Here is a 113,949-nt window from a genome sequence, read left to right as displayed (position 1 = left end):
AAGTCTATGGGGCGCCGCGGTTACTGGGGTTCTCTCGTGGTCCGGTGCGTGACACAGCTTAGGATGCTCGCCCTTCACAAAGTACCCTTGAAGCCGTGAAGGTACTCGTCATTGGCCCAGGCGGCCGCGAACACGCCATTGTCCGCTCTCTGCTTGAAGACCCGAACGTTTCGGAGGTCCACGCGGCCCCGGGCAACGCGGGCATCAGCAAACTCGTTCCCACGCACGCGATTGACGGGAACAACCCGGAAGCCGTGTCCGCCCTCGCCACCAAGCTGGGCGTGGACCTGGTGGTCGTTGGCCCCGAGGCGCCCCTGGCTGCCGGTGTTTCCGACGCCGTCCGTGAGGCCGGCATTCCGGTGTTCGGTCCCAGCAAGGAAGCGGCCCAGCTGGAGGCCTCCAAGGCTTTCGCCAAGCAGATCATGGCCGAAGCCAACGTCCCCACGGCCATGGCCCGCGTTGCCACCAACGCAGAGGAAGCCGCTGACGCCCTGGACACTTTCGGTGCCCCGCATGTGGTCAAGGACGACGGTCTGGCTGCCGGCAAGGGTGTGGTTGTCACCAACGACCGCGACGAAGCACTGGCACACGCCCAGGCCTGCTTCGACGCCGGTGGAACCGTGGTCATCGAGGAATTCCTTGACGGCCCCGAAGTTTCCCTGTTCGTGCTGTGCGACGGCCGCACCACCGTTCCGTTGTCCCCGGCGCAGGACTTCAAGCGCATCTTCGACAACGACGAGGGTCCCAACACCGGTGGCATGGGTGCGTACACCCCGCTTGAGTGGGCTCCCGAGGGCCTGGTCCAGGAAGTCATCGACCGCGTGGCGCAGCCCACCGTGGACGAGATGGCCCGCCGCGGCACGCCCTTCATCGGCGTGTTGTACTGCGGTCTGGCCCTGACCTCCCGTGGCACCCGCGTCATCGAATTCAACGTCCGCTTCGGCGACCCCGAAACCCAGGCAGTCCTGGCCCGCCTCAAGACCCCGCTCGGTGCGCTGCTGCTGGCAGCTGCCAAGGGCGAACTGGACACCGCCGAAGAGCTGCGCTGGTCCAAGGACACGGCAGTCGCCGTCGTCGTTGCTGCCGAAAACTATCCGGACGCGCCCCGCACAGGCGACCGGATCCGTGGCCTGAAAAAGGTTGACGAACTGGACGGCGTCCACGTGGTCCACGCCGGCACCAAACTGGATGATGAGGGCAAGGTGGTTTCCGCCGGCGGCCGTGTCCTGGCCGTTGTTGCGCTCGGTTCCGATCTGGTGGAAGCCCGCGAAAAAGCGTACGACGGCGTGGAGCTGGTTCAGCTTGAAGGCTCGCAGTTCCGCACGGACATCGCAGGCAAAGCCGCCCGCGGCGAAATCCGGGTTCCCTACGCGGGCACCGGAACCATCCCGAAAGTGAAGGCCTGACCCATGACTGATTCCCTTCCCACGGGCGGCCTGGAAACCGAAACCCTGCAGCTTCCCGGTTGGACGCACGTCTACTCCGGCAAGGTTCGTGACCTCTATGTCCCGGCCGATGAGTCCATCACCGAAAAAGTAGGCCAGGAATGCGTGCTGGTGGTCGCCAGTGACCGCATCAGCGCTTACGACCACGTCCTGAGCAGCGAAATTCCGGACAAGGGCCGGGTCCTGACCCAGCTGAGCCTGTGGTGGTTCGACCAGCTGGAGGTTGAGCACCACGTCCTCGCTTCGACCGTTGAGGGTGGCGTCCCGGCCGAGGTTGAGGGCCGTGCCATGATCTGCAAGAAGCTGGACATGTTCCCGGTGGAGTGCATCGCCCGCGGCTACCTCACCGGCTCCGGCCTGGCTGAGTACAAGAAATCCGGGACAGTCTGTGAGATCCCGCTGCCGGACGGCCTGGTTGACGGTTCGCGTTTGGAGAAGGCACTTTTCACCCCCTCTGCTAAGGCTGAGGTTGGCGAGCACGACGAGAACATCACCTACGACGACGTCGTGGCCATGGTGGGTGACGACATCGCCGCCCGCCTGAGCGAACTCACGTTGAAGATCTACACCCGTGCCGAGGAGATCGCACGCGAACGCGGCATTATCCTTGCCGATACCAAGGTGGAGTTCGGGATCGACGCAGCCACTGGCATCATCACGCTGGGCGACGAGGTCCTCACCCCGGATTCTTCGCGTTTCTGGGATGCAGCAACGTACGCGCCGGGCCAGTCCCAGCCGTCGTACGACAAGCAATACGTCCGCGACTGGTTGACCTCGGCGGAATCGGGCTGGGACAAGTCCTCGGACACCCCGCCGCCGGCTCTTCCCGCCGATGTTGTTGAGCGCACCCGCGCCCGCTACGTCGAAGCCTACGAAAAGCTCACGGGCCGCACCTTCGCGTAAGCCCGTCCAACTGAGTCGCAGTAAGGCTCGTTTTGACCCCTCAAAGCGCGCTTTACTGCGACCTGTTTGGGTTAATCAGGCCTGCGAGGGCTCCGGGTGCGTTGCGGCGGCGCGTCGCTCGGCCAGCCGGATCTCCAGGACCGCGTCCATGGCTTGCTGAACCCGGTCAGAGGCTCCCGCCGCACTGAAGTCGTGTTGGGCTTCTTCCAGGTAATGCAGTGCCTCGGTGGTTTCGCCGGCCGCTTTCAAGGACTTGCCAAGCAGCAGCGAGACCTCGCCTGCAGTATGCCGGGCCAAAACCTTGCGGTCGGCATAGATTTCGCGGAGTTTCTCTACGGCCGCAAGGATGTCGCCGGTCAGATAGAGCCAGCGGGCGCGGATGAACGCGACCTCCAGCTGATCCGTCTTGTTGCCGCCCACGATCGACAGGGCCAATTCCGCACGCTCAATGGCGGACAGTGTTTCCGGCTCCACAATCCCGGAGGACAACCGCACAGCAGCGGAAGCCTTATTGAACCGGGCCCACAGCTCGATGTCGTTGGCGGGGGAGAGGAGCTTGGCCGCACGTTCGTGGTGCTTGATGCCTTCCACGTAGTCGTGGCGCATGAACGCTACGTTGCCCACGACCCACGCGACCTCGCCGGCCAGCTGCGACATGGAGTGCTCGTCCATGTGATCGATCATGGCCAGGCAGTACGTCCATGCCTCGTCCAGCTTGCCGCTCTCTGCGAGGGCACCGATCAGCGCGCGGTGCGCGCCGATAATCAGCGTTGAGCCCTTGGGCAGCTGCTCACACAGCTTGACTGCTTGCTTTGCGTGCTCGACGGCGGTGGCCAGCTGACCTTGTCCGTGGCACACAGCGGCAAGCATCTGCCAGGCCCGTACTCCGAGACCTGCAGATTCGGTGGCCATGGGATGTTCCAGGAGGTGCTCAACAATCTGCTGGCATTCCTTCAGCTGGCCTTGCTTCATCACGCACTCGGCCTGCATGTAGGTCATGTTCCACCAAGCACTGTTGTTCTTGGCTTCAAGGGCGATCTGCGCTGCGGTTGCGGCGTGGCTGGCTGCGAGTTGGTAATCGCGAAGGTCCCAGGCTTGCCTGGCGTAGAGGCCGGCGAGGACGTACTCGGCGTCGCTGACGGAAACAGGTTGGCTCCACGCTTCCAAGGCCTTGGGGGCGAGCTCCAACCGCCGTGCCAGCTCTTCGATGACCTCGGCGGTGGGTTCCCTCCGTCCCGTCTCCAGCAGCGAAATGTAGCTGGGCGAATACAGGTTTTTGCCGAGCTCGGCCTGCGTTAACCCACGTTCGAGCCGTTCGGCACGTAGCTTCTCGCCGAATCCGTTTCCCACGGGTCCCCTCCTACAGGTGTCTTTTGACCAAAACCTTGACAGTCTCTGTGGAAAACATTTTACAATGTATGTCAACAGGGACCACGCAATTTCCGTAACGAATCCGACTCGCATTGGGGAAATACCATGTTCAAGAAAATCATCGCTTCAGCGGCTTTGGCAGGCGCGCTGTCGCTGGCAGTCGCGGCTCCCGCAGTCGTCTCCGCCGCTTCGGCAGGAGACTCCAGCACGGTCAGCGCAATCGGCAACTGGCCTGATCCCATGCGCGTGGCGGCGCCAACCAAGTCAGCGGACACCACGTACACGCCGATGTCCATTGGCAACTGGCCGGATCCTATGTAAATCCAGTGTAGAGAAGAAACCCCCGGGGCGTGACGAGCCAGGCCCCGGGGGTTTCCTTTTGCCCTCATTTGAGCAAACAAAAATGGCGCCGATTTCTCGGCGCCATTTTCGTGTTTGGTCGGGATGACAGGATTTGAACCTGCGACCTCTTCGTCCCGAACGAAGCGCGCTACCAAGCTGCGCTACATCCCGATCCGCTGCGAAAGCAACTGTTCAAGGATAGCTGAATAGCCCCGTGATGCGAAATCGAGGGCTGGGTGTCCATCGTCACGGCCGCAACGCAACGCAAGCTACACCAGGGAGTCCCGCCATGCCCCATGCAACTGGGCGAACCGCCCGCCTCCGCTGATCAGTTCTGCGGGGGTTCCGTCCTCCACAATGCGGCCGTCGTGCACCACCAGTACCCTGTCAGCGGTCTCCACCGTGGACAACCGGTGGGCGATGATGATGGCAGTCCGCGCCGACTGCCCACCCACTACGCCTTCGAGCAAGTTAGCGAGCCCCTGCTGGACCATGCGTTCCGAGGGGATGTCCAGCGAAGACGTTGCCTCATCCAGTATCAGCACGGCGGGAGCAGCCAGGAAGGCACGGGCAAAGCCGATGAGTTGGCGTTGCCCTGAGGACACGCGTCCGCCACGCTTGTTGACGTCGGTGTCGTAGCCGTCCGGGAGGCTCATGATGAATTCGTGGGCCCCCACCGCTGCGGCCGCGGCTTCGATCTCAGCACGGGATGCTTCGGGCCGGCCCAAAGCGATGTTGTCGGCCACCGATCCACTGAACAGGAACGCCTCCTGGGTGACCATCACGACGGCGCGGCGGAGATCGGTGGTGGCGAGGTCCCGCAGGTCGACACCATCCAGAGTGATCGCTCCCGAGGTGACGTCGTAGAAGCGCGCCACGAGCTTGGCCAAGGTGGACTTTCCGGCGCCGGTCTGGCCCACCAGGGCCACGGTCTGTCCGGCGGGGATGTGCAGGTCCAGGCGCGGGACAACAAGGCTGCCGTCGTTGTAGCCGAACTCCACCGCGTTGAAGGAGATCTCGCCGCGCGGGTTCTTCAACGGCACCGGGTTCTTCGGCGGCCGGACGGTTGGAACTTCTTCCAGCAGGCCGGACACCTTTTCCAACGCCGCCTGGGCACTCTGGAACGAGTTGTAGAACATGGCCATCTGGTCCACCGGCTGGAAGAAGCGCTTGGTGGACAGGATCAAGGCCAGCAGGACGCCGACTGCAAGGTCACCGCTCAGCACCCTGAAGCCCCCGAAGAGCAGGACGACGGCGACACAGACGTTGCCGATCAACACCAGGCCGGGCTGGAAAATGCCATTGAGGTTGATGGACCGGACGGTGTTCTTGCGGTAATCCTCAGCCAACTGCCCGTACTGGGCGGCATTCTCGCGCTCTTTGCGGAAGGCCTTTACGGCGCGGATGCCGGTCATGGTTTCCACGAAATGCACAATCAACCGTGCTGAAACCACGCGTGACTCCCGGAAAGCTATCTGTGAATGCTTCTGGTACCAGCGCGCAAGGAAGAACATGGGAACACCGGCTGCGAGCATGATCAGGCCACTGCGCCAGTCCAGGGCAAACACGGTGACGGCCGTGAAGACCATGAACAGCATGCCGGAGGCGAGGGAGCTGACACCGGAGTCCAACAGTTCCCGCAGCGCCTCCAAGTCGGAGGTCTGCCGGGCGATGATGCGGCCTGAGGTGTACTTCTCGTGGAATTCCAAGCTCAACCGCTGGGTGTGCCGGAACACTCGAAGCCGAAGATCGAGGAGCATCGCCTGGCTCAGCCTGGCAGTGGACGTGACATACAGTGCCGTCATCCCAGCTGTCGCAATGGCCGCTGCCAAATACAGCGAACCGGCCAGAACCAGTGGGCCGTTGTCGCCGGACTGCAATGCCGGCAGCGCATGGTCAATCCCGAAAGCGATCAGCGCAGGCCCGGCCACGCGGGTGAGTTGCGAGACCACCACCATCACGATCGTCATCCAGAAACGCAACCGTACCGGGCGGATCAGCGAGGCAAGCAAGGCGAGGGACCGGCGTCGTACGGCTTTGCTGTCCGCTTTGGTGAGGTGCGTGTTGTCCTCGTTGGCGGTTCCAAATGTTGTGGCGCTCACCGGCGGGCCTCCTCAGCTTCTTCGAGCTCGTCCAGTTCGCTGTCCAGATCCTTTGGGCCGGCGTCAAGGCTGGCGATGACGTAGCGGTAATGGTCGTTTTCGGCCAACAGTTCCGTGTGGGTTCCGACGGCGGTAATGGTTCCGTTTTCGAGCAAGGCGACCCGGTCAGCCAGGGCCACGGTGGAAGGCCGGTGCGCCACGATGAGCGTTGTGGTGTCGCGGAGGACCTCGCGCAAACGGGCTTCCACGCGTTCCTCGGTATTCACGTCGAGCGCGGAAAGGGGGTCATCCAGGACCAACACTTTGGGTTTTGCGGCGATGGCCCGGGCCAAGGCGATGCGCTGGCGCTGGCCGCCTGACAGGCTGAGCCCTTCCTCGCCGATCAGCGTGTCCACACCGTCCGGCAATGAGTACGCGAACTGTGCCTGGGCAACGTCCAGGGCTTCATCCAGCGCGGCATTACTGGGATCCGGAGCGCCAAGAAGCACGTTGTCCCGTACGGAGCTCGAAAACAACGTGGTGTCCTCGAAAGCCACGGCCACTATCCTGCGGAGCTCGTCAATGTCGTAGTCCCGTACATCCACGCCGTCGATGGTCACGGCGCCCTCGGTCACGTCGTACAGGCGGGGGACCAGCTGGAGCAGCGCACTCTTTCCGCTGCCGGTGATCCCCACCAGGGCCATGGTCTCACCCGGGCGGATATCAAGGGTGACATCGTGCAGGAGGTTGCCGCCGTCGTCGAACCCGAAACCCGCTTGCTCAAACCGCAGGGCGCCCTTGACGGCTTCCGGCACCACGGCTTTGTCCGGAGAGGTGATGGTGTTTTCGGTATCCATGACCTCAAAATGGCGATCCAGCGCAGTCTTGGCGGTCAATGCCATGGCCAGCAGCATCCCGGAGAATTCCACCGGCGTTGCCACCACGGCTGCGGTTGCGAAGAACGCCACCAGCGAGCCAATGCTCAGCTGCCCGCTGGCCGCCAGCATGACCCCGACCACCAGCCCGACGCCCAGCGCAAGCTCCGGCAGCAACGTAACCACCAGCGTGAAGCCCGCTTGTTGCTTGGCCTTTGCGATCTCGGTCTGGCGCAGTTCCTCGGCTTGGCCGTTGAAGTTCTCCAGCGCTTCCCGGCTGCGGCCGAACGCTTTAAGCACTCGGATGCCGTGCACGGATTCTTCAACGGTGGTGGCGAGGTCGCCTGCCTGGTCCTGGCTGAGGCGCGCCACCAGGCTGAAGCGGCGGCGGAAGCGGAAGGAATTGATCATGATCGGCACAGCAGCGGCGAGGAAGATCAGTGCGAGCTGCCAGCTCATTGAGAACATGACGCCGACGCCGATAATCACCGTCAATGTCGTGACCACCAGCATGATCGCACCAAACGCCATCCAGCGGCGAAGGAAACTGAGATCCGTCATGGCCCGCGAAAGGAGCTGGCCCGAACCCCAGCGATCGTGGAATGCGACGGTGAGCTCCTGGAGGTGCCCGTACAGCGTTACGCGCATCCTGGTCTCAACGGTGGTGGCCGGGTTGATGACGAACTGGCGGCGCAGCGCCACCAGCCCGGCTTCGGCAATACCCAAGCCAAGGATCACGACGGCGGCAATCCAGACCGCGTCCGCGGAACCGCCGGGTTGCAGGGAGTTGTTGACGAGTACCCGCAGCACTTGCGGGATGGTCAAGGCGACAATGCTCGCGAGCAGGGCGCAGATGAGGCCCATAAGTAGTCGGGGGATGATTGGCCGCACATGGGGATACAGGCGGCCGACGGAGGTGAAAAATGACGTTTGCTTGGACATGCCCGCTTCTCGACAGCTGGATCTTCAGATGGTGCGGAGGTAGTTTCCCGTAGCAACTACCCTATGCCATGCCGTGATTCGTTTCACAGAAGCGCGGGGGTCTGGTGAAATGTTTGACCCAGTTATTGAGGATCGTGATGCGGATTCATGACTTTAAGGACAGCGAGGCTATGCCGCCCCGGGCTCAGCTGGATACCGGATACACACCTCGTCGCGGTCTTGTTAAAAGCAAGGAGCCGCAGTCGACCGCCTTGGTTTCAGTGACTACGGTTCCTTAAGAGCTCCGTTGGAAAAGGGAGTAACTATTCAGCTTCCTAGCAAAGACGCATCCAATCTACGCCTTCGAGATTCAATGTTGCCTCATCGCGAACATCCCAGTGGACGTCTATGCACGACCCGCCAGGGGAGTACGTTTGGAGGCTATATCCGGATCCAGTTCCGAGGAATGCGAGTCCAACAGTAGGAACGGGGCCGTAGCCTACATTGTTGATGAAGGCATGGTAGCGGTTGCCAGGTACGTTGCCGTAGAGGTTTAGCCAGTTAGTTTGACACGTGGGTGAATACAGGACATCCACTCTGCCTTGAACTTGATTGTAGGTAGTATTCACAACGTTTCTGGATGCGATGATGTACGACCCCGCAGCGCAACCGGTGCTTATAGGATCGGTGTTGTCATGCGCGGGGCTCGCATTGGCGGCCGGCACTGAAAACAAACTAAGGCCCAAGACGGCTGCGAACGAGGCAGCGACGGCCGCGACTTTTTTAAACAACTGGATCCCCCAATGAATGATCGAACTGTTCGAGGCTACGAAGCACAAACCCAAAATGTCACGTTTTGTGCATTGTTAGCATAATGCTGACACCGTAACACATGATGCGAGTTGATCCCCTAACGCTCTTGACTACGCCGTGAGGGTCAGCAGGACAGCTTCCGGGCGGCACGCGATGCGGACCGGTGAGAAGCGTGAGGTGCCGATGCCGCCCGAGACGTTCACCGGCGTCGTGAATCCGTTGCTTTCCCAGTCGTGAAGGCCCTTGGCCCGCCAGGTTGGCAGATCGCAATTGGAGACCAAAGCGCCGTAGCCGGGGATGCAGATCTGTCCGCCGTGGGTGTGGCCGGCGATGATGAGGTCTGCCTGGGCCTGGGTGAAGTGGTCGAGCACGCGCTGATACGGGGCATGGACGACGGCGACCTTCAGGTGCGGGCGGGCGTCCTGGTTGACGGTGCCGCGCGGCCAGCCCGCGTAGCGTTCGCGCTTCAGATGGGGATCATCGACACCGGAAAAATCGAAACGCAGGCCATTCAGCACAACAGACTGTGCACGGTTGGTGAGGTCGATCCAGCCACTCATGCCAAACGCGGACCGGAGCTTGGGCCAATCCAGTTTTTTTGGCTCATTCTTCGGCTTGGAAGGACCGCGGAAGTAGCCGGCAGGGTTCTTGATCCTCGGCGCGTAGTAGTCATTGGATCCCGGAACGAAGACGCCCGGGAACTCCAACAAGGGCCTCAGTGCCTGGACCAGGGGATCGATCGCCTTGGTGTGGCTCAGGTTGTCGCCCGTGTTCACCACAAGGTCCGGCTTGAGTTCGGCGAGGGACTTCAGCCATTCGGCCTTTTTCTCCTGGCCGGGGACAAAGTGGATGTCGCTTACATGCAGGACCCTGACCGGGCCGAAGCCCTCGGGGAGGATGGGAAGGACCTCGCGGCGAACCTCGAATTGGTCCTTCTCCCACCAGCCGTAAGCCGCGGCAGCCGCGCCTGCAGTTGCGCCGATTGCTGTGGTGACGGCGAAACCGCGCCCGACACTGCGGACGCGGTTTGCCAGTGAATCTCCGAACGACACCTGGTCAGTCCTTGCCCGGACCGTTGTTGTTGCCGTTGCCGTTGCCGTTGCCGTTGTTTCCGTTGTTAGGCGTGGTCGGGGTAGGCGCAGCATTCCGCTGAGGCGCTGCACCACCCAAAAGGTTGCTCGGCGGTTGCTGGAACGGGTTGGTCCCGTAGGCCGGAGCCACGGACAACATGTAGTTGGTGAACTGCGGACCAGCAATCATGTAACCGTCGATGGATGGGTAGAACTTACCGTTCACCGTAATGTTGCGGCCAGGACGGAGCTGGTTATCCAGCGGATCGCCGAACCAGGAAGCGGTTGCAAGGCCGGTGGTGTAGCCGACAACCCACGTGGAACCATTCGAGTCGTTGGTACCGGTCTTGGCAGCAACGGGGAAATTGCTCGAGTTGAGGGCTGGCCGGATGAGCGAGCCAGAACCTTCATCCAGGACCTTGCCCATTGCGTAAGCCACGCCGCGGGCAACCTCGGGCTTGACGGCGTCCTTGCAGTTCGATGACTGGGCAGGCAGGTCAGCACCCGATTGATCCTTCACCGACGTGATGGCGATCGGCTCGCAGTACTTGCCGTCAGCGGCGAAGGTCGCGAACGCAGCAGCCATGGTCAAGGGAGCTGTTTGAGTTGCGCCGATCAGGTTAGACAACCGCGTCATCTGAACCTGCGGGTTAGGATCGGTGATTTTGCCAGTGTCATCCCGCGCGGGAAGGCCGCCGTGGATTCCGGTGGCATCAACAATTCCCTGAATGCCGCAGAGGTCAACTTGCGCTGCGGAAGCGAACGTTGCGGTATTGATCGAGTTTTTGAGGCCCCAGAGCACAGTCATCGTGCGGTAGTAGTCGGGTTCCGAGTTTTGCAAGTCGAAGCTGCCCGGCACTGTAGCGTCGTAGAAACCATCGGTGGGCGTTGGACAGGTGTTTCTCCACGGGAAGTTCTGTGGATACTTCCTAACCGCCGCATTGACGTTCTGGTTCATCGACTTGCCCTCGTTCAGCCATTCAGCGAACGTGAAGGGCTTCATTGTGGAACCAGGCTGGAAGCCGCCGATGCCGTTGAGGTCGTTGCCGTTGGCGTCCAAAACATCAACGTTGAAGTTCTGGGTCTGATCAAACTTGCCCTCCTGGGGCAGCCACACGGTGTTCTGGGCCATGCTGACAATCTGGCCGGTGCCCGGCTGGACGGAGGTGATGGAAGCGCCCCACTTGTCCGGGTTCGCACCTGCCGTACCATCAACCTGCTGCTGGGCCACTGCCTGTGCCGTGGGATCCAGTGTGGTCTTGATGGTGAGGCCACCGCGCTGGACGCGCTTGATGCGCTCTTCCTGGGTGTCGCCGTAGGCCGGGTTGTTGAAGAGAAGGTGCAGCACGTAGTCGCAGAAGTACGGGGCCATGGTGGCGTAAGCGCAACCCTGGCGGGCCGGCGTGACCTTGGTGGTCACCGGGGTGGCGACAGCTGCGTCGTATTCGGCCTTGGTGATCTTGTTCTGGTTGACCATCGCGGCAAGAACCAGGTCACGGCGGACCTTGGCGTTGTCCGGGTTGGTGATCGGGTCGAAAGCGGACGGGCTGTTGACCAAGCCCGCCAGCAGTGCAGCCTGGGGGAGGGTAAGGTCCTTGGCCGAGGTGCTGAAGAAGAACTTTGCCGCAGCCTCGATGCCGTACGCGTCGCGGTTGAAGAACACGATGTTGAGGTAGCCCTCAAGGATCTGTTCCTTGGAGAACTTCTTCTCCAGTGCGATGGCGAGCTTCATTTCGCGAAGCTTGTCGCCCACGCCCTTGTTAACACCGTTGAGCTTGACGTCGGAGTCATTGCCCGATGCCACCAGTGACTCGTTGATGACGTTGTTCACATACTGCTGCGTGATGGTGGACGCACCCTGCTTGTTGCCGCGCGCGGTGCTGACGATGGCTCGCAGGATGCCGGTGGTGTCGATGCCGCCGTGCTCGTAGAAGCGGCTGTCCTCGATAGCGATGACAGCGTCTTTGATATACGGGCTCATCTGGTCCAGCGGAACCTTGGTCCGGTTCTCTGCGTAGATCGAAGCGATCGGCGAACCGTCTTTCGCCAGGATCGTCGTGTTCTGGCTGGGCGGATCCACCTGGAGTTCCGCCGGCAGAGTGTCAAAGAACTGGATTGAACCGCTTGCGGCACTGCCTGAGACGGCCGCGGCGGGGACCAAAAGGCCCGCTACCAGGACGCCACAAATCGCACTCACGCCAAGGAAACCTAGAATCTTTCCGAGGGTGGTGGCAGTGTCGAATAGTGGGTTCTTGCGAGTCACCATGTTTTCCACTTTACCGGCAAGGGCTAGGCTTTCTGTCATGACCAAATGGGAGTACGCCACGATTCCGCTCATTATCCACGCCACGAAGCAGATCCTGGACCAGTGGGGCGAGGACGGCTGGGAGCTTGTTCAGGTCGTCGGTGGACCCGATGGCAAAGGCCTTGTTGCATACCTGAAGAGGGAGAAGCAGTAACTATGACCACCCCCGCAGAAACCACGTCTGCCGCGGAATCCGGCACCCCCACGTCTGCTGTTGAGCAGAGGCTCGCCGAACTCGGTTTGACCCTCCCCGAGGTCGCCGCCCCCGTGGCCGACTACGTACCCGCCGTCGTCTCCGGCAACTACGTTTACACGTCCGGACAGCTGCCCTTTATTAACGGCAAACTCGAAGCTACCGGCAAGGTCTCGCTCGGCGAGTTGGGCACCTCTGACGAGCCCACCGTCAGTCCCGAGGACGCAAAGCGCTACGCCGCAGTATGCGCGATCAACGCCCTCGCCGCCGTCAAGAGCGTCATCGGCGACCTCGACCGCATCACCCGCATCGTCAAGGTTGTCGGATTTGTATCCTCCGACCCCACGTTCACCGGCCAGCCCGGTGTGATCAACGGCGCGTCCGAGCTCCTCGGCCAGGTCCTTGGCGAGGCCGGCAAGCACGCACGCTCCGCCGTCGGCGTTTCCGTACTGCCGCTCGACTCTCCTGTTGAGGTCGAGATCATTGCTGAATTCAGCTAAGGAACCGGTTCACCCAATTGCCGCAGCTTGCACGCCGCCTGTTCGTTTTGCCCCCCGAGCTCGAAGGGGCAGCACGAAACTGGCTTGACCTCGGCGAGCGGACCCCCAGGGCCGCCCGCTACGCCTCATCTGTTGTCCTTTTGCGGGACTCGCCTACGGGTCTGGAGACCTGGCTTGGTTACAGGCCGGGCTCTTCGCCCTTGGGGCTAGTCGCTTTCCCCGGCGGTTCACTGGAACCGTCCGACGACGACCCCGTCGGCTGGGTGGGTCCCTCACCGCAGCATTGGGCTGAGCAGATGGGAACGGACGACGTCGGACTCGCCCGCCGCCACGTGGTGGGCGCCATCCGGGAACTCTTCGAAGAGACCGGCGTGCTGCTCGCGGGGCCGGACGCATCGTCCACGGTTGAGTCGAACTCCACGGTGGACTGGATGCGGGCCAGGGAAGCAGTAGCGGCGCAAGAGAAGTCCTTCACCGAGATGCTGTCCAAGCGTGGCCTCTCGCTGCGGACCGATCTGTTGAAGCCACTGGTCAACTGGCTCAGCCCGGATTTCGCGCACACCCGCTTCAACACGCGGTACTTCGCCGCGACAGTGCCAGTGAATCAGCAGCCTTCGATCCTGGGCAGCAAGGGAGTCTGGGGACGTTGGGTTTGCGCGGCAGAGGCTATCTCCCTGCGGGAGACTCCTGCGCTCGGCGACGAAGTCGGGCAGCCGAACACCGTTGGCCTCACACTGGGTCAGCTCCTGGTTCCCGGCTCTGAGATCATGCTCGAGAAAATGGCCGCCGCCAACGGCTGCATCGCGTACCTGAGCTACAAGCGCAAAGCCCACGTGTACCAGGCAAAGCTGGTGGACGAAGGCGGCATCCTGATGCTCGAGGTCGAAGCCGCCCGCACCATAGCCGGCGAACCCCAGCGCGAACGCTGACCAACGCTCACTCACGTTCCGCCTGCTTGAGCCGAACGCTCACTCACGTTCCGCCTGCTTGAGCCGAACGCTCACTCACGTTCCGCCTGCTTGAGCCGAACGCTCACTCACCAAGGCAACAAAAAGCCGCCCCGGTCATCAACCGGGGCGGCTTTTTTGAATGCTCTAGCGGGAGCGCTGGCGGAGGCGCTGCATGTCGAGGATAACCACTGCGCGGGCCTCGAGGCGGAGCCAGCCGCGCTGGACGAACTCGGCCAGTGCCTTGTTCACGGTCTCGCGGGAAGCGCCAACCAGCTGGGCGAGTTCTTCCTGCGTGAGTTCGTGGGCAACCAGGACACCGTCGGTGGCCGGGCGGCCGAAGCGGTCAGCCAGGTCCAGGAGCGCCTTGGCGACGCGGCCCGGAACGTCAGAGAAGACGAGGTCCGAGAGGGAGTCGTTGGTGCGGCGAAGGCGGCGGGCCAGGGCCTGAAGCAGCTGGGCGGAAACCTCCGGGCGTGTGCGCAGGAGCGCGTTGAGGCTCTCGTTCTTGAGTCCAGCCAGACGGGTCTCGGAGACGGCTGTAGCCGTGGCGGTGCGCGGGCTGGGGTCGAACAAAGCCATTTCGCCGAAAAGCTCACCCGGGCCGAGGATGGCGAGCAGGGACTCGCGGCCGTCGGGGGAGGTGCGGCCGAGCTTCACCTTGCCGGAAACGATGAAGTAGAGCTGGTCACCCTGGTCACCTTCGCGGAATACGGAAGCCCCGCGTGAAAGGTCCACCTCGGTGAGTTCGTCCGTCAGCAGGCGGAATGCGTCGTCGTCAAGGGTGGCGAAGAGGGGTGCGCGGCGCAATACCTCGATGTCCATGAAATCTCCTGAGTATAAGTTTCGGTCGTGGCGCTTCAGCCATTGTTTCAGAATTTTTGGGCTTCTGTGACGTACTTGGCATGCGAAACGCTGAAACGGCGCGGCTTTGGGGCGTTCGGCACCCATCTCTGGCCAGTAATCAGTCCAAATGCGTCATCCGGCGTGATGTGACTAACGGTTGGCTGTCAGGGTCCGCAACTAGCCTTGTCGCTACCCGGCTATGAGGAGCATTGGTGTTTGGCTTGACGATATTGGATTTGGCATTGATCCTGATGCTGCTCTCGTACCTGATCTACGGCCTGCGCAACGGCTTCATGGTCACGTTGGGCGGAATTGCCGGTTTCGTGTTGGGTGCCATCGCTGCCTTCGTGGCGGTCCCGCTCGTCAGCGGCTGGGTGAGCGACAGCGGCTGGAGGCTTACCGCCACGGTGGGTGCCGCCGTCGTACTTATCGCTGTCGGCCATGGGCTGGGAACCATGATCGGGCGCCGAATCCGCCACGCCGTGCGGATCAAGCCCCTGCATGCTGTTGATCGGCTGATCGGCGGCCTGGTGAGCGTAGTGGTTGCGGCGCTGGTGATGTCCATGCTTGCGTTCAGCATCAGTTCGCTGGGCGTGCCGTTCGTGTCGCAGCAAATCGCGGAGTCGCGAGTCATTCGTTCCATCGACAACCTGACGCCGACGCCGGTCAAGAGCACCATGGCGCAACTCAGGTCGACGGTGATCGGCGATGGGATTCCCAAGCTCATCGAGGGTATTGGGCCTGCCACCCCGCTGACCATCCCGAACGAATCAACCGATACTCCGGCGCTGAACCAAGCCGCCCAATCTGTCCTGAAGATCGCCGGTACGGCCTACGAATGCGGTCAAAACCAGACCGGTTCCGGATTCGTGGTCTCGCCCGGGCGCGTCGTCACCAACGCGCACGTGGTGGCGGGCGTGTCGCAGCCCGTGGTGGAGATTCCCGACGGCGGTGCGCTGCCGGGTCGCGTGGTCTACTTCGACTCCCAGCGGGACATCGCAGTCCTGGCCGTTGACGGCCTTAGGTCCGCACCGTTGCCGCTCAGCGCCGACCTGCCCGACGGCTCTTCGGCGGCTTTCGCAGGGTACCCGCATGGCGGTCCGTTCCAGTCGAAACCAGCGACTGTGCAGGGTATTTCCACCATTCTGGTTCCGGATATTTACGGCAATAACCCGTTACCGGAGCTTGTGTACAAGCTCGCCGGCGACGTCCAGCCGGGGAACTCGGGCGGGCCACTGCTGACGACGCAGGGGCAAGTGGCGGGGCTGATCTTCGCCAAGACAACCACAAATGACGTACTTGGTTTTGCCCTCACCATGGAAGACCTGGAGCCCGTTGCAGCCCAGGCTCCCGGGCTAAACAACGCGGTTTCGGCTGGTCAGTGCACGCGTAAGTAGGCCATTCCCTCTCTCGCATCCCCTCCGCTTTTGGCCGACGCTCTCTCACATAGTGGCGGTTTTTGCGGAACGCTCTCTCACTTGGTGGGCGGAGTTCCCTGAGACTTCTGCACGCCTATAGATTGGGAGCCATGACTGAAGCCACTCCCGCCACCGAAGCCGGTCGCGGCACCATCCTTGTGATCAACGGCCCCAACCTGAACCTCCTGGGTACCCGGGAGCCCGAAAAGTACGGCACGTCCACGTTGGCCGACGTCGAGCAACTCGCCATGACGGCCGCGGCCGCCCATGGCCTCACCGTGGATTGCGTGCAGTCAAATCACGAGGGCGACCTTCTTGACGCCATCCACGCAGCGCGAGGCAGCGCAGTGGGCATCGTGATCAACGCCGGAGCGTACACGCACACTTCCGTGGCACTTCGTGACGCCCTGGCGGCCGTGCAGCTCCCCGCCGTCGAAGTCCACATCACTAACGTCCACCAGCGCGAGGAGTTCCGGCACCACTCGTACCTGTCGGGCGTTTGCCAGGCGATCATCGTGGGTGCCGGCGTGCTCGGCTACAAGCTCGCTATCGATTACCTGGCGGATGTCGTCTGATCCGCGGGACGTGAGCGAGGGTTGGCGGGAAGCGGTAGGGACGTGAGCGAGGGTTGGTGGGAAGCGGTAGGGATGTGAGCGAGGGTCAGATGGCCGTGAAGCGCAGGAGGACTGCATGTTCCGGGTTCAGAACCGGCATCGGCAGCCCCACTTCGCCCAGGAACCGCCCGGTAGCCTCAGCTCCTGAAGCCAACCACGGTGCCGGCTTGGCCTCGATGAACGTGTGCCCGTAATCGGCATCGACGGGGGTCGGGAAGAGAAGCTCTACCCGGTAGGAACGCAGAGGATCCAAGCCCGGGAACGCCACCCGCCCAATGCGCTCGGCGAAGCTCGTCGCCGTCTTGACCACAGCGAAAAGCGCCGCGGGCGCACCCGCTGGAGTCCCGGCGTCGAGCGCTGAAGCCACGACGCCATGCACCAGCAGTGACTCGTCGGGCACGTCGGCGCGGACCATTCGTCCACTGTGGATGAGCCCGCGGTGTTCCTTGTACAGGGCAATGAAACGCTTGAGTTCCCTGCGATCGGCTCCTGTGACCGAGCGGACGTCCCACTCCATCCCGAAGTGGCCAAACAAGGCCGTGATGGCTCGGAACGAAAGGTCGTGGGTGCGTCCGGTCGTATGGGACGTGGCCGGCCCGATATGCCCTCCCACCAGTTCGGGCGGAACCACGAGGCCGGTCCAGCGCTGGATGGTTTGCCGTTCAAGGGCGTCGTTGCAATCCGAAGCCCAGATCCTGTCGGTCCGCTCCAGGATACCGAGGTCGACGCGGGCGCCACCGGAGGAGCAACTCTCGATTTCGACGGTGGGGTGCGCCGCCCGGAGGGCATCGAACAACCGGTACGCGGCCAAGGTTTGCTCATGGACCGAGGCACGGCCGCCATGACCATGTTCCAGGAGATCCCGGTTCTGGTCCCACTTGAGGTAACTGATGCTGTTTTCCCGTAGTAGGGCGTCGAGCCGGTCGAAGACATACTGCCAGGCCTCGGGATTGACGAGGTCGATGACGTGCTGCTGGCGCCACTCGAGCGGAAGCCGCCCGCCGTCCTTGTACGAAGCGACGGAAGGCCCCACGATCCACTCGGGGTGCTCACGGGCGGTGTCCGAATCCAGGTTCACCATTTCCGGCTCCACCCAGAGCCCGAATTCCATACCGTGGGACGTCACGGCGTCGACCAAAGGGGTCAACCCTGCTGGCCACAGGGTCTCATCTACGTACCAGTCACCCAGCCCGGCGTTGTCGGACCGACGCCCCCGGAACCAGCCGTCGTCGAGGACGAACCGCTCAACACCGAGCTCGGCAGCAGAACCGGCCAGCTCGATCAACGTGTCCAGGCTGTGGTCGAAGTACACCGCTTCCCAGGTGTTGAGGACAACTGGGCGCGGTGTTTCCACATGGTGCGGACGGGAGCGGAACCAACGGTAGAACGCCTCGCTGATGCCGTCCAGTCCACGGTCCGAGTAAGCCGCGAACAGCGCAGGCGTCGTGTAACTTTCGCCGGGCTGCAAGACGACTTCGGCGGATCCAAGCAGCTCGGATCCACCCACCATGGTCCGGCCATCGGCAAGGCTGTCAGCAAACTGCTCGTGGTTGCCGCTCCATGCCAGGTGAGTGGCCCACACTTTGCCGTGGCGGTTGCCAAAGCCCGCGGTCCCGGCGGCAAGAAGCAGCGACGAATCGTGGCCCGTGCGGCCGTGCCGTCCGGTGCGGACCCAGGTTCCTTGCTGGATTGCCCGTCGTTGCGGGTGCCGTTCACGGCACCAGCGGCCGCTCAGGTCAAGAAGTTCGACGGCGACCGGCGCCACCGGGAGCATGGTTGCCAACTCGTCCACCTGGAAAGGCGACGAGCCATCGTTGGTGGCAGTGTGCCGCATTTCGAGAAGACCGCCCGGGTGCAAGGTGAGGTTGCTGGTCACGGAGATACCGGCGTCGGGATCTGACTGAAGCACGACGGCGCTGGTGCCGTCCGTCGTCGCACGCACCACGCGGAGGCGAACGGAGAAGTCAAAGCCGGGTACGCCGTCAGTGATGCGGTGGCCGCGGAGCCCTGGCCTGCCCTGCCACGATGACGATGCCTGGGGGAGGAGCCCGGCGGGGACATTGGCGTCGACGGACGACGGCGGGATGGGTTCGTTGAGGATGGCAAGGTCCGGTAGGGAATCGCCCAGATCTGCTCCCCAGTGGGTGATCTCAGCCTCTCCACGGTGGGTGCTGATCACCAGGCTGGTACCTGCGGAACGGAGATGGAGCGGTTGCATGTTGTGAGTCACTTTCAGCTGGGTGGGCCTTGGCCCTGGACGAACGTGTTGCGGGGCCCGCTCTGCGCGCCTGAGGGACGTCAAAGTGCGCAGAACGGGCCCCACAACGGGAGGGTTGTTACTTTGCGAACAGTGCGTTGACTTGCTCGTTGGCGGCCGTCAGCGAGCTGGCCGGGGCCTTGCCGGCGAGTACCGCGTCCACGGCAGGCTTCATGATGCCGGAAACCTTGGAGGCGTTGTCCGTGATCGGGACCATGAACGTGGTCTTGTCCTTGACATGCTGGGTGAAAGCGCTGACGTCCACGTTCTTGGCCTTGAAGGCGACTGCGGCCTTCTCGGAAGAAGTGGTGATGGCCGGGAACACGACAGCCTTGGAAGCTACGACGTCCTGACAGGCGGCGGAGCCGAGGTATTCGACCCACTTGATGGCAGCGTCCTTCTTCTTGGTTCCGGCCCACACGGAGTCGGCCAGCCCGTTGAACATGGAAGCGCGCTTGCCGTCGGGCCCCTGCGGGGTGGGGGCGATGCCGAGGTCGATGCCCTTGTAACTCGTGTACTGGCCGATCATCCAGGAACCGTTGCTGTTGATGGCGGCCTTGCCTGCGCCGAAGTTGTCGGCGGCGTTGGCGCCAACGGTGGTTTCAAGCTTTGGCATATAACCCTTCGCGGAGAGCGAGGCCCACCAGTCGATGGTGTCTTGGAGCTTCTTGTCGTCGTAGTTGAAGTGGGTACCCCAAGGGTTCTTGTCTGTAGTGGTCCAGCCAGTGGTGGCGGACAGGTAGCTCCACTGGGTCTGGCCGGCGTTCTCGGCATCGGAACCCGGGAGGCCCAATCCGTAGACGGCAACGTTGTCCTTGTCGAAGCCGGCTTCGTCGCCCCGCTTGCCGTTCTTGTCGACCGAGAGGTGCGCGATGACCTTCTCGTACGTGCCGCCGTCTTGGGCGTTCCAGGTCAGGGATCCCATCTGTTCCGGGGTGATGCCGGCGTCGGTGGCCATCTTCTGGTTGTAGAACAGTGCGACTGTGTCCCAGTCTTTGGGCAGGCCGTAGCGTTTGCCGTCCTGGCCCACCCAGAGGTCAGCGAGGCCTTCGTTGTACTGGGAAAGTTCCACGTTGTCCTTCGAGACGGCGTCATCGAGGGCCACCAGCTGCTTGGTCTTGAGGAAGTCCGGGTACTTGGACAGGTGGTCCGTGAAGACGTCCGGTGCAGTGCCGGAGGCCATGCCATTGGTGAGCTTGGACCAGTAGTCGTCCCAGCCGGTCTGGGTGATCTTGACGGTGATGTCCGGGTTGGTTTTAGTGAAGTCGGTTGCGCATTGCTGGTAGGCGGGGAGCTGGTTGGCGTCCCAGAGCCAGTAGTTGATCTCGCCCTTGGCAGAGTCCCCTCCGGAACTGCCTCCGGAGTTTCCGCCGGAGCAGGAGGACAGTGCGAGGACGGCGGCTGCTGCGACGGCGAAGGCGCCGATTGCCTTCTTGTTCATCATGGTTGGTCCTTTCAGGACAGGATGGGTGCGTGCCGGCACATGCCGGTCTCCGCGTATGCAGGTGGAGAGGGCTATTTGGTGCCGTTGAACCCGATGGAGTTGACGATTCGTTTGCCGAAGATGGCGAAGAGGATCAGCACCGGTGTGGCGGACACGAGGGTGGCGGCCATGAGCCCGGACCAGTCCGGAGCGCCCTGCGGCGACTGGGATTTGAAGACTCCCAGCCCCACGGTGAGCACCCGGGATTCCTCGGAAGTTCCCACCAGCAGTGGCCAGAAGTATTCGTTCCACTGACCCATGAAGGTCAGCAACGCCAGGGTCGCGATCGGGGCAGCGGCGTTGGGCATGATGATCTGGAAGAAGATCCGCCAGTGCTCGGCGCCGTCGAGCATGGCAGCTTCTTCCACTTCCCTGGACATGTTCAGGAAGAACTGGCGCATGAAGAAGATCGCGAACGGCGTCATGAAAAGGTAGGGCAGCACGAGCCCGAGCATGGAATTGAGCAGGCCCAGGTTCTTCACGAGCAGGAAATTGGGCAGGGCGGTGAAGATCGGCGGGACGAGCATAGTGGCAAGGAACAGGGAGAAGACCGCGTCACGCCCCTTCCACCGAAGCCGGGAAAATGCGTAGGCGGCCATGGAGCTGAAGAACACCGCGGAGGCTGTCGTGATACCGGCGAAGAGCAGCGAGTTCCACAGGTACTGCCAGAAATTGATCGAGGCGCCGGAGCCGCCTTCTGCGATTGCTTCGGCGGCAGTCTGGAGGCCGAAGACCCGCTTGAATGCGCCCAGGTTGAAGTCGGCGGGGAGGAGGTTGGCGGAGTTTGCGGCGAGGGAGCCGTTGGAAGACAGGGCCGTACGCAGCACCCAGTAGAAGGGCAGGATGCTGACGGCGATCGCAAGAGTGAGGAGGGCCAAGGCGATGGCGCGGCGCCAGTTGAAGGGACGGCTGAACGGGCGACGGCGGCCGGTGTTCGTGGGTGAGGTGAAAGTGGTCATGGCGTGTCCTTAGTCCAGGTCCGACTGGTTGCCGCGGAGGAATTTCATCTGGATAAAGGCGACGATGGCGAGGATAAGGAAGAGGATGACTGCCAGGGCGGATCCGTACCCGAAGTCCTGTTCGTTGAAGGCTCGCTGGTAGATGTAGAACTGCAGCACGCGGGTGGCGTTGACGGGACCGCCGGCCGTAGTGACCGCAACAGAGTCGAACACCTGGAAGGAGCCAATCACTGTTACTACCAGGACCAGTACCAGAACCGGTCGCAGCAGCGGGAGGGTGATCCGCCAGAAAGTGGTCAGGGCCTTGGAACCGTCGATGCTGGCGGCTTCGTAGACGCTGTTCGGTATGGCCTGGAGGCCTGCGAAGATCAGGAGGGCCGTGTAACCCATATGCCGCCAGGTGTTGATGAGTGCCTGTGTGGGGATGGCCCATTGCTCGCTGCCGAAGAAGGCTACCCGGGGCAGACCGGTCCATTCGATGATTTGGTTGATGATGCCGATCTGGTAGTCGAGCATCCAGAACCACAGCAGAGCCGCGATGACGTTTGCCATCAGGTACGGCATCAGGAGCGCGCCGCGGATGATGGTCGACTTTGCGACGCGGTGCATCAGGATTGCCAGGCCCAGGGCCAACGCCGTCTGAAGGACGATGTTGATCACTACGTATTCAGCCGTGACGCTCAGGGCGTTCCAGAACAGCGGATCCTTGGCTATGCGTTCGTAGTTCCGGGTGCCGATCCATTCCGGGTCGCCGAGGATGCTGTACTCGGTGAAGCTGAGGTAGATGCCCCTGATGGTGGGGACCAGGTAGAAGAGGATCAATCCGATCATCGCCGGAGCGATGAAGAAGAGCGCGACCTTAAGGTCTCCGAAGCCGCGGACGCCGTCGGATGGCTTCTCCCGCTTCCGCGGTGCCTTGGCGGAGAGCCCCGGATCCGGCTGCTTGGTGAGCGTGGTCATCGTCGACCCTTTCGTGGGAGTGATGCTGGTAACAACTGGAGGCGAATCTACACGAGTAGATTTTGCTTTGGCAAGGTGTGGAGCAATATTTTGATGAAAAATGTTCAGAAATGTTGTTTTTGTTGACTCGTGTAGATCGCGATGTGAGACTCATCCATACGTGTCATGAGACAGAACAGGCGGCTGCATCCGTAGCCACAGGAAAGGTAAACAATGACGTTTTCGATAGGTGTTGTGGGAGCCGGACAGTTCGGGAGCCAGTTCGCCCACCTCTTCAAGCTCCACCCCGGTGTCAGCGAGGTCTACGCGGTGGACGAGTTGCCTGAACGCGCCGCAGCAGCGCAGGAGCGATGGGGGCTGGACGGCACCATGGCTTCCTTCGAGGCTTTGTTGGAGTCCGACGTCGATGCTGTCGCCATCTTCACGCAGCGATGGACGCATGGCCCCCTGGTTGAGCGGGCACTTCGGGCCGGAAAACACGTCTACTCAGCGGTTCCCATGGCCGTCTCCGAGGAAGAGATCGAGCGCATCATCGAGGCTGTCAGCGAGACAAAACGGGTGTACGCCATGGGCGAGACCAGCTACTACAACCCCGCCACGGTCTTCGCCCGGCAGCAGCACCAGGCCGGCAAGTTCGGCCGGATCTTCTACACCGAAGGCGACTATGTCCACGACATGGACCTTGGCTTTTATGAGGCCTACCAGTTCAGCGGCGGGGAACGGTGGAAGGAAACTGCCAGCTACCCGCCCATGCTCTACCCCACGCACGCCATCGGCGGGGTCCTCGGAGCAGTGCCTGGCCACGCGGTCAGCGTGAGCTGTATCGGGGTTAAAGACCAGCGGGGCGACGGCGTTTTCGACAAAGAGGTGAGCATGTTTGCCAACGACTTCTCCAACGCCTCGGCTCTCTTCGAAATGAACGACGGCGGTGCGATGCGGACCAACGAGATGCGCCGAGTGGGCTACCCCTCGCACATAAGGGAGTCGCGCTTCCGCTTCTTCGGCACAGAAGCCAGCTTTGAGCAACTGGCAACCACCACCGTGTGGCAGGACAAGTCCTCGGTGGAAGACGTATCCGACCTGGTGGAAACCAGGCCCACCATGTCCGCCGACGATCCCTCGCTGGCGGACGTGGCTCCGGAGCTGCGGGACGCCTTCATCTCAGGGCTGGCCCCGGTTCACGATCAGTCCCGCCTTCCGGAGGAGTTCCTCGGGGCGCCCAATGGACACGAGGGGAGCCACCAATTCCTGGTGGACGACTTTGTCACGGCCGTGAACAACCGCAGCCTTCCGCCGGTCAACGCCTGGGTGGCTGCCCGCTTCACGCTTCCGGGAATCGTGGCCCACGAGTCCGCACTTCAGGGCGGGGAGCGTCTTCCCATCCGGGACTTCGGTGATGCTCCCGTGGAGTAGCTAGCATTTACCCCATGACAACAACAGCTGTGCAAACCCCGCGCGGACCGGTCACACGCAAAGACGTGGCCCGGTACGCCGGGGTGAGTACCGCCGTCGTGAGTTATGTGGTGAACGGTGGACCCAAGAACGTGGCCCCGGCCACGGAAGCCAAAGTCCGCGAAGCCATCCGCGTCCTCGGCTACCGGCCAAACGCCGCGGCTCGCGCGCTGAAGCTGGGTTCCAGCGAAACCATTGGCGTGGTGGTGCCGGACAACACCAACCCGTTCTTCACCCAGCTTGCCCACGCGGTGGAGGACGCCGCGGCGGAACTTGGCTTCGGCATGGTGCTGACGAACTCGGACGGAAGCCTGGCCCGAGAACGCAAGAACATCCGGACCCTCGCCGCCCGGCAGGTGGATGGGGTGTTCCTGGCCAGCTGTGTGTTCGATCCCGATGTCACCGAACTGGAAGCCTCGGAAATCCCGGCTGTCCTCCTGAACAACGCAGGATCCCCGCCCGGCTTCAACAGCGTCGGAGTGGACCTGGAGGCCGGGGCACGGGCTGCGGTGGGCCACCTGATCGGCCATGGACACCTCAACATCGGCCTGGCGATCGGTACCAACACCGGCAATCAATTGGATGGCCGCGAGGTCGGCTGGCTCGCCGCCCTGCGTGCGGCCGGGTTGCCGGATGGCCCAGTGCTCCACGGCCCCTTCAGCCGTCCTGGAGGCTACGAAGTGGGCAAACGGTTCCTGTCCATGGCGAACCCTCCCACCGCCATCTTTGCCAGCAACGACATGCAGGCCATCGGCATTCTTCGCGCCTTCCACGAAGCCGGTGTCCAGGTTCCCGAAGAATTGGCACTGGTCTCGTTCGATGGTTCCTTGGACGCCGAATACAGTTGGCCCGCCCTCACCACGGTGGCTCAACCGGTCAAGGCTATGGCCGAAGCTGCCGTTCGTGCCCTTGTGGGCAAGAGCCGTGGGGAGGAACTCCAACACCAGATCCTGCCTACCGAGCTCATCATCCGGCAATCGTGCGGCTGCAAATAGCCCACCTCGGCGCGGCAAACACGCAGGCTAGGAGTCCATGCTCGCGTAGCGCTCAGGCCGGGCGAGCACCTGGCTGATCTGGGCAGTGCCTGCAGCGACCGCGAGCCGGACCAGCAAGAATCCCGCCGCGAACACCCCGCCGATGGTCACGAACACCACGGGCTGGGTCAGCAACACGGCACCCGTGAGCGGGAGGACCAGGACAGCCGCCGCTGCCGCCGAAATACCGGCGACCAGGAAGAGCGGCGACATCACGGCCTTAACCCGGGCCGCCACCATCAACTTCCGCGGCATTCCCACCCGGTCCAGGGCCACCAGCATCGGCGCCCGGTCGAGCACTGCCGCGGCCTGGTTCACGCCCGCGGAGCACGCCACCATGAGGAACGAGCCCAACAGGGTGATCATCACGCCGGTGTTGATGTCCCGGACCAACAAGGCGGTTTCGTCGCCGGCACTGCCGCCCATGGTGTCCGCCACGGCCATGCCAACCCCAACGAACACACCCACAAAACTGGTCATCGCGACGCCCCCAACTTGCCGCCACGATTCCTTGGGACTTTCCAGCACGGTCCTGGCAGCCAAAAGGTGTTCAGGACGTTTGGCGCGCTTGAGCTGCGACGATGCCCGCAACCGCAGGAGCCACGGGCCCATGAGGTTCAACGCCAGCAACGCCAGGCCGAAGCAGCCGCCCATGACCGCGATAATCACGATGAACGCGCCGAAGCTGCTCAGCATCCCCATCGCCACCACGCCGATGACCACAACAACAGCTGCGATGAGCCCGCGAACCCAATGGGCGCCGTCGGCCGTTTGCCTTGTCCTGACGCCCAAAGGCGTGACCACAACCTTCCGAAGCCCAAGCGCAGCACTCGCTGCTGCCAGAACGCAGACGGCAAGAACGCAGCCGAGGATGGAGGGCACGGAGAGCCAGGCGTGGCTTCCTATGGCCTGCCCGCGGAACTGAATCAGCCCAAGGAACGGGGCGGTGCAGGCGTACAGACCTGCGCCGGCCAGCGCGCCCACAGCCGCCAGCACCGTGGACTCCATGACGGTCATCCATACGACGGTGGCGCTGTTCGCGCCCAAGAGACGCAAGGAGGCCAGACGGTCATCACGACGCCGGGCGGCCAGTCGGGCGGCCGAGGCGCCAAGGGTCAGCAACGGGATGATCAGCAGCACCATCGCGACGACGGCCAGCGCTTGGTAAGTGCCGGCGATGTCGTCAGTCCAGGACCAGAAAACCTGCGAGCCGCCTGCCACAGTGAGCAGCAGTGCGGTGACGGTGCCGAAGGCAAGAATGGGCAACCCGGCGTCCCGAAGGCCCGTTTCCCGCAAGCTGCTGCCTTTGCTCCGGGCGAGATAGGGGGCGAGGCGAAGCGCCATGGTGAGGCTAGACATTGAAGGCACCTTTGAAGTTGGTTGCTGCGGACGCGGCTGGGGTGGAGGGTCCACCGGTGTCGGCCACGATCCGGCCGTCCCGCAGTTCCACGACGCGCCGGCAACGGGCAGCAACGTTGGGATCGTGGGTAACCACCAGCAGGGTCCGGCCATTTGCTGCAACAGAACCCAGCAGTATGTCCAGCACTTCGCTGGATGTGGCTGAATCCAAGGCTCCAGTGGGTTCATCGGCAAAGACCACCCGCGCGCCGGTCACTTGGGCCCGGGCGATGGCGACGCGCTGGACCTGGCCGCCGGAGAGTTCGCCAAGGCGTCGCTGTTCCATCCCGCCGAGGCCCAGTGCAGCCAGCCATTCCGCGGCCCGGGATTCGGAGGTGGCCCTGTCAGTGCCGTTCAGCATCAGCGCGAGGGCCACGTTTTCGATGGCCGTCAGCTCAGGAAGGAGCATGCCTTGTTGGAAAACGAAGCCGAATTCTTCCCTCCGGAGCCGCGACAACGCTGCGTCACCCAAGGTGTCCAGGCGCAGCGGCGACGAGGGAGTGTTCAAGGTGACCGAACCGGCGTCGGGCCTCAAAATCCCGGCGAGGCAGTGCAACAGAGTGGTCTTGCCCGACCCCGAGGGTCCAATGATCGCAATGGATTCGCCGGTGTTCGCAGTGAAGTCGACGTGGTCCAGGGCGAGGCTGCCGGGATAGTGCTTGGTGAGCTGCTGGGCGTGGAGGATGGCGTTCATATATCCAGCATCCCGAAACGGGACATCTCCCCGCGTCAGTCCACCGGTTGAACTCCGCGGCCAGCCATCCACCCGCGGTATGAGAGTCGGCCTAGCTGGGTTGGGTCTCCGCGATCCGAAGCTTCGCCACGTTCTCATCCAGCACCCGCCGGGCGTCTTCACCCAGCAATGAGTCTGTGATGAGTTCGTCGGCCTCCTCCAACTGGGCGATCGAAGCGATGCCCACGACGCCCCATTTGCTGTGATCGGCCAGGATCACCGTGCTCCGGGCGGAGGCCATGAACGCACGGTTGGTCTCGGCTTCGAGGAGGTTGGGGGTAGTGAAGCCCGCGTGGGCATCCATGCCGTGGACACCAAGGAACAGGACGTCCAGGTGGAGTTGCTTCAAGGAGGCGGTAGCAATGGGTCCCACCAACGCGTCCGATGGCGTCCGCTCGCCGCCAATCAGGATGACGGTGGAACCAAACCGGGCAGGACCGGAGGAAGCGCCGTGATGAAAAAGGTCGGCAATTCGGACAGAGTTGGTCACGACTGTGATGCGGGGACCGTTGACGAGTTCCTTCGCCAGTGCCCAGGTGGTGGTGCCGGCACCGAGACCGATCGCCATGCCTTCCTGCACCAGGGAAGCTGCTTCTACGGCGATCGCGTGCTTCTCGGCGGTCAGCTGCGTGGACTTGAGCTCGAATCCGGGTTCGTGGGTGCTGGCATCACCTGGCAGTTTGGCGCCACCGTGGATTCGCTCCACCCGGCCGGATTCCTCGAGGGCTTCGATGTCGCGCCGCACGGTCATGGGGGAGACGCCAAGGAGTTGGGCGAGGTCAGAGACCCTTACGACGCGTTCGCGCTGGACGGCGTCGATGATGGCGGAGTGGCGTGCTGCCTGAAGCATCAGGGCCTTTCTGGGAACCTCGTCAAAAGTGGGGCTGGGTCTGGCTCCAGTCTAGGACGCGGGACTCGCCGAGGCCGGTAAGGCACCGCGCCCAGCTGGAACGCACGACGGCGCCACTCACCCCGTGGGGCGAGCGGCGCCGTCGTTGATCAGGACCGGATAACGCTACTTGCGGAGCGACTCCGCGATCTGGGTCATGATGCCGGGGTCTGCCAAGGTGGTGGCATCGCCGGTGTCGCGGCCTTCTGCGATGTCCTTGAGCAAGCGGCGGACGATCTTGCCGGAACGCGTCTTGGGAAGTTCCGGCACGATCAGGAGCTGCTTGGGCTTGGCGATCGGACCGATTTCCTTGCCCACATGGTTGCGAAGTTCCAGCACGGTTTCGTCGCCGTTGTTCACGGCGTCACCGCGGAGGATGACGAACGCGACGACGGCCTGTCCCGTGGTCTCATCAGCGGCACCAACCACGGCGGCTTCGGCGACGGACGGGTGGCTGACAAGGGCGGACTCGATCTCGGTGGTGGAGAGCCGGTGGCCGGAGACGTTCATGACGTCGTCAACGCGGCCAAGGAGCCAGACGTCGCCGTCCTCGTCCTTCTTGGCACCATCGCCGGCGAAGTACATGGCCTCGAACCGGGACCAGTAGGTGTCCTTGAAACGCTCGGGGTCGCCCCAGATTCCGCGAAGCATGGAGGGCCACGGTTCGCGGACCACCAGGTAGCCGCCTTCTCCGTTGGCCACCGAGGCGCCGTTCTCATCCACGACGTCCACGGCGATACCGGGCAGCGGGACCTGCGCCGAGCCGGGCTTGGTGGCTGTGACGCCGGGCAGCGGTGCGATCATCTGGGCGCCGGTTTCGGTCTGCCACCAGGTGTCCACGATCGGTGCCGGGTTCTCCTTCTTCTCACCGTTCTTGCCGGCGTTCCCGCCGATCACGTCGCGGTACCACATCCAGGCCTCGGGGTTGATGGATTCGCCCACGGAGCCCAGGACACGGATGGAGGAGAGATCGTACTTGTCCGGGATCTCGCGACCCCACTTCATGAATGTGCGGATCGCCGTGGGTGCCGTGTAGAGGATGGAGACCTTGTACTTCTCCACAATCTCCCACCAGCGGCCCTGGTGCGGGGAGTCCGGGGTGCCTTCGTACATGACCTGGGTGGCGCCGTTGATGAGCGGCGCGTAGGTGACGTACGAGTGCCCGGTGACCCATCCGACGTCGGCGGTGCACCAGTACACATCGGTTTCCGGGTGCAGATCGAACACGGCCTTGTGCGTGTACGCGCCCTGCGTGAGGTAGCCGCCAGTGGTGTGCAGGATGCCCTTGGGCTTGCCGGTGGTGCCGGAGGTGTAAAGGATGAACAGCGGGTGTTCGGAGTCGTGACCGACGGCGGTGTGTTCGGTATCTGCCTTGTCAACCGTCTCGGACCACCAGAGGTCGCGGCCTTCCACCCAGTTGACGTCCTCGCCGTTGCGCTTGACCACGATGACATTCTGAACGGTGTGGCCCTCTTTGGAGAGGGCTTCGTCCACGGCGGGCTTGAGCGGGGAGGGCTTGCCACGGCGGTAGGTGCCATCGGCAGTGACAACGAGCTTGGCTTCGGCGTCCTCGATCCTGGAACGCAGGGCATCTGCGGAGAACCCGCCGAACACCACGGAGTGCACAGCACCGATCCGGGCGCAGGCAAGCAGCGTGATGACGGCCTCGGGAATCATGGGCAGGTACACGGCCACGCGGTCACCCTTCGCCACGCCGAGGGCCTCGAAAGCGTTGGCGGCCTTCTTGACCGCTTCTGTCAGCTCCGCGTACGTGTAGGTGCGGGTGTCGCCGGGTTCGCCTTCGAAGTAGATGGCAACGCGGTCGCCCAGTCCGTTCTCCACGTGCCGGTCCAGCGCGTTATAGGCGGCGTTAACCTCGCCACCGACGAACCATTTGGCAAACGGCGGGTTGGACCAGGCGAGGGCTTCAGTGAAGTCCTTGTCCCAGGTCAGCAGCTCGCGGGCCTGCTTGGCCCAGAACGCGGGGCGATCCGCCTCAGCCTCTGCATAGGCGTCAGCACTTGCGACGGCGTTGGCCGCGAACTCTGCCGACGGCGCGAACTTGCGGTTCTCGTGAAGGAGGTTTTCAAGGGCCTCGACGTGTGTGGATCCGGTGGTGTCCTGGGACATGGTGAACCTCATTATTCATCGATCTTTGCTTCGCGGATCCTTTCCATGGGTCCGTGCGCGAGCCGTTCCCCGGCGTCGCGCAGGTCCCGCGGAAGGTCCGCAGAGTGCTGTCCGCCAACAACACTATCTCTTTGGAAGGTCCTACGTGTGCGTGGTCACAAACGCGGCCGTGAGCGGCGCACATTTAGCGCCGAATGGCGGCTGGAGCCGTGAGGAACCGTTTACATGACGACGACGGCGGCGGGCCCTGGCTCACGCTGTTGGGGCGGGAGTTTGCCGGCGAACTCTGTAAGGGACCTTGGAGTTTGCTGTGGGCGAAGCCGTATGACCGTTTTCCGCTGGAACCCTGTCAGTGGGGTGGCATAGGCTGAAGAAGCCTTGGAACCCATCTTCTGGCGTGTCCGGTTTCCTGCAGAATCCTGCGGAGATAACCGGGCCGGACTGTCCAAGGCGCCGCCGTACGAAGGAGAAACAGATGAACCAGCTGAGCCCAGGCCCGCACGACTCACAACCGACGGGACCGGACACCACGGCTGGCACGGCCACCCCTGCAAGTGGCACCGCTGACGGGAAGCCGTCGAAGTTCGACGCTGTCGCCGGTCCTTTTACCATCCGGGACCTCACCGTGTTCGGCTCCACCCTCCTGATGTTCGTGGCATCCCTCCTGCCGATGTTCGGAGAGCGCTACAACCTCTGGAACCTTGGGAACCTGTTCTTCCTGCTGCTCGGCATCATCCTGCCCTTGGTCGTGACGGCACTGTTCGTAGCCCGCAGGTTGCAGCCAAAAACCGTTGTGCGCATCGGCTCCCTGTCCATTGACCAGTTTGCATCGGTCACGGCTTCCTTCGCTTTCCCGCTGTTTTTCCTGACGATCGCCGACTCCTTCAACGGTGGTGTGCTGCTGGGGTTGGTTGGTTCGGTGGGCCTGCTGGCTGCGACAGTTCTTGGCCCTCATCTTCCGTGGCTCTCCGCTGATTTCAAGGGGCGTGTCGAGACGCCGGCGCACGTTATTGCCCGTGAAGCGGTTGTGCCTAGCCGTAAGCCTGCCGCTCCCAAGGCGCCGAAAGCGCCCAAGCCGGCCGCAACTCCGTCCACTCCGGGCTTTGAAGGATCGGCTGCCGGATACCAGGCTCCGGGTCCCGTAGTTTCATCGGGAATAGCCGGCGCTGCCGCTGGTTCCAGTGCTGCCGTCGGTTCGGCCGCTGCCGCGGGTTCCAGCCCGTTGGCGCCGGCCGCTTCCGCAAATACAGAGCCGTCAGCTGCCACCGCGGCCTCCGCCGTCGTTCATTCAGCCGACGCCGGCTCCGGTTCGGCGCCTGCTGCCTCCGGTGCTGGTGCATCGCCCGCAACACCTGTGGCTCAACCGGCCACCTCAAACGGAGCAGTTGCGTCCAGCGAAGATGGCAAGGCCCCGGCGTCTGCTCCGGAGCCGGCAACTACCCAGCACGCCGCTCAGCCCGCGGCGCAGCCGGGGCCCGCGGAGGCAGGACCGGCCCAGCCGGCCAACGCCCAGCCGACCGCGCAGCAGCCGACCAACGCCCAGCAGCCGTGGGCTGCCACGATGGCTACTCCCATCGTTTCCGGTGACACCCGGCGCGTCAGCGACTCCATCGGCGCCACCGTGGACCCGGCAAGCCGTCCGGAGGAATCCGATTCCCCCGCGTATGAGGCCTTCTGGTTCGCTGTCGCCCAGCCACGCACGGCGTACGACGAACACTCCGGCGCTCCTTCCTTCACCATCGAACCCGGCGGATGGGTCCTCGCGTTGGAGGACCGCGGTCACGAGTTCCTGGTTCAGGACACTGACGGCAAGGTTGGGGTCCTCAGGGAGCTCAGCAACATCGAACGCGGCTAGGCGGGGACGCCGTGGCCACCGCCGAAGCTGGTTCGCTCCTCGCACTCAAACGCCGGGCACGCAAGATCAACAGGGTTCTCGCCGAGAAGTACCCTTACGCGCATGCGGAGCTGGACTTCCGGAACCCGTTCGAACTGGTCGTGGCCACAGTCCTTTCCGCCCAGACAACCGACGTCCTGGTCAACCAGGTCACCAAGATCCTGTTTGCCCGCTACCCGGACGCACGGACCATGGCTGAAGCGGACCCTTTTGAACTTGAAGCAATCCTTCAGCCCACGGGTTTCTTCAGGGCAAAAGCCCGCAATGTCCTGGCGCTCAGCACCCGTTTGGTGGACGAGTACGACGGCGAGGTCCCGGGTCGGTTGGACGACCTGGTAACGCTGCCGGGAGTCGGGCGAAAGACCGCCAACGTTGTCCTGGGCAATGCCTTCGGCGTTCCCGGGATCACCGTCGACACGCACTTTGGACGCTTGGCACGACGGTTCGGCTGGACTGCGTCGGATGATCCGGTGAAGATCGAATTTGATGTAGCCGAGCTGTTTGAGCGTCGGGACTGGACCATGCTCTCGCACCGCGTGGTGTTCCACGGACGCAGGATCTGCCATGCCAAGAAGCCGGCGTGCGGTGCCTGCCCTGTCGCCAGCCTCTGCCCGAGCTACGGCGACGGTGAAACGGATCCCGTCAAAGCGGCCAAGCTGCTGAAGTATGAGCTCGCCCCCGGAAATGAAGCATTGCTGGAACGGTTGCTGGCTGAGACCCATCGGGCCGCGGAAATCCGCATGGAATCTCAAAGGAGGCCCGGGTGACCGCGCTTGAGGAGTTGTCAGCACTCGTTGCCCGCTACGAGTCCGGCGAGCAACAGACCTCACGCCTGTGGGCCCAGCTGCCCGTCCTTGAGGAGACAAACCGTGCTGCCGCTGTCCTGATGTTGTTCGGCGTGCTGGACAACGTGCCCGCAGAATCCGGGCGTCCCATCGCCCCGGCCGACCTTGACGTCCTCCTGTTGGAGCGGGCGCACACCCTTGACGACCATCCAGGGCAGGTGGCCTTTCCCGGCGGCAGTGTGGACCCGGAAGACGAATCGGTGGTTGCCGCGGCCCTGCGGGAAGCCGTGGAAGAAACCGGTTTGGATGCCAGCGGTGTCCGTGTGCTCGGTGTGATGCCTGAGCTCGGACTTATCCGCAGCAACTTCCGGGTCACTCCGGTGCTGGCCTGGTGGGATGCCCCGTCACCTGTTCGCGTGGTGGACTATGGCGAATCTGCCCAGGTTTTCCGGGTACCCGTCCGGGACCTGCTGGACCCGGTCAACCGTGTCAGCGCCACCATCTCGCGGTTCGGCCGCACGTATACCAGCCCTGGCTTCACCGTTAATGGCGTGTTGGTGTGGGGCTTCACCGGAATGGTCCTGAGCGGCCTTTTCGATGAACTGGGCTGGACCGTTCCGTGGGACCAGAACAAGCTCCACGACATCGATCTCTAACAAGGCCCCGAAGGTGCCGTGCAGGGCCCTGAGCTCTTCCGGTTACTTGGCCTTGTCGTAGGAATCGACGACGGCGACACTCACCGGGAACTCCACCGGCACCTGCCCGAACATGAGCAGCTTCGCCGCTGCCGCAGCCTCTTCGATGGCCCTGATGCAGTCGTCCACAGCGTCGTCAGGCGCGTGAACCATGACTTCGTCGTGCAGGAAGAAGACGAGTTCACCGGAGGGCAATCCGTCGGCCCGGAAAGCCCGCAGCCGCCGTCGTAATTCAGCGAGCCAGCACGCCGCCCATTCGGCCGCGGAGCCCTGGACCACGAAGTTGCGGGTGAAGCGGCCGCGTGAGCGTGCCAGGCTGTCCGCCCGGCGCTGCTCCTCGGCGGTGGTGGATTGCCGGCTCCGTAACCAACCGACTGACGGGGGTGGGCTGCTTCGCCCGAGCCTCGTCGTCACGGTCCGGCCCGCTTCGCCCTCGCGGGCCGCCTGTTCCACGAACCCCACCGCGCGGGGATAGGTGCGCGTGAGCTGGGGCATGAGCCTGCCCGATTCGCCGGTGGTAGCGCCATAGATCGCGCCCAGGAGCGCAATCTTCGCCTTGGCTCGGTCACCACCAAACCCTTGCGCCGCGATACCTGCGTAGAGGTCCTTGTCCCGTGCCGCTTCGGCCATTTTGTTGTCCTGCGCCAGTGCCACCAGGACGCGGGGTTCCAGCTGGGAGGCGTCAGCGACGATGAGCTTATGACCGGGATCGGCGTGGACTGCTGCCCGGATGTTGCGCGGTATCTGCAGGGCACCACCACCGCGGGAAGCCCAGCGCCCTGAAACTACTCCGCCCACGACGTACTCCGGGTGGAACCGGCCGCCACTCACCCAGGCGTCCAGCCAGGCCCAGCCGTTGGCCGTGTGCAGGCGCGACAGCTTCTTGTAGGCCAGCAACGGCTGGATGGCAGGGTGCTTCGACTCCTGAAGCTCCCACTGCCGCGTACTTTTTACTTCGATACCGTTCCGGTGCAGGGCCCGCATGAGGTCCTGCGGGGAGTCGGGGTTCAAACCAGGGGAGTTCAGGATGCTGCGGAGCTCGGCGCACAGGGCCTCAAGTGCTGGCGGCCGGTGTCCTGGTTGGGGCCGTGGCCCGAGGACATCCGCCAGGATCTGTTGATGGAGCTCCTCCCGCCATGGGACACCGGCGTGTTGCATCTCGACGGCGATGATGGCGCAGGCTGACTCAGCGGCGAGCAGCAGTTGGAGGCGCTGCCGCTGCTGCTGGTCCGTGGACACCTGGGCGACGGCATGCTGTTGGGCCGTGAACTCTTCCTTGAGCTCAGCCAGGCCGGCTTTCGGAGCTGAGGTGACGATGTCATCGAAGAGGGCGCCTTGGTCGGCGGGCGGCGGCGGGGGCTGCAGGACGCGGGGAGGTGTCGCATCGTCGTCCTGAGTGAGCTTCACGGCGTTCTTTGCGTAGTCCGTGTGGGCTGTGAACTCCGAATGGGCCAGGATCGCCCCACACAAGGCCAGATCGTGGCACCGTTCCAGCTCGACTCCGTGAACCAGGAGTTCCGGGTACCAGTCCTGGGCGCGGTGCCACACCCAGCGGGGCCGCTGGGTTTCCATCTCACGCACGACGCCGGGCAGCTCGCCACGTGTGACAAGGCGTGGGTCCGCCGTAGCTTTTCCCGTGGGGGAGATTCTCTGTATGGCTGCGCCTTCCTGGTGGGCGGCGAGCAGCAAATACATGGTTTCCATTCTGCCTTGTGCGGCGGTGTGCCGTGGCCTTTCTCCACAGGGCTTGGTCCGACCCGTCCTCCACACCGCTGGCGGCGCTCCTTTATGCACATACGGATGATGGGCCCTTCAAGCTGGAGTCTCCGGCAGCCATGGTGGGGTTCATGAGCAAGCACGATCGAAGGCAAAAACGAACCGGGAGTCCGGATGTCGAGGTAGGTGCCAACTGGCTGCCTCAGGATGCCGTTGAAGTCCTCCTCGTATCCAGTGATAGCTACCTTCAAGAGGAGGCCAAACGAATCGTTGCGGCCGCAGGGGGAAGCCTGCGGACCGCGGCGGATGTCGGGGAAGCCCTCCAAGGGTGGGACAGCGCCGCCGTCGTCCTGGTGGGCAGTGACGTGCGGGAGTTACCACCGCGGCGAAGAGCGCCGACGGTGCTGCTGGGCAGGGCCTCGGACGGGGACGGACTGTGGAGGTTGGCAGCTGCCTTGGGAGCCGAACGTGTGGCGGTACTGCCTGAAGCAGCTGGCTGGTTGGCCGAACACCTCAGCCTGTCCGGGTCCCCTGACCCGGGCGGGAACGTGGTGGGTGTCATCGGCGGCAGCGGCGGGGCAGGCGCCACTACCACCGCGGTCTGGCTTGCCCAGGCAGCTGCCAGCCACGGCATCAGCACCATGCTCATCGACGGAGATCCTTGGGGCGGTGGGCTGGAACTGGCGGTGACGGCAGATGACATTCCCGGCCTTCGATGGCCGGACTTCGCAGAAACCAGGGGAAGCATCGACCCCACCCAGTTCCGGGAGTCCTTGCCGATCGCCGGAGGGTTCGCCTATTTGTCGTGGCCAGGAACACGGGACGCAGTCCCGACTCCCGACGCCGGCGCGGTGGCTGCCGTCATGGATGCCGCGCGCCGGAGTTTCGAGCTCATCGTGGTGGACATCGGGCGAAACGGTGACGGAACGTCGACGCTCGCTTGGGACTGCGACAGATTGCTGCTCCAAGCCCTGTCCCACCTGAAGTCCGCGGTCGCTGCTGCACGGATCCTGCAAGAACTCCCGCCAGTGGATTCGGGCCTGCTCATCCGCGGAAACAGTTCCACATCAGTCGACGCCTCGCTGATTGCGGATTCTTTGAGTTTGCCGCTGGTGGGCCGGGTTCCGGAGCTTCGGGGAGTAGCGTCAGGGACTGAGCTGGGACGCCTGCTGGAACTGGGCCGTCGTAAACCTGTGGTTCGTTTTGCCGAGGCTGTCCTTGAACTGGATGGAAAAGGCCAATGAATCGCGTACCCGATTCCGCACGCAGGAGGCATGGCCGGAGGCTGGACTCGGTCCTTCTCGAAACCGTTCGGGAATCAGTGCTCGCCGGTAGTGGGCCCGTGACTCCGTCCACCGTTGCGGCAGCAGTCCAGGCAAGCGGCAGGCTGCTGGGGGCGGCTGGTGCGTTGGAAGCGGCCGAGTCGATCAATGCGGAGCTGAACGGACTTGGCCCCCTCCAGCAACTGGTCCGGGACCCCGCCGTCACGGATATCTTCGTCAACGGCCCGGAGTCAGTATGGGTGGACCGCGGCCAGGGCCTTGAACGTTCAGCCATTCGCTTCGACGACGAGCAACAGGTCCGGTCGCTCGCCTCCCGGTTGATCTCGGCCGGCGGACGCAGGCTGGACGACGGTTCCCCGTGCGTGGACGTCAGGCTGAACGGCGGCTACCGGATTCACGCCGTGCTCCCGCCCATATCGACAGCCGGCACCCTACTGTCCGTTCGCATCCGACGCGAGGATGTCTTCGCGCTGGAGGAACTGCAGGAGCGGGACATGTTTCCCGAGCACGTGGAGGTAGTCCTTCGCGCCATCATGGCCCGCAAGCTGAGCTTCCTGGTCAGTGGTGCCACAGGCTCGGGAAAGACAACGTTGCTCTCTACTTTGCTCGGGCTCAGCAGTCCGACGGAGCGCCTGGTGTTGATAGAAGACGCGGCGGAGCTCAACCCGGTCCACCCTCACGTGGTGACGCTGGAGTCGCGGCACGGGAACCTGGAGGGTGGAGGCGCGTTGGACCTCGGAGAGCTGGTCCGGCAGGCCCTGCGCATGCGTCCTGACCGATTGATTGTTGGAGAGTGCCGTGGAGCTGAGGTCCGTGAACTACTGACTGCGCTCAACACCGGGCACACAGGCGGTGGGGGAACCATCCACGCCAACACCGCAGAGGCCGTTCCGGCACGTCTGGTCGCCTTGGGCGCGCTCGCTGGGCTGAACGCGGAGGCCGTCCGGTTGCAGGTTTCGAGCGCCTTGGATGTGGTGATCCACGTGGAGCGGACGCAGTGGGGACGCAAGGTGGCATCCATTGGTGTCCTGGCTGACACCCCTGAGGGCCAAAAGGTAGTGGCTGCGCTCCGACGTAGTCCGTCCGGAATGGAACCTGGACCAGCGTGGCCGGGACTCGCCGTCCGGCTCGGGCTGGACCCTGCCGACCCGAAGAGGGTGGCAACGCATCACACCCTCCAGGTTCCGGGCCCTTCGACGGTAATGGGCCGGAACGGATGATCGCCGTATTCGTCATCGTCACAGCCTCAGCGGCGTGGGTGCATGTCCGGGGCAGCCGTGCTGACAACCGGCGGGTCCTGCGCAGCTTGGGAAAGCCGGCGGTGCTCCGCAGGGGTTTCCAAGACTTCACGGTGGGTTTCCTACGCAGGAAGAAACGCCCGGCACCCCTGTCCCTTGTGGTTTTGGTCCAGCAACTTGCCGCCTTGCTGCGTGGTGGCCGGGGGCCTTCCCGGTTGTGGGAAGAACTCTGGCTGGTCCACGCTGCGCAGCAGGACGAAAACCGCGTCGCACCAACCGAAACAGCCTTGCTTTCTGACAGTTCACAAAGGGTGCTGGCCGCCGCACGTGCAGCGGCCGCCGTCGGAAATTCACCGGCCCTCGCCATCCGCAGCTCAGCAGCCAAGTCATACACGGCCCGGGGAAGCAAAGAGCGGCGCGTGTGGATGGAGCTCGCCGCGTGCCTGGAAGTAGCCGAAACCAGCGGCTGCCCGCTGGCGGACCTCCTCACCCGTTTCGCAGCCCAACTCATAGCCGAAGAGGATGCGGAGGCTGCCCGGCAAACTGCGCTCGCAGGTCCCAAAGCGACAGTGAAGCTGTTGTCGTGGCTCCCGGTTTTCGGACTGCTGCTCGGGATGGCCCTGGGGGTGGACCCGTTGGGGATCCTGCTGGACAACATTCTTGGTGTTGCAACCTTCGGAGCGGGGCTACTGCTGACCGTTGCGGGCCGCGTCTGGTCGTCACGGCTGGTTGCCTCAGCTGCAGGCGGATACTGATGTCCGGAGTCATGCTGATGGTTGCCGTTCTGGCTTTGGCCTCATTCATCTGTTGGGCCAGACCCGGGCATCGTAAGGGCCCGCTGGGAACACCGCATGGAATTCCTTGGGCTTTGGCGGGCACTCCCGGCCCGGAGGCCTCCGACGGGCCGGAGCATCCTCGCTCGCCAACCGACGGTCTCCGCGACACAGCGATGATGCTGGAGCTGGTGGCTTCCATGCTCGACGCTGGTGCGGGCATCGGGCGTGCGTTGGAGCTCATCTCTCGCGCGGCTTCCCCGTCGATCCAGCAGTCGCTGAGACCAGTCGTTGCGGCACTGGCAATTGGAGCCGACTGGGAGACCGCCTGGCGGACTCCCACGCAACCCGCACCCGAAGTGGTGCGGTTGAAAAATGCGCTGGCTTTCGCAGCCATCACGGGTGCTCCGTCGGCGTCGATCCTTTATGCCCAAGCGGCCCGGGAACGGCGCGAAGCCTTCCGTGCCGCAGAGAAGCGGGCGGCAGCGTTGGGCGTGAAACTAGTCATTCCATTGGGCCTTTGTTCGTTGCCCGCCTTCATCTGCCTTGGCATCGTGCCCGTGCTGATCGCCATGGTGCCCTCTGGCTGAGCGGGTCACCCCCTACAGCTCCCTGAGCGCCCGCCGCGCCATCGTGACGGGCGCTCAGTTGTGACGCCGTCTGTAGTGCCACTGTCCGCGGTGCCACTGTCCCTCCACAATCCGTGCGAAGTCGGGGTTTTCCACTTGCGGGAATCGTTCCCTACCAGCCCCGATCCAGCCACGGAAGAGTCAGGTCTGTCGGCAGAACCGTCGGCATCTTTGAAAGGAAGCAACCATGAAAACACTTCTTCGTGCTCCGTCCGGACGCCGCTCCCAACTTCGCCGAGCAAGTCAGGCATTCGGTACTGCAGAAGAGGGCCATGCAATGAAACCCTTCGGAATCGAGCAGTTCGAACTGGAGCCGTTTATGGATTCCGGATTCGGCGATGTGCCGGCTCCTACCCCTGCAACTGACCTTGATCTCGCTGCGCCCTGCGGAGTCGGGACACTCAAACGCCGGAGAGAGCGGAACAGGGGTTTCGGGGCTGATGCCCGGGTTTTCGGTTCGGAAGCGGGCATGGCCACCGCCGAGTACGCCATTGCTACGTTGGCTGCCGTCGGCTTGGCCGGGCTGCTGGTGGTCATTCTTCGCAGCGAAGAGGTACGGGGGTTCCTGCTCAACCTGATCCGCACGGCTCTGTCCCTGCCATGACGCCAGTGCTGCCTGCCTGCAGGAGTGAGCTCCGCTGGGGCAAACAACAAGGCGCTGTCACTGCCGAGTTTGCCGTCGCTTTGCCGGCGGTGGTGTTACTCCTTGCCTTCCTGTTGGCAGGTGGCGCCGCAGGCGTTACGCAGGTACGGCTGGAGGAGGCAGTCCGGGCGGGGGCACGTGCATCAGCAAGGGGTGAGTCGCCCGGGTCGGTGGAAACCATCGTCAAGCGTTTGGCTGGCGAAGCAGCTGTTCCCGGCTTGTCTGAGGAGGGCGGCTGGTGCAGGGTCACGGCCACCTCTCCGGTTGGCGGGGCCTTGGGATACCTGATCCCGTGGAACCTGAAGGCCTCTGCGTCGGCCCGGACCGAGTCGGTTTCCCAATGAAAGCGCTAGTGACGGCTCGCCATCCTGCACCAGGCCGAGTCCAATCCGACCGCGGGGCTGGGACGGTCCTTGCTTTGGCTCTGGGAGCGGTGGTCATGGCCTTGCTGGCAGGGCTGTTGCTTTTGGTCCAGGCAAGCGTTACGGCGTCGCGGGCAGCCACTGCGGCTGACCTCGCGGCGCTGGCAGCTGCTGATGCCGAACGGGGTCTTGCTTCGGGAGAGCCCTGCGCAGTGGCCGGCGATGTTGCTGGGCGTCACGAAGCCCGGCTCACCTCCTGCAAGGTTCTTGGCGGCGACGAGGTAGAGGTCACCACCGAACTGGCGTATGCCTTCGCTTGGGGCGCTGCCACCGGACGGGCCCGTGCCGGGCCGCCGCCCTAGGGCGGTGCTTAGACGGCGTCCTTCAACAAGACGTCCAGAAGTGTAACGGCGGCTGCCTTGTCCAGGGGGTTGTTCTTGTTGCCGCATTTGGGTGACTGAACACAGGACGGGCAGCCAGCCTCACACTCGCACGCCTTGATGGCGTCCCGGGTGGCCGACAACCATATTTTGGCTTTCTCGTAACCGCGTTCCGCGAAACCGGCACCGCCCGGGTGTCCGTCATAGACGAAGATCGTGGGCACTCCGGTGTCGGCATGCAAGGCAGTGGACACGCCGCCGATGTCCCATCGGTCGCTGGACGCCACCAGGGGGAGGAGCCCGATGGCTGCATGTTCAGCAGCATGCAAGGCGCCAGGGAACTGGGCTTCCACCAGCCCTGCGCCATGAAGCGAACGGTTGTCCACCACGAACCAGACGGCCTTCGTGAACAGGTCCCGGGCCCCGAGCTCGAGGGGCTCCTCTCCGAGGATCTCGTTTGAAATCAATGCCTTGCGCTGAAAGGAAACCACTTGCGTCGTAACTTTGACATCGCCGAAGTGCACAGTGATGTCACCCCATTGGACCGTGCGGGATGTTTCGAGCACTTCGATCTGGGTGACGTCACGGGCCGTGGTGTAAAAGTCGGGATTCACCCGACGCACCATCACGCAATGATCTGCCTCGTTGAGGTCTTCCACCAAGTAGCTTTCTCCTTGGTGGACATAGATGGCGCCGGTGTGGGCCTGGTAGTGGGTCTGCGGCGAATCCATTGTTCCCAGCAGGGATCCGGTTCCGGCGTCGACAATACTCACAGGTCCGCCGCCGTCGGCCCGGAGGTTGACCATTCCGGCCGCACTCTCGGGGTGGGTCCAGAACCATCCGGCTGGACGTTTGCGGAGGTACCCCTGGGCCACCAAACGATCCAGGAGACCTTCGGACGTAGCACCAAAGAGCTCCAACTCAGCAGGTCCGATCGGCAACTCGGCCGCGGCCGCACACAGATGCGGACCCAGGACGTACGGGTTTCCCGGATCAAAGACCGTGGCCTCAACGGATACGTCAAAAATGGCTTCCGGGTGGTTGACCAAATACGTATCCAGGGGATCGTCGCTTGCTACGAAAGCCGCGATGGCGTCTTGTCCAGCCCGCCCCGCGCGTCCAATCTGCTGGAAAAGGGACGCCCGTGTTCCCGGCCAGCCAGCGACGAGCACGGCGTCCAGCCCCGATATGTCGATGCCGAGTTCCAACGCGGATGTGCTGGAGACCCCCAGAAGCTGCCCGGACCTCAATGCTTGTTCCAGGGCCCGCCGTTCTTCTGGCAGGTAGCCGGACCGGTACGCGGCCACCCTTCCAGGGAGGCTGGGGTCGACCTCGTCCAAAAGCCTTTTGGTGATGGAGGAAATGGACTCGGCCCCGCGCCTGGACTTGATGAAGGCAATGGTCCGGACCCTCGAGGAGACCAGGTTGGCCAAAATGTCAGCGGTTTCGGCCACAGCGGTCCGTCGCTGCTTGGCTCCGTTCTCACCCCTGACGTCGGTCAGTGCGGGTTCCCAGAAAGCCACCGTGGTGGACCCGTGCGGAGAGCAATCTTCAGAGACTTCCCTGACGGGGGCGCCGATCAGCCGGCCGAACGAGACCCCGGGGTCCGACGCGGTGGCAGAAGCCGCGATGAACACGGGCTCCGGGAAAGTTGTACCAGCACCGTAGTATGCGCAGATCCGCCGGAGACGTCGCATGAGGTTGGCAACGTGAGAGCCAAAAACGCCCCTGTAGCTGTGCGCTTCGTCCACAATGACGTACCGGAGCCTCCGGAAGAACCGGGCCCACCAGGTGTGGTTGGGAAGAATTCCGAAATGCAGCATGTCCGGGTTGGCCAGGATGAAGTTGGCGTGGTCCCGGATCCATCGGCGGGCGGGTACGTCAGTATCGCCGTCATACGTTTCTGCCCTGACTGTGGGCAGTTTCAGCCCGCGTATGGCCGCCAGTTGGTCTGCCGCCAAGGCTTTGGTGGGGGACAGGTACAAGGTGACGGCGCCGTCGTCGTGGATCTTTCCCGGATCGGAGAGGACCCGCAGTTCCGATCGGTGGATGGCGTCCAGGGCGGGCAACTGATATGCGAGCGACTTTCCGGAGGCAGTACCGGTGGCGATGACTACGTGTTGGCCGGAGTGGGCAATGTCGGCAGCCTGGACCTGGTGACGGTACGGCTCCTGGATGCCGAGTGTCCCGTAGGCGTCGACAATGTCTGGATGCACCCACTGGGGCCAGGGCTCGTTGACCGCTTTGCGGGCAGGGATGGTGTGGACATGGCGCAGCTGCTCGGGGTCGGGAGTCCGGCCCAGCAAGGAGATCAGCGAATTTGGTAAAGCCACCGAATCATTCTGTCACTGTTCGTACCGTCGCCCGGTGGAGAGCCGCGAACGGCGGCACGCAGGGGTGCTGCCGTCGTCCATGGCTTCAGGGAGGAGGTGTCAGCTACCCGAGAGGTCCGATCCTTCGGTTCCGCTGGCCGACATCATCAGCACGTGGCCCACGACGTCCCATCCAAGGTGCGAATACAGTTTCTGTCCGTCCAGGGAAGCCAGGAGAAGCCCGTTCTCCACCTGGTGTGAATAGGCCTGGGCCGCGAGGGCTTTCATGATGAAGGTCCCAAGCCCCCTTCGCTGGAAATCCGGTTCGGTGACGATCTTGTCAAAGACAGCGGTTCCGTCCACCACGAAACCCCGGCCACTGGCTGCGACTTTCTCGCCGCTGTGGACCACCGCGTGGTGGACGCCGTTCGACTCGGACACTGCAAGCTCCAGGTCGTCATCAGGAAGCCAGGGATCCTCGGCGTCCTGTGTTTCCATGTCCACGATCATCATGGTCTGGGAAGCGGACGTCACCGTGAGACCGTGCTGTTCAGCGAGGAATTTGTACCTTTGGACGTCATTGGTGAGGACCGTCAGGATGCGGGCCGGTGATTCCGCGGTCTTTGCCGCGAGGCCGGCGAACTCGTCATCGGAGGGATCGTGGGCGAAATACTCCCAGTCACCGGTTTTGTCGGCTCGCAGGGCTGCAGGGAAACGACCCTCCTTGCGTTTCTCATAGCCACGGCAGCCGGACCAGCCGGCTACCCAGACCTCCAAGAGGTGCGCAATGTCTTCAACCAAGGCGTCTGGACTCATGTAGAGAGAGTATGCCAGCGCCCGGGGAAGCAACAGAGCGATACCAGCCGGAGGAACGTTGCTTATGCAATTGTGACTTCCCGGCGGTGGACGGGCGCTCCAGGCCCCAGCAGGGCCGATTTTACTGCACCAAGTACCCTTGAATAGTGGCTTTGAACCGAATCGTGCTCTTCTATGGCTTTACCCCGATTGCCGACCCCGACGCCGTGCGTCTGTGGCAGCGTGCCCTGTGCGAAAAGCTCGGGCTGACCGGCCGGATCCTTATCTCCAAGGATGGCATCAATGCCACGGTCGGTGGCGAGCTCAACAACATGAAGCAGTACGTTAAAACGACCCGTGAGTACCGGGGCTTCCACGACATCGACTTCAAATGGTCGGAGGGCAGCGCCGCGGACTTCCCGCGCCTGAGCGTCAAAGTACGCGACGAAATTGTGTCCTTCGGCGCACCCGGCGAACTCAAGGTGGACGCCGGGGGTGTGGTTGGCGGTGGCAAGCACCTCCAGCCTGAGGAGTTGCACGCTTTGGTCGACGCCAAGAAAGCCAGTGGCGAAGACGTGGTGTTCTTCGATGGGCGGAACGCCTTCGAAGCGCAGATCGGCAAGTTCAAGGATGCGATCGTTCCGGAAGTGGACACCACCCACGACTTCATCAAAGAACTCGATTCGGGTAAGTACGACCACCTCAAGGACAAGCCCGTAGTGACGTATTGCACCGGGGGCATCCGCTGCGAAGTTCTGTCCAGTTTGATGGTTAACCGCGGCTTCGAAGAGGTCTATCAGCTGGATGGCGGAATCGTCCGATACGGCGAGACGTTCAAGGACAAGGGGCTCTGGGAAGGTTCCCTGTACGTGTTCGACAAGCGCATGCACGTTGAGTTCAGCGACGAAGCCAAAACCCTTGGTGAATGCGTCCGATGCTCAGCACCGACGAACAAGTTCGAGAACTGCTCCAACCCCAGCTGCCGAACCCTGACCCTCTACTGCGCCGACTGTGCTTCCAGCCCCGAAACCCTGCGCTGCCCCGGGGGCTGCGACGCCGCATGACCGGCTGAGCTACAGTTTGCTCACCCGGTAGGCGAAGTTGGCTTCCGACCTGGATCCCACCGTGATGGACAGCACCGCGTCCGTTTCCAGCTGCACCACGTTGACCCGCGCATTTGCGCACCCCAGAGTCAGGTCCACGAGCTCCGCTTCACCCACTTTGACGGCAAACATCACCCGTCGGGTGCCGCGGCATGCCAGCGTCACTGCGTAGGTTCCGCCCGGCAACTGCATCGTCTGCTCCGATTTGGACTCCCCGGCGTTGAGGTAACCACTGCTGGAGAAGAACGACTTCCCTTGGGATTCGGGCAGCGCCGACTTCGCCCATTCTTGAAGCGCATCCCCGGTGACAGTCTCTTCCAGCTCGGGATCGGGCGGCAGAACCACGTTGCCTGCCGTAGCGCTGGGATCTGCCTGCGGGCCGCCGTCGCCCGTGTATTCGCAGCCCGCCAAGCTTCCGCCAATCGCAATGAGGAGTACGACGGCGGCCCTCGCCGACCGCCGTGCCATCACCGAGCGAGCTGCCTTGCTCCCCATGCACTGACTTTACGCCCGCATGGCTTGCGGCTGAAGGCTTTAGTGCGGGAGGTGGCGGGGCTCGATTAACTGGTTGCGGGAGCCAGGTGATAGGCGAAGATCAGCGGGGCGTCGACACTGCTGGTGGAGATGCTGAGGGGGCCGGTAACGGGCACCTTGATCTTGACGATGTCACGGTTTCCGTTGCATGCGGCGGCCGCGTCGGTGATCTTGTTCCCTCCCGCGGAGACCGCGAAGTAGGCCTTGCCGCTCCCGTCGCACGCCATTGTCAGGGTGTAGGTTCCAGCGGGGACACTTGCCGCTTCCTTCAGCAGCGGGTCCCGGTTCAGTATCTTTCCCGAGTCCTCCAGCACCACACCATTGGCTTCCGGGAGAGCAGTCGCCTTCCACGCTGGGACGTCCGCGTCCGCGATGTTGGCCGGTGCCTGGCAAGCACAGGCTGCCATGAGGACTGCAGCAGTGATGGCAACAAGGCCCGCGCGGCGCCTTGTGGAGGAGAAGTTGAGCATAAACTCAACGCTACCGGCTTCGGACACCGATCTTTGTCCACATAGCGTGGGGCCGGCATCCGCAGCCACCGTTTACCGCACCTACACTTGCAAGGTGACTGAGACAGCTACCTTCTTTACAACCGGCAATATTGACGATGCTCCGCGCAGCGACCGTCCGGAACTGCTCACAGCGCTCGCCGCTGACCTCCGCGCAATGTCCTACACCGTGGACGGGGTGGCTGAGCTGTTGGGTCAATCCGCGTCAGATGCCCTGGGAAGGGATCAACTCATCCCCGCATTGTTGGCCAGCGAACGGCTCGCTGTCTCTGAAGATTCGGCGGTGCGGGCGCTGACCACCGTGGTGCGGCTGTGGCTGCTCGCCGTCCCTCAAACCACCGCCGCAATGGAAGACGCTGTCCCCGGGACCGGCGTGCAAGGACTGGTGGAACTGGGGCTGGTCACGGCGGAATCCGGGATGGTCCACGCCAAAGTCGACTTGCGGCCCTACGGCTGGGATGCCAACCCTGACGGCAGCGGGGGCGCCGACCTCTGGGTGGCAAGCGACCTCGCCGCCCATCAGCAGCCGGGCGTACTGAGGCACGACCATGTGCTGGGAATCGGTCGCGCATCGACGACACTTGTCCAAACCACGGTCAGGCACCACACGGAGCGGGCGCTCGACCTGGGGACCGGGTGCGGCATCCAAACCTTTCACTTGTTGCACCACTGCGACCATGTGACCGCCACGGACATCTCCGAGCGTGCCCTTGCCTTCACCCGGTTCAACCTCCTCCTCAATGCGCGGGAGTTGGACCTGGATCCCGACGATTTGGGGAGCCGCGTAAGCCTGCGATTGGGATCGCTGCTTGACCCCGTGGAAGGGGAACAGTTCGGCTTGGTTGTGTCCAACCCACCGTTCGTGATCACGCCCCGGACTGGCAGCGAATCGCCGTCGGAGCAGTTCACTTACCGGGACGGTGGCCTGCCCGGCGACGAGATCGTAGCTTTCCTGGTCCAGTCCCTGGCGCGTGTCCTCCAGCCGGGAGGGACCGCCCAAATGCTCGGTAACTGGGAAGTCACCTCAGGGTCTGACTGGAAGGACCGTCCCACAGCATGGCTGAATGACTCGGGTCTGGATGTCTGGTTCATTCAACGCGAGCAGGTTGGGCCGGAGCAGTACGCGGAAACGTGGCTTCAGGACGCTTCACAAAACCGTGAGGGCGGCCACTATAAGGAGGCATACGCCGCATATCTGCAGGACTTCGCGGCGCGGAATGTCGAGGGCATTGGCTTTGGCATGATCTGGCTCCGCCGTCCGGTGTCCCCCGAGGGGGCCATCATCAACCGCTTTGAAGAGATCACCTACGCCATCGAGCAGCCGATTGGACCCCACCTCGGCGCCGCCGTGGAACGCGCAGACTGGGTGGCAGCCAATCCGCTGCTGGACGCTCATCTGGTGGTCGCGGAAGATGTCACGGAGGAACGCCACCAGCGTCCGGGAGCAGAGCACCCCGGGGTGATCCTCCTGCGCCAGGGCGCAGGCCTCCGCCGAACCAACTTGCTCAGTACCGAGCTCGCCGGCTTCGTTTCGGCATGCGATGGACAGTTGTCGGTCGGGCAGATCGCCTCGGCGCTGGTAGCCCTCCTGGGCGGCAGCGAAGACTTCGACGAGGATGCTTTCCGGGAAGGCTTGCTCCGGGAGGTCACCAACCTCGTCCTGGATGGCTTCCTGGTCCCCGACTCGTTCCTTCTTTCGCCAGCCGGGCAGGCCACGGCATGAAAAAGGACGCTGCGCCGCCCGCCGGCCCGCATGGAAGTGACGCTGACTACACTGATGAAGTGATTGCGAACAACCAGCCATCCCAAGCGTCAGGCGACGTTCCCCGGCGCAAGCGTGCCGAAAAGACGATTGAGATCACCGATCCCAAGGCCATTCGCGCACTTGCACACGCTGCCCGCATCGAGGTCATCTCCGAGCTCTACGCTACCCAGGTCAGCCACACAGCAACCGAACTCGCAGCGAGGACCGGCCTGACCCCCAGCGCAATGAGCTATCACCTCCGTGCGCTCCAAAAGTGGGGGATTGTGGCTCCGGCGGAGAATGCAGGCGACGCCCGTGAACGGCGTTGGAAGGCCGCAGGGACGGACTTCACCATCTCGGGAGGCAGCGTAGCCAGCCCGGAAATCGCAGTGGTTGACCTGGAGCTCGATGCGTTCCGCCGAAGGGCTTCGGCATTTGCCAGGGCCCGTGGCGAACGCCGCCAGCGGGGTGGCTCCGGCGAAGAGCCTGCTGCCGTGGTTTTGGCGAGCAACCTGCTGTACCTCACCAACCCGCAACGCAAGGAGCTTTCGGACCGGATCCGTGAAATTCTGCGTGAGTACGAACTCGAGGACCCTACCCAAATACCCGAAGGTGCCGAACGTATGGCAACCTTGTGGTCAATGATCCCGGATGACCGCGTAGCACCCGGACAGTAGGAGCCCATCCGGGTCCTCGCACCACCGCCCTGGTTTCCCTGCAACAACGCAGGATTCTACAAACTATGGTGAACTAGGCCAGTATGGGCACCAGCCCAATGACACATTTTTTCTGTAGGAGCACCGTGCCCAGCAAGGCAAAAACCGGCAAGAAACTCGTGATTGTGGAGTCTCCAGCCAAAAGCAAGACCATCGCCAAGTACCTTGGCGAGGGCTTCATCGTCGAGGCTTCGATAGGCCATATCCGTGACCTCCCGCAGCCCTCTGACCTGCCTGCAGAACTGAAGAAGACCTCGCTGGGCAAGTTCGCCGTCGACGTCGAAAACGACTTCAAGCCGTACTACGTTGTTTCCCCGGACAAGAAGAAAAAGGTCGCAGAGCTCAAGGCGCAGCTGAAAGACGCTGACGCGCTTTACCTCGCAACCGATGGGGACCGCGAAGGCGAAGCCATCGCGTGGCACCTCCTGGAGGTCCTGAAGCCCAAGGTTCCCGTTTACCGCATGACCTTCGGCGAAATCACCAAGGAAGCCATCCACCGCGCCATGGACAACCTGCGCGACGTCGATACGGCTTTGGTGGATGCCCAGGAGACGCGTCGAATCCTTGACCGCCTCTACGGCTACGAAATCTCCCCGGTCCTGTGGCGCAAGGTGGCCCGCGGGCTTTCGGCCGGACGTGTGCAGTCCGTGGTCACCCGCATGGTGGTTGACCGCGAACGTGAACGCATGGCCTTCCGTGCAGCGTCGTACTGGGACCTCACTGGTCAGTTCGGTGCGGATTCCGGCTCTTTCAAGGCCAAGCTCGCCGCCGTGGATGGCTCAAAGGTAGCCAGTGGCCGTGACTTCAATGACAACGGCCAACTCACCTCCTCCAATGTGGTGCACCTCAACGAGGAACTCGCCACGACACTGGCATCCGGCCTGGAAAACGCGGACTTCCGTGTTCGTTCGGTAGATACCAAGCCGTATACCCGCAGGCCGGCCGCGCCGTTCACCACGTCCACCTTGCAGCAGGAAGCCGGCCGTAAACTGCGCTTCTCGTCCAAGAGCACCATGCAGGTTGCCCAGCGCCTGTATGAAAACGGCTACATCACCTATATGCGTACGGATTCGTCGGCTTTGAGCGACGAAGCCCTGACAGCGTCCCGGCGCCAGGCAGCTGAGCTTTACGGCCCCGAGTACGTGCCGCAGAGCCCCCGTGTCTATGCCAACAAGGCCGCCAACGCCCAGGAAGCGCACGAAGCCATCCGACCTGCCGGTGACTCCTTCCGGACTCCGGCCCAGGTTGCCAAGCAACTCAGTGGTGACGAGTTCCGCCTGTACGAGCTCATCTGGAAGCGCACTGTTGCCTCCCAGATGGCCGATGCGAAGGGCTCCACGGCCACGATCCGCCTCGGTGCGGTTGCAGCTGACGGCAGGGACGCAGAATTCTCCGCCTCCGGCACGGTCATCACCTTCCCCGGCTTCCTGGCCGCCTACGAAGAGGGCAAGGACGAAAGCCGCGGAGACGACGACTCCGATGAGGCCCGGCGCCTGCCGAACGTGGCCAAGGGTGACGCCCTGACCGCCTCGGACATCCTGGCCGTGGGCCACGAAACCTCACCGCCGCCGCGCTACACCGAAGCGTCACTGACTGCGGAGCTGGAAAAGCGGGGCATCGGACGGCCTTCTACCTACGCCTCCACCATCTCCACCATTCAGGACCGCGGCTATGTCCGGAAGCAGGGCTCCGCCTTGGTCCCGAGCTGGATTGCGTTCTCTGTGATCCGCTTGCTGGAGCAGCACTTCACCGATTATGTGGACTATGAGTTCACGGCGGACATGGAAGGCGACCTGGACAAGATCGCCAATGGCCAGGCCGCAGGAACCGCCTGGCTTAAGCACTTCTACTACGGCGAAGACGCTGATCCCGGCCTGTTGAGCATCGTGAACAACCTCGGTGAAATCGATGCCCGCGAGATCAACTCGGTGCCGATCGCAGAGGGCATCACGCTGCGGGTGGGCAAGTTCGGGCCGTACCTGGAAAGCTCCATTCCCACCGTGGATGAGAAGACCGGCGAAGTAGTGGAGTCCGCCAGGGCGAATGTTCCTGAGGAACTGGCTCCGGACGAGCTCACCGCAGCCAAAGCCAAAGAGCTCATGGAAACGGCAGCCCCGGAGGAACGCGTCCTGGGCACGGATCCGCACACCGGCCACACGATTGTGGCAAAGAACGGGCGCTACGGCGCGTACGTCACCGAGATCATCCCCGAGATGACCGAGGAACAACTGGCCAACCAGCCCGTGGAGTACTACAAGAACGGCAAGCCCAAGCCGCCGAAGAAGCCCGTAAAGGCCAAGCCCCGTACAGGTTCGCTGTTCAAGTCCATGACAGTGGACACTGTCACCCTGGACGAGGCCCTGCAGCTCATGAGCCTTCCCCGGGTCCTGGGTGAGGACGCCGACGGCAACCCCATCACCGTTCAGAACGGCCGTTTTGGTCCCTACCTGAAAAAGGGTACCGACTCACGTTCCATCGGATCGGAAGAGGAAATCTTCACGATCACCCTGGAACAGGCGTTGGAAATCTACTCGCAGCCCAAACAACGTGGCGCACGGGCAGCCGTGCCGCCTCTTGCCGAGTTCGGTCCTGACCCTGTGTCGGAGAAGAACATCGTGGTGAAGGAAGGCCGTTTCGGGCCCTACATCACCGACGGCGTCACGAACATTACGGTCCCGCGCTCAACGTCCCTTGAGGAACTGACCCGGGAGCGCGCCGTCGAGCTTTTGGCTGAAAAGCGGGCCAAGGGTCCGGTCAAGCGGACCACCACCCGGAAGGCACCGGCACGTAAGGCCGCAGCCAAGAAGTAACAACTGCGACGGCCGGGACAGCATGAGCGAATTGCGTCCCGGCCGGCATCGTGGTCGAGTAGAACCATGACTGAACAGACCGTTTCCCCGGACAACGAACCCTTGAACGACCTTGAGGCGAAGCTCGCCATGGCCGAACAACCGGACGCTAACCCGGTGGACGTCATCCTCGCCTTCCTGAACAACGAGGTTTACCTCGTCAGCTCGGAAGCCGTGGACGGCCCTGATTCCTCGGTGGAGCCACTGGTGCTGTCCAACGCTGACGGCCAGCCCGTCCTGGCGGTGTTCAGCCACCCCAGCCGCGTCGACGAACGCTTCCTTGAAGCAGCCCCGCACGTCCTGGGCACCATGGGTTCAGCCATTCTCGGCAACATCGGTGATGAGCTGGGCATGGTCATCAACCCTGGCAGCGAGTTTGGCTTCGAAATCGATCCGGAAGGCATCGCGAACATCCGCCGCGACTTCAAGCGCGCTGATGAAGCCGGCGAGCCCACCGAATAGCGGCCAACCAGATCCCCGAATGCGAAACGACGTCCACAAATTGCTTTGCGGCCTTCGAATCGGGGAATAATGGCAGAATGCGTCTTGGCGTTCTCGACATCGGGTCCAACACCGTCCATCTCCTGCTGGTGGATGCTCATCCCGGCGCGCGCCCGGTAGCTTTCGCTTCCCATAAGCGCCCCCTGTCATTGGTGCAATACCTCGACGGCGACGGAAACATCACCGATGCCGGACAGCATGAGCTCATTGAGTTCGTGTTGGAGGCCTGGGAGTTCGCCGCCACGCACAAGGCCGAGGACCTCCTGGCCTTCTGTACCTCCGCCATCCGCGAGGCCACGAACGGTCCGGAGGTCCTGGCAAGGGTCAAACACGAGACCACCGTGACCCTGCAGGAACTCACGGGCAGCGAGGAAGCGTCCATGACGTTCTTCGCTGTTCGCCGCTGGTACGGTTGGGGCGCTGGGCCCATCCTGGACCTGGACATCGGCGGCGGTTCGTTTGAAATGGCATATGGAACAGACGAGCTCCCTGAATTCGCCACGTCCGTCCCTTTGGGCGCCAGCCGCCTGACGCGCGATTGGCTCCATGACGATCCCCCCACGGCCAAGAGCGTCAAGGAGCTGCGGCGCTATATCCGTTCCACGTTGAAACCGGTGGTCCGTCAATTCGACGACCTCGGGCGGGCCAACCTGGTGGCCGGCACGTCCAAGACGTTCCGTTCACTGGCACGGATCGCGGGAGCAGCGCCCAGCGCGGCCGGCCCCTATGTGAAACGCGAACTGCATGCGGCTGATCTGGGGCTGTGGGCGCAACGCATTTCGGCCATGACGGTGGAGGACAGGCTGTACCTTCCCGGAGTATCGGACGCCCGGGCACCCCAGTTGTTGGCCGGCGCCCTGGTTGCAGAGGCGGCCTTGGAGCTCTTTGAGTTCCCCAGCATGGTGATCTGCCCCTGGGCCCTGCGCGAAGGCCTGATCCTTCGCCGCCTGGACCAGCTGGTGTTCGAGGACGCCCTGGATCCTGCGCCGCACGTGGGCAAGCGCAAGAAGGACAAATCCAAGAAGAAGTCCAAAGAAAGTGGCAAGACCACGGACATTGACGAGCCTCACCCGGTCAAGGAATTCCCGGTCCCGGTAAACACACCATCCCCATCACCCATCCCAGCCCCTGTGGCAGGCGGGCTGGCCTCCTGAGATGAGTAACGACGTCGAACCTGAAGTGAATGACCGCCAGATCCCGGTGGCGCTGTCCAGTGCGTCCGTTTATCCGCTGAGCGTCCACGACGCCTTTGCCGTGGCCCAGGATCTGGGGTACGAGGGCGTGGAGGTGATGGTTACCAACAACGCGGTGAGCCAGAACCCCGACGCCCTCATCCAGCTGAGCCACCGTTATCACCAGAAGATCGTTTCCATCCACGCACCCACCCTGTTGTTGACGCAGCAGGTCTGGGGTTCGGCGTGGAGCAAGATCGAGAAATCGTGCCAGATGGCAGCGGAGGTTGATTGCGACACCGTGGTGGTCCACCCGCCTTTCCGCTGGCAGTCCAATTACGCGGAGAACTTCGTTGAGGGCGTCCGGGAAATGGCCGAAACGTACCAGGTGCGGATCGCCGTGGAGAACATGTACCCATGGCGGGTGCGCGGCCGTGAAGCTGTGGCGTACCTGCCGCACTGGGACCCGCTGGGCCAGGATTACGACGACGTCACGTGGGACTTCTCGCATGCTGCCACTGCCGGGGCCAACAGTCTGGAAGCCATCAAGGCACTGGGAAGCAAGCTGCGCCACGTGCACCTGACCGATGGGTCGGGCTCCGGGAAGGACGAACACCTGGTGCCGGGCATGGGCACGCAGCAGTGCGCGGATTCGCTGCAGTATTTGGCGGCTTCCGGATTCGACGGCGTGGTGGTGGCCGAGATTTCCACCCGTAAAGCAAAGGTAGCGGGGGAGCGCGAGGAGATGTTGGCCGAAACCCTGCGCTTCGCCCGCCAGCACCTCAGCGTTCCTCTGGTACGCAGCTCCGACCAGTAACGGCGTCGGGCTTTCCCGTTCTTGTTCGCCAGCCCCGCCGTACTACGGCCCGGCAGACGGACGAGGGCGGGATTCTGCTGCTTAAAAGCGAAAGCACCGGCGGCCGAATCGGGAAATGGGGGAAAACCCGCCCGGCCACCGGTGCTTGTGGCGGACATCCCCATGCCCGCCTCATCACTCGCACCCTCAATGAGGTAATAACTACGTTAGGCACCGAGCATGAGTGCTGCCTGCAATAACCTTGGGAGCAAGCTGGGAATGTTCAACCCGTTAGACCCCGTCGGATGCCAACTGCAATGATGGAGCAATGAGCAACCGAATCGCATTCCTTGGCTGTGGATCCATGAACGAGGCAATCCTGGGCGGTCTCCTGGCCGCGGGGGCGGACCCGTCCGACATTGTTGCCACTGTCCGCCGGGCGGAGCGCGCGGACGAGTTGGCCCAGCGCCATGGCGTCATGGCCATCGCCGGCGAAGAAGACCCGGATAACAACAAAGTGGCCACCAAAGGCGCCGGAATGGTCATTCTGGGCGTCAAACCGGTTGGCATCCTGGACCTTGCCCGCGAGATCAGCCCGGCACTGGCGAAGGACACCTTGGTGGTCAGCGTCGCTGCGGCTGTCTCCATTGCACAACTCGAAGCCGCCCTGCCTGAGGGGCAGCCGGTCATCCGCACGATGCCCAACACGCCTGCCAGGCTCGGCCGTGGCGTTGTCTCCGTATCGCCCGGGACGCACTGCACCCCGGAGCAACTGGAGCAGGCCAAGAAGGCCCTGGCCGGGGCCGGCACGGTGGTGGAAATCCCCGAAGAGCAGGTTGACGCGCTCTCGGCCATCAGCGGTTCCGGACCCGCCTACGCGTTCTACCTGGCGGAGGCCATGGCTGCAGCCGGCGTCGAGCTGGGCCTGGACCGGGAGCTGTCCGTCATGCTGGCCCGCGAAACAGTGGCCGGCGCCGGCTTCATGTTGGCTGAGCCGGGCGCGGACCCCACGCAGCTGAGGGTTGCTGTGACCAGCCCCAACGGCACCACCGAGCGGGCCATCATGGCTTTTGACGACGGCGGCATCCCCAAGATCATCGCCGACGGTGCCCGCGCCGCAGCAGCCCGGGCGGCAGAGATCACCAAGCAGCTCGGCTGATTCCTAGGGACGCGCGGCGAAGCGCTCCAGCAGGTCCACGTGTCCGGACACGATCAACATGTCGTGGCCGGACACTTTGGTTTCCGGCCGGGCATAGGTGAAGTCTTCGCCCGGGGTTTTGACGCCCACAATGGTCACGCCGTACTTGGAGCGGACCTTGGATTCTTCCAAGGTGAAGCCCACTGTTTCCTTGGGCGGGTACATCTTCACGATCGCGTAGTCGTCGTCGAACTCGATGAAGTCCAGCATGCGGCCGGACACCAGGTGGGCGGCGCGTACTCCGGCGTCGGCTTCGGGGTAGATCACGTGGTTGGCGCCGATCCGGGTCAGGATCTTGCCGTGTGAAGGTGTAATGGCCTTGACCCACAGGTGCTGAATGCCCAGGTCCACCAGGTTCACGGTGATCAACACCGAGGATTCAATGGACGTGCCCACACCCACTACGGCAGAGCTGAACTCCTGTGCGCCGAGTTGGCGCAGGGCATCGATGTTGGTGGCGTCGGCTTCGACCACATGCGTGAGCACGGGTGCCCATTTCTGGACGAGGGTCCTGTCGCGCTCGATCGCCAGGACTTCGCGGCCTTGCTTGACCAGTTGTTCGGCCGTAGCGGAACCGAACCGGCCCAAACCGATGACCAGCACTGGGGCGTTGTGGGCGGGGCGGTTGGCGGCCCCCGTTGTACTAGCCAATGATTGGCCTCTCTTCCGGGTAGTGGAACAACTGGCTGCGCTGGCGCAAGGCCAGCCCGGCGGCAAGGGTAACGGTGCCGACGCGTCCGGCGAACATCAGCGCCGTGAGGACGTAAACGCCCGACGGCGGCAGCTCGGCACTGAGGTTGGTGCTCAGTCCCACGGTGGCAAAGGCTGAGATGGATTCAAAAAGCACCCTGTCCAGCGAGGCACCGCTGATGGAGAGCAGCAGGAAGGCTGCCACGGATACCAGGGTTGCGCCTGCGACGATCACGGAGATGGCCACCCGCATGGTTCCTTGGGGAATGGTCCGGCCGTAGACCTTCACGTCGGCGTCGCCGCGGGCTTCGGCCATGATGGCGAGGAACATGACCGCAATGGTGGTCACCTTGATGCCGCCCGCGGTGGAAGCCGAGCCGCCGCCTGCGAACATGAGGGCATCGGTGAGGAGCATGGTGGTGGATTCCATGTGGTTCTGGTCCACCAGGTTGAAGCCACCGGAGCGGGTCATGACGGAGGCAAACAGCGAATGGGTGATCTTGTCGCCGAGGTTCATGTTGGCGATGGTCCGCACGTTGTCCCATTCCATGAGGCCCCAGAGAACTGTCCCGGCCGCCAGCAGGATGAAGGAGACCTGGATGGTCAGCTTGGTGTGGAGGTTCCACTTCTTCCAGTTGAGTCCGTTCTGCTGCAAAACCATCACCACGGGGAAGCCCAGGCTGCCAAGGAACACGCCCAGCATGAGGGGAATGAGGATCCAGAGGTCGGTCTCGTAGGGAACGATGCCGTCGGAGTGTGGCGTGAAACCGGCGTTGTTAAAGGAAGAAATCGAATAGAAGACGCCGTGCCAGACGGCTTGCCAGAAATCTTCGCCGAGCATGATGAAGCGCGGGATCAAGGCCAACGCCAGGGCTCCCTCAATGACCACGGACGTCACAATGACGATCCGGAGGAGGGTACCCACTTCACCGAGGCGGCCGGCGTTGTTCATGGCTTCCTGGGCAATGAGTTTGCCGCGCACGCCCAGCCGCTTGCTGACCATCAGGGCCAGGAGCGAGGCGAGGGTCAGGGTGCCCAAGCCACCAACGAAGATGCCAACCAGGATAACCAGCTGCCCAAAGAACGTCCAGTGGGCTGCGGTGGAAACCACGGTCAGCCCGGTGACGCAAACGCTGGACACCGCGGTGAACATGGCTTGGTGCAAGGGTGTGACAGTTCCGCTGGTCGAAGCGGCGGGCAGGGACAGCAAACCCGTGAAGACCAGGATCACCACCGCGAACACGGTCAGCGCCAGTCGGGCCGGTGAGGTGTTGGCAATGTTGTCGATGAAGTCGCGCACCCGGGTGAAGATCCACAGACCTTCCCGCTCCGGCTGGTTGGGTTGCCAGTTGGTCGGGCTGGTGGACCGCGACTGGCTTTGAGACATGGCGCTCTTCCTCGGTTGAAACAAGCTTTCCTGAGTAGTAAACCACTATTCCTGCGGCGTAACCGGGCGCTGGGCCCCGCCAGCCTCAGGTAGCCTGTTCTGGATGAACTCCGGGCTTGGAACAACTGCTTCCAGCATTACGCGCTCCGCACTGCCAACGACGGTGGTGTGGGACCCAGCCATGACCGCCTACAACTTCGGCCCCGGCCATCCCATGGCGCCGCAACGGCTCGAGCTGACGGCGCGGCTGGCGGGTTCCCTGGGGCTCTTCGACCACCAGCACGTGGCCGTCGAGGCACCCGCGGTGGCCACCGACGTCGAGCTTTACACCGTTCACAGCCGCGAGTATGTGGACGCTGTACGCCGCGTCTCCGCGGACCCCACCCGCCCCGAGGAGAGCCGGGGCCTTGGCACCGAGGATGATCCCGCGTTTGCCGGTATGCATGAAGCCAGCGCGCGCCTTGCCGGCGGTTCCCTGCTGGCGGCGGACACCATCCTGTCCGGTCGCGCCGTTCGGGCCGTGAACTTCAGCGGCGGCATGCACCATGCGGCCCGGGAGCGGGCCAGCGGATTCTGTGTCTATAACGATGTCGCCATGGCTATCCAAAGATTGCTCGACGGCGGTGTGCAGCGGATCGTCAGCATCGACGTGGATGCGCATCACGGCGACGGGACGCAGAGCATCTTCTGGAATGATCCCCGGGTCATGACCATCTCGCTCCACGAAACCGGCCTGACACTTTTTCCCGGGACAGGATTCGCCAACGAGACCGGCGGCCCGGAGGCACCCGGAACGGCGGTCAATGTTGCCCTTCCCACATTCACCGGTGACGCTGCCTGGTTGCGGGCCTTCCACGCGGTGGTGCCCCAATTGGTGGGGGCGTTCAAACCCGAAGTGATCGTGAGCCAGCACGGCTGCGATTCGCACCGGGACGACCCCCTGACGCACCTTACCCTCAGCGTCGACGGACAGCGCGAGGCCGCATCCGCCGTCGGGAGCCTCGCTGCCCGCTACTGCGACAACCGCTGGATCGCCACCGGTGGAGGCGGCTACGACGTAACGGGTGTGGTGCCGAGGGCGTGGAGCCACCTGATCGGCATGGTGACCCAACGGCCGGTCCCGCTGAGCGCGCCCGTCCCCGAAGCATGGCGCACATACGTGAAGGAAACGTATGGAGTATGGGCGCCGGAGAAGATGGGCGACGACGTCGACGTGTGGTGGCGCTCGTGGGAGGTCGGCTACGACCCGGCCGATGATGTTGATCGGACGGTCATCGCCACCCGCAAGGAGATTTTCCCGTTGTACGGACTGGACCCCTGGTTCGATTGATCCCCGGCGGGGCAGCGCGCAGCGCCCGCGCGGCAACGCGTTTTGCAGGCCGCATCACAACGACATAGGGATGCCTTTTGGCGTATATGTCGCTAGTGTGGGAGACATGGTGACTGACGACGTATTTGCCGTCATAGCTGAGGCAACCAGGCGCGACATCCTGGTCTCCCTCCGCTCTGGGGATAAAGCTGTAGGCGAACTGGTGGAAGAACTGGCTGCAAGCCAGCCCACTATCTCCAAGCATTTGAAAGTGCTCCGCGAGGCGGACCTCGTCAGCATGCGCGCCCAGGGCCAGAAGCGGTTTTACGCCCTGAATCCCAAGCCGCTCGCCGGTGTGGTGAGTTGGCTGGAAACGTTCGACGTCGGACCCGCGGCTCCGGCCGCCGTCGCGCCTTCCACCGAGGTGGCCGCCGCTGCGCCGGACGTCGCCCCTGAAGAGGCCCCTACCCGTACGGACGCAGTCGGCCAGGCCGTAAAAGTCCATGCCAGTGCGACTCCGGTTTCCTTGGACCCGACGTCCGACGACACTGTTCCCCAGCAGATTGGCCGGACTGTCGGGCGGGCTGCGACGAAAGCCGCCGACCTCCTCGCCAATCTCCCGAACCTCCCCAACCTGCCAAAATTCGGGCGCAAACGGTAATAGGGCGCACGCCAGGGTGATTCCGCTCACATTGTGAGCCTCTGTTCACTTCAGGTTTCCTTGTGTTTTCAACGATTTTCTACAGTTGTGTTAACTCCTCCCTGAGGGTCATATACGCCCCGGATGGAGATCCCACCTCCTCGGGTGCAACTATGGGCGGGACTGATCGTCCCGCCGCTGGTCGGCGTACTGAGGATAGGAAGACGCATGGATTCAAGGCTCGAGGCTGTCCGGGACACCGTGTTGGCGCGGAACCCGGGGGAGAAGGAATTCCACCAGGCCGTCATTGAGGTCTTTGAAAGCCTCGGTCCTGTGCACGACCGTCATCCTGAGTTCCTTGAGGGCGCTGTCCTGGAGCGGTTGTGCGAGCCTGAGCGTCAGATCATCTTCCGCGTTCCGTGGACCGACGATGCCGGCCGCGTGCACGTGAACCGTGGCTTCCGGGTCGAGTTCAACTCCGCGCTGGGTCCCTACAAGGGCGGCCTCCGCTTCCACCCGTCCGTGTACTTGGGAATCGTCAAGTTCCTCGGCTTCGAGCAGATCTTCAAGAACGCACTCACCGGCATGCCGATCGGGGGAGGCAAGGGCGGCTCGGATTTCGATCCCCGTGGGCGTTCCAATGCTGAAATCATGCGCTTCTGCCAGTCCTTCATGACCGAGTTGTACCGCCACATCGGCGAATACACCGACGTTCCCGCCGGCGATATTGGTGTGGGCGGCAGAGAAATCGGCTACCTCTTCGGGCAGTACAAGCGCATCACCAACCGGTACGAATCCGGCGTGCTGACGGGCAAGGGCATCTCCTGGGGTGGCTCCCTTGTCCGGCCCGAAGCCACCGGCTACGGCACTGTGATCTTCGCCCAGAAGATGCTCAAGACCCGGGGACAGTCCTTCGATGGCCAGCGCGTTGTGGTCTCCGGTTCGGGCAACGTCGCGATCCACGCGATCGCCAAGGCACAATCCCTCGGTGCCACTGTGGTGGCCTGTTCCGACTCCGCCGGTTACATCGTGGACGAAGCCGGGATCGACGTCGCGCTGTTGAGCCAGATCAAGGAAGTCGAGCGCGGCCGCCTGACCGAATACGCCGCCCGCCGCCCCGGCTCCAACCACGTGGCCGGCGGTTCCGTGTGGGATGTTACCGGCACCGTTGCTTTGCCGTGCGCCACGCAGAACGAGCTCGACGGCGATGCTGCCGCCAAGCTGGTCAGCAACGGACTCATCGCGGTGGCTGAAGGCGCCAACATGCCCTCCACCCGCTCGGCCGTGTCGGTCTTCCAGGAGGCCGGGATCCTCTTCGGCCCGGGTAAGGCTGCCAACGCCGGTGGTGTGGCCACCTCTGCACTGGAAATGCAGCAGAACGCCAGCCGCGACTCGTGGTCCTTTGAGCACACTGAACAGCGCCTGACCGAGATCATGGTGGGCATCCACGACCGTTGCGCGGCAACGGCCGACGAATATGGTGCGCCCGGAAACTACCTGGTGGGCGCCAACATCGGCGGCTTCGTCAAGGTAGCCGACGCGATGCTGGCGCAGGGCCTGATCTAGCGCCCCCTGGTTGGGTGCGGCTAGCGCTGCAGCAGGCGGACGTGGTCCGGGTTCAGGTCGGCCACCTTGCTGACGCCCAGTAGTGCCATGGTGCGGGTCATGTCCTTTTCGAGGATCTGGATGGTGCGGTCCACGCCTTCGCGGCCTCCGGCCATGAGGCCGTAGAGGTAGGCGCGGCCAATCAGGGCGAAGTCCGCGCCCAAGGCCAGGGCTGCCACGATGTCTGCGCCACTCATGATGCCCGTGTCCAGGATGACCGCGGCCTGGCTGTTGTCGGCCTTCAGCGCCGACGTGACCTCCGGCAGCAGGTGGAAGGGGATCGGGGCGCGGTCCAGTTGGCGGCCGCCATGGTTGGACAGGATGATGCCGTCGGCGCCATGGTCAACCACGCGGCGGGCGTCTTCGACGGTTTGGATGCCCTTGACCACCAGCTTGCCCTTCCAGGTTTCCCGCAGCCAGTCGAGGTCCTCGTAGGTGAGGGTGGGGTCAAACATGGAGTTGATCAGGTCCGCCACCGTGCCCGTGTAACGGGAGAGCGAGGCAAACGTCAGGGGCTCGTGCGTGAGGAAGTTGAACCACCAGGCCGGACGGTAGGACGCGTCAAGAACGGTCTTGAGGGTCAATGCCGGCGGAATGGTCATGCCGTTGCGGACATCGCGCAGGCGGGCTCCGGCTACTGCGGTGTCCACGGTGACCATGAGGGTGTCGTTGCCGGCCTTCGCGGCCCGCTCAATGAGTTCCAGCGAGCGGTCGCGGTCCGTCCACAGGTACAACTGGAACCAGTTTCGGCCGTTCGGCGCAGCGGTGGCGACGTCTTCGATGGACGCGGTACCCATGGTGGACAGGGTGTAGGGAATGCCTGCGGCCTCGGCTGCCTGCGAGCCGGCGTATTCGCCTTCTGACTGCATCATGCGGGTAAAACCGGTGGGCGCGATGCCGAACGGGAGGCGCGATTCCTGGCCCAGGATGTCGGTGCGGAGATCGATCCTCGATACATCGCGCAGGATGCCCGGCCGGAACTCGATGTCCTGGAAGGCTTGGCGGGCCCTGCGCAGGGTGATTTCTTCTTCAGCCGCTCCGTCCGTGTAGTCGAAGGGTGCCTGCGGAGTGCGGCGCTTGGCGATTTCTCGCAGTTCCCAGATGGTGCTGGCGCGCTTGAGGCGCGCGGCTTTGCTGAACTCCGGCTTCTTGAACTGCATCAGCGGCGCCAGGTCGGACACCTTGGGGATGCGCCGCTTGAGGGCAGGCGGCTGCACGACGGCGGGCCGCGGCTGGGGTGGTCGGGTCACGTTTTCGTCGCTGCCGGCGTTGGCGGGGGCGGCCGTGAGCTTGGGATCCAGTGTCTCGGTCATGAGGTTCTCCCTTGAGAGTCTGTGGTCTAACCACACTGTAATCCATGTGGTTGGACCACATCAACTAGTATTTCGGATATGCGTACCCACGAGTTGGTCCTGCAGTGGATCGAGAAGCAGCTGTCTGACGGGGACCTCACCCTCGGAGGCCGGCTCCCGGGCGAGCGTGCCATGGCCGAGCAGCTCCAGGTTTCGCGGACATCCGTGCGGGAGGCCGTGAGGATCCTAGAGGCAATGGGGGTGGTCCGCGCCGGCGTGGGTTCGGGCAAGGATGCCGGGACGGTGGTGATCGCGGAGCCGGGGTCCGCCCTGGGCTCAACCCTCCGGCTGCATGTGGCCACCCGCCACCTTCCGGTGGCCGACATCGTGGAGACCCGCGTGCTGCTGGAATCCTGGGCGGCCGAACGGGCCCAGGTCGGCGTTCCCGCTTTGGAGGAAGCTGCCGCGCTGCTGGACCAAATGGATGAGGCCTCGGACATCGACACGTTCCTTGCACTCGACGCCCGGTTCCACGTGGCGCTAGCCCAGGCTGCGGGCAACTCGGTGGTCAGCGCCATGATGGCCTCGCTGAGGGGCGCAATCGAGAACTACGCAAGCACTTTGACGGAAAACCTGCCCGACTGGAACGCGACTTCCACCAGGCTTCGCGCCGAACATCGCGCCATCCTGAACGCCGTGAACAACAACGACGGCGGCACGGCAGCCCGGCTTGTGGCGGCCCACATCCAGGGCTTCTACAAAGAGGCCGGAGTGGGCAACAACCCCTCGCCGAAGTGACACTCAATGACAATGTTCGCGTCGAACATTGTCATTGAGTGTCAGCTCGCGGGCTTGAGGGCGGGCGCCGCGGTGCTCTTGCGGATCTCCACGCGGGGCGGGAACTCGTCCTGGGCCTGGGTGGCGGATTCTCCGGCCTGCTGGATCTGTTCGCGCATGCGCCGCCAGGCCAGGCTTCCCAGTTCGTTTATGGGCACCGCTGCCGTGGTCAGCGGGGGAGTGGTGTATTTGGCGAACGGGATGTCGTCGAAGCCGGTCACTGAAATGTCTTCGGGCACGCGCACTCCGCGTTCGTGGAGGCCGCTGAGCAGCCCCATGGCAACGAGGTCGTTAAAGGCCAAAATTCCCGTGGCGCCGCTGGCGATGATGGCTTCGGTGGACTCGTGGCCGGAATCGAAGTTGGAGCCGCCGTCGAGCATTTGCAGTTCTATGTCCGGGTGCCCGGTGCGGAACTGGTCAAGCCCTGCCAGGCGCTGGCGGTTTGAGGCGCTGTGCTCGGGGCCGGAGAGGAACGCCAGGCGTTGGTGGCCCAGGGAGACCAAATGCTGGGCCAATTCCTGGATCCCTTGGCCGTAGTCCACGCTCAAACTGGGCGTATTGGTGGCCACGGTGGTTCGGTTGATGAGTACCAGCGGATGCAGGGTGGGAGCGAGTTCCTCAAGTTCGGCATCCGACATTCGGGGTGCGCAGAGGACCACGCCGTCGCAGCGCCGCCGGGCCTCGCCGGCAAGGATCGCTTCCTCGCTGGTGACTTCGGAGGAGTCGGCGATGAGGACGCGATACCCGTCCTGCGCGGCTGCGATGCTGAGCCCGCGAAGGATGGCCTGGAATGTGGGGTTGGCCAGGTCCGGAACCACAATGCCGATGGTGTCAGTCTTGCCCAGCGCAAGGCTGCGGCCTACCGGGTTTGGTTGGTACTTCAGTTCGGCCGCGGCGGCCCGGACGCGCGCGGCGATTCCAGGGTCCACGGCAGCGTTACCGTTCATGACGCGTGACACGGTGGCGTGCGAGACGCCGGCCTTGTCCGCGACGTCGGCGATCCCGACGCGCCTGTTGGTGTTCCTGCGTGCCATGTGGCCCCTTCCCATTGGCCGCCTCCCGTTTGCTCCGTCGTTGGAGCAATGGTTGACGTGACCACCAGAGTCTTGATACAAAGCTTATAACGCTCTGAGAAAACGCTTTCTCATGATTCTTCCCATACGAAGCCGGGCCGTCAAGCGGTTCACTCCTGCTCTTTGAAAGGGGCATCCACATGGTCAACGTCGACTCAGCCGAGACCCAGACCGCACCTGGCGCAACTACAGTCCAGGACGAAAGCCCCCAGCGAACCCGGATTGCCCTCATCGGCACCGGAGGCCGCTCCGAGATGTACATCCGGGCCATCTACGGGCAGCACGCGGACGTCGCTGAACTTATTGCCCTATCCGACGTCAACCAGGGCCGCGTGCAGTTCTACCAGGACCTCATCAAGGAGCTCGGCGGCACAGAGCCAGTGGCTTCCTTCGAGCCCGGACAGCTCACCAGCTTCATCCAAGCCAACGGCATCGAGCGCGTCATCGTCACTACGCCCGACTACACCCACGCGGACTACATTGTGGAGGCACTCGAGGCGGGCGCCGACGTCGTGGTTGAAAAGCCCCTGACCATCGACGTCGAGGGTTGCCGCCGTATTACTGAGGCCGTGGCCAAGACCGGCCGCAACGTTGTGGTTACCTTCAACTACCGCTACTCGCCGCGCAACAGTGCGCTGAAGGAAGTCATCCAGAACGGCGTGATCGGCAAAGTCACCTCCATTGACTTCAGCTGGGTCCTGGACACGGTGCACGGCGCTGACTACTTCCGCCGCTGGCACCGCGAAAAGAAGAACTCCGGTGGCCTGCTCATCCACAAGGCCTCCCATCACTTCGACCTTGTTAACTGGTGGATCAACGATGTTCCGGAGCGCGTTTTTGCCTCCGGTGGCCTGCGCTTTTACGGCGACAAGAACGCAGCAGAGCGTGGCTTGGGAGCCCGTCCGGAGCGCGGCACCGTTGATGGCCTTGAGCACGATCCGTTCCGCCTGGACATGCGCGAGGACGAACGCCTGAAGGCTTTGTATTACGACAACGAGAAGTTCGACGGCTACCTCCGCGACCAGGACGTCTTCACCGAAGGCATCACCATTGAGGACAACCTCGCGCTGGTGGTGGACTACCAGGGCGGACCCACGCTGACCTACTCGCTGAACGCCCACAGCCCGTGGGAAGGCTACCGCGTCACCGTCAACGGCACCGAGGGCCGGGCTGAGCTTGAGGTGGTGGAACGCGCCGCCGTCGAATCCAGTACCGACAAGAAGACCGTGGTGGACCCGAGCGCCACACCGATCGAGGAAGAGGACGCTGTGCGCCGCAATGGCGAACGCCTGGTGGTCCAGCGCCATTGGGAAGCGGCCTACGAAGTCCCGATCATCAACGGCGAAGGAGGCCACGGCGGCGGCGACAACCTCCTGCTTTCGGACCTCTTCAACGGCCCCGGCGTTGATCCGTTGGGCCGCCCGTCCGGGTATATCGACGGACTCCGTTCCGTTTCGGTGGGCATCGCCGGCAACCAGTCCCTTGAGACCGACCTTCCCGTCCGCATCAGCGAACTTGGCCTCGGCGCCGACCTCAGCCGTAGCCAGGGCTGACCGGTTCACTACCCACGCAAGGACAAAGAATGAGCAGGATATTCGTCACCGGCGGTTCCGGCCGGCTTGGCCGCAGCGTTGTGGCCGGCCTCGCCGAAGCCGGCCACACGGTGATCTCAGTTGACCGGGACGCCGTCCCGGCGGAGCATCTGCCGGCAGGTGCTGAGCAATACACCGCAGACTTGCTGGCGCCGGGGGAGGCGGAACGCCTCATCCGCGAAACAGCGCCCGACGCCGTGATCCACCTCGCTGCTATCGCCGTACCTTTCAGCGCACCCGAGGACGTCATCTTCAGCACCAACACCCGGCTCGCGTACGCGGTCATCAGCGCAGCCACCGACGCAGGGGTCCCGAAGATCGTCACGGCAAGCAGTCCCACCGCCCTGGGCTACGGCTCACCGGCCGGATGGCTGCCGCCGTCGTTCCCTTTGGACGAGCAGACGCCGCCCAAGCCATGGAACGCCTATGCGCTGTCCAAGCTGATCGCCGAACAAACCGTACAGATGTTTGCGGCCGCCCAGGGCGAGAAGATCAGATATGCGGCCTTCCGTCCGTGCTATGTGATTTCCCCCGAAGAGTGGGAAGGTGCCCTGACGCAGCAGGGGCACACGGTCCGCGAACGCCTGGACAATCCCGCCCTCTCGGCGCCCGCGCAGTTCAACTACGTGGATGCCCGGGACGTGGCCGACTTCCTGGACGTGCTTCTGGACAAGATGGATTCGATCCCGAACGGCGAGGTGTTCTTTGTTGGCGCGAAGGATGCCTTGGCCACCGCGCCCCTCGCAGAGCTCTTCCCACGCTTCCTCCCCGGCAGCGGCCCGTTGACCGAACACCTTACCGGGACCAGCCCGGCGTTCTCGATCGACAAGGCGCGGGAACTCCTCGGCTGGGAGCCCGAGCGCACGTGGCGGACCGAACTCACTCCGCCCTACGAGGGCCCGGACACCGCAGCATCCGAACAAGCAGCACTCAACGACGAGATCCACGCCGGCCTGGTCCCGGCGGGAGCAACCAAGGAGACACCATGAACTTCGACGGCGTACTGTTCTTCCCCGTCACTCCCTTCGCTGAAGACGGCACCGTAGATGTGGCATTGCTGAAAGAGCACATTACCTCCCGTCTTCCCTTCGGCCCGGGCGGCGTTTTCCCGGCCTGCGGCACCGGCGAATTCCATGCGCTCTCCCTTGACGAGATCCGCACGGTGGTCACTGCCGCCGTCGAGGCCGTTGCAGGTGCCGTGCCGGTAGTTTCCGGTGCCGGTGGTCCGCTGGGCCACGCCATCGCCGCCGCGAAGGTGGCCGAGGAAGCCGGTGCGGATGCGCTCCTGGTGCTCCCGCCGTACCTGGTCACCGGGCCCACCGATGGCGTGGTGGCGTACGTCGAAGCCATCGCCGCGGCGAGCAGCCTTCCGGTGATCGTGTACCACCGCGGCACCGCCAAATTCACTGCCGAAGCCATCACCCGCCTGACCGCCAACCCGAAGGTGGTTGGCTTCAAGGACGGAATCGGCGACGTCGGCTTGGCCCAGGAAATCGTCTCGGCCATCAACGCGAGCGGACGCAAGGACTTCGCACTCTTCAACGGCCTGCTGACGGCCGAACTGACCCAGGGCGCCTACCGGGGTCTCGGCATTCCCCTGTACTCCTCGGCCGCTTTCGCCATGGCACCGGAGATCGCCAAGGCCTATTACGACGCCTACGTTTCCGGTGACGAAGAACGACGCCACGCGTTGCTCGAGGGCTTCTATGCGCCGCTGGTCCGTCTCCGTGACCAGACTCCGGGCTTCGGCGTCTCCCTCATCAAGGCCGGACTTCGCCTCGCCGGATTGCCGGTCGGCCCCGTCCGCCCGCCGCTGGTTGACCCCTCGGAGGAGCAACTCCTGGAGCTCAAGTCCATCCTGGCCAAGGGCCACGAGCTGGCCGGCAGCTGATGGCGGCCCGCATCACGGGCCTGGCCACCCGGCTGATCACGGTCCCGCTGCTGCGCAGCTGGGGTGCAGAGGCGCCAGAGAACCACGTGATCGTCACCGAACTGACTACGGACGACGGCGGCACGGGCCATGGTTTCTCGTGGACACCTACCATCGGTCCCCAGGCGGTCAAGGCCCTGCTGGACCACGACATCGCACCGTTCATTGTTGGTTTGGAAGCGAACGCGGACATTGTCTGGGATCAGCTGTGGAAGCGGCTGCACGAAGCCGGCGGGGGCGGCCTGACCACCATCGCCATGGCCGGTGTGGACCTTGCCCTGTGGGACCTGAAAGCACGGCAGACAGGGACCTCTGTCACCGGTCTCCTGGGCCAACGCCGGGAATCGGTGGAGGTTTATGGCTCCGGAGTGAATCTTCATTACACCCTGGAGCAGCTGGTGGAACAGGCCCGACGATGGGTTGCTGCCGGACACAATGCGGTGAAGATCAAGGTTGGCAAGCCCGAACTCAGGGAAGACGCCGAGCGCGTCGCCGCCGTTCGGAAGGTCATTGGCCCGGACCGGTTGCTCATGATTGACGCCAACCAGCGTTGGGACCTGGCCCATACCTTCCGTGCCGTGGATGTTTTGGGGGAGTACGGACTGGAATGGCTGGAAGAACCGATCCGCGCCGACGACCTCTGGGCCTACCGCCGCCTGCGCAAGCAGTCACCGGTGCCCATTGCCCTGGGCGAGAACGTCCACACCATCTATCGCTTCCGCGACTTCATCGAAGCCGAAGCCGTGGACATCATCCAGCCCAACATTGTCCGGGTGGGTGGCATTACCCCGTTCCGCAGGATCGTTGAGCTGGCCCGTGCCAACAGCATCAGGGTGGCACCGCACCTGCTTCCGGAGCTCTCCGGGCAGCTGGCCCTCACCCTGGCCGAGGCCGTCAGGGTTGAGGACGTGGAAGATGCCTCGTTCGAGCAGCTCGGCATCCTGGCCGGGCCCTCCCCGGTACGCATCCACAACAGCAGGCTCAGCAGTGCCGGCCGCATCGGGCTCGGCTTCGACTTCGCCGGGCAGCATTCGCAGCACCTAAAAGTGCCAGCCCCTGAAAGCAAAGGAAACCGCATTGAGTACAGCAACTCTTGACCTGACCGCCATCACGGACGCCGCAACCGCAGCGTTCAAGGTGACCTCAACGGCAAGTGACGCCGAACGCGCGGCCTGGCTGACCGCCGTCGCCGACGCTTTGGACGCCAACGTCACCGAGCTGGTGGCCATCGCCGATTCCGAGACGAGCCTGGGCGCCGTCCGGCTCACCGGCGAGGTAGCGAGGACCAGTGGACAGCTCAGGTTGTTCGCCACAGTGATCACCGAGGGCTCCTACCTTGAGGCCGTCATCGATCACGCCGACCCGACGGCCACCCCGCCCAAGCCCGACCTTCGCCGCATCCTGCGTCCGATCGGACCGGTGGCGGTGTTCTCGGCGTCGAACTTTCCGTTCGCCTTCTCCGTGGCGGGAGGCGACACCGCGTCCGCACTGGCCGTCGGCTGCCCGGTGATCGTCAAGGCCCACTCAGGTCACTTGCGCCTGAGCGAGCGGACCGCGGAGATCGTCACGGAAGCCCTGGCCAAGGCCGGGGCCCCGGACGGCATCTTCGCACTGGTCAGTGGCCGCGAGGCCGGAACAGCCCTCGTCCAGCATCCGGCCATCAAAGCGGTGGGATTCACGGGCTCCATTCCCGGTGGCCGGGCACTGTTCGACCTCGCCACGTCCCGCCCGGAACCCATCCCGTTCTATGGTGAGCTGGGCAGCCTGAACCCGGTGGTCATCACCGCGGATGCCTTGGCCGAGCGTGGCCAGCAGCTCGCTGCGGGCTTGGCCGGTTCCTTCACCATGGGCGCGGGCCAGTTCTGCACCAAGCCCGGACTGGTCTTTATCCCTGCAGGCACCGATTTCGCGTCACAACTGGCCGAGGCGAGCAAGGACAAGCCCACGGCTGCCATGCTTACCGAGCGCATCGCCGAGGCTTACCCGGATGGGCTGCGCAGCGTCGCGGACCAACCAGGTGTCGCCGTCGTCAGTGGCACGGTCCAGCAGGACAGCCTGGCCGACGGTGCCGCGCCAGTGGTGTTCTCCACCAGTGCCGCCAATGTACTGGAACGACCGGATGAACTGCTGGAAGAGTGCTTCGGCCCCACCACCCTGCTCATCGAATATGCGAACCAAGAGGAGCTGTCGGCAGCCCTCGCGAAGGTGCCGGGGAGCCTCACCGGCACGGTGCATGCCCAGCCCGGCGAGGATGTCTCCGGCTTGGTAGAGCAGCTCAGCACCCTGGCCGGCCGGGTCCTGTTCGATGGCTGGCCTACCGGTGTCACCGTGAACTGGGCACAACAGCACGGTGGCCCGTACCCGGCCACGACGTCGTTGTTCACCTCGGTGGGTGCCACCGCTGTGCGCCGTTTCCAGCGCCCGGTGGCCTACCAGGATGCGCCTGAGAGCGTGCTGCACCCAGCCCTGCACGACGCCAACCCGCTTGGTATCCCGCGTCGCGTGGACGGTGTGCTCACCCTGGTTGGCTAGGCACACGCAGAAGGGGCGGGTCACCGTGATGGTGACCCGCCCCTTTCGTATGGGCCCTGCAGGGCTTACGGACGCAACAGGGCTTAGGGACGCAACGTCAGCGGACGACGACGGCCGTCAACTTCCGCGGTCGGCCAACGGTCGTCAACGGTCAGGACACGCAGGCCGGAATCCGTGAGCAACACAGTGTCCTCGATCTTCACGCCGGGCCCCGTAGGGTTCCACGTGAAAGGTTGGTTGAGCACGATGGTGTCCGTTACGTCTGCGGTGACCCGGGGATCGCGGCCCGCATATCCGGCGGGCCCACCCTGGTGGTGGAGGGTCCATTGATCGTCGCCGAAGCCGTGCCGCGCGTAGGCAGTCTTGATCTCGGCGAAGACCTCGTTGAGCTGTGCCCCGGGGACTGTGGCCCGGAAGATGTCGGCCTCAACGGCTGCGATGCGGGCCTCGGCGTCGAGCTCCTGCGCTGAGCCGGCGTCGAACGCTACCCAACGGGTGACGTTGGCAACCAAACCGTTCCGGCGTGCACACACCACCGCCATGGCGCGCCTGCCGATGGGCGAGTGGGTGGCCAGGGGGTGGCGGAAATCGCTCCGATCGGCACCGTTGCAGAGCAGGACCAAGGGCTCGGCCCCAGCCGCGACGATCCTGGCGGCAAGCGCCGAGACCAGCTGGAATTCGGTGGTTTGGGGGGTTGCTGCGGTGAGGACCTCGGTCATGGCAGCCGCAGCATCCGCCGATAGTGCAGCGTAGCGGGCGGACTCGGCTGGCAAGAGCTGCTGGCGGGCCGCCCGCAGTTCGGTGGTCACGGCCGCTTCCACCAACGGGTTCCCGTCGATGGCCAGTCCCGCGGCCGCGGCATGCAGTTGGCCGTACCACGGAACGGTGGACAGGCTAACCCCTTCCGGCAATTCCTCACCGGCGATCCGCCCGGCCTCATTGTTGAATGTCACCAGGTGGTCGCCGGAGCGGTCCACCAGGAGGGCAGCAATGGGATCGCCGGCGAGGCTGATGTGCATCCGGCTGCCGTCCAGGTACCAGGTGAGCGCGGTGTTGGTGGTGAGCAGGAGCGAGTCCCGGCCCGCGGCGTCCAGGATGTCCAGTACGCGGCGGCGTTTCACTGCGCGGTCGGCTACGTTGCCGGGGGCGGTAAGTGCTGTGGTGGGCGTTGTGGACTGTATTGGCGTGGTCATGCCGATTCCCCCAAGGTAGTGATGAGCTGTTCAATGTCTTGTGTTGCCAGGAAGCCGTCCGTGATGAGCACCGTGACGGTCCTGTGGACAGGGTTCCCGGGTTCGGTGGGCACCGGGGCATCCCAGGCCAACGACAATCCGACTCCGGGATAGCCCGAATGCCGCACGAACCATGGGTCCGGCGCCTGTGGTGAGGCAAGGAAGACGAGTGTTGCCGGGTGGCCCAAACCGGGGTCTCCGGTGACGTGCGCGGCGCCGGAGGTTCCGGCGTCGAACGTTCCCGACCACGCCAACCACGGCGCCACGCTGCCGTGCACGGCGTCCTCGCCGCGGGCGCCCGGAGTCCAGATGGTCGCGTCGCTGACCTTGGGCAAGCGCCAAAAGAAGCCGCCGTAACCGCCCTGCGGCCGCCCGTTGGAACCGGGGCTGCCCAGGAGGACCGGATGACCGGTTGCTGACTCAAGCGTGAAGTCGAGCGTCAGCTTCCACGTTGAATTCCCGACGGCGGCCCAGCGCCACTCGCGCTGTTCGCGGAGCAGCCGGGTGCCGTCGGGCCCTATCCAGCCCAGCTGTTCGCGCCGCTGCCCGTTACTGTGCTCCGCGGATTCGGTGACGATGCGGCCGTGGTCCTTGCGCCAGACGTACGCGCCGGCGTCGCGGGTGTAGGTCCGGCCGCCCCAGAAGTTGACGCCATCCACGTCCTGGAGGGCAACACCTGCGCCAAGGTGCCACACGTGGTCTTCCGGGATGTGGTCGGTGACTACAGTGCCGGCAAGGGTCCGCACCGGGTGCAGGTAGGGGCGGGGGGACGAGGTCGGCCGGATGCGGGTCCCGTCCTGGACGGTAGCGACGGGAGCGCCGTCGATCTCCAACGCCGGACCACCTGCTGCAGTCCACGGCGCTCCGAGCTCGGCGAAGGTGGCATGCCCCAAGGCAGCGCGACGGATCAGGGACTCGATGCCGTGCACCACGGGGTGGGCATCGTCGCCGTCGCCGTCCCACGTGATGAAGTCGGGGTGGATCGCTCGAGGCGAATCCGCTGTCCGGATGGCTTCGAGCACTGACACGTAGGCGCCAACCCCACCGAGAGGGCTGAGCAGGTCCTCGTGGGTGCGTGCGGCAAGCAGGTTCTCCAGGAGATCCTTCCGCCCAAACGTCTCAGTCCGGACACCCCCAGCCGTGGTGATCTCCAACCGATCCTCCGTGTAGAAGAGGGTCAGCTGGCCCTCGGTGCCGTACACGGTGACCGACGGTGCGGACTGCTCCGGCGCGCACAACGTCAGTGCACACGTCAGTACCGTGCCGTGGGTGGTGCGTACCCGCACCACGGAGGTGTCGTCACTCTGGGTGTCGTTGGCACGGTAAAGATCGGTGTCCACGGATTCGACATCCGCCACGGTCCTTGCCCCGGCCAGCCACAACCCGGTGGCCACTGCGTGCGCCAAGGCGTTGGTGGCCACTCCGTCCACCACGTCCGTACCGTTCAGGCTGCGCTTGCCGGCCCACCGGGACCGTTTGAAATAAGCCTTGGTCCGGAGCCACAAGCCTGTGGCGCTGAAGCCTCGCACCTCTCCGATGGCACCGGCCCCCACCAGTGCTTCGATCGCGGGGAGGGCGTCCGAACCCAGGCTCTGGAACCCTACCTGGACCAGGCGGCCGGCGGTCGCGGCCGCCGCCATGACTTCCCGGTACTGCACCATGGAGGCCACCGGCGGTTTCTCGAGGTACACGTTGGCTCCGGCGTTGAGTGCAGCAATGGCCAACGGCGCGTGGGTCTGGATGGGCGTGGAGATAATGACGACGTCGGGGGCCACTCCGGCGGCCAGGAGTTCGTCGAGCGAGGCGTGGATATCCACTCCCGGTTCGAGTGTGTCCTTGGCCGGTGGGTTCGGATCGGCGACTGCCACCAGCTCCAAGGCACCTGCAGCACTCAGCCGATCCAGGTTCTCCAGGTGCCGTTCGCCGAAGCCGTGCACACCTACCAGTGCGACGCGGGGAAGCCGTGTTGGGCCCTCCGCTGTTGTGGTGGCCAATTGTTGCGTCATGATGCTGTCCTAGCGGGGTCAGGTTCGTGGGTTGTTTTGGTGGCCGATAACTGCAGGGCCTCGGTGAGGAAAGCTGCTGCCTCGTCTTGCATGGCTCTGCTGAAGACGTGTGGTTCCTGCCAGAAAGTACCGGTGTACAGCTCCGGTAGTGCGCTGGAGAGGTGGGCGTGGGCGTCGCCCATTCCTTGTTCCGGGAAGAGCTGGTCATCGAGGGCGTACTGGACCAGCGCGCGTGCACTGGACCGGGCGGCAAGGTGCGGCCAGTCGCCCAGCTGGGCGAGGCCGGGGGAGTGCAGCAACCAGGAGTGCGCATCCAGGTACGACGGCAACAGCGAGGCGAACGTGGTCATCATGCACGTCACCACGTAGCTGCGAATTCTGGAATCGAGGGCCGCGAGCAGCATCGCCCGCCCGCCGCCGCCGGAAAAGCCGAGGCACCCGATCCTGTGTTGGTCCACTCCCGGGAGCGAGGAGAGGATGTCCAGCGCCGCGAGGTCGTCATGGGCCACCGTCCCGGCGACGCTGCTGCCCAGCAGCGTCGCAGCTTTCGCCACGGTTTCCTCGTGGGCTGCGGCCGCGGCGTCGTAGAGCGCCGACGCGGAAGGTTCGACGCCGGCCTCCCGCCAGAGCGACTGCTGGCCGCTTACCGCTGTGGCAGAGCGGAAGGGCAGGGGGTCGAGCCCGAAACGACGACTGCCCCACATGAAGGCGTCGTGGGCAAGGACCGCGAAGCCCTGTAGGGCCAACCAGGTGGCAAGGGCCCGGCCGCCGTAGAGCTTCGCCTGCAACCCTGGCGGCACGGGGCCGAAGCCACCCGGGAAAGGGCTATCGGCGTCGTGGTCTTCGACCCCGGCAGGAAGCTTCACGAGCCGTTCGGCGCCATACGACTTGATGCCGGCGTGGCAGTGCATCGCGAGGAGTCCCGGCAGCGGGCCGGTGCTGTGGGCTGGGCGCACGAGCCACGCGGACGTCCTCGGCCCGAAGCCCAACTGCCAGGAGAGGCGGGTGGTGATGACGTCGTCGTGCGCTGTTTCGGAGTGGATCGTGTATCCAAGGTCCGGGACGACAGCCGGTATGCCAAGCACGTCGCTGAGTTCCTGGGCGGTGGCCGACCCGGCCCGGTGAAAGTGTGGCGCGTAGCCTGGCCAGTCCTCATACCCGGCCAGCGCACTCGGACGAAAAGCAGTTCCGGCCATGTCAGCGGGAGTCATGGCAGGCGCTGGGGTTGGTTGACAATGGTGTCCTGCCTTATCGATGCGGGAGGGTGTGCGGAGGCGCACGCCGGGCTTCTTCAGCGTGGGAAATCGATGCTGGCGGCTTCGTAAGAAAACGCTTTCTCAAAAATTAGCAAAAGGCTGTACATGGGTCAAGAAAACGTTTACTTTGGTACGGAGCCGCTGAACATCGGGAGCCAATCCCGGTAACTCAGGGGAGTGCCGGAAGATCGACGGCATCCCGGAAGGCAAGCATCAACAGACTCGAACTCCGTGGATGGCCACGATGACCAAAGGAGACCACATGGCCGCTGTAGTACACACGGGGACGCCGCAGGGCGTTCGCGGTCCGGAGAGGGGGAATCCATGAGTGCCATTGGGGAACTCTCAACGATGACCCGCCGCAAGGGCCCCATGACCAAGGAAGAGAAGAAGGCTAACGGCCGCGACAACAAAGCGGCCTACATCTTCCTTCTTCCTTGGCTCGTTGGCTTGGTTGCCATCACGGTGGGCCCCATGCTGATGTCGTTGTACCTGTCCTTTACGGACTACAACCTCCTGCAGCCTCCGGAATGGGTGGGCCTGGACAACTTCGTCCGGATGTTCGGCGACGCCCGCCTCCACAACTCATTGCGGGTCACCTTCACCTATGTACTGGTGGGTGTTCCCCTGCAGTTGGCCGTTGCCCTGCTGATCGCGCTGGTCCTGGACAAGGGTCTTCGCGGCCTGCCCTTCTACCGCTCCATCTTCTACTTGCCGTCACTCCTTGGTGGTTCCGTCGCCGTTGCCATCCTCTGGAAGCAGATCTTCGGCACCACGGGCCTGGTTAACCAGGTCCTGGCCATGGTGGGCATCGAAGGACCCGGCTGGATTTCGGATCCCAGCACAGCTCTTGGCTCGATCATCCTCCTGCATGTGTGGACGTTTGGCGCTCCGATGATCATCTTCCTGGCCGGCCTGCGCCAGATCCCCAACATGTACTACGAAGCCGCGGAAGTTGACGGCGCCACCACCCTCCAGCGGTTCTGGCGGATCACCCTCCCGTTGCTGAGCCCCATCATCTTCTTCAATCTGGTGCTCCAGATCATCGGTTCGTTCCCGTCCTTCACTCAGGCGTTCATCGTCTCCGGCGGCAACGGCGGACCGTCCGACTCCACCATGTTCTTCACGCTGTACCTGTATCAAAAGGGCTTCGGCCAGTTCGACATGGGTTACGCCTCAGCGATGGCCTGGGTCCTGCTGGTCATCATCGGCGTCTTCACCGCCATCAACTTCATCGCTTCAAAGTATTGGGTGTTCTACGATGACTAAACTCCAGAGCCTTCCCGCAGCAAAAACCACCGAGCCGGGCAAGGCTCCGCGCCGCCGTGAATCGCCCGGAAACCTGGCCTTCAGCCGTAGTGCCCGCGTCAAAGGGTTGGTCAAGCACGCCATCCTGATCGTGGTGGGGCTTGTCATGATCTACCCGCTCCTGTGGATGGTGGTTTCTTCCCTGCGGCCCAATGACCTGATCTTCCGCGAACCGGGCCTCTGGCTGAACAGCCTGGACATGACAAATTACACCGACGGCTGGTCGGCCCTGACCCACCCGTTCGGGCACTACATGATCAACTCGGCGATTGTGGTTTTGGGCTCGATCGTGGGCAACCTGGTCTCGTGCTCCATGGCCGCCTATGCGTTCGCCCGTTTGCAGTTCACCGGCAAGAAGCTGTTCTTCGGCATCATGCTGCTGACCATCATGCTGCCCTTCCACGTGGTGATCGTGCCCCAGTACATCCTGTTCTCCCAGATCGGCTGGGTGAACACCTTCTGGCCCCTCATCGTTCCCAAGCTCCTGGCCACCGATGCGTTCTTCGTGTTCCTCATGGTCCAGTTCATCCGCGGCATTCCAAAGGAGCTTGACGAGGCGGCCCGCATCGACGGCGCCGGACACCCGCGGATCTTCCTCCGCGTGATCCTGCCCCTGATGGTGCCGGCCTTGGCCACCACCACCATCTTCACGTTCATCTGGACGTGGAACGACTTCTTCGGAGCCCTGATCTACCTGACGGATCCGGACATGTTCACAGTCCCCGTTGCACTGCGCGCCTTCGTCGATTCGCAGTCCGCAACCAGCTGGGGATCACTCTTCGCCATGTCCATCGTGTCGTTGTTCCCGGTGTTCCTGGTGTTCCTGTTCGGCCAGCGATTCCTCATCAAGGGCATCGCCACCACCGGTATCAAGTAGGCCGGCCGTCGACGGCCGACCGGTGCGCCGTCGTAAGTTCCAGCAACTAATACAAGTCGCTATCTTGTAATACAAGAATGTGACTCGTATCATAATCACAACCAAGAAAACGCTTTCCCACATCGCATCAGGATCAATGAAGATCGGAGACAACAGTGCCCGCACAACCCAAGGGTGAAGCAGTCGCCCTCGCAACAACAGGAGCCCCCCGCCGAACCAAGCGCAGGCTCCGCGCCTCGGCCCTCGTCGCGGCAACGGCCGCCGCGGTCCTGGCGCTCACCGCCTGCGGTGGCGGCTCGGAAGCCAAGAGCGCCGACGGAAAAGTGGAGCTTCGCTTCGCCTGGTGGGGCGGCGACAAGCGGGCCCAGGTAACCCAGGCAGCCATCGCGGCCTTCGAAGCCGAAAACCCCAACATCAAGATCAAGCCCGAGTATGGAGACTGGAGCGGCTACTGGGACAAGCTGGCCACCCAGGTTGCCGCCAATGACGCCCCGGACATCATCCAGATGGACGAGAAGTACATCACCGAGTACTCCACTCGTGGCGCACTGCTGGACCTCTCCAAGTACAAGATTGATACATCCAAGCTGGACGCGGCGGCCTTGGATGCGGGTAAGAGCGAGAAGGGCCTGACCGGTATCGCGGCAGGCATCAACGCTGCGACCATCCTGGCCAATCCCGCCGTCTTCAAGGCGGCAGGCGTGGCACTGCCCGATGACAAAACCTGGACCTGGGAAGACTTCGAGCGGATCTCGGCCGAGGTCACCGCCAAGTCGCCCAAGGGCACCTATGGAGCCGCGGCGTATGGAACCGATGAGGCTTCCCTTGGAGTATGGCTCCGGCAAAACGGCAAGTCCCTCTACACCGATGACGGCAAACTGGGCTTCGAACCCTCCGATATTGCCCAGTGGTGGAGCTTCCTGAAGGAACTCAGCGAGAAGAAGGCGGTCCCGTCCGCCTCGGAGGTAGTTGAAGCCGAAGCTGCGCCGCTGGACCAGAGTGGGCTCGCAACCGGCAAGAACGGTCTCGCCTTCTGGTGGTCCAACCAGCTTCCGGCCCTCGAAAAGGCTGCCGGCGGTGAGCTGCAGATCCTGCGCTTCCCGTCCAAGACCGGCAAGGCTGCCGACGCCAAGCTTTGGTACAAGGCCTCCCAGTTCTGGTCCGCTTCCTCCCGCACCAAGCACCCTGAAGAAACAGCGAAGTTCATCGACTTCCTGACCAACAACGTCAAGGCCGGCGAAGCCCTCCTCGCTGATCGCGGCGTCTACCCGAACTCTGATGTGCGTGATGCCATTGCGCCCAAGCTCGCCAAGGCCGATGTCAAGGTAGTGACCTTCATCGACCAGATCAAGGGCGAACTCGGGGATGCTCCGGCCGCACCGCCGAAGGGTGCCGGCGCCATCCAGGAAATCGTGAAGCGCTACACCTCCGAAGTCCTGTTCAACAGGCTCTCCACCGACGAAGCGGGCAAGAAAGCCGTGGACGAAATGAAGTCCGCCATCAGCTAGTCCTAATCCGCGGGAACCGCCCCGGGCGATCATTCGTGATCCGCCCGGGGCGCTTCGTTTAAGGCGGGGTTTGTGTCAGTCCTCCGCGATGACGGCCACCGCCCCGGCGGGAACCACGCCAGTGAAGCGGGCCCCGCTGAGCAGCTCGTCGCCGTCGGCCTTGACGGCCTGGTCCTCGCGGCTGTGATTGATGGCGAACAGGAAGCTGCGGCCGTTTTCGGCACGCCGCCTGGTCAGTTCGACGCCGGGTGAGGACTCGGTCACGGCCGTCACCCCTGCTTCCTCGATGAGTCGGGCGGCCAGTGCGTCGATGCCGTCGTTGTCCGGAAGCGTTGCGAGGTACCAGGCCGAACCACTGCCGACGGTGCGCCGGGTCAGTGCGGGCACACCATCGAGCGGGTAGCCGGTGAACGTTGCCAGGACGTCTGTGGAGGCGCCTGCAGATACGTGTTCGCTCCAGACCGTGCCAACAGTTCCATCGCTCAGCGTGACCGAAGCGCCTGGGAAAAGCGGATGGAATTCCTCGCTGCGGACGCCCAGCAAATCCCGAAAAGCGCCCGGGTAACCGCCCAGCCGGACATGGTCCCGTTCGTCGACGATGCCACTGAAGTAGCTGATCAGGACGGTAGCGCCACCCTCGGCTGCCGCGGCGATCGAAGCTGCCGCGGCGTCCGTCACGCAGTAAAGCGTGCAGACCAGGATGAGGTCGTATCCGGACAGGTCGGCGGAGGGGTGGACGAAGTCCGCAGTCACTCCACGGAGGTACAAAGAGCGGTGGAAAGCGCGCATCGTGTCGAGGTATTTCAGGGAGTTGTTCGGGTGCGAGTCCAGTTCGGAAGCCCACCAGGCCTCGTAATCGAAGACGATCGCAACGCGCGATTCCACCCGGGACCCCTTGACAGGTTCGAGCTTGTCCAGGGCATCGCCGAGTTCCACGACGTTCCGCCACACCTGGGTGTCGCGGCCGGCGTGGGGAACCATGGCCGAGTGGAATTTCTCGGAGCCTGCCTTGCTTTGGCGCCACTGGAAGAACATCACCCCGTCTGCGCCGCGGGCCACATGCCCCAGTGAGTTCCGGAGCATTTCGCCGGGCATTTTCGGCTGGTTGTGGGGCTGCCAGTTGACCGCCGACGTCGAGTGTTCCATGAGTATCCACGGATCTCCGCCCGCCACGCCACGGGTGAGGTCGGCGCTGAAGGCGAGTTCGATGGCGCGCTCAGGATCTGCCGCCACCAGGTAGTGGTCGTTGGCGATGACGTCCATGTCCTTGGACCAGTCGAAGTAGTCCAGGGTTTTCGTGGCGCTGGAGACCATGAAATTGGTGGTTGCCGGCACGTTGGGAGTGACTTCGCGGATCACGGCCAATAGTTCCCTGTAGAAGTCGATGAAGGCCCACGAATTGAATCGGACGAAGTCCAGTTGCTGGCCCGGATTGAGCGTAGTGGGGGCCGCTCCGGGTGGGATGATCTCGTCGAATGAGGCGTAGTGCTGGGACCAGAATGCCGTTCCCCAAGCCTCGTTCAGGTCTTCGATGGTGCCATAACGGCGTTCCAGCCAAGCGCGGAAAGCGGCGGCGTCTTCTTCGCCGTGGAACTCCCCAACGTGGCAGCCGAGTTCGTTGTCCACGTGCCAGAGCGCCAGCGCGGGGTGGTCCTTATAGCGCTCGGCGATCACGCGCGTTATGCCGGTGGCATACCGGCGGTAAACAGCTGACGACGGCGTGTAGTGACGTCGCGATCCGCGCTCCAGTCGGATGCCTTCCGCCGTGACGGGAAGGATTTCCGGGTACTTGCGGACCAGCCAGGCCGGCGGTGAAGCGGTGGCCGTGGCGAGGGCTACCTTGATGCCGGCTCCGTGGAGGTTGTCCATGACCTCGTCCAACCACCCGAAGTCGTAATTGCCTTCGCTGGGTTCCAGGAGGCCCCACGAGAAGATGCCAACGCTGAGGAAGTTGACGCCGGCTTCCTTCATGAGCTCAATGTCCTCGAGCCTGACGTCCCGGGGCCACTGTTCGGGGTTGTAGTCGCCCCCGTAAGCGAGGCCGCCAATGCTGTTCCAGACCGAGGGGCTGCGGGGAATAGAGGGGGAGGTCAAGGGGACTCCTTCGTCAGGTTGGCCGAACTGGTGCGGGTGCTGCTGAACGTATGAATGCAGAATATCGGTCAAAACGCGTTCTTTGGAAAACGCTTGCCCACATTCCGTATTGCCGCTATTGTATCGATTCAGAACGAGTGTAAGCGAGATCACTGCCACGTTGTAGAGAACTCCACAAGCTTGCACCAACTGAGCAAGGAGGCTCTCATGATCGATAGAAGGAAATTCCTCACCACGGTGGCTCTCGGCACTGCATCTGCCGCGTTCCTCTCGGCCTGTGGCCAGTCCTCGTCCTCTGGCCAGACCGGTTCCGCGGACAAGCCCGTCACCATCACCTACACCTGGTGGGGCAATGACGACCGTGCAGAACGGACCCGCAAGGCCATTGCGCTCTTCGAGACCAAGAACCCGGACATCAAAGTCAACGGCAACTTCTCCGACTTCGCAGGCTACTGGCAGAAGCGCGCCACCGAAGCCGCCGGCGGTGGCCTCCCGGACGTCATGCAGTGGGACCTCTCATACCTCCGCGATTACGGCCAGCGGAACCAGCTCCTGGACCTCGGCACGGTCAAGATCAACACCGACGGATTCGACAAGTCACTCCTTCCGTCCGGCCAGATCAAGGGCAAGACGTTCGGCATCCCCACCAGCACCAACGCCTTCGCTGTCTACTACGATCCCGCGAAGCTCGCTTCGCTGGGTATTGCCGAGCCGGACGGTTCCTGGAACTACAAGGAGTTCAACGCCTTCCTCGCCGAGGTTGGACAGAAGGGCAACGGAACGCTCTTCGGCGGCACCGACTACACCAGTGTTTGGTGGAACTTCAACATCTGGCTGCGGCAGAACAACATCAAGGCCTTCACCGATGAGGGAAAGCTTGGTTTCTCCAAGGACGACCTGAAGAAGTGGTGGAACCTCAGCGCGGACCTGCGCGGCACCGGAGCAATCGTCGGCGAAGACAAGACCACCCAGTTGCTGCCAAAGTCCCCGTTCGGTTCCAACGTCACCGCAACGGAAGTCACCTGGGACAACTTCATGGCCGGTTACCTCGCGGACAGCGGTGCCAAGGAACTGAAGCTTGTTCCCGTGCCCTCCGACGATCCCGACAACCTGGGTCTCTTCCTGAAGCCCTCGATGCTCATGGTGGCCAGCGCCAAGACCAAGTACAAGGATGCTGCGGCCCGCTTCATCGACTTCATGGTCAACGATCCCGAGGTTGGCCAGATCTTCAAGACCTCCCGCGGCGTCCCGGCGTCGAAGACCCAGCGCGACGGCACCACGTTCGAAGGAACGGACAAGTTGGTGGTGGATTACGAGAAGTCCATCGAGAAGTACCTGAAGGACGCTCCCGAGCCGCCCATCGTGGGATTCGGCACCCTGGAGTCCACGTTCAAGCGGGTCAGTTCGGACCTGAACTACGGCAAGCTGACCATCGACGGCGCAGCTGATGCGTGGTTCAAGGAAGCCGAAGACCTCATCAAGCAGAACGCCTGATCCAGGCTTTCCCAACTGACGGACTGATCTTGTGACTCAAAGCCCAACCCTGAGCAGGCGTGCCTCGTCCGCAGCCCCGCAACCGCGCACGTCGCGGCGGCGGGGAGCGGACGCCCGCGCCGGATACACCTTCCTGTTGCCGTGGCTGCTGGGATTCATCGCCCTGACCGTGGGTCCGATGATTTCCTCGTTGTACCTCTCCTTCACCAACTACAACCTGTTCGATGCCCCCAAATGGATCGGGCTGGACAACTACACCACCCTCTTGCAGGACGAGCGCTTCCTCCAATCAGTGGGAGTCACCCTGCAGTACGTGGTGTTCGGAACGCCATTGAAGCTCGCCGCAGCCTTGGCGATCGCGATGCTCCTCAACAGCAAGCGCAAAGGCCAGGGCTTCTACAGGTCAGCGTTCTACGCGCCGTCCCTTATCGGGGCCAGCGTGTCCATCGCGATCGTGTGGAAAGCAATGTTCGGTGACTCCGGTCCCGTCGACCAAGGGTTGTCGTTCTTCGGCATCAACCTCGGGGGCTGGGTGGGCAACCCCAACATGACCATGGGCATGATGATCCTGCTGACCGTGTGGCAGTTCGGGGCACCGATGGTGATCTTCCTGGCCGGTCTCAAGCAGATTCCCGCAGACCTTTATGAGGCCGCGTCCATGGACGGTGCCGGGCCGGTCAGGAAGTTCATCAACATCACCTGGCCCATGCTCTCCCCGGTGATCTTCTTCAACCTGCTCATGGAAACCATCCACGCGTTCCAGATCTTCGCCTCGGCCTACATCATTTCCAACGGTGAAGGCGGTCCCGCAGGCTCCACCCTTTTCTATACCCTCTACCTGTACTTGCGCGGGTTCAGCGATTTCCGGATGGGCTATGCCTCGGCAATGGCCTGGCTCCTAGTGATCGCGGTCGGCATCATCACGCTGATCTTCTTCAAGACCTCCAAGTCCTGGGTCCACTACAGCGGTGATTCAAAGTGACAACAATGGCAACCCCCACCCAGTCCACTCCGGCGGCCACGCAGGCTCCGGTGTACAACCCGAAGTCCGAGTCCGTCACGGCCAAGCGGATCAAGAGCGCCATCTTCCACATCGTTGCCTTGGCGCTGGTGGTAATGGTTCTCTACCCGGCTATCTGGATGATCGCTTCGTCCTTCAAGCCGAACTCCGAGATCGGCGGGGCCAACAACGCCCTCTGGTCAGCCAACTTCAGCTTCGACAACTTCGCCACCGCCATGGACGGCATCGGTGGTGTCTCCACGCTGACGTTCTTCACCAACTCCCTGATCCTGGCTGTTGGCGCTGTAGTGGGCACCGTACTGTCCGCCTCCGTTTCCGCCTACGCTTTCGCCCGGATCAACTTCCCCGGCCGCGGGCTGTTCTTCGGCATGATGATCGCTACCTTGCTTCTGCCGTTCCACGTGGTGATCATCCCGCAGTACATCGTGTTCCAACAGCTCGGCCTTGTGGACACCTACGTGCCGCTGCTGATCGGTAAGTTCCTTGCCGCGGATGCCTTCTTTGTGTTCCTCATGGTCCAGTTCATGCGAGGCCTCCCGGCCGAACTGGACGAAGCGGCGCGCATTGATGGTGCCGGGCACGCCCGGATCTTCGGGTCCATCATGCTGCCGCTGATGAAGCCCGCGCTGATCTCCACCTCGATCTTCTCCTTCATCTGGAGCTGGAACGACTTCCTGGGCCCCTTGCTGTACCTGAACACTCCCGAGAAGTACCCATTGCCCCTGGCTTTGCGGCTCTTCGTGGACCAGACCCAGAGCTCCGACTATGGCGCCATGATCGCCATGTCCGTGCTGGCGCTCCTTCCCGTGCTGGTGTTCTTCCTGGTGTTCCAGCGCTACATCGTCGAGGGTGTTTCCACCCAAGGACTCAAGGGCTAGGGGAACGGGCAATGAGCACCATTGGCACGTCAACCGGAACACCAGGCATCCCGGTCAACCGTTTTGCGCTGTTCTCCGAAACCATCCTGGCCGGAGTCATTGTGCTCCTGCTCTCCGTCCCTCTGGTGACGGCGCCGGCTGCCTATGCAGCTGGCGTCGCGCATCTGGAAAGGCACCTCAGCGGCAGGGACGATTCCCTGCGCAGCTTGTGGGGGAACTTCCGTAAGGCGCTGCCCGGCAGTTGGAAGCTGGGAATCACGACGGCGGCAGCCGCCGTCGTGATTGTCCTGAACCTGCTGCTCGCGCTGGTGGGGCAACTGCCGGGACGGGCTGCGATCCTGCCCGCCACAGTCATTCTGGCGGCAGCCGGTGCGGTGCTCCTGCTGCGCACCACGGCCAATTGGAGTGGCCAGCTGGCATGGAACGAGGACGAGGGCGATGTGCCCGCGGACGTTCCGGGTACCCAGCGCTGGGCGGCGGCGTATGCCGGCGCGAAGAGCGATTCGCTGCGTGACTGGAGTGGCTCGCTGCTCCTTCTCGCCGCCTTGTTGATGGCCGTTGTTTTTGTCTGGATGCTGCAGGCGCTGTTCGTGATTGTGCCCGGAACCCTGGTGCTCGCGGCAGCCGCCATCAAGATCCGATCCCACCGCTAGGCCAACCCGCTGAATCGAGCAGACCTCCCCGTGTCGCCGCGCCCGTTCCCACCCCGCCCGTTCCCACCCCGCCCCCAATCCACCAGGACCCGCACCGCGCGTGCCCGCTCCACGGAGTCCTGGCACTACCCGCTGCGGCACCACAATTACCGGATCTTCGTCACCCTCTCCTTGGTGGGAAGCGGTGGCGTCTGGATGCAGCGGCTCGCTCAGGACTGGTTGGTCCTCCAGCTCACTGGCAGCCCGGCTGCGGTAGGCCTGGCCGTTGCGCTTCAGTTCCTTCCGATGCTGGTGGTGGGCCCCGTCAGCGGGGTGCTGGTGGACATCTTCCCCAAACGTCGAATCCTGCTGCTATGCCAGTCCGTCGCCGTGGTGCTTGCTGCCGGCCTTGCGGTGTGGAATGCGGCGGGCGGCACGGACGTGTGGGTGGTCTACGCTTCCTGCGTCGCTCTGGGAATCACCAGTGCCATCGACGGGCCGGCCAGGCAGGTCTTCGTCAATGAAGTGGTAGGCGACGCCGGACTGCCGGCGGCCATCGGGCTGAACAGTGCCATCGGGCAACTGGGCGCCATGGCCGGTCCGGCGCTGGCGGGTGTGGTGATTGCCCATGCAGGACCGGCCGCTGCCTTCGCCGCCAACGCGGGACTTGGCGCAACGGTCCTGGTGTTGATCGGGTCCATCCGTCCGGGGGAGCTCCACCACACCCCGGAACCGCACGGCCACAGGAAAGGCCGCGGCCAGGTTCTGGCCGGATTCCGCTTCGTCCGTGCCCGTCCACCACTTCTCCTCACCATGCTCCTGGCCGGTCTGCTGGGCGCCTTCGGCATGAACGGGCCCGTTGTCCTGGCGGCCTTCGCTGACCGGGTGTGGCACAGCGGTCCGGCCGGGTTCGGCCTCTTCAACACCGTCAGCGCGCTCGGAGCCCTGGCTGGTGCCTTGATCGCGACCAGGATCAAGAGGTTTGGCCGCAAGGGGATCGTTGCCAGCGCCGGGCTCTTTGGCCTGAGCCAGTTGGTGGCCGCCCTCATGCCGAGCCAGGAGTCCTTTGTGGTGATGCTGGTGGTGGTGGGCTTCATGACCCTGGTATTCCTCACCAGCGCAGCGACTGCCGTCCAGCTCGAAGCCGGGGCCAGTGTGCGCGGCCGGGTCCTCGCCCTCTACTTCCCCTTGCTCCTGGGTGGTCACGCCTTGGGTGGGTTGTTGGCCGGCTGGCTGACCGAGGATTTCGGTGTCCGTACGGGGCTGGTCATCACCGGTGCGCTGGGCATGGCGTCTGCCACGGTGATCGGGCTGCTGCTGTGGCGCTGTTCCCGTCGAGCTGGCATTTGATGGCAATTACAAGGGCTGGGATTGTCATCAAATGCCAACTCGCGGGGACGTGGAGCGGGTAATCAGCGGCTGGCTACCAGCTCTTCGATCTGGTGCACGTCCAAAGACCCATCACTGATCCACACCGTGTTGGTGCGCGCCAGGGAGGTGCCCTGGGCCAGTTCCACCGCCGTGTCCCAGGCCAAGGCGGAACCCACTGCCGGGTAACCGTTGCACCGCACGAACCACGGGTCGGGGGACTCCAGGGGCGCGCCGAACACCAAGGTGGCCGGACCGCCGTCGAACTCTCCCGACCAAGCCAGCCACGGCGAAACGGAACCATGCACGGCCGGCTCACCCTCGGCTGTGGAGGAGAAGACGCGCGGCGAAGCGTTGACAGGCAGCCGCCAAAAGAAGCCACCGTAGCCGCTGCCGGCGGCACCATGCGAACCCGGGCTCCCCAGCGTGACATCGACGACGGCGGTCAGCTGGGTCTGAATGTCCAGCCGCCACGTGGTGGGGCTGATGAGGCTGCGACTGAAGGTGCGATGCTCCTTGAGGAGCAGGCTGCCGTCGGCCCCGAACCACTCAAGCTCCAGTTCCGTGTAGTCGTGCCCGCGGGTTATGCCAGCGATGTCCACCCGGCCGTGATCGTCTAGGTCAACATACTTTCCGGCGGTCCTCCGATAGCTGCGACCACCCCAGAAGTTGCTGCCGTTCACATCCTGCAGCGCGAATCCGGCACCCAGATGCCAGGCGTGGTCCGACGCCAGCTGGTCGGTCACCACAATTCCGGCCCGGGTAGACACCGGGTGCAGGTAAGGCCGGGGGGAGAGGCTTGGCTGGAGGCCGCTTCCGCTGCGCAGGACGGCAGCCGGGATGGCGGGCTGGGCGGTTTGCTGGTCGGCGGGGTTGGCGAACAGGGCCTCGGCCCCTGACGTGACCGGCCGCGCCCAGGACAGACCCAGCTCGGAGAAGGTGGCGTGCGCACGGGTGGCGCGGTCCAGGATGTCCTCGATGCCAGGGATCACGGCGTGTGCTTGATCGCCCGATCCCACCCAGACCACGTTTTCCGTGGGGATGAGGGCCGGCTCATCGGCCGTGCGGATGGCTTCCAGGACGCGCATGAACGCGCCACTGTGATCGAGCGGACTGAGCAGCGGCGTGCCTTCGGACAGGTGCTGCAAGAGGTTTTCGGTGAGGTCATCGCGACCAAAGATATGCGAGGTTTCACCGTCTTCCGTGCGAACCGTCACGCGGTCCTCCGTGTAATGGAACACCGCCGTTCCTTCCGTGCCGTGAAGCGTCACGTACGGTTCCACAGACTCCGTGGCGCACAGCGTGAGGGCACACGTGATGGGCAATCCAGCGGTGGTACGCATCCGGATTACCGAGGTGTCGTCCGCCTCGATGTCGTTCGCGCGATAGAGATCGGTGTCCACAACGGCCAGATCCTCAGCGTGCCGTGCACCGGCAATTCGCAGCGCCGTAGCGATGGCGTGGGCCAACGGATTCGTTGCCACGCCGTCCACCACATCCACGCCGTCCAGACTCCGCTTGCCCGCCCAACGGGAGCGCTTGTAATAGGCGCGATCCCGAACCCATCGGCCGGTGGCGGAGATGCCTTTGAGGGTCCCTATTCGGGGAAGTTCGGGCGAGGATTGGCCATTCGCCAGCTTGTCCAGTGCGGCCAGGGCGTGCGAGCCCAGGCTCTGAAAACCGATCTGAACACTTCGACCGGCCGCGCTCGCAGCTTCCTGGAGATGGAGGAAGTCCTTCATGGAGGCGACCGGGGGCTTCTCCAGGTAGAGGTCGGCCTGGGCGGCCAGCACGGACAGGGCCAAGGGTGCGTGGGTCTGGATGGGGGTGGCCACGATGACGACGTCCGGGGAGTGGTTGCCGGCCAGCAGGTCTCCCAGATTCGAATGCACGGCCGTTGTCGCGGGCAGCGTTCCCGGGGCCGGAGGGTTGGGATCGGCCACAGCGACCAAGTCCACCAGGCCCTCCGCCCGTAGCCTTTCGAGATTGTGCAGGTGATGGACGCCGAAGCCATGCACCCCTACCAAGGCGATCCGCGCCAGTGTCGTCCGCGGCGTCGGTGCTGACGGTGGCGTTGCTCCATGCGTTGCTCCATGCGCTGCTCCTTCGCTGCGCAACTGCGGAGCGTCACCGTGGTGTTGGCTGCTGGCGGACTCGACGGAGCGGGCTTCCATGGCTCTCCTCTGCTGGCGATGCGGCGAAGGCGAGTGACGCCGTCGTCCGGGTTGCATTTCATGTGGTCCGGCGGGTTCAGGCTATACCCAGCAAGCGCTTTCCCACCTTCGGTTCAGCCCAGTGTAACCCGCTCCAGGTAGAAATGTAACGATTCAAGAAGTCGCTTGACGCGGTCCATGTGCAGCGTCTAAGTTTTCGGGAAAGCGTTTACTCTGTGATGTGGCCCACCCGGGCCGCGCCCACTCAGCCGGCCCACGCCGCCTTCCGGTGCCACTCGAAAGAACCAATGCCGCCGGAACCCTGGGCCTGTTCTGCAACGATGGAGAAAGGGGGAGCCATGGCGTCTGGTGGATTTAGTTTCAAGGCCTACTCACTGTTCGACACGCTCGTCTGGATAGCCCGCCTGAACGTTTTGTGGATCATCTTCACGGTCTTGGGTGGCGTTGTTTTCGGATTCGGTCCCAGTACTGCTGCAGCGCAGCTGCTGGTACGGGACAAGGTACGGGGCGGTGCCGCATCACTGGTGCGGCGCTTCGCCAGGGAGTACGCCAGGAATTTCGGTAAGGGTAATGCCTTGGGGTTGCCCTTGGTGGCAGTCGGGGTGGCCCTAACGCTCAACTGGGACTACTTTTCGGCAGGATGGGACCTTGGCTCGCAGATCGCCTCGGCGGGGCTGTTCATGATGGCGCTGTTCGGGGCGGGGGTAGCTTGCTACCTCTTCCCGATGTTTGCCCGCTACAACCTTTCCGTGCCCCAGTACTTCCTGATGTCGTCCCGCTTCGCCATGCGCCACCTGGCCGGAACCGTAATCCTCGTATTCGTCATGGCAGTCGCCCTGTTCGTATGCCGTTCCGTTCCAGGGCTGATTCCGTTCTTCGGGATCGGAGCGTGGCTGTATGTCACTGGTTGGCTATGCGACCGCTTCTTCACCGCCAACGATGAAGCAATGGCGGGTGCCCTGTCAGCAGATGCGGCCGCGGGGACACCAGCGGCCGGGGCAACGGCAGCTGTTGTGACGAGGGGAGCCGGCATTGCCTGACATCAACCCGGCGCGGCCCGGACCAGGCGGGAACCAGATCCTCCACCGCCCCCTGGATGTCCAGGGGCATGCGGAGCTTGTTCGGAACGCCTCTGGCGAGAGCGCTAATGAAACGTATCAAGGCATGAACGGCGAGCACCTGTGGACCATCAAAAGGTTTCCGGGAACGTCGTCGGACCATAACAACCCCGAAGAAGTGGAGCAGTAGGAAAATGATCCGTAGAAAACACACGCTGGCCGCCGCCGTCGTCGTATCCGCTGCCTTGGCGCTGACCGCCTGCGGTGGCGAAGCGCCGGCGTCGGACCTTTCATCCGTCAAGATCATGGCACCGTTCCTGGAGGCGCAACCGCCAACAGCCGACGGCGCCGTCCAGAAAAAGCTCGAGGAGCTCACGGGCAAAGACGTCAACATCACGTGGACGCCCAACGCATCCTACGAAGACAAGATGAACATCACGCTGGCGTCCTCCGACATCCCGCATGTGCTGGTGGTCCAAGGCAAGACGCCCGGCTTCGTGAAGAACGCCGAAGCCGGAGCATTCTGGGACCTGACAGACAAACTCAAGGACTACCCGAACCTCAAAACCACCTTCCCGGAGGTCCAGCAAAACGCCAGCGTCAACGGCAAGGTCTACGGCGTCTACCGCGGCCGCAACCCGATCCGTGCTGCCGTGATGTTCCGCCAGGACTGGCTGGACAAACTCGGCCTCAAGGCACCAGAAACCACAGAGGACCTCTACAAAGTAGCCAAGGCGTTCACCGAGCAGGACCCGGACGGCAACGGCCAGAACGACACCTACGGAATCACCATCCCCAAGTGGGGCGGGCTGGGCACCAACAGCCCCTACGACCTCGTCGAAACCTGGTATGGAGCAGGAAACCGCTGGGCCGAACGCGACGGAAAGCTCGTTCCCAGCTTTGAAACCGACGAATTCCTCGAGGCCAACCGTTTCATCAAGAAAATGGTGGACGAGAAGTTGATCAACCCCGATTTCGCCACCTTCGACAGCACCAAGTGGAACGAGCCGTTCTTCAACGGCAAGGGTGGAATCATCATCGACGTCGATTCCCGGGCGAGCGTGCTGATCAACCTGTTCAAGCAGGCCAACCCCAACGACTTCCAAAACAAGGTGGGCTTCGTGGGCAGCCTTAAGGGCCCCGACGGCGAACTGCACGCCCACCCCACCGATGGCTACTCCGGTTTCCTGGCCATCCCCAAGTCCAGCGTCAAAACCGAGGCAGACCTGAAGAACGTCCTGACCTTCCTGGACAAGCTGAACAGCAAAGAAGCAGCCGTCCTGATCAACAACGGGATCGAGGGCGTGAACTTCAACGTCGTGGACGGCCTGGCCGCCACCATCAAGCCTGAAACTCCTGAGGGCAAGGCCGTCAATACCGACATCAAGAGCTTCGCCCAGCTCGGAACCAACGTCACCGGCAACAACTTCTACCCCGTCAAGCAGGCCTCCGAGTACGAGCAGAAGGTCTTCGATGACCGTGTTGCCGTCATGGCCAAGGACCTCAAGAGCGCCGTCTACAACCCGGCAGCGGCGTTCGTGTCGCCCACCTATGTTGCCAAGGGTGCCCAACTGGACAACATCGTGGCCGATGCCCGGATCAAGTACTTGGCAGGCCAGACCGACGAACAGGGCCTGAAGGACGCCATCAAGCTGTGGAACACCAGCGGCGGTGACAAGGTCAAGGAAGAAATCAACAAGTTGTGGCAGGACAACAAGAAGTGACCGCGCCGGTTGTTGAAGCCAAGGCCTCGGAGCGGGTGGCCGCCAAGCCACCCGCCCCGCGGCGGCGGCGTGGGTTCGCCGTCCACTTTGCGCACTACAAGTGGCTCTACCTGCTCCTGCTTCCGGGTGTCCTGTACTTTGCGGTATTCCGGTACGGACCCATGTACGGCGTGTCCATTGCGTTCAAGGACTACGTTCCCTTCCTGGGCGTCAATGGCAGCCCGTGGGTGGGTGTCACGAACTTCACGGATTTCTTCGCGAACCCCGATTTCCCGCGGCTGCTCGGAAACACCCTGATCCTTGCGTTCCTGAACCTGGGGATCGCGTTTCCCCTGACCATCATCCTGGCACTGCTGCTCAACGAGGTCCGACTGTCAGTGCTCAAGCGCACTGTCCAGACACTCGTGTACATCCCGCACTTCCTGTCGTGGACCATCGTGGCGTCCTTGAGCTTCCTGCTCTTTGCCCTGGACATCGGCCCGCTGTTCCAGTTCGTGAACGGGCTCTTCGGGACCAATGTGGATATCCTGTCCGATCCCAACTGGTTCCGGCCACTGATCGTGCTCCAGGAGATCTGGAAGAACACCGGCTGGGGAACCATCATCTTCCTGGCGGCGCTGGCCACGGTGGACCAGGACCAGTACGAGGCGGCCATCATCGACGGCGCAGGCAGGTTCCGGCGCGTCTGGCACATCACCCTGCCTGGCATCCGGTCCACCATCATCGTGATGCTGATCCTGGCCATCGGGCAGATGCTCAATACCGGCTTTGAGCAGATCTACCTCATGACCAACGCCCTCAACCGCAGCGTGGCCGACGTCTTCGATACCTACGTCTACTTCGTGGGAATCACCCAGGGCGCCTACAGCTACAGCACCGCCGTCGGACTCTTCAAGTCCTTGGTGGGCATCGTGCTGATCTTCGGCACCAACTGGCTGTCCAAGCGGTTCAACCAGAGCGGACTGTTCTAATGAAGATTCACAACACCCGCGGCGGCCGGGTTTTCGACGCCGCCAACTACGTTTTCCTCAGCCTGGTCGGCATCATCACGCTGCTGCCGTTCATCTACGTGTTGGCCGGCTCCTTCGCCAACGAAGCCGAAATCACCCGGCGTGCGTTCTTCGTCTGGCCCGAACAGTTCACCCTCTCGGCTTACGAGTACATCTTCTCCACCCCGGCGTTCACCAAGGCACTGGTCACCACAGTGCTGGTAACCCTTGTGGGTACCTTGATCCAGTTGATCCTGACCGTCACCATGGCCTACCCGCTGGCGAAGAAGAACCTGCGCGGCCGGAAGCTGATCATGTCCCTGGAGGTCTTCGCCATGGTGTTCTCCGGCGGCATGATTCCCACGTTCCTGCTGGTCAAGGACCTGGGCCTGCTGAACACCTACTGGGCCCTGATCCTGCCAGCGGCCATCAACCCGTTCAGCCTGATCATCATCAAGAACTTCTTCCAGGAACTCCCGGATGAGTTGGAAGAGTCGGCAAAGATGGACGGCGCCACGGAAATCGGGATCCTCTGGCGGATTCTGTTGCCGCTGTCCAAACCGGTGCTGGCCACGTTCGCCCTCTTCTACGCGGTGGGAATCTGGAACGACTTCATGTCCCCACTGCTCTACCTGAGCGACAACAACATGTGGACGCTGCAGATGTACCTCCGCCAGGTCACCGCAGCGTCCGACCTTCTTGGCACCGGCAACGTGGACCCGAGCTACATACCGCCCGAGCAAGGCATAAAGTTCGCCGTGATCGTAGTGGCTACCCTTCCCATCCTGATCTTCTACCCCTTCCTGCAAAAGCACTTCGCCAAGGGCATGCTGATCGGCTCGGTCAAGGGCTGAGGCGCATTGAAAGGTGCAACCATGAAAATCCTCCTCGCGGGTGACTCCACCGTGGCCGCCTGCCCCAGCTACGAATACCCGATGAGCGGCTGGGGAGCCCACCTGGCCCCTGAGACCTACTGGTGGGCCGCCGTCCACAATTTCGCGAAGGGCGGTGCCACAACGGAGTCGTTCCGCGAGGAGGGGCTCTGGACCCAGCTGCTTCACCAGACGGTGGCAGGCGACGTGGTGCTCATCCAGTTCGGGCACAACGACCAGAAGCGTGAACACCTCGCGGCGCGGACGGGCTACTCCGACAACCTTCGCCGCATGGTGGCCGAGGTCCGCGCCAAGGGTGGCGTGCCCATCCTGTGCACGTCGGTGGAGCGTCGGCACTTCCTCGCCGGCGCCCTGCAGGCCACCCTCGGTGAGTATCCCGCCGTCGTGCGTGAACTCGGAAGCGAGCTTGGGCTCGATGTCATCGACCTCAATCAGTGGACCCGGACACTGTACGAAGAGCTTGGGGAGGAGAAGTCCAAGGAGCTGTTCTTCCACTTTGCCCCCGGCGCGCATGCGCACTGGGCCGGCGGCCTGGAGGACAACACGCACTTCCACCAGAAGGGGGCCACAATGATTGCCGGATACGTGGCGGAACAGCTGGAAACCCTCGGCTTTGTTGGGGCGCGCGCTTGATCTACTCCAACCCCTTGCGGGGACCTGCTGACGTTCGGACCTGGATCGCGGAGGGGCCGGTCCAGTTCCAAGCGTACGACGACGGCGGGCCGGCTTCCCGCGGCGACGGCACCAGCGCGCTGGTCCTCTCGGGCGCCCTTGACGCTGAAGTACACGGCGACCACGCCCATTGGACCCTGTGGTGCCCGGAAGAAATCCCGGATTCCGTCCGGATCGCGTGGGAGTTCCGGCCGCTGGAGGAACCCGGCCTGGCCATGGTGTTTTTCGCGGCCAGGGGGCACGGCGGCGAGGACCTGTTCTCCACGGCCCTTGCTCCACGGACCGGCTATTACCCGCAATACCACTCGGGGGATATCGACGCCCTCCACGTTTCCTACTTCCGGCACAAGCACGCCTCGGAGCGAGCTTTCCGCACCTGCAATCTCCGCAAAAGTGCGGGGTTTGAACTCGTGGCCCAAGGCGCCGACCCGCTTCCTCCGGCCGAGGATGCCGACGGTTTCTACCAGCTGGAAGTGCTCAAGGACGGGCCACGTGTGGCCTTTTCGATCAATGGCCTGCCGTTGTTCGACTGGGTTGACCCCGGCCCGGAGCCGCTGGGCGGCGGCTACTTTGGGATCCGCCAGATGGCTCCGCTCAAAGCCGCGTACCGCAACCTCACCATCAGCCCGCTCCAGCCGCTACGCCCTGTGACGGCGCACACTAACCTATGACGTAGGATCTCCTCATGCCTCTTTTTGACCTGCCCCTCGAACAGCTTCGCGACTACACCTCCACAGCTGTGGCGCCGGCTGACCTTGACGCTTTCTGGGACCGCACTATCACCGAAGCAAGGACCCTGCCGCTGGACGCGGTGTTCGAGCCTGTGGACAACTACCTCACGGTGATCGACACCTTCGATGTCACCTTCTCCGGCTTCGGGGGAGACCGCATCAAGGGCTGGCTCCACGTGCCGGCGGATCGTGAACCCGGTGCTCAACTCCCGGTAGTGGTGGAGTACATCGGCTATTCAGGCGGCCGTGGACTGGCCAACCAGAACACGCGCTGGGCGCAGGCAGGCTACGCACACTTCATCATGGACACCCGCGGCCAGGGCTATGGCGGTGTCTCCGGCGATACCCCGGATCCACATCCCTCGGCGGGCGGGGTCAACTATGCCGGCCTCATGACCCGGGGCGCCGACCATCCGGACAACTACTACTTCCGACGTGTCTACGTGGACGCCTTCCGGGCGGTGGAAGCGGCACAGGACCATCCCGCCGTCGACCCCTCCAAAGTAGTCCTGACCGGCGTGAGCCAAGGCGGCGGCATCACCGTCGCTACCGCCGGCCTTGTGGCCGGACGGCTCGACGGCGTTATTGCCGCGCTGCCCGACGTCCCGTTCCTGCAGGACTTCCCGCGTGCCATCGACATCACCCCGCGGGGGCCCTACCCCGAGATCGCCTCGTTCCTCGGCCGGCACCGGGACCGCTACGACGCCATGCTCGCAGTGCTCAACTACTTCGACGGCGTCCACTTGGGCCGGGCGGCCACCGTCCCGGCGCTCTTTTCCGCCGCCCAGATGGACGATATTTGCCCGCCCTCTACGGTGTTCGCGAGCTACAACAACTACGGTCTGGATGCTGGGGCGCCGGAGAAGGACATAGAGGTCTACCGCTTCAACAACCACGAAGGCGGCCAGGAACACCACTGGGTCAGGCAGCTGCAGTACCTCCGCAAGCTGTTGTCCTCATAGTGGACAAAATTTGCCGGGTTTGACTGGGCATGGTTATGGTGTGGCTATGACAAACCGTTGGTATGCGTATTTTTCGTTGGCTCTGGAGGGGCCCGCGTCTAACTGACACGCATCCAACTTTCCTTCAGAGCCAACAGGGCAGAGATCATTCTCTGCCCTTCGCCATATCCGGCGGGTTCTGAAAAGGGGCCCGCTCCGTATCCCGGACAGGACCCAGACATGACCAGCATTGCCGCAGAACCCACTGAATCGCTTTCAGCTTCAGGCGCCGCTGACGCCGCGCAGCCCTCAACCTCCAACTTGCGGGTAGCGCGGTTCGAGCCGCTGCCGGCTCCCCAGGACCTCATCGCTGAGATGCCGCTGGACGCCCGCTCAGCTGCCGTCGTCGACCGTGGGCGTGACCAGGTCCGCGCCATTATGGACGGCGTGGACGATCGCCTGCTGGTCATTGTGGGACCGTGCTCCATCCATGATCCCAAGGCTGGGCTTGAATACGCCCGCCGTTTGGTCAGCCAGGCCGAGAAGCACAAGGAAGACCTGCTGATCGTCATGCGGACCTACTTCGAGAAGCCGCGCACCACCGTGGGCTGGAAGGGCCTCATCAACGATCCCCACCTGGACGGCAGCCACGACATCGCTGCAGGATTGCGCGCCGCCCGCGGCTTCCTCAAGCAGGTCACAGCCCTGGGCCTGCCCACCGCCACCGAATTCCTGGAGCCCATCAGCCCGCAGTACATGGCGGACCTCGTGTCCTGGGGCGCCATCGGTGCGCGCACCACCGAAAGCCAGATCCACCGCCAGTTGGCGTCCGGCCTGTCCATGCCCATTGGCTTCAAGAACGGGACCGACGGCGACCTGCAGGTAGCGATCGACGCGTGCGGCGCATCTGCCGCTGAGCAGGCTTTTTTGGGAATCGACGACGACGGCCGCGCGGCTTTGGTGGCTACGTCCGGTAACCCCGATACCCACGTGATCCTGCGCGGTGGGCGCAAGGGCCCCAACTACTCTGCCGACGACGTCGCAGCGGCCTCGGCCAAGCTCGCTGCCAAGGGACTCAACCCGCGCCTCATCGTGGACGCTTCCCACGCCAACAGCGGCAAGAGCCACCACCGGCAGGCAGAGGTTGCGCTGGAAATCGGTGCGCAGCTGGAGACCGGGTCTTCTTCGCCTGTTGCAGGTGTGATGCTGGAGAGCTTCCTTGTCGGTGGGGCGCAAAACCTTGATACGGCCAAGCAGTTGGCCGGAGAACAGGAACTCGTCTACGGCCAGAGCGTCACCGACGCCTGCATGGAGTGGGACGTTACTGCCTCGGTGTTGGAGCAGCTCGCAGCCTCGGCCCGGAAGCGCCGGGCGGCATCGGGGGAGTAGGGTCCCACTTTCCGGAAATGCTTTCACATTGGCCCCATCAGCCTCTAGAGTATCTAGCACATGGTTGTTGGATGGCTCAGCATCGGCACACCGTTCTACTGGGGGTGTCCTACTGTCTGAGAGCAAAGGAATATGGGAAATGTCCGCGGAGACTAACTTCTCGAATGCGCGTTTCATGACGGTGGCTGAAGTGGCCGACGTCTTGCGTGTTTCCAAAATGACCGTGTATCGCCTGGTTCACTCGGGGGAAATGCCCGCCGTCAGGTTCGGCCGTTCGTTCCGGGTTCCGGAAGAGGCCGTATCCCAGTACCTCAAGGGTGCTGTCGTGGACGGGCAATCCGAGACCGCCTGAGCCTGCCGCAGTCCATCTCACGGACCGTGGTCACGGGGTGCCTCTTTGAAGCGGTACTCTGTTAAGGAACGTTTTACGTCAATGTAAGAATCTGTCAGTTGTACTGTCTGCTTCCGCGGATCCGTTCCAACAGACAGGACCTTCTAGTTTGTAAGGAACTTTCGTGGGTTCAGTTATTAAGAAGCGCCGCAAGCGTATGGCCAAGAAGAAGCACCGCAAGCTGCTTCGCAAGACCCGCCACCAGCGCCGCAATAAGAAGTAGAGATACTTCACCAAGCGTGAATGCCCGTTGCCTTTCGAGGTGGCGGGCATTTTTGCGCCCCGGACGCTCTCTCACGTTCCGCCTGTTTCCTGCGGACGCTCTCTCACGTCCCGCCTGTTTCCTGCGGACGCTCTCTCACGTCCCGCCTGTTTCCTGCGGACGCTCTCTCACGTCCCGGCTGTTTCCTGCGGACGCTCTCTCACGTCCCGGCTGTTTCCTGCGGACGCTCGCTCACGCGTGGGGCCGCGCGAAGCCCGCCTGGACCGATGGGTCTACCCAGCCGTTTCTTAGAGTCCTTTTGATCTGACGGGTGGCATTCGCGAAGTTGTCCGCGAGGTCCGACTTACCGAAGATGAGCACCGTCCACCCCGCTGCCTCGAATGCCTTGTCCCTTCGCCGATCACTGAGGATCTGTTCCTGCGCAAGGTGATGACCGCCGTCGTACTGGATAGCGACCCGACGCTCGCGGTAGCCGAGGTCGGCTGAAGGCGAGAAAGGATCGTTGACGTAGAGCCGCACCTGTAGTTCCGGGTCGGGAAGCCCAGCATCGAACATAGCCAGACGGAGCGCAGTCTCCGGCGCCGAGTCGGCACCGACCCGCATCAGGTCCAGTGCTTCCCTCGCACGGACAACGCCCTGCAGGTTCTTGTGGCGATCCACCATGGTGCGTAGTTCGTGGATGGTCGTGAACGGCGCGTCCCTTTGCTCAAATTCGGGCCTGGGGATGCGAATGAGTTCGTCGCCAACACTGACCAGTTCATTCAGCGGAAGCATTCGGGCCAAGTCCAACCAGGTCCTGGAACGTGTACTGATCCACATGCCGTGATTGAGCTCTACTTCACCCTCCGAGACCACAACCGTGTGGCCGGTGACACCTTTTCGCCGCACCGCAGGCAGACTCCGCGGCTTGCTCAGATGCAGCTCATTGGAATCTGACAGCCAAGGTGGGAGTGAAAATCCGTGGATCTTGGCGGCAGTGACATGTGAGATCCAAGCGCCAGGGCTCGCAGCCGAGAGCGAGCGAGCAGCCGATTCCAGATCAAAGGCCCAGTCCTGCGGCCGGTATATGCCCTTGCTTACAGCCTCGATACTGACGCGTTTCCAGAGTTGCGGATGGGCGAGGCCGGCCGCTTTGGCCTCCGAAAGTGTAAACGGGGCGGATGCCAGCTTGGAGGGCACGGGTATGGGAATCTGCATACCGGCATTCTGACCCAGATCCCGCTGGAGCTGCAGAAGTTATCCACAGGGACACGGACCACGTCCTGGGGATGTGAGCGAGGGCTGGCCTGAAGGGGGTGGGATGTGAGCGAGGGTTGGGTTGAAGGGGGTGGGATGTGAGCGAGGGGTGGTTTGAAGGGGGTGGGATGTGAGAGAGGATCAGATGCGGGGGCCGCGGAACCTGGAGAAGCCCCGCCACAAGCCGTAAATCGCGCCGCCCACGGTAGCTGCTTTGAGCCCCAACGTTGCAGCCCGGCGGCCGGAGCGGAAGTCGTAGACGGGCCAATTGTTGTCGCGCGCGTGCCGGCGCAGCTTCGCGTCGGGGTTAATGACGACGGGGTGCCCCACCATGGTCAGCAGCGGGATGTCGTTGGCAGAATCGCTGTAGGCCCAGCAGTGATCCAGATCCAAGCCCTCGCGGTCGGCGACCAGTTGGACCGCGACTGCCTTAGCGGGTCCGTGCAGGATGTCGCCCACGAGCTTCCCCGTGTACATGCCGTCGTGCACTTCACCGACAGTCCCCAGCGCACCGGTCAATCCCAGCCGGGTTGAGATAACGGTGGCAACCTCGATCGGGGTTGCCGTCACCAGCCACACTTTGCGTCCCACTCTGAGGTGCTGTTCAGCCAGAGCCTTGGTTCCCGGCCAGATCCGCGACTCGATCATCTCGTCGTAGACCTCTTCGCCCAAGGCTTTGATGTCATCAACGGTGATGCCTGCCGCAAGAGTGAGTGCGGAATCCCTTACAGCATGAACATCTTCCATGTTCTCGCCGCGCATCACGAACTTGAACTGCTTCCAAGCAAAACCAGCAGCCTGCTGCAAGGTGAACGCCTTGCGTTCATACATCTTTCGGGCCACATGGAAGAGGCTGGCGCCCTTCATCAACGTGTTGTCGACGTCGAAGAAAGCAGCTTCGCCGGTGTGCTTCTGCGCTTTGGCAGCTGCGGCGACCACGGCGTTCTTCTCCTCGGGCATGACTTGAGTCTAGTCAATGGCTGCTGCACCTCGCTTGTGGCGCACTGGCACACGCTCCGGTGGGGTGGGATGTGAGTGAGGGTTGGTGGGGAGGTTACCGTTGTCCCATGGCTACTCCCGACGTCGTCCTCCTCACCAAAGCTGACTGCCACCTCTGCACGGAGGCGCGTGCCGCCGTCGAGCGTGTCACCGCAAGCCTCGGCCTGGAGTGGAAAGAACAGAGTATCGACGGCGATCCGCAGTTGCGGGAGCGCTTTGCGGAGGAGATTCCCGTGGTCCTTGTTGACGGCGTGCAGCGGGATTTCTGGAAGATCGACGAGGAGCGGCTGACCCGTACCTTGAAGAAAGCCCTGGCGGGCTGAGGGTGCGGTTACCCGTAAGTAATCGCTTTGGTTGAGCCCGCCCGGGGGTCATAGAGTGGAACAACAAAGCGACGCAATGGAGAATACCGTGACTGCGCTGGAACCGTCCGCGGAAGCAACTTCCGAGGACAACGAACCTGCCGCCAAGCAGATCCCACCCGCGGCTGTGGCCCGGATGACTCTCTATTTGCGTGCGCTCAACTCTTTGCTGGCAGAAGGCGTGGAGCGGGTTTCATCCGAAGCCCTCGCCGAAGCCTCCGGCGTGAGTTCCTCCACTCTCCGCAAAGACCTCTCCTACGTCGGCTCGTATGGCACCCGCGGCGTGGGCTACGAGGTCCAATACTTGAGCCGTCACATCGCCGCGGCCTTGGGCTTGACCCATGACTGGAAGGTCGCGATCGTCGGTGCCGGTAACCTCGGCAAGGCATTGGCCCGGTACGGCGGCTTCGAGTCCAGGGGTTTCGACGTTGTCGCTATCTTTGACGCCGACCCCATGGTGATCGGCAACGAGGTGGGCTGGCTGCGGGTCAGCGACTCAGCCGAGTTGGAGCGGGTGCTGGAGCGTACGCACACGAACATGGTGGTGCTCGCGTTGCCGGCCACTGTGGCGCAGGCAGTCTGCGACCGCGTGATCGCCGCTGGAATCCGAAGCATCCTCAGTTTCGCTCCGGTGCTGCTGCAGGTCCCGCCGCACGTCAACCTCCGCAAGGTGGACATGGCCACGGAGCTTCAAATCCTGGCTTACCACGCACAACGGGCGCAGACACCGGGCCAGGCCGTTTAGCCTTCGCCGGGGCTACGCCCGTTGGGTTGCCTTATGACAGGCCCGCCGGTTTAGCGGCCGTACGGAGTCTGGTACGGGTTGCCGAACGGCTGGGGCTTCCGGAAATACGGAGCCGACGCCGGCAGGTACAGCATGACGATTGCTGCAACACCCAGCAGGATCACCACGAGCTGCAGCACGCCGTAGGTGGGGCCGAACTGGAAGAGACTGGTCAGGCCGAGGACTGAGATGGCGGCGAATACGGTGCCCAGGATCCTTGCCCAGTTCTTGCCCTTGCGGACGTTGAAGCCCACCAGCGCGTAGAGGCCCAGGGAGATGATGGCGCCAACGATGGCGCTCACGGAGATGACGCCCCGCATACCCTCCATAGAGCCTGCGGGAAGGTCGGTGCCTTGCTGCGCAGCCTGCTGGTTCATGGCGTTGATGAAGGCGTCAGCACCGGTGGTGGCAAGGAGCAGCGAGCTGATAGCTGAGAGGACGCCGGCTGCGATGATCATCCAGAAGGCGTAGTTGACCATCGGCGGAACCGTAGTGGGGCCGGGCTGCTGGCTCGGCCAGTTGGTGTCCTGGCCATACTGGGGCGCGGACGGGGCTTGGCCGTACGGGGAGGCCTGCTGGCCATACTGGGGCGACTGCTGCCCATACTGCGGCGCGGCGGGCGGCGACTGCTGCCCGTACTGCGGCGCCTGCTGCCCGTACTGCGGCGCCTGCTGCCCGTACTGCGGCGCGGCGGGCGGGGACTGCTGGCCGTACTGAGGTGCGGACGGCTGCGAGCCGGCCTGCTCGGGCTGGTTGGCGTCACCCGGGTTCGACGGCGGGTAAGGAGGGTTGCTCATGGCATTCCTTTGCTTGTTCGACTGCTGGTTCGGCCGCCGGGATCAGCAAAATGACCCTGCCCCCAGCGTGGTTCTGGTTACACCGTACATCCCGGGTGTGACGCTATAGCCAAACACACGCAGGAATTCCATGGCTACGGGCGAAAATCATCATCTGGGCTTACGCCTTCATGATGAAGGCCGCGGGAATCCGGAGGGATTGCACCGCGGCCTTCACGTCGGTAAAGCCCGACGACGGAACCAGCGTGGACGCTAGACCTGGCCCTTGCCTGCCTTGAACCAGAGCTGCGAGTTGGGCAGCCACATCAAGACGACGGCGACTGCGCTGACCAGGAAACCGAACCAGTTACCGCCCAGGCCCATGCCGGAACCTCCACCGTTGGCCGCCCCGAAGATGGCGAGCAACAGTGAAACGGCGGCCACGATGGTCAAGGCGAGCCGCGCCCATTCCTTGCCTTCCTTCATCTTCATGGCAAGGATTACTTGGGCGGCTGCAACAGCGAGGGCCAACAGGAGCAGGACCAGGGCGATCGCGGCGAACGCCGGAGCAAAAGCGAAAGCTGCGATGACGGCGAAGAATCCGATGAGCCCAAACAGCAGGCCCAGAAGTCCGGAGATAACCCAGATGAAGTAGGAAACCTTCAACTCCGTGGGAAGGCCCTGCGTCTTGAACATTCCCGAGAAGCCGCCCTGCGGCATGACGTCGTTGAAGTTGCGTGGGCCGTCGGTGGGCATTTCGAAGTGGAACCCGGGCTGGGCTGGTCCGGGCTGCCCCGGGCCAGGTTGGGACGCTTCGGGCTGGGAGTATTGCCCCGGTTGCGATGGGGGCTGATAGCCCTGGGGTGGTTGGTAGCCCTGCGGTGGCTGGTAACCCGTAGGAGGAACATTGCCGGGCTGCGGAGGCTGTGAGCCGGGCTGCTGAGGCTGTGGTGCTTCGTCTGGGGTACTCATGGCATCACTTTAGACCGGTGGTTGAAGGATGCATAGGAAATTCGGAGCCAACTCGCAGCTAATCAGGGGGTATCTGCCGAATAATTGGCGGGTGATCTTCGAGACAGCCAAACGGCGCCCCCACAGCGTGATGCTGAGGAGGCGCCGTTGTGTGGGTCCCGCTATGTGTGCAGGGTCCAGGCTGGACTTAGGCGGCAGCCGGTGCGATGAACGCGAGTTCCAGGTTGATGACTACCTTGTCGCTGACCAGGACGCCACCGGCTTCGAGGACTGCGTTCCAGGTGAGGCCGAATTCCTTGCGGCTGATGGTGGTTTCGCCGGAAACGCCTGCGCGGGTGTTGCCGAACGGATCCACGGCCACGCCGTTGAACTCGGTCTCGATGGAAACTTCCTTGGTCACGCCCTTGATTGTGAGATCTCCCACGAGGTCGAAGCTGTTTCCGTTGGCCTTGACGTGGCGGGAAACGAACGTGATTTCCGGGAACTTCTCGACATCGAAGAAGTCTTCGCCCTTGACGTGGCCATCGCGGTTGACGTCGCCGGAGTCGAAGCTGGCGGTCTGGATGGTTGCGGAGACCTTGGAGTCAGCCAGGGTTTCGCCAACCTCCAAGGTGGCCGAGGCGTCCTTGAACTGGCCGCGGACCTTGCTGATGCCTGCGTGGCGGACGGTGAAGCCGATTTCGCTGTGCGAAGCGTCGAGGGTCCAGGTGCCGGTGGTGACGGAAGCGGGAAGGGTCATCATGGTGTTGCTCCTATGGGTAGTGGAAGGTACTGCGTGCTTGCCCGGCTGAACTCATTGCTTGAAGCGTCAACCGAGCTTCGTGTCTAGTATAAACATGCATATGCATCTTTTATTCCAACTCCACGGAACATTTCTGCAAAACTTTGAGTTCTACTAGCGGTAGAAGATTTCGGATCGCCCCGCTTCTTTGAGAAACTGGTAAACATGCCCCAAGCAACTGTCCACCTCCTTCGCCATGGCGAGGTCCACAATCCCGACGGCGTCCTGTACGGTCGCCTGCCGGAATTCCACCTCTCCGAACGCGGCCGTGAGATGGCCCGCATGCTGGCCGAGCACTTCTCGGCGCAGGCTGCCCAAGGCGCCAAGATCGTATACTTGGCGGCCTCTCCGCTGACCCGCGCGCAGGAAACGGCGCTGCCCACGGCTGAGGCACTGGGACTTGAGATCCACACAGAACCCCGGATCATCGAGGCAGAGAACCACTTCCAGGGACTGCACCCCACCAAGAGCGAGTTCCTGAAGCCGAAGCACTGGTTCTACTTCCGCAATCCACTGCGGCCGTCCTGGGGTGAGCCCTACAAGGAGCAGGCTGCCCGTGTCCTGGCTGCAGTTGAGGATGCCCGCGTCAAAGCCATCGAGGTGGGAGGCGACGGCGCCGAGGCCATCCTGGTGAGCCACCAACTCCCCATCTGGTCCACCCGTTTGACGGCCGAAGGCCGCCGGCTGGCGCACGACCCCCGCAAGCGTGAATGCACCCTCACCTCCCTGACTTCCCTGACCCTGGACCAGGACGGCAAGATCGTCCGCGTCGAATACAGCGAGCCTGCCGCAGCGTTGCTCCCCGGCGCCGCAAGCACCCCCGGAGCCTAAGGACCATGGACAAGAATCTTTCACGCCGAGGAGTACTGACTGCAGGGGGTGTCCTGCTGGCTGGACTCACCATGGGCCTTTCAGCGTGCGCCCAAAAGGACTCCCTGGCAGAACAGGCCCGGAAGGGCGATAACAAGAACTACGTAGCAGGCGACGGCTCCGTGACCGAGTTCGCCAAAGCTGACCGCTCGGCTCCTGTGGCACTCAAAGGCACACTGTTCACCGGCGCGGAAGTAAAGCCCGAAGACCTGTTGGGCAAGGTCACGGTCCTGAACTTCTGGTTTGCCGCCTGCGCTCCCTGCCGCATCGAAGCTCCGCAGCTTGAAGCCCTGCACCAGGAATTCAAGGACCAGGGCGTCCAGTTCTTCGGCGTGAACCTGCGCGACGAACAGCCAACGGCTGAGGCATTCGACAAGACGTTCAACCTCACTTACCCGAGCTTCAACGACAAGGACGGGGCAGTGCTGCTCTCCGTGTCGGGAATCGTCCCACCAGGAGCGGTGCCCACAACCCTGGTCCTGGACAAGGAGGGCAAGGTTGCTTCCCGCGTGCTTGGCGAAATTGAAAAGAGCACCCTGAAAGCCCTCATCACTTCCGCAGTGGCTGAGTAGAACCGTGAACAGTCCCTTCGCCGAGACCATCCTCAACGGATCCCTGCTGCTGGCTGTGCCCGTGGCATTGCTCGCCGGGCTGGTCTCCTTCCTCTCGCCATGCGTGCTGCCCCTGGTGCCCGGGTACCTTGGCTACGTCACTGGACTGACCGGCGTCGACCTGCAAAAGCAGCGGCGTGGCCGCATGCTGGCCGGAATCGGCCTGTTCGTCCTTGGCTTCTCGGTGATTTTCGTCCTGCTCGGCGGTGCCTTCGGCCAGTTGGGTACCCTCCTGACCGGTCCGCAGAACGCCTGGATCACCCAGGTGCTTGGCCTCCTGGTGATTGTCATGGGCGTGGTGTTCATGGGCGGTTTCGGCTGGCTCCAGCGTGACGCGAAAATCCACGCCAAACCGCCGGCGGGCCTGTGGGGTGCACCTCTGCTGGGGCTCACGTTCGGCCTTGGCTGGGCACCCTGCATCGGCCCGACCTACTCCGCGGTACAGTTGCTGAGCCTGTCCGGCGGTTCGTCGGCGGCCAAGGGTGCACTCCTTGCCTTCATCTACAGCCTTGGCCTGGGCATTCCGTTCCTCCTGATCGCTTTGGCCGTTCGCCGCGGTATGGGCGTCATGTCCTTCTTCCGCAAGCACCGCCTGGCTATCCAGCGGATCGGCGGAGGCATCCTGATTTTGCTCGGCATCCTGATGGCCACCGGAGTGTGGGGGACCTGGGTGACCGAGTTGCAGTACTGGTTCCAAAACGACGTGAAGTTGCCGATCTGATGAGTGAGTCCGTGAAAGCCAAGAAGAAGTCGCCCTCCGCTGAAAGCGCCACCGCAGAAGGCGCAGCAGGCGAAGGCAAACTCCAGCAGGCAAAGTCCGAGGCCGCGCTTCCCGCGCTTGGCTTCAAGGGCATGCTGCGTTGGGCGTGGACGCAGCTCACCAGCATGCGGACGGCACTTTTCCTGTTGCTCATGCTCGCAGTGGGGGCCGTGCCCGGGTCCTTGTTCCCGCAACGGCCGGCCAACCCTGCCGTGGTCACCCAATACATCAAGGACAACCCGTCCTACGGCCAGTTCCTGGATGCGTTGCAGCTTTACGACGTGTACTCGTCTGCCTGGTTCTCTGCGATCTACATCCTGCTGTTCATCTCGCTGATCGGCTGTGTCACTCCGCGCGCGATCGCCCACTACAAGGCCATGAAGTCGCAGCCCCCGCGCACTCCCAAGCGCCTTTCCCGCCTGCCGGAGTACGGCACCCTCGCATTGCCCGCCGACGCCGGGATCCCGGCGTCGAAGGCCATCAACGATGCCGCTGGACTGCTCAAGAAGCGCGGCTACCGCGTCGAGGTCAGGAACGCCGACGGCGACCTTCCGTCCTTGGGTGCCGAGCGCGGCTTCCTGAAGGAGGTGGGCAACCTGGTGTTCCACACGTCCCTGATCGGGGTGTTGGTGTCCGTGGCAATTGGCGGCCTCTTCGGCTACAGCGGCCAGCGCATCCTGGTTGAGGGCGATACGTTCGTGAACACCCTGGTGGGCTACGACCAATTCACGCCCGGCACGAACTTCCAGAGCAGTTCCCTGCAGCCTTACTCCATGCAGCTGGACAAGTTCAATGCAAAGTTCGACCGCGAATCACCGGGCAAGGCCGGCCAGCCCATCGACTACACCGCCGAAGTCACCACCAAGGAAACCCCCGATTCGCCGGCCAAGAAGGAAACCCTGAAGGTCAACGATCCCGTTTCCCTGGGCGGAACCAGCCTGTACCTCACGGGAAACGGCTACGCACCCATGGTGACCGTCCGCGACGGCGAGGGCAACGTGTCCTTCCAAGGCCCGGTCATCGCCAAGGTCCAAGGCGACAACTACTACTCCTCCGTGGTCATCAAGGTGCCGGATGCCAAGCCTGAACAGCTCGGATTCGTGGGCTTCTTCCTCCCCACGGCGTTGGTCACCAGTGACGGGATCTCCTTCAGCGGGGCCCCCGAACTGGTCAACCCGCAGCTGAGCCTCAACTCGTTCTACGGTGACCTTGGCCTGGACAAGGGCGTGCCCCAGAACGTGTTTGAACTGGATGTCGAGAAGCTCAAGCCGTTGAACAGCCGCAACCTCGCGGCAGGCGGCATCACCCTGACTCCCGGAGCAACCGTCAACCTGCCCGAAGGCAAGGGCAGCATCACGTTCGACGGCGTCAAGAAGTACATCGGCGTGGATATCCACCACAACCCCGGCCAGTTGTATGCCCTGATCTTCGGCCTCCTGGCAGTCGCAGGGCTCATGACGTCCCTGTACGTCAACCGACGCCGCGTCTGGGTACGCACCGGAACCCACGCCGACGGCCGCACCATGGTGGAATACGGTCTCCTTGCCCGCGGTGAAGACCACAGGTTGGCCGGCGAGGCCGCGGCCCTCCGTGAACTCTTTGCCCGGGAATGGAACCTCCCGGAAACGCCTCAGGCACCCCCCACAACAGCAGTCTCTTCCTCAACCTCGAAGGACCAGTAATGCCAGCCATCAACGAAACCCTGGGCCAGTACAGCGAACTGTTCATGCTGTTGGCCGCCGGCACGTACACCGTGGCGTTCATTGCCTTCGCTTGGGACCTGGCGAAAAGCAGCAAGACGTTCCAGGCCGTGGACCTCAAGGCGGCGGCCAGCTCGGCTGGCGAAAAGGTGACGGTTGCAGCTGGTCGCGTAGGTGCAGCCCTGGGCGGTGCCGACGCCGGTGGGCCGGCAGGCCGCGCCGAGCGGCCGACGTCGAGCCTCACCTTTGAGGGCGGAACCGCGGCTGGCGACATGAAGTACGCCGCTGAACGGCGCGTACCCGCGCGCATTGCCGTGGCGCTGACGGTCCTGGGTGTGCTGATCCACGCCGCTGGCGTTATCACCCGCGCACTGGGTGCCGGCCGGGTGCCGTGGGGCAACATGTATGAGTTCCTCACCACGGGTGCTTTCGTGGCTGTCGCCGTCTTCCTTGTTACTTTGATCCGCCGCGACCTGCGGTTCCTGGGCACCTTCGTCCTTGGCCTGGCCATCATCATGCTGGTTGCCGCTTCCGTTTCATTCTGGACCCCGGTGGGCCACCTGGTTCCGGCCCTGCAGAGCTACTGGCTGATCATCCACGTCTCCATCGCGGTCCTGTCCTCGGCACTGTTCACGCTGACTTTCGCCATGTCCGTGCTGCAGTTGCTTCAGTCCTACAGGCAGAAGAACCTCGCGGCCGGCCGCAAGGACAACCTCTCGTTCATGCGGGTGGTGCCCAACGCGCTGAGCCTTGAGAACCTTTCCTACCGCATCAACGCCATTGCCTTCATCGGCTGGACCTTCACCTTGATGTTCGGTGCCATCTGGGCCGAGAAGGCCTGGGGCAGGTTCTGGGGCTGGGACCCGAAGGAAGTCTGGACGTTCGTGATCTGGGTTGTCTACGCAGGCTACTTGCACGCACGTGCCACCCGTGGCTGGACCGGAACCCGCGCTGCGTGGTTGTCGATCGTGGGTTACGCGTGTGTCATTATCAACTTCACGCTCGTCAACACTGTTTTCCAGGGCCTGCATTCCTACTCGGGACTTTAGGCCCATTTCCTGCCTGAGCAGGAAAGATGCCCAGGATGGTCGGTGTCGGCCTCGAAATCAACAAATCGCTGTAGCAACTGAGCCTTTTGCACATGCTTAGCAGGTGCTAACTTGTTCAGGACCCGCTTGTGATGAAGACCGCAGCGCGGTGCCATGTGAACTTTCGAGGTAGCTATGAGCTATGTTCTCGCCATTGACGTCGGGACAAGTTTTACCGCAGCAGCACTGGCCAGGCCCCACCAGGCGCCGCTATCACCACCGGAAATCCTTCCCTTGGGATTGCACGGCAGCGCCGTGCCATCCGTGCTTTACTACGCCGACGACGGCCGGGTTTTGGTGGGAGAACCCGCCGAGCGGCGGGGGCTGGACGACCCCCAGCGGATGGTCCGGGAGTTCAAACGCAGGATCGGGGATTCCGTCCCCCTTTCCGTAGGGGACAACTGGTTGGCACCCGAGGACGTCTACGCCTCCATGGCGCGGTGGGTGGTGGACCGCGCCGAAGAGCGGGAGGGAAGTTCGCCGTCGTCGATCGTCATGACGTACCCGGCGGCGTGGGGTGCGCACCGCACGTCAGTGGTGCAGGCCGCGTTGAACGTCGCGGGCCTCGAAGCGGTGACGTTGCTCAGCGAGCCTGAAGCGGCCGCACTGCACTACGCCTCCCAGACGAGGGTGGAGGACGGAAGCGTCATCGCCGTGTACGACCTCGGTGGTGGCACTTTCGACACGGCCATCCTGCGCAAGGTGGGTGCGGGGAACTTCGAGCTCCTCGGGCGGCCGGATGGCATAGAAACCCTTGGCGGCGCCGATTTCGACGCCGCTGTCTTGCGTCAGGTGATGGGCCACTTGGGCAACGCCGGAGAGGGTTTGGACCCCGCATCGCCGGAGACCTTGGCCGCCCTTTCGCGGCTGAGGCGGGAATGCCGCGAAGCCAAGGAAGCCCTCTCCATGGACAGCGAAGCGAGCGTTGCGGTGGCGCTTCCCTGGACGCAGCAGTCGGTTAGGCTGGTCCGTTCCGAGTTCGAAGCAATGGTCGAGCAGCCCCTCCGCGAGACCGTGGACGCCCTGGAGCGCAGCCTGCGGAGCAACCGTCTTGAGCCTCAGGACCTGAGCGCTGTGCTGCTGATCGGAGGGTCCTCGCGTATTCCGCTCGTGGCCGAGTTGATTTCCGTTGAACTGGGCCGCCCGATAGCTGTTGACGCCGATCCGAAGTCGTCCATCTGCCGCGGCGCCGCGCTTGCAGGTCTCAGCAAGGTGGCAGACGCTGTGGCGGCCGATGCACCGGCTGCGACACCTACGGAACCGGAGGCCACTCGGCCGCGCGTCGTCGCCCGTGTCCCCGTTGCGGGCGTCGTGAAGGCGGCCCCTGGACGTCCCGGCAGGCACGCGCCCCGGCCCCGCGTCCGGATGGCTGCGGCCGCTGCTACCGCCGCGACAGCCCTGGCCATCGCCACCGCCACTGCGGCCCAGAGCCCGGACGGCAACGGACTGCTCGCATCAATGTTCGGGACTCAAGCCGCTGACGTAATGCGCGACGGCGGTGCCCAGGATTCCGGAACACGTGACGGTGCGTCCGGTGGCGGCCCAGCCGCGGCCGCTCCGTTGACCGGGGCGCCGGCGACGGGACTTGAAGCCAGTGCACGAACAGGTGCCGGCCCGGCCGGAGCCGGAGCAGGAGCCGGAAGAAGCCCAGTGCAGAGGGCGACCGGGACAGGACGTGGTTCGGTAGCGAACGGACCCGCTGGAACCGGCTCCGGTACCTCGGCTGGGGCTCAGAGTCAGGCTGGAGCAGCCGCTGGTGGGACCACTGGCACGACGCCGGGGACGGGAACGGGCACGACGCCGGGTTCGGGCACGGGCACGACGCCGGGGACGGGAACGGGCACGACGCCGGGGACGGGAACGACGCCTGGAACGGGAACGCCCTCCACACCCACGGACCCCGGTGGCGCGGCGAGTGGCCCTACACCTCCGCCCGCAACGGACCCCGGGACCCCGCCACCGGCCACTGGTCCTGGCACCCCGCCACCGGCAACGGACCCCGGGACACCTGCGCCGCCAACCGGTCCTGGCACCCCGCCACCGGCCACCGACCCGGGGACCACCCCGCCACCGGCCACGGACCCTGTGACTCCGCCACCCGCACCTGACCCTGCACCGCCGTCTCCCGAACCAACCGCGCCGCTGGGTGATCCGGCCCCGACGCTGGATCCCGCCCCGGTCACCGACCCGCCACCTGTCCCGCCGCCTGCCACCACGGATAACGGCCCGAGCCTGGATACCGCGTCGACCTCGGTGGTTTAGGCATGACGGGGCCAGACCATGCTTCCCAACCCACCACCAGCAAGGACGCAACTCCTGATCGGCCCGACGTGGTCCTTGCCGGACACAATGCATTGCTCCGGGAGTTGCTCCTTGCGTTGTCAGTAGGCTTCACCCTGCCTGGGCCGCTGCCGGATGACCTGGAGACCCGGGACGGGCTTGAAGACGCAGTGGCAGCCGGTAAGGAAGCCGGGCTGCTTTCTCCGGATGGAACCGTGGTGGGGACCGTCCAATATGCGCTGTTGAACAATGCACCCAAGCCGCAACTCCGTGCACTGCAGCGGGAGCTGGTAGGGAAGATCCTGCAGGAAGAGACGGGCCTGGGTGATGTTGCCCGTGAGCTCGCACGGAGCGGATTGCAGGACCCCCGTGTGGCGGAGGAGCTGGAACGCTGGGCGGACCTGGTGCTGGATGCTGATCCACAGTTGGCCGCCGATCTCTTCGCCGAAGCACTCCTTGCCGGAGCTCCGGAGCTTCCCACCGCCGCGCGGCGGGCCCAAGCCGCTGCAGCTATCGGCGACTTGGACGCTGCGGGAAGAATCGTGGACAGGCTTTTGGCCATGCCCGATGCCCCTGGGCTTCGCCTGGGTGCGGACGTTGCCGCTGCCGTGTGGGCGCACCGCGGCATGCTGGCCCGTAGCGCGGACACTTACAGGTGGGTTGGCCCTGACAGGATCGACGATTCCGCGCCGCTGGCAGCAGTGGCAATGATCGGCGCCGGTGATGCAAGCGGCGCCGAGCAAATCCTCGGCGCCACACCGTTGGCGGGCTCGCCTACGCTCTTGGCGGTGGCGCTGACATTGTCCCAGCAGGGGCTCAGGCACACCCTGGGGCGGGAACCACAGCGGGCGTTGCCGGAACTCATCCGGGCGTCAGACATGATGAACGCGGCCGGCGCATCGATTCCCTTGCCGGAGACCCCTGCAGCATTGGCGGCTCTCTGTGCGATCCACAGTGGGGAACCCGCGGTGGCGGACACGGTGCTCAGTGCTGCCCTCGCCGCCGGCCAGGGCGGAGATGCTTGCAGGCCCAGGCTGTTCCTGCTTCAGGCTTGGTGCTCAATGCAACAGGACAACCCCGAAGAAGCACGCTTGGCCATCAATGAGGCCGTCAAGGCCAACCACTGGCCCCTGGCTCCACGGGATACCTTCCTGTTGGCGGCACTGGAGGTGGCCTTGGCGCGGCGCGGCAGCGAGGTGCACGAACTGGTGCTCGCCTGGGACAGGGCCCGTGAGGCCATGATGCACGTATCCGTGGACCTCTTCAGCCTGCTGCCCTGGGGAGAACTGGCCATAGCCGCAGCGAGGCTACGGGAGACGCGACGAATCTCGCCGTCCATGGACAGTGCGTGGGAGTTGTTGGGCCGCTTGGGAAATCCGCCATTGTGGTCGGTTCCGCTGCACTGGGCGGGGGTGCAGGCCGCATTGCTGGGCGAAAGCCCCGCTGAACTTGCTCCGCATGCTGCGGCATTGGTGCGCGCGTCCGAACACAGCCATCTGGCCTCTGTCCTAGCCGCTGGCGGAAAGGCCTGGGTTTCCGTACTCGCCAGCAGGTTCGAAGCGTCCGACGTCGAAACAGCGGCCCGTGGGCTGGCTGCGGTAGGCATGCCATGGGAAGGTGCGCGGTTGGCCGGCCACGCCGCCGCGCACGCCGATGAACGGCGCGACATGGTACGGCTGCTGGCGTGTGCCAGGGATATCCATCCGCAGGGGGCAACCACCATCACGGGCACCACTGCGGGGTCTTCCGAGCGGGCCGAAGCTGCCGGGCGTCAGGACCCAGGCGCGCCGCTGCCGGATGCGGGAGAGGCCCCAGGCATACCTGACTCTTCAGGCCTGAGCGTCAGGGAACGGGAAGTGGGCCGACTGCTTCTGGAGGGCAAAACCTACCGCGAAATCGGCGAAGCCATCTACATCTCGCCCCGCACCGCAGAGCATCATGTAGCCCGGATGCGCCGCCGGCTGGGGGCCGAAAACCGTTCCGAACTGCTGGTCCGGCTCCGCCTGGCCTTGGGGGAGGGGTACCCACCTCCGTAGTCGGTCACCCCCTCCACCCCCTAACGGGAATGCACCGGATCCCCTAACGCCGGGGTGGCCGGTAGGGGGACCGCCCCCGATGCCCCGCCCCTGGCCCGGGCCATACGTTGAGTGGGAGCCCGGCAAAGGCGCCGGGCCATTTACCACCCACCACAGAATTTGAGGGAGCACTCCAATGCCTACACTCGCACAACAGCTCGTGCAGTTCCTGATGAGCCTGTTCAACGATCCTGACGCAGCCGAAGAGTTCGTACGTAACCCGGAAGCGGCCCTTTCCGCGGCCGGCCTGCGGCACGTCTCCTCGGCAGACGTCGACGCCGCACGGCCCGTGGTCCTGGACTACGCACCCATCAACGCCCGCTCCTCGTTCGACCGCGAATACAACACTGGCGGCAACCACGCTTCCACCGGCGGCTGGGAAGGCGGTGGCCAAGGCGGCGGACGCCCCCACAATTCCGGTGGCGGCGACCATGAGCACGACGGCGGTGGGCATGGCGGTGCCGGTGGCGGTTGGGGCGGCCATGATGGTGGCGACGACCACGAGCACGACGGCGGTGGGCATGGCGGTGCCGGCGGTGGTTGGGACGGCCATGATGGTGGCGACGACCATGAGCACGACGGCGGCGGGCATGGCGGTGCCGGTGGCGGCGACTATGATGATCACGCCCACGCCGTCCAGCAGCTGATCCATGTGGTGAACAACTACTCGTACACCACCACCATCGACGACCGCGACACCATCACCGATCAGTCGGTCAACCAGAACATCTGGGCCGATGGCGACGTCACGCAGTTCTTCAACCAGGATGCCGTGACTGCTTCGGGGGATGGGGCCATCGCGGCCGGCGGAGACGTGAGGGATTCCGGGAACACGACAACCACCACGACGACGACCCACACCGATGACCACTCCACGGACAACTCGGTCAACATCACGGAGTCGGGCGACGGCGATGTTGAGGTGGGCAACACGGACATCGATGTCAGGGACTCTTTCAACGACGACCACTCGGTAACGAAGGATTCCTACAACACCGACACGGATGTCGACGTCGATATCAAGGACTCCTTCAACGAGGAGACCGACAACTCGGTCCACAACACCACGAACAACGTCTCGGACTCGTTCAACGACAATTCGCAGGACAACTCCGTGGATGTTGATGCGGACATCGATGTTGACATCGCGGACTCCTTCAACACGGACAACTCGTCCACGACGACGAACAACACAACCACGAACACGGACAACTCGAACAACTCCTTCAACGCGACGGACTCCTTCAACTCCACCGACGTTGATGTGGACCTGAAAGACGTCCAGGTGATCAATGACTCGGTGGTGGCGCAGGACAACGAGTTGACCTACACGGAGGACAACTCCACCACAGTGGGCGACGTGGACGTGGACTACACCAACGTCGAGGACAACACAGTGATCGCCGACAACGACCTCGATGTCGAGTACAACAACATCGACGACTCGATCGTCGTCGCCAAGAACGACGTGGACATCGACCAGTAACCAGTGCACCAAACGGCGCAGCGAAATGCTGCACCGCGAAGTCCCCAGGCAGTGCCCGGCAGGTCGTACACACCTGCCGGGCACGTCGTGGCCTCCCGTCCAAGGGTGGCAGAGCAAAGGACGAATTTGTGGCGGAAACAGTACGTATGACCACACTGGTGGAGCAAGGCATTGCCGTCGTGGGGGAACGGAACGACCTCAGGCGGCGCCTGGAAAACACCCTGGAGCGGCTCCGGGACCCCAGTGTCCGTGTGATTGTTGTTGGGGAATTCAAGCAAGGCAAAAGCCAGCTGATCAACGCCATGGTCAATGCCCCGGTCTGTCCCGTAGACGACGACATTGCCACGACGGTCCCAACCGTCGTACGGCAAGGGGACCCGGCGTCGGCCGTCGTCCTTGTTCCCCGCCATGGCGGCAGCGTCACGGAATCCGACGGCGGACCTGAGGCGCCCGTGGAGCGGCAATCGATCGGGCTCGATGAGCTTGCAGACTATGTGTCCGAGAAGGGAAATCCGGGAAACGCCAGGAACATCGTGGCGGCCGAAGTATCGCTTCCCCGCAAACTGCTCGCCGGGGGCCTCACCATGGTTGACTCTCCGGGTGTCGGCGGGCTGGGCTCCTCCCATACGCTCACCACCCTGACGGCGCTGCCATCAGCCCATGCGATGGTGTTCGTCTCTGATGCTTCGCAGGAATACACGGAACCGGAAATCCGGTTCCTCCATCAAGCACTGCGGATCAGCCCCAACGTGCTCTGCGTACTCTCCAAAACGGACCTCTATCCCAGCTGGCGGCAAATAGCTGACCTGGACAAAGGCCACCTGGAAGCTGTCGCACCCGGCATCCCGTTGTTCCCT

Annotated in this window: 101 protein-coding genes and 1 tRNA gene (1 of these 102 only partly in view); 67 read left to right on the top strand and 35 right to left on the bottom strand. The window is 63.6% G+C overall.

The genetic code is table 11. The features are described from left to right. Positions 1-95: 95 nt before the first annotated feature. Both purD and LRQ04_RS02605 read left to right on the top strand, forming a co-directional pair. Positions 96-1,406 carry a phosphoribosylamine--glycine ligase gene (gene purD / locus LRQ04_RS02610; protein WP_235517435.1) on the top strand — a complete coding sequence of 437 codons (1,311 nt, stop codon included), beginning with the start codon at positions 96-98 and terminating at the stop codon, positions 1,404-1,406. A gap of 3 nt (positions 1,407-1,409) precedes the next feature. Beyond that, on the top strand, positions 1,410-2,348 hold the full coding sequence (locus LRQ04_RS02605) for a phosphoribosylaminoimidazolesuccinocarboxamide synthase (RefSeq protein ID WP_235517434.1): 939 nt from the start codon (positions 1,410-1,412) through the stop codon (positions 2,346-2,348). A 75-nt stretch (positions 2,349-2,423) separates the two neighbouring features. On the opposite strand, the gene LRQ04_RS02600 is transcribed toward LRQ04_RS02605, so the two are convergent. Beyond that, the gene (locus LRQ04_RS02600; RefSeq protein WP_235517433.1) at positions 2,424-3,698 is read right to left on the bottom strand and encodes a helix-turn-helix transcriptional regulator; all 1,275 of its coding nucleotides are present in this window, start codon (positions 3,696-3,698) and stop codon (positions 2,424-2,426) included. 126 nt (positions 3,699-3,824) lie between these two features. On the opposite strand from LRQ04_RS02600, the gene LRQ04_RS02595 reads away from it, so the two are divergent. Continuing rightward, the gene (locus LRQ04_RS02595) at positions 3,825-4,040 is read left to right on the top strand and encodes a hypothetical protein (protein WP_211710492.1); all 216 of its coding nucleotides are present in this window, start codon (positions 3,825-3,827) and stop codon (positions 4,038-4,040) included. A gap of 115 nt (positions 4,041-4,155) precedes the next feature. Here the strand turns inward: LRQ04_RS02595 and LRQ04_RS02590 are convergent. From LRQ04_RS02590 to LRQ04_RS02570, 6 genes are all read right to left on the bottom strand, one after another. Then, a tRNA-Pro gene (locus LRQ04_RS02590) sits at positions 4,156-4,232 on the bottom strand. A 98-nt stretch (positions 4,233-4,330) separates the two neighbouring features. Further along, positions 4,331-6,163, bottom strand: a complete 1,833-nt coding sequence (locus tag LRQ04_RS02585; RefSeq protein WP_235517432.1) for an ABC transporter ATP-binding protein — start codon at positions 6,161-6,163, stop codon at positions 4,331-4,333. Further along, a complete protein-coding gene (locus LRQ04_RS02580) occupies positions 6,160-7,959 on the bottom strand; it encodes an ABC transporter ATP-binding protein (protein WP_235517431.1) in 1,800 nt (599 codons plus the stop codon). Before LRQ04_RS02580 ends, LRQ04_RS02585 begins: the two co-directional genes overlap by 4 nt. Before the next feature lie 314 nt (positions 7,960-8,273). Continuing rightward, positions 8,274-8,663, bottom strand: coding sequence for a DUF2690 domain-containing protein (locus LRQ04_RS20740; protein WP_374198920.1), 390 nt, complete (start codon positions 8,661-8,663; stop codon positions 8,274-8,276). Between the two features lie 198 nt (positions 8,664-8,861). Next, the gene (locus LRQ04_RS02575) at positions 8,862-9,803 is read right to left on the bottom strand and encodes a metallophosphoesterase (protein ID WP_235517430.1); all 942 of its coding nucleotides are present in this window, start codon (positions 9,801-9,803) and stop codon (positions 8,862-8,864) included. 4 nt (positions 9,804-9,807) lie between these two features. After that, positions 9,808-12,126, bottom strand: a complete 2,319-nt coding sequence (locus tag LRQ04_RS02570; protein WP_235517429.1) for a transglycosylase domain-containing protein — start codon at positions 12,124-12,126, stop codon at positions 9,808-9,810. Here LRQ04_RS02570 and LRQ04_RS02565 point away from each other — a divergent pair. Genes LRQ04_RS02565 through LRQ04_RS02555 form a run of 3 tightly spaced genes read left to right on the top strand, consistent with a single transcriptional unit; the run spans position 12,125 to position 13,748 of the window. Continuing rightward, positions 12,125-12,280, top strand: a complete 156-nt coding sequence (locus tag LRQ04_RS02565) for a DUF4177 domain-containing protein (RefSeq protein ID WP_011775990.1) — start codon at positions 12,125-12,127, stop codon at positions 12,278-12,280. The genes LRQ04_RS02570 and LRQ04_RS02565 overlap by 2 nt on opposite strands. A gap of 2 nt (positions 12,281-12,282) precedes the next feature. Then, on the top strand, positions 12,283-12,819 hold the full coding sequence (locus LRQ04_RS02560; protein WP_235517428.1) for a RidA family protein: 537 nt from the start codon (positions 12,283-12,285) through the stop codon (positions 12,817-12,819). 17 nt (positions 12,820-12,836) lie between these two features. Further along, complete coding sequence (locus LRQ04_RS02555; protein WP_235517427.1) at positions 12,837-13,748, top strand: NUDIX hydrolase; 912 nt, start codon at positions 12,837-12,839, stop codon at positions 13,746-13,748. Between the two features lie 165 nt (positions 13,749-13,913). Here LRQ04_RS02555 and LRQ04_RS02550 read toward each other — a convergent pair whose 3' ends face one another. Beyond that, positions 13,914-14,591, bottom strand: a complete 678-nt coding sequence (locus LRQ04_RS02550; RefSeq protein ID WP_011775987.1) for a Crp/Fnr family transcriptional regulator — start codon at positions 14,589-14,591, stop codon at positions 13,914-13,916. A gap of 233 nt (positions 14,592-14,824) precedes the next feature. Between LRQ04_RS02550 and LRQ04_RS02545 the strand changes: the two genes are divergently transcribed. Beyond that, on the top strand, positions 14,825-16,009 hold the full coding sequence (locus tag LRQ04_RS02545; protein ID WP_235517426.1) for a MarP family serine protease: 1,185 nt from the start codon (positions 14,825-14,827) through the stop codon (positions 16,007-16,009). A 131-nt stretch (positions 16,010-16,140) separates the two neighbouring features. After that, the gene (gene aroQ / locus LRQ04_RS02540) at positions 16,141-16,605 is read left to right on the top strand and encodes a type II 3-dehydroquinate dehydratase (protein WP_235517425.1); all 465 of its coding nucleotides are present in this window, start codon (positions 16,141-16,143) and stop codon (positions 16,603-16,605) included. An 85-nt stretch (positions 16,606-16,690) separates the two neighbouring features. Here the strand turns inward: aroQ and LRQ04_RS02535 are convergent, their stop codons facing one another. The 4 genes from LRQ04_RS02535 to LRQ04_RS02520 form a co-directional block, all read right to left on the bottom strand. Then, entirely contained in the window at positions 16,691-18,862 is a 2,172-nt protein-coding gene (locus LRQ04_RS02535) for an alpha-galactosidase (RefSeq protein WP_235517424.1), read from the bottom strand. Between the two features lie 118 nt (positions 18,863-18,980). Beyond that, on the bottom strand, positions 18,981-20,345 hold the full coding sequence (locus LRQ04_RS02530) for a sugar ABC transporter substrate-binding protein (RefSeq protein ID WP_235517423.1): 1,365 nt from the start codon (positions 20,343-20,345) through the stop codon (positions 18,981-18,983). Positions 20,346-20,416: 71 nt separating this feature from the next. After that, positions 20,417-21,343 (bottom strand): carbohydrate ABC transporter permease, encoded by a 927-nt coding sequence (locus tag LRQ04_RS02525; protein ID WP_235517422.1) that lies wholly within the window; start codon positions 21,341-21,343, stop codon positions 20,417-20,419. Positions 21,344-21,352: 9 nt separating this feature from the next. Continuing rightward, the gene (locus LRQ04_RS02520; RefSeq protein ID WP_235517421.1) at positions 21,353-22,303 is read right to left on the bottom strand and encodes a carbohydrate ABC transporter permease; all 951 of its coding nucleotides are present in this window, start codon (positions 22,301-22,303) and stop codon (positions 21,353-21,355) included. A 213-nt stretch (positions 22,304-22,516) separates the two neighbouring features. Between LRQ04_RS02520 and LRQ04_RS02515 the strand changes: the two genes are divergently transcribed. Both LRQ04_RS02515 and LRQ04_RS02510 read left to right on the top strand, forming a co-directional pair. Then, entirely contained in the window at positions 22,517-23,716 is a 1,200-nt protein-coding gene (locus tag LRQ04_RS02515; RefSeq protein ID WP_235517420.1) for a Gfo/Idh/MocA family protein, read from the top strand. A gap of 14 nt (positions 23,717-23,730) precedes the next feature. Then, positions 23,731-24,750, top strand: coding sequence for a LacI family DNA-binding transcriptional regulator (locus LRQ04_RS02510; protein ID WP_235517419.1), 1,020 nt, complete (start codon positions 23,731-23,733; stop codon positions 24,748-24,750). 27 nt (positions 24,751-24,777) lie between these two features. Here the strand turns inward: LRQ04_RS02510 and LRQ04_RS02505 are convergent, their stop codons facing one another. The 4 genes from LRQ04_RS02505 to acs all read right to left on the bottom strand — a co-directional run bounded on the left by LRQ04_RS02505 (position 24,778) and on the right by acs (position 29,939). Continuing rightward, positions 24,778-26,133, bottom strand: a complete 1,356-nt coding sequence (locus LRQ04_RS02505) for an FtsX-like permease family protein (RefSeq protein ID WP_374198919.1) — start codon at positions 26,131-26,133, stop codon at positions 24,778-24,780. Between the two features lie 7 nt (positions 26,134-26,140). Continuing rightward, positions 26,141-26,881, bottom strand: a complete 741-nt coding sequence (locus LRQ04_RS02500) for an ABC transporter ATP-binding protein (RefSeq protein ID WP_235517417.1) — start codon at positions 26,879-26,881, stop codon at positions 26,141-26,143. Positions 26,882-26,972: 91 nt separating this feature from the next. Further along, a complete protein-coding gene (locus tag LRQ04_RS02495; protein ID WP_235517416.1) occupies positions 26,973-27,770 on the bottom strand; it encodes a DeoR/GlpR family DNA-binding transcription regulator in 798 nt (265 codons plus the stop codon). 165 nt (positions 27,771-27,935) lie between these two features. Continuing rightward, a complete protein-coding gene (acs, locus tag LRQ04_RS02490; RefSeq protein ID WP_235517415.1) occupies positions 27,936-29,939 on the bottom strand; it encodes an acetate--CoA ligase in 2,004 nt (667 codons plus the stop codon). Between the two features lie 475 nt (positions 29,940-30,414). Here acs and LRQ04_RS02485 point away from each other — a divergent pair, with 475 nt between their 5' ends. The 3 genes from LRQ04_RS02485 to LRQ04_RS02475 are packed head-to-tail and all read left to right on the top strand — an operon-like array spanning position 30,415 to position 33,274. Then, positions 30,415-31,794 (top strand): hypothetical protein, encoded by a 1,380-nt coding sequence (locus LRQ04_RS02485; protein WP_235517414.1) that lies wholly within the window; start codon positions 30,415-30,417, stop codon positions 31,792-31,794. A gap of 11 nt (positions 31,795-31,805) precedes the next feature. Further along, entirely contained in the window at positions 31,806-32,600 is a 795-nt protein-coding gene (gene nth, locus LRQ04_RS02480; protein WP_235517413.1) for an endonuclease III, read from the top strand. Beyond that, positions 32,597-33,274 carry a CoA pyrophosphatase gene (locus LRQ04_RS02475; protein WP_235517412.1) on the top strand — a complete coding sequence of 226 codons (678 nt, stop codon included), beginning with the start codon at positions 32,597-32,599 and terminating at the stop codon, positions 33,272-33,274. The genes nth and LRQ04_RS02475 overlap by 4 nt, the downstream gene beginning before the upstream one ends. 42 nt (positions 33,275-33,316) lie before the next feature. Here LRQ04_RS02475 and LRQ04_RS02470 read toward each other — a convergent pair whose 3' ends face one another. Beyond that, entirely contained in the window at positions 33,317-35,008 is a 1,692-nt protein-coding gene (locus LRQ04_RS02470; RefSeq protein WP_235518630.1) for a bifunctional 3'-5' exonuclease/DNA polymerase, read from the bottom strand. 152 nt (positions 35,009-35,160) lie between these two features. On the opposite strand from LRQ04_RS02470, the gene ssd reads away from it, so the two are divergent. The 7 genes from ssd (at position 35,161) to LRQ04_RS02435 (ending at position 40,319) form a co-directional block, all read left to right on the top strand. Continuing rightward, positions 35,161-36,273, top strand: coding sequence for a septum site-determining protein Ssd (gene ssd, locus LRQ04_RS02465; protein ID WP_235517411.1), 1,113 nt, complete (start codon positions 35,161-35,163; stop codon positions 36,271-36,273). Then, positions 36,270-37,532 (top strand): TadA family conjugal transfer-associated ATPase, encoded by a 1,263-nt coding sequence (locus tag LRQ04_RS02460; RefSeq protein WP_235517410.1) that lies wholly within the window; start codon positions 36,270-36,272, stop codon positions 37,530-37,532. Before ssd ends, LRQ04_RS02460 begins: the two co-directional genes overlap by 4 nt. Next, positions 37,529-38,305, top strand: a complete 777-nt coding sequence (locus tag LRQ04_RS02455; protein WP_235517409.1) for a type II secretion system F family protein — start codon at positions 37,529-37,531, stop codon at positions 38,303-38,305. The genes LRQ04_RS02460 and LRQ04_RS02455 overlap by 4 nt, the downstream gene beginning before the upstream one ends. After that, positions 38,305-38,913 carry a type II secretion system F family protein gene (locus LRQ04_RS02450; protein WP_235517408.1) on the top strand — a complete coding sequence of 203 codons (609 nt, stop codon included), beginning with the start codon at positions 38,305-38,307 and terminating at the stop codon, positions 38,911-38,913. Before LRQ04_RS02455 ends, LRQ04_RS02450 begins: the two co-directional genes overlap by 1 nt. Positions 38,914-39,139: 226 nt before the next feature. Beyond that, on the top strand, positions 39,140-39,556 hold the full coding sequence (locus LRQ04_RS02445) for a DUF4244 domain-containing protein (RefSeq protein ID WP_235517407.1): 417 nt from the start codon (positions 39,140-39,142) through the stop codon (positions 39,554-39,556). Next, entirely contained in the window at positions 39,553-39,939 is a 387-nt protein-coding gene (locus LRQ04_RS02440; protein ID WP_235517406.1) for a TadE family type IV pilus minor pilin, read from the top strand. The genes LRQ04_RS02445 and LRQ04_RS02440 overlap by 4 nt, the downstream gene beginning before the upstream one ends. Next, the gene (locus LRQ04_RS02435; RefSeq protein WP_235517405.1) at positions 39,936-40,319 is read left to right on the top strand and encodes an Rv3654c family TadE-like protein; all 384 of its coding nucleotides are present in this window, start codon (positions 39,936-39,938) and stop codon (positions 40,317-40,319) included. The genes LRQ04_RS02440 and LRQ04_RS02435 overlap by 4 nt, the downstream gene beginning before the upstream one ends. 8 nt (positions 40,320-40,327) lie before the next feature. Here the strand turns inward: LRQ04_RS02435 and LRQ04_RS02430 are convergent, their stop codons facing one another. Together LRQ04_RS02430 and LRQ04_RS02425 are read right to left on the bottom strand one after the other, a co-directional pair. Further along, positions 40,328-42,670, bottom strand: a complete 2,343-nt coding sequence (locus LRQ04_RS02430) for a DEAD/DEAH box helicase (RefSeq protein WP_235517404.1) — start codon at positions 42,668-42,670, stop codon at positions 40,328-40,330. Between the two features lie 99 nt (positions 42,671-42,769). Continuing rightward, positions 42,770-43,465: a GNAT family N-acetyltransferase gene (locus LRQ04_RS02425; RefSeq protein WP_235517403.1), complete on the bottom strand. Its 696-nt coding sequence runs from the start codon at positions 43,463-43,465 to the stop codon at positions 42,770-42,772. Positions 43,466-43,611: 146 nt separating this feature from the next. Here LRQ04_RS02425 and LRQ04_RS02420 point away from each other — a divergent pair, with 146 nt between their 5' ends. Beyond that, entirely contained in the window at positions 43,612-44,508 is an 897-nt protein-coding gene (locus tag LRQ04_RS02420) for a rhodanese-related sulfurtransferase (protein ID WP_235517402.1), read from the top strand. Between the two features lie 9 nt (positions 44,509-44,517). Here LRQ04_RS02420 and LRQ04_RS02415 read toward each other — a convergent pair whose 3' ends face one another. Beyond that, on the bottom strand, positions 44,518-45,042 hold the full coding sequence (locus tag LRQ04_RS02415; RefSeq protein ID WP_235517401.1) for a hypothetical protein: 525 nt from the start codon (positions 45,040-45,042) through the stop codon (positions 44,518-44,520). Positions 45,043-45,107: 65 nt separating this feature from the next. Then, positions 45,108-45,551 carry a DUF6023 family protein gene (locus LRQ04_RS02410; RefSeq protein WP_235517400.1) on the bottom strand — a complete coding sequence of 148 codons (444 nt, stop codon included), beginning with the start codon at positions 45,549-45,551 and terminating at the stop codon, positions 45,108-45,110. A 94-nt stretch (positions 45,552-45,645) separates the two neighbouring features. Here LRQ04_RS02410 and LRQ04_RS02405 point away from each other — a divergent pair, with 94 nt between their 5' ends. The 7 genes from LRQ04_RS02405 (at position 45,646) to proC (ending at position 54,527) form a co-directional block, all read left to right on the top strand. Then, positions 45,646-47,313, top strand: a complete 1,668-nt coding sequence (locus LRQ04_RS02405) for a methyltransferase (protein ID WP_235517399.1) — start codon at positions 45,646-45,648, stop codon at positions 47,311-47,313. Next, a complete protein-coding gene (locus tag LRQ04_RS02400) occupies positions 47,310-48,011 on the top strand; it encodes a helix-turn-helix transcriptional regulator (protein ID WP_235517398.1) in 702 nt (233 codons plus the stop codon). Before LRQ04_RS02405 ends, LRQ04_RS02400 begins: the two co-directional genes overlap by 4 nt. Positions 48,012-48,136: 125 nt before the next feature. Further along, positions 48,137-50,860, top strand: coding sequence for a type I DNA topoisomerase (topA, locus tag LRQ04_RS02395; protein ID WP_235517397.1), 2,724 nt, complete (start codon positions 48,137-48,139; stop codon positions 50,858-50,860). A 66-nt stretch (positions 50,861-50,926) separates the two neighbouring features. Then, positions 50,927-51,361: an SseB family protein gene (locus LRQ04_RS02390; RefSeq protein ID WP_235517396.1), complete on the top strand. Its 435-nt coding sequence runs from the start codon at positions 50,927-50,929 to the stop codon at positions 51,359-51,361. 77 nt (positions 51,362-51,438) lie between these two features. Continuing rightward, complete coding sequence (locus LRQ04_RS02385; RefSeq protein WP_235517395.1) at positions 51,439-52,554, top strand: Ppx/GppA phosphatase family protein; 1,116 nt, start codon at positions 51,439-51,441, stop codon at positions 52,552-52,554. A 1-nt stretch (position 52,555) separates the two neighbouring features. Then, the gene (locus LRQ04_RS02380; protein ID WP_235517394.1) at positions 52,556-53,389 is read left to right on the top strand and encodes a sugar phosphate isomerase/epimerase; all 834 of its coding nucleotides are present in this window, start codon (positions 52,556-52,558) and stop codon (positions 53,387-53,389) included. A gap of 307 nt (positions 53,390-53,696) precedes the next feature. After that, positions 53,697-54,527 (top strand): pyrroline-5-carboxylate reductase, encoded by an 831-nt coding sequence (gene proC / locus LRQ04_RS02375; protein ID WP_235517393.1) that lies wholly within the window; start codon positions 53,697-53,699, stop codon positions 54,525-54,527. A gap of 3 nt (positions 54,528-54,530) precedes the next feature. Here the strand turns inward: proC and LRQ04_RS02370 are convergent, their stop codons facing one another. Together LRQ04_RS02370 and LRQ04_RS02365 are read right to left on the bottom strand one after the other, a co-directional pair. Next, positions 54,531-55,169 (bottom strand): TrkA family potassium uptake protein, encoded by a 639-nt coding sequence (locus LRQ04_RS02370; RefSeq protein WP_011775951.1) that lies wholly within the window; start codon positions 55,167-55,169, stop codon positions 54,531-54,533. Positions 55,170-55,209: 40 nt separating this feature from the next. Continuing rightward, positions 55,210-56,643 carry a TrkH family potassium uptake protein gene (locus LRQ04_RS02365; protein WP_235517392.1) on the bottom strand — a complete coding sequence of 478 codons (1,434 nt, stop codon included), beginning with the start codon at positions 56,641-56,643 and terminating at the stop codon, positions 55,210-55,212. Between the two features lie 103 nt (positions 56,644-56,746). Between LRQ04_RS02365 and LRQ04_RS02360 the strand changes: the two genes are divergently transcribed. The 3 genes from LRQ04_RS02360 (at position 56,747) to gdhA (ending at position 60,158) form a co-directional block, all read left to right on the top strand. Beyond that, positions 56,747-57,973: an acetoin utilization protein AcuC gene (locus LRQ04_RS02360; RefSeq protein ID WP_235517391.1), complete on the top strand. Its 1,227-nt coding sequence runs from the start codon at positions 56,747-56,749 to the stop codon at positions 57,971-57,973. A 106-nt stretch (positions 57,974-58,079) separates the two neighbouring features. Beyond that, positions 58,080-58,613, top strand: coding sequence for a helix-turn-helix transcriptional regulator (locus LRQ04_RS02355; RefSeq protein ID WP_235517390.1), 534 nt, complete (start codon positions 58,080-58,082; stop codon positions 58,611-58,613). A 207-nt stretch (positions 58,614-58,820) separates the two neighbouring features. Further along, positions 58,821-60,158, top strand: a complete 1,338-nt coding sequence (gene gdhA / locus LRQ04_RS02350; RefSeq protein WP_235517389.1) for an NADP-specific glutamate dehydrogenase — start codon at positions 58,821-58,823, stop codon at positions 60,156-60,158. A gap of 20 nt (positions 60,159-60,178) precedes the next feature. Here the strand turns inward: gdhA and LRQ04_RS02345 are convergent, their stop codons facing one another. Beyond that, positions 60,179-61,510, bottom strand: coding sequence for an alpha-hydroxy acid oxidase (locus tag LRQ04_RS02345; RefSeq protein WP_305082596.1), 1,332 nt, complete (start codon positions 61,508-61,510; stop codon positions 60,179-60,181). A 78-nt stretch (positions 61,511-61,588) separates the two neighbouring features. Between LRQ04_RS02345 and LRQ04_RS02340 the strand changes: the two genes are divergently transcribed. Continuing rightward, positions 61,589-62,287, top strand: coding sequence for a FadR/GntR family transcriptional regulator (locus LRQ04_RS02340; protein ID WP_235517388.1), 699 nt, complete (start codon positions 61,589-61,591; stop codon positions 62,285-62,287). A gap of 41 nt (positions 62,288-62,328) precedes the next feature. Here LRQ04_RS02340 and LRQ04_RS02335 read toward each other — a convergent pair whose 3' ends face one another. Beyond that, the gene (locus LRQ04_RS02335) at positions 62,329-63,360 is read right to left on the bottom strand and encodes a LacI family DNA-binding transcriptional regulator (RefSeq protein WP_235517387.1); all 1,032 of its coding nucleotides are present in this window, start codon (positions 63,358-63,360) and stop codon (positions 62,329-62,331) included. A gap of 179 nt (positions 63,361-63,539) precedes the next feature. Here LRQ04_RS02335 and LRQ04_RS02330 point away from each other — a divergent pair, with 179 nt between their 5' ends. The 5 genes from LRQ04_RS02330 to LRQ04_RS02310 are packed head-to-tail and all read left to right on the top strand — an operon-like array spanning position 63,540 to position 69,453. Continuing rightward, positions 63,540-64,952 carry a Gfo/Idh/MocA family protein gene (locus LRQ04_RS02330; protein WP_235517386.1) on the top strand — a complete coding sequence of 471 codons (1,413 nt, stop codon included), beginning with the start codon at positions 63,540-63,542 and terminating at the stop codon, positions 64,950-64,952. A 29-nt stretch (positions 64,953-64,981) separates the two neighbouring features. Beyond that, positions 64,982-65,980 (top strand): NAD(P)-dependent oxidoreductase, encoded by a 999-nt coding sequence (locus tag LRQ04_RS02325; RefSeq protein ID WP_235517385.1) that lies wholly within the window; start codon positions 64,982-64,984, stop codon positions 65,978-65,980. Beyond that, positions 65,977-66,882: a 5-dehydro-4-deoxyglucarate dehydratase gene (locus tag LRQ04_RS02320; protein ID WP_235517384.1), complete on the top strand. Its 906-nt coding sequence runs from the start codon at positions 65,977-65,979 to the stop codon at positions 66,880-66,882. The genes LRQ04_RS02325 and LRQ04_RS02320 overlap by 4 nt, the downstream gene beginning before the upstream one ends. Beyond that, positions 66,882-68,018: a mandelate racemase/muconate lactonizing enzyme family protein gene (locus LRQ04_RS02315; protein ID WP_235517383.1), complete on the top strand. Its 1,137-nt coding sequence runs from the start codon at positions 66,882-66,884 to the stop codon at positions 68,016-68,018. The genes LRQ04_RS02320 and LRQ04_RS02315 overlap by 1 nt, the downstream gene beginning before the upstream one ends. Then, the gene (locus tag LRQ04_RS02310; RefSeq protein ID WP_235517382.1) at positions 67,999-69,453 is read left to right on the top strand and encodes an aldehyde dehydrogenase (NADP(+)); all 1,455 of its coding nucleotides are present in this window, start codon (positions 67,999-68,001) and stop codon (positions 69,451-69,453) included. Before LRQ04_RS02315 ends, LRQ04_RS02310 begins: the two co-directional genes overlap by 20 nt. 83 nt (positions 69,454-69,536) lie before the next feature. Here LRQ04_RS02310 and LRQ04_RS02305 read toward each other — a convergent pair whose 3' ends face one another. Genes LRQ04_RS02305 through LRQ04_RS02295 form a run of 3 tightly spaced genes read right to left on the bottom strand, consistent with a single transcriptional unit; the run spans position 69,537 to position 73,902 of the window. Then, positions 69,537-70,646, bottom strand: coding sequence for a Xaa-Pro peptidase family protein (locus LRQ04_RS02305; RefSeq protein ID WP_235517381.1), 1,110 nt, complete (start codon positions 70,644-70,646; stop codon positions 69,537-69,539). Further along, complete coding sequence (locus tag LRQ04_RS02300) at positions 70,643-72,691, bottom strand: DUF6807 family protein (RefSeq protein ID WP_235517380.1); 2,049 nt, start codon at positions 72,689-72,691, stop codon at positions 70,643-70,645. Before LRQ04_RS02300 ends, LRQ04_RS02305 begins: the two co-directional genes overlap by 4 nt. Next, complete coding sequence (locus tag LRQ04_RS02295) at positions 72,688-73,902, bottom strand: acetylxylan esterase (RefSeq protein ID WP_235517379.1); 1,215 nt, start codon at positions 73,900-73,902, stop codon at positions 72,688-72,690. Before LRQ04_RS02295 ends, LRQ04_RS02300 begins: the two co-directional genes overlap by 4 nt. Before the next feature lie 369 nt (positions 73,903-74,271). Here LRQ04_RS02295 and LRQ04_RS02290 point away from each other — a divergent pair, with 369 nt between their 5' ends. The 3 genes from LRQ04_RS02290 (at position 74,272) to LRQ04_RS02280 (ending at position 77,640) form a co-directional block, all read left to right on the top strand. Then, the gene (locus LRQ04_RS02290) at positions 74,272-75,216 is read left to right on the top strand and encodes a carbohydrate ABC transporter permease (protein WP_235517378.1); all 945 of its coding nucleotides are present in this window, start codon (positions 74,272-74,274) and stop codon (positions 75,214-75,216) included. After that, complete coding sequence (locus tag LRQ04_RS02285) at positions 75,209-76,132, top strand: carbohydrate ABC transporter permease (RefSeq protein WP_235517377.1); 924 nt, start codon at positions 75,209-75,211, stop codon at positions 76,130-76,132. Before LRQ04_RS02290 ends, LRQ04_RS02285 begins: the two co-directional genes overlap by 8 nt. Before the next feature lie 155 nt (positions 76,133-76,287). After that, on the top strand, positions 76,288-77,640 hold the full coding sequence (locus tag LRQ04_RS02280) for an ABC transporter substrate-binding protein (protein WP_235517376.1): 1,353 nt from the start codon (positions 76,288-76,290) through the stop codon (positions 77,638-77,640). Between the two features lie 75 nt (positions 77,641-77,715). Here LRQ04_RS02280 and LRQ04_RS02275 read toward each other — a convergent pair whose 3' ends face one another. Beyond that, the gene (locus LRQ04_RS02275) at positions 77,716-79,734 is read right to left on the bottom strand and encodes a beta-galactosidase (RefSeq protein ID WP_235517375.1); all 2,019 of its coding nucleotides are present in this window, start codon (positions 79,732-79,734) and stop codon (positions 77,716-77,718) included. A 207-nt stretch (positions 79,735-79,941) separates the two neighbouring features. Between LRQ04_RS02275 and LRQ04_RS02270 the strand changes: the two genes are divergently transcribed. From LRQ04_RS02270 to LRQ04_RS02250, 5 genes are read left to right on the top strand one after another with little or no spacing between them, the layout of a single operon-like run. Then, positions 79,942-81,228 (top strand): ABC transporter substrate-binding protein, encoded by a 1,287-nt coding sequence (locus LRQ04_RS02270; protein ID WP_235517374.1) that lies wholly within the window; start codon positions 79,942-79,944, stop codon positions 81,226-81,228. A 31-nt stretch (positions 81,229-81,259) separates the two neighbouring features. Then, positions 81,260-82,210, top strand: coding sequence for a carbohydrate ABC transporter permease (locus LRQ04_RS02265; protein WP_235517373.1), 951 nt, complete (start codon positions 81,260-81,262; stop codon positions 82,208-82,210). Further along, positions 82,207-83,127: a carbohydrate ABC transporter permease gene (locus LRQ04_RS02260; RefSeq protein WP_235517372.1), complete on the top strand. Its 921-nt coding sequence runs from the start codon at positions 82,207-82,209 to the stop codon at positions 83,125-83,127. The genes LRQ04_RS02265 and LRQ04_RS02260 overlap by 4 nt, the downstream gene beginning before the upstream one ends. Positions 83,128-83,138: 11 nt before the next feature. Next, entirely contained in the window at positions 83,139-83,780 is a 642-nt protein-coding gene (locus tag LRQ04_RS02255) for a Poxvirus protein I5 (RefSeq protein ID WP_235517371.1), read from the top strand. Positions 83,781-83,810: 30 nt separating this feature from the next. After that, positions 83,811-85,109, top strand: coding sequence for an MFS transporter (locus tag LRQ04_RS02250; protein WP_235517370.1), 1,299 nt, complete (start codon positions 83,811-83,813; stop codon positions 85,107-85,109). Between the two features lie 62 nt (positions 85,110-85,171). Here LRQ04_RS02250 and LRQ04_RS02245 read toward each other — a convergent pair whose 3' ends face one another. Next, positions 85,172-87,301, bottom strand: coding sequence for a DUF6807 family protein (locus LRQ04_RS02245; protein ID WP_235517369.1), 2,130 nt, complete (start codon positions 87,299-87,301; stop codon positions 85,172-85,174). Between the two features lie 338 nt (positions 87,302-87,639). On the opposite strand from LRQ04_RS02245, the gene LRQ04_RS02240 reads away from it, so the two are divergent. The 11 genes from LRQ04_RS02240 to LRQ04_RS02190 all read left to right on the top strand — a co-directional run bounded on the left by LRQ04_RS02240 (position 87,640) and on the right by LRQ04_RS02190 (position 96,312). Next, positions 87,640-88,341, top strand: coding sequence for a YesL family protein (locus LRQ04_RS02240; RefSeq protein ID WP_235517368.1), 702 nt, complete (start codon positions 87,640-87,642; stop codon positions 88,339-88,341). Beyond that, positions 88,334-88,549, top strand: a complete 216-nt coding sequence (locus tag LRQ04_RS02235) for a hypothetical protein (protein WP_235517367.1) — start codon at positions 88,334-88,336, stop codon at positions 88,547-88,549. The genes LRQ04_RS02240 and LRQ04_RS02235 overlap by 8 nt, the downstream gene beginning before the upstream one ends. Before the next feature lie 4 nt (positions 88,550-88,553). Continuing rightward, a complete protein-coding gene (locus tag LRQ04_RS02230) occupies positions 88,554-90,083 on the top strand; it encodes an extracellular solute-binding protein (RefSeq protein ID WP_235517366.1) in 1,530 nt (509 codons plus the stop codon). Continuing rightward, a complete protein-coding gene (locus LRQ04_RS02225; protein ID WP_235517365.1) occupies positions 90,062-91,054 on the top strand; it encodes a sugar ABC transporter permease in 993 nt (330 codons plus the stop codon). Before LRQ04_RS02230 ends, LRQ04_RS02225 begins: the two co-directional genes overlap by 22 nt. Beyond that, positions 91,054-91,926, top strand: coding sequence for a carbohydrate ABC transporter permease (locus LRQ04_RS02220; RefSeq protein WP_235517364.1), 873 nt, complete (start codon positions 91,054-91,056; stop codon positions 91,924-91,926). The genes LRQ04_RS02225 and LRQ04_RS02220 overlap by 1 nt, the downstream gene beginning before the upstream one ends. A 21-nt stretch (positions 91,927-91,947) precedes the next feature. Further along, positions 91,948-92,598, top strand: coding sequence for a rhamnogalacturonan acetylesterase (locus LRQ04_RS02215; RefSeq protein WP_235517363.1), 651 nt, complete (start codon positions 91,948-91,950; stop codon positions 92,596-92,598). Beyond that, positions 92,595-93,308 carry a DUF1961 family protein gene (locus LRQ04_RS02210; protein ID WP_235517362.1) on the top strand — a complete coding sequence of 238 codons (714 nt, stop codon included), beginning with the start codon at positions 92,595-92,597 and terminating at the stop codon, positions 93,306-93,308. Before LRQ04_RS02215 ends, LRQ04_RS02210 begins: the two co-directional genes overlap by 4 nt. Positions 93,309-93,322: 14 nt before the next feature. Beyond that, a complete protein-coding gene (locus LRQ04_RS02205; RefSeq protein WP_235517361.1) occupies positions 93,323-94,330 on the top strand; it encodes an acetylxylan esterase in 1,008 nt (335 codons plus the stop codon). Positions 94,331-94,549: 219 nt separating this feature from the next. Beyond that, positions 94,550-95,698 (top strand): 3-deoxy-7-phosphoheptulonate synthase, encoded by a 1,149-nt coding sequence (locus LRQ04_RS02200; protein WP_235517360.1) that lies wholly within the window; start codon positions 94,550-94,552, stop codon positions 95,696-95,698. A gap of 139 nt (positions 95,699-95,837) precedes the next feature. Further along, positions 95,838-96,050, top strand: a complete 213-nt coding sequence (locus tag LRQ04_RS02195; RefSeq protein WP_211713427.1) for a helix-turn-helix domain-containing protein — start codon at positions 95,838-95,840, stop codon at positions 96,048-96,050. A gap of 163 nt (positions 96,051-96,213) precedes the next feature. Next, entirely contained in the window at positions 96,214-96,312 is a 99-nt protein-coding gene (locus LRQ04_RS02190; RefSeq protein ID WP_003792170.1) for a 30S ribosomal protein bS22, read from the top strand. A 231-nt stretch (positions 96,313-96,543) separates the two neighbouring features. On the opposite strand, the gene LRQ04_RS02185 is transcribed toward LRQ04_RS02190, so the two are convergent. Then, the gene (locus LRQ04_RS02185) at positions 96,544-97,509 is read right to left on the bottom strand and encodes a DUF559 domain-containing protein (protein WP_235517359.1); all 966 of its coding nucleotides are present in this window, start codon (positions 97,507-97,509) and stop codon (positions 96,544-96,546) included. Between the two features lie 180 nt (positions 97,510-97,689). Beyond that, positions 97,690-98,508, bottom strand: a complete 819-nt coding sequence (locus LRQ04_RS02180; protein WP_235517358.1) for an HAD family phosphatase — start codon at positions 98,506-98,508, stop codon at positions 97,690-97,692. Between the two features lie 107 nt (positions 98,509-98,615). Between LRQ04_RS02180 and LRQ04_RS02175 the strand changes: the two genes are divergently transcribed. Both LRQ04_RS02175 and LRQ04_RS02170 read left to right on the top strand, forming a co-directional pair. After that, complete coding sequence (locus LRQ04_RS02175; RefSeq protein WP_235517357.1) at positions 98,616-98,870, top strand: glutaredoxin family protein; 255 nt, start codon at positions 98,616-98,618, stop codon at positions 98,868-98,870. Positions 98,871-98,946: 76 nt separating this feature from the next. Beyond that, positions 98,947-99,654 carry a redox-sensing transcriptional repressor Rex gene (locus tag LRQ04_RS02170; RefSeq protein ID WP_235517356.1) on the top strand — a complete coding sequence of 236 codons (708 nt, stop codon included), beginning with the start codon at positions 98,947-98,949 and terminating at the stop codon, positions 99,652-99,654. 50 nt (positions 99,655-99,704) lie between these two features. Here LRQ04_RS02170 and LRQ04_RS02165 read toward each other — a convergent pair whose 3' ends face one another. From LRQ04_RS02165 to LRQ04_RS02155, 3 genes are all read right to left on the bottom strand, one after another. Beyond that, positions 99,705-100,490, bottom strand: coding sequence for a hypothetical protein (locus LRQ04_RS02165; protein ID WP_235517355.1), 786 nt, complete (start codon positions 100,488-100,490; stop codon positions 99,705-99,707). Between the two features lie 252 nt (positions 100,491-100,742). Next, complete coding sequence (locus LRQ04_RS02160; RefSeq protein ID WP_235517354.1) at positions 100,743-101,441, bottom strand: hypothetical protein; 699 nt, start codon at positions 101,439-101,441, stop codon at positions 100,743-100,745. 187 nt (positions 101,442-101,628) lie between these two features. Beyond that, the gene (locus LRQ04_RS02155) at positions 101,629-102,180 is read right to left on the bottom strand and encodes a YceI family protein (protein ID WP_235518626.1); all 552 of its coding nucleotides are present in this window, start codon (positions 102,178-102,180) and stop codon (positions 101,629-101,631) included. A 207-nt stretch (positions 102,181-102,387) separates the two neighbouring features. Here LRQ04_RS02155 and LRQ04_RS02150 point away from each other — a divergent pair, with 207 nt between their 5' ends. The 9 genes from LRQ04_RS02150 to LRQ04_RS02110 form a co-directional block, all read left to right on the top strand. Next, a complete protein-coding gene (locus LRQ04_RS02150; RefSeq protein ID WP_235517353.1) occupies positions 102,388-103,053 on the top strand; it encodes a histidine phosphatase family protein in 666 nt (221 codons plus the stop codon). 5 nt (positions 103,054-103,058) lie between these two features. Continuing rightward, positions 103,059-103,664, top strand: a complete 606-nt coding sequence (locus LRQ04_RS02145; RefSeq protein ID WP_235517352.1) for a TlpA disulfide reductase family protein — start codon at positions 103,059-103,061, stop codon at positions 103,662-103,664. A gap of 4 nt (positions 103,665-103,668) precedes the next feature. After that, entirely contained in the window at positions 103,669-104,424 is a 756-nt protein-coding gene (locus LRQ04_RS02140) for a cytochrome c biogenesis CcdA family protein (RefSeq protein ID WP_211713418.1), read from the top strand. Continuing rightward, complete coding sequence (locus tag LRQ04_RS02135) at positions 104,424-106,145, top strand: cytochrome c biogenesis protein ResB (protein ID WP_235517351.1); 1,722 nt, start codon at positions 104,424-104,426, stop codon at positions 106,143-106,145. The genes LRQ04_RS02140 and LRQ04_RS02135 overlap by 1 nt, the downstream gene beginning before the upstream one ends. Further along, on the top strand, positions 106,145-107,212 hold the full coding sequence (ccsB, locus tag LRQ04_RS02130; protein WP_235517350.1) for a c-type cytochrome biogenesis protein CcsB: 1,068 nt from the start codon (positions 106,145-106,147) through the stop codon (positions 107,210-107,212). The genes LRQ04_RS02135 and ccsB overlap by 1 nt, the downstream gene beginning before the upstream one ends. Positions 107,213-107,386: 174 nt before the next feature. Continuing rightward, entirely contained in the window at positions 107,387-109,513 is a 2,127-nt protein-coding gene (locus LRQ04_RS02125) for an Hsp70 family protein (protein WP_235517349.1), read from the top strand. A gap of 2 nt (positions 109,514-109,515) precedes the next feature. Beyond that, entirely contained in the window at positions 109,516-111,567 is a 2,052-nt protein-coding gene (locus tag LRQ04_RS02120; RefSeq protein ID WP_235517348.1) for a LuxR C-terminal-related transcriptional regulator, read from the top strand. Between the two features lie 175 nt (positions 111,568-111,742). Further along, a complete protein-coding gene (locus tag LRQ04_RS02115) occupies positions 111,743-113,092 on the top strand; it encodes an IniB N-terminal domain-containing protein (protein WP_235517347.1) in 1,350 nt (449 codons plus the stop codon). Between the two features lie 128 nt (positions 113,093-113,220). Beyond that, on the top strand, positions 113,221-113,949 hold the beginning of the coding sequence (locus LRQ04_RS02110; protein WP_235517346.1) for a dynamin family protein. It continues 1,137 nt past the right edge of the window; the window shows 729 of its 1,866 coding nt (coding positions 1-729); its start codon is at positions 113,221-113,223; its stop codon lies beyond the right edge, outside the window.

The organism is Paenarthrobacter sp. AR 02, from assembly GCF_021538675.1.
Classification (GTDB): Bacteria; Actinomycetota; Actinomycetes; order Actinomycetales; family Micrococcaceae; genus Arthrobacter.
The sequence above is the reverse complement of the archived record's forward strand: the minus strand, read 5'-3'. Positions and strand labels throughout refer to the sequence as shown.

What these genes read in the sequence shown, in the direction of transcription:
- LRQ04_RS02425 (WP_235517403.1), bottom strand. Translation starts at nt 43,465, where the DNA reads ATGAGTCCAGACGCCTTGGTTGAAGACATTGCGCACCTCTTGGAGGTC.
- LRQ04_RS02345 (WP_305082596.1), bottom strand. Translation starts at nt 61,510, where the DNA reads ATGACCGAGACACTGGATCCCAAGCTCACGGCCGCCCCCGCCAACGCC.
- LRQ04_RS02255 (WP_235517371.1), top strand. Translation starts at nt 83,139, where the DNA reads ATGAGCACCATTGGCACGTCAACCGGAACACCAGGCATCCCGGTCAAC.
- LRQ04_RS02205 (WP_235517361.1), top strand. Translation starts at nt 93,323, where the DNA reads ATGCCTCTTTTTGACCTGCCCCTCGAACAGCTTCGCGACTACACCTCC.
- LRQ04_RS02380 (WP_235517394.1), top strand. Translation starts at nt 52,556, where the DNA reads ATGAGTAACGACGTCGAACCTGAAGTGAATGACCGCCAGATCCCGGTG.
- LRQ04_RS02460 (WP_235517410.1), top strand. Translation starts at nt 36,270, where the DNA reads ATGAATCGCGTACCCGATTCCGCACGCAGGAGGCATGGCCGGAGGCTG.
- LRQ04_RS02485 (WP_235517414.1), top strand. Translation starts at nt 30,415, where the DNA reads ATGAACCAGCTGAGCCCAGGCCCGCACGACTCACAACCGACGGGACCG.
- LRQ04_RS02135 (WP_235517351.1), top strand. Translation starts at nt 104,424, where the DNA reads ATGAGTGAGTCCGTGAAAGCCAAGAAGAAGTCGCCCTCCGCTGAAAGC.
- LRQ04_RS02180 (WP_235517358.1), bottom strand. Translation starts at nt 98,508, where the DNA reads ATGCCCGAGGAGAAGAACGCCGTGGTCGCCGCAGCTGCCAAAGCGCAG.
- LRQ04_RS02605 (WP_235517434.1), top strand. Translation starts at nt 1,410, where the DNA reads ATGACTGATTCCCTTCCCACGGGCGGCCTGGAAACCGAAACCCTGCAG.
- LRQ04_RS02290 (WP_235517378.1), top strand. Translation starts at nt 74,272, where the DNA reads ATGAGTGCCATTGGGGAACTCTCAACGATGACCCGCCGCAAGGGCCCC.
- LRQ04_RS02500 (WP_235517417.1), bottom strand. Translation starts at nt 26,881, where the DNA reads ATGAACGCCATCCTCCACGCCCAGCAGCTCACCAAGCACTATCCCGGC.
- LRQ04_RS02145 (WP_235517352.1), top strand. Translation starts at nt 103,059, where the DNA reads ATGGACAAGAATCTTTCACGCCGAGGAGTACTGACTGCAGGGGGTGTC.
- LRQ04_RS02505 (WP_374198919.1), bottom strand. Translation starts at nt 26,133, where the DNA reads ATGGCGCTTCGCCTCGCCCCCTATCTCGCCCGGAGCAAAGGCAGCAGC.
- LRQ04_RS02245 (WP_235517369.1), bottom strand. Translation starts at nt 87,301, where the DNA reads ATGGAAGCCCGCTCCGTCGAGTCCGCCAGCAGCCAACACCACGGTGAC.
- LRQ04_RS02470 (WP_235518630.1), bottom strand. Translation starts at nt 35,008, where the DNA reads ATGTATTTGCTGCTCGCCGCCCACCAGGAAGGCGCAGCCATACAGAGA.
- LRQ04_RS02390 (WP_235517396.1), top strand. Translation starts at nt 50,927, where the DNA reads ATGACTGAACAGACCGTTTCCCCGGACAACGAACCCTTGAACGACCTT.
- LRQ04_RS02165 (WP_235517355.1), bottom strand. Translation starts at nt 100,490, where the DNA reads ATGAGCAACCCTCCTTACCCGCCGTCGAACCCGGGTGACGCCAACCAG.
- LRQ04_RS02530 (WP_235517423.1), bottom strand. Translation starts at nt 20,345, where the DNA reads ATGATGAACAAGAAGGCAATCGGCGCCTTCGCCGTCGCAGCAGCCGCC.
- LRQ04_RS02560 (WP_235517428.1), top strand. Translation starts at nt 12,283, where the DNA reads ATGACCACCCCCGCAGAAACCACGTCTGCCGCGGAATCCGGCACCCCC.
- LRQ04_RS02340 (WP_235517388.1), top strand. Translation starts at nt 61,589, where the DNA reads ATGCGTACCCACGAGTTGGTCCTGCAGTGGATCGAGAAGCAGCTGTCT.
- LRQ04_RS02535 (WP_235517424.1), bottom strand. Translation starts at nt 18,862, where the DNA reads ATGCAACCGCTCCATCTCCGTTCCGCAGGTACCAGCCTGGTGATCAGC.
- LRQ04_RS02335 (WP_235517387.1), bottom strand. Translation starts at nt 63,360, where the DNA reads ATGGCACGCAGGAACACCAACAGGCGCGTCGGGATCGCCGACGTCGCG.
- LRQ04_RS02160 (WP_235517354.1), bottom strand. Translation starts at nt 101,441, where the DNA reads ATGAGTACCCCAGACGAAGCACCACAGCCTCAGCAGCCCGGCTCACAG.
- LRQ04_RS02220 (WP_235517364.1), top strand. Translation starts at nt 91,054, where the DNA reads ATGAAGATTCACAACACCCGCGGCGGCCGGGTTTTCGACGCCGCCAAC.
- LRQ04_RS02320 (WP_235517384.1), top strand. Translation starts at nt 65,977, where the DNA reads ATGAACTTCGACGGCGTACTGTTCTTCCCCGTCACTCCCTTCGCTGAA.
- LRQ04_RS02305 (WP_235517381.1), bottom strand. Translation starts at nt 70,646, where the DNA reads ATGACCACGCCAATACAGTCCACAACGCCCACCACAGCACTTACCGCC.
- LRQ04_RS02175 (WP_235517357.1), top strand. Translation starts at nt 98,616, where the DNA reads ATGGCTACTCCCGACGTCGTCCTCCTCACCAAAGCTGACTGCCACCTC.
- LRQ04_RS02440 (WP_235517406.1), top strand. Translation starts at nt 39,553, where the DNA reads ATGACGCCAGTGCTGCCTGCCTGCAGGAGTGAGCTCCGCTGGGGCAAA.
- LRQ04_RS02570 (WP_235517429.1), bottom strand. Translation starts at nt 12,126, where the DNA reads ATGACAGAAAGCCTAGCCCTTGCCGGTAAAGTGGAAAACATGGTGACT.
- LRQ04_RS02185 (WP_235517359.1), bottom strand. Translation starts at nt 97,509, where the DNA reads ATGCAGATTCCCATACCCGTGCCCTCCAAGCTGGCATCCGCCCCGTTT.
- LRQ04_RS02520 (WP_235517421.1), bottom strand. Translation starts at nt 22,303, where the DNA reads ATGACCACGCTCACCAAGCAGCCGGATCCGGGGCTCTCCGCCAAGGCA.
- LRQ04_RS02455 (WP_235517409.1), top strand. Translation starts at nt 37,529, where the DNA reads ATGATCGCCGTATTCGTCATCGTCACAGCCTCAGCGGCGTGGGTGCAT.
- LRQ04_RS02200 (WP_235517360.1), top strand. Translation starts at nt 94,550, where the DNA reads ATGACCAGCATTGCCGCAGAACCCACTGAATCGCTTTCAGCTTCAGGC.
- LRQ04_RS02195 (WP_211713427.1), top strand. Translation starts at nt 95,838, where the DNA reads ATGTCCGCGGAGACTAACTTCTCGAATGCGCGTTTCATGACGGTGGCT.
- LRQ04_RS02295 (WP_235517379.1), bottom strand. Translation starts at nt 73,902, where the DNA reads ATGACTCCCGCTGACATGGCCGGAACTGCTTTTCGTCCGAGTGCGCTG.
- LRQ04_RS02270 (WP_235517374.1), top strand. Translation starts at nt 79,942, where the DNA reads ATGATCGATAGAAGGAAATTCCTCACCACGGTGGCTCTCGGCACTGCA.
- LRQ04_RS02385 (WP_235517395.1), top strand. Translation starts at nt 51,439, where the DNA reads ATGCGTCTTGGCGTTCTCGACATCGGGTCCAACACCGTCCATCTCCTG.
- ssd (WP_235517411.1), top strand. Translation starts at nt 35,161, where the DNA reads ATGAGCAAGCACGATCGAAGGCAAAAACGAACCGGGAGTCCGGATGTC.
- LRQ04_RS02415 (WP_235517401.1), bottom strand. Translation starts at nt 45,042, where the DNA reads ATGGGGAGCAAGGCAGCTCGCTCGGTGATGGCACGGCGGTCGGCGAGG.
- LRQ04_RS02150 (WP_235517353.1), top strand. Translation starts at nt 102,388, where the DNA reads ATGCCCCAAGCAACTGTCCACCTCCTTCGCCATGGCGAGGTCCACAAT.
- LRQ04_RS02355 (WP_235517390.1), top strand. Translation starts at nt 58,080, where the DNA reads ATGGTGACTGACGACGTATTTGCCGTCATAGCTGAGGCAACCAGGCGC.
- LRQ04_RS02330 (WP_235517386.1), top strand. Translation starts at nt 63,540, where the DNA reads ATGGTCAACGTCGACTCAGCCGAGACCCAGACCGCACCTGGCGCAACT.
- LRQ04_RS02580 (WP_235517431.1), bottom strand. Translation starts at nt 7,959, where the DNA reads ATGTCCAAGCAAACGTCATTTTTCACCTCCGTCGGCCGCCTGTATCCC.
- LRQ04_RS02365 (WP_235517392.1), bottom strand. Translation starts at nt 56,643, where the DNA reads ATGTCTCAAAGCCAGTCGCGGTCCACCAGCCCGACCAACTGGCAACCC.
- LRQ04_RS02240 (WP_235517368.1), top strand. Translation starts at nt 87,640, where the DNA reads ATGGCGTCTGGTGGATTTAGTTTCAAGGCCTACTCACTGTTCGACACG.
- LRQ04_RS02410 (WP_235517400.1), bottom strand. Translation starts at nt 45,551, where the DNA reads ATGCTCAACTTCTCCTCCACAAGGCGCCGCGCGGGCCTTGTTGCCATC.
- LRQ04_RS02230 (WP_235517366.1), top strand. Translation starts at nt 88,554, where the DNA reads ATGATCCGTAGAAAACACACGCTGGCCGCCGCCGTCGTCGTATCCGCT.
- LRQ04_RS02315 (WP_235517383.1), top strand. Translation starts at nt 66,882, where the DNA reads ATGGCGGCCCGCATCACGGGCCTGGCCACCCGGCTGATCACGGTCCCG.
- LRQ04_RS02120 (WP_235517348.1), top strand. Translation starts at nt 109,516, where the DNA reads ATGACGGGGCCAGACCATGCTTCCCAACCCACCACCAGCAAGGACGCA.
- proC (WP_235517393.1), top strand. Translation starts at nt 53,697, where the DNA reads ATGAGCAACCGAATCGCATTCCTTGGCTGTGGATCCATGAACGAGGCA.
- LRQ04_RS02515 (WP_235517420.1), top strand. Translation starts at nt 22,517, where the DNA reads ATGACGTTTTCGATAGGTGTTGTGGGAGCCGGACAGTTCGGGAGCCAG.
- ccsB (WP_235517350.1), top strand. Translation starts at nt 106,145, where the DNA reads ATGCCAGCCATCAACGAAACCCTGGGCCAGTACAGCGAACTGTTCATG.
- LRQ04_RS02215 (WP_235517363.1), top strand. Translation starts at nt 91,948, where the DNA reads ATGAAAATCCTCCTCGCGGGTGACTCCACCGTGGCCGCCTGCCCCAGC.
- LRQ04_RS02285 (WP_235517377.1), top strand. Translation starts at nt 75,209, where the DNA reads ATGACTAAACTCCAGAGCCTTCCCGCAGCAAAAACCACCGAGCCGGGC.
- LRQ04_RS02510 (WP_235517419.1), top strand. Translation starts at nt 23,731, where the DNA reads ATGACAACAACAGCTGTGCAAACCCCGCGCGGACCGGTCACACGCAAA.
- LRQ04_RS02125 (WP_235517349.1), top strand. Translation starts at nt 107,387, where the DNA reads ATGAGCTATGTTCTCGCCATTGACGTCGGGACAAGTTTTACCGCAGCA.
- acs (WP_235517415.1), bottom strand. Translation starts at nt 29,939, where the DNA reads ATGTCCCAGGACACCACCGGATCCACACACGTCGAGGCCCTTGAAAAC.
- LRQ04_RS02525 (WP_235517422.1), bottom strand. Translation starts at nt 21,343, where the DNA reads ATGACCACTTTCACCTCACCCACGAACACCGGCCGCCGTCGCCCGTTC.
- LRQ04_RS02435 (WP_235517405.1), top strand. Translation starts at nt 39,936, where the DNA reads ATGAAAGCGCTAGTGACGGCTCGCCATCCTGCACCAGGCCGAGTCCAA.
- LRQ04_RS02360 (WP_235517391.1), top strand. Translation starts at nt 56,747, where the DNA reads ATGAACTCCGGGCTTGGAACAACTGCTTCCAGCATTACGCGCTCCGCA.
- LRQ04_RS02445 (WP_235517407.1), top strand. Translation starts at nt 39,140, where the DNA reads ATGAAAACACTTCTTCGTGCTCCGTCCGGACGCCGCTCCCAACTTCGC.
- LRQ04_RS02550 (WP_011775987.1), bottom strand. Translation starts at nt 14,591, where the DNA reads ATGGACATCGAGGTATTGCGCCGCGCACCCCTCTTCGCCACCCTTGAC.
- gdhA (WP_235517389.1), top strand. Translation starts at nt 58,821, where the DNA reads ATGGATTCAAGGCTCGAGGCTGTCCGGGACACCGTGTTGGCGCGGAAC.
- LRQ04_RS02400 (WP_235517398.1), top strand. Translation starts at nt 47,310, where the DNA reads ATGAAAAAGGACGCTGCGCCGCCCGCCGGCCCGCATGGAAGTGACGCT.
- LRQ04_RS02565 (WP_011775990.1), top strand. Translation starts at nt 12,125, where the DNA reads ATGACCAAATGGGAGTACGCCACGATTCCGCTCATTATCCACGCCACG.
- LRQ04_RS02170 (WP_235517356.1), top strand. Translation starts at nt 98,947, where the DNA reads ATGGAGAATACCGTGACTGCGCTGGAACCGTCCGCGGAAGCAACTTCC.
- LRQ04_RS02325 (WP_235517385.1), top strand. Translation starts at nt 64,982, where the DNA reads ATGAGCAGGATATTCGTCACCGGCGGTTCCGGCCGGCTTGGCCGCAGC.
- LRQ04_RS02450 (WP_235517408.1), top strand. Translation starts at nt 38,305, where the DNA reads ATGTCCGGAGTCATGCTGATGGTTGCCGTTCTGGCTTTGGCCTCATTC.
- LRQ04_RS02595 (WP_211710492.1), top strand. Translation starts at nt 3,825, where the DNA reads ATGTTCAAGAAAATCATCGCTTCAGCGGCTTTGGCAGGCGCGCTGTCG.
- LRQ04_RS02155 (WP_235518626.1), bottom strand. Translation starts at nt 102,180, where the DNA reads ATGACCCTTCCCGCTTCCGTCACCACCGGCACCTGGACCCTCGACGCT.
- aroQ (WP_235517425.1), top strand. Translation starts at nt 16,141, where the DNA reads ATGACTGAAGCCACTCCCGCCACCGAAGCCGGTCGCGGCACCATCCTT.
- LRQ04_RS02115 (WP_235517347.1), top strand. Translation starts at nt 111,743, where the DNA reads ATGCCTACACTCGCACAACAGCTCGTGCAGTTCCTGATGAGCCTGTTC.
- LRQ04_RS02495 (WP_235517416.1), bottom strand. Translation starts at nt 27,770, where the DNA reads ATGCTTCAGGCAGCACGCCACTCCGCCATCATCGACGCCGTCCAGCGC.
- LRQ04_RS02300 (WP_235517380.1), bottom strand. Translation starts at nt 72,691, where the DNA reads ATGACGCAACAATTGGCCACCACAACAGCGGAGGGCCCAACACGGCTT.